The 99160-nt window shown below is 65.6% G+C and carries 97 protein-coding genes and 2 pseudogenes; 64 read left to right on the forward strand and 35 right to left on the reverse strand.

Annotated elements, in window-relative coordinates; all coding sequences use genetic code 11:
- Positions 1-771: 771 nt before the first annotated feature.
- The 4 genes from E0H73_RS39750 to E0H73_RS39765 form a co-directional block, all read right to left on the reverse strand.
- Positions 772-2373 (reverse strand): ABC transporter permease, encoded by a 1602-nt coding sequence (locus E0H73_RS39750; RefSeq protein WP_131365486.1) that lies wholly within the window; start codon positions 2371-2373, stop codon positions 772-774.
- 8 nt (positions 2374-2381) lie between these two features.
- Positions 2382-3284 (reverse strand): ABC transporter ATP-binding protein, encoded by a 903-nt coding sequence (locus E0H73_RS39755; RefSeq protein WP_131365488.1) that lies wholly within the window; start codon positions 3282-3284, stop codon positions 2382-2384.
- Between the two features lie 88 nt (positions 3285-3372).
- On the reverse strand, positions 3373-4038 hold the full coding sequence (locus E0H73_RS39760; RefSeq protein ID WP_131365490.1) for a TetR/AcrR family transcriptional regulator: 666 nt from the start codon (positions 4036-4038) through the stop codon (positions 3373-3375).
- A 172-nt stretch (positions 4039-4210) separates the two neighbouring features.
- A complete protein-coding gene (locus E0H73_RS39765; RefSeq protein WP_131365492.1) occupies positions 4211-5191 on the reverse strand; it encodes a calcium/sodium antiporter in 981 nt (326 codons plus the stop codon).
- Between the two features lie 152 nt (positions 5192-5343).
- On the opposite strand from E0H73_RS39765, the gene E0H73_RS39770 reads away from it, so the two are divergent.
- Genes E0H73_RS39770 through E0H73_RS39785 form a run of 4 tightly spaced genes read left to right on the forward strand, consistent with a single transcriptional unit; the run spans position 5344 to position 7680 of the window.
- Positions 5344-5916 (forward strand): TetR/AcrR family transcriptional regulator, encoded by a 573-nt coding sequence (locus E0H73_RS39770; RefSeq protein ID WP_202867800.1) that lies wholly within the window; start codon positions 5344-5346, stop codon positions 5914-5916.
- Entirely contained in the window at positions 5913-6665 is a 753-nt protein-coding gene (locus tag E0H73_RS39775; RefSeq protein WP_202867801.1) for an ABC transporter ATP-binding protein, read from the forward strand. Before E0H73_RS39770 ends, E0H73_RS39775 begins: the two co-directional genes overlap by 4 nt.
- Positions 6662-7438, forward strand: a complete 777-nt coding sequence (locus tag E0H73_RS39780) for an ABC transporter permease (RefSeq protein WP_165556015.1) — start codon at positions 6662-6664, stop codon at positions 7436-7438. Before E0H73_RS39775 ends, E0H73_RS39780 begins: the two co-directional genes overlap by 4 nt.
- Positions 7414-7680 carry a hypothetical protein gene (locus E0H73_RS39785; RefSeq protein ID WP_131365498.1) on the forward strand — a complete coding sequence of 89 codons (267 nt, stop codon included), beginning with the start codon at positions 7414-7416 and terminating at the stop codon, positions 7678-7680. Before E0H73_RS39780 ends, E0H73_RS39785 begins: the two co-directional genes overlap by 25 nt.
- 111 nt (positions 7681-7791) lie before the next feature.
- On the opposite strand, the gene E0H73_RS47630 is transcribed toward E0H73_RS39785, so the two are convergent.
- Entirely contained in the window at positions 7792-8052 is a 261-nt protein-coding gene (locus E0H73_RS47630; protein ID WP_238164573.1) for a hypothetical protein, read from the reverse strand.
- Positions 8053-8496: 444 nt separating this feature from the next.
- The gene (locus tag E0H73_RS39795; RefSeq protein WP_337590343.1) at positions 8497-9030 is read right to left on the reverse strand and encodes an Lrp/AsnC family transcriptional regulator; all 534 of its coding nucleotides are present in this window, start codon (positions 9028-9030) and stop codon (positions 8497-8499) included.
- A 150-nt stretch (positions 9031-9180) separates the two neighbouring features.
- Between E0H73_RS39795 and E0H73_RS48515 the strand changes: the two genes are divergently transcribed.
- A complete protein-coding gene (locus E0H73_RS48515) occupies positions 9181-9465 on the forward strand; it encodes a chitobiase/beta-hexosaminidase C-terminal domain-containing protein (RefSeq protein WP_420323452.1) in 285 nt (94 codons plus the stop codon).
- Between the two features lie 361 nt (positions 9466-9826).
- On the opposite strand, the gene E0H73_RS39805 is transcribed toward E0H73_RS48515, so the two are convergent.
- The 4 genes from E0H73_RS39805 to E0H73_RS47645 all read right to left on the reverse strand — a co-directional run bounded on the left by E0H73_RS39805 (position 9827) and on the right by E0H73_RS47645 (position 12173).
- On the reverse strand, positions 9827-10240 hold the full coding sequence (locus E0H73_RS39805; protein WP_238164574.1) for an anthrone oxygenase family protein: 414 nt from the start codon (positions 10238-10240) through the stop codon (positions 9827-9829).
- A gap of 84 nt (positions 10241-10324) precedes the next feature.
- Complete coding sequence (locus E0H73_RS46255; RefSeq protein WP_165556016.1) at positions 10325-10474, reverse strand: hypothetical protein; 150 nt, start codon at positions 10472-10474, stop codon at positions 10325-10327.
- Between the two features lie 818 nt (positions 10475-11292).
- On the reverse strand, positions 11293-11733 hold the full coding sequence (locus tag E0H73_RS47640; RefSeq protein WP_238164575.1) for an alpha/beta fold hydrolase: 441 nt from the start codon (positions 11731-11733) through the stop codon (positions 11293-11295).
- Positions 11734-11774: 41 nt separating this feature from the next.
- The gene (locus E0H73_RS47645; protein WP_238164576.1) at positions 11775-12173 is read right to left on the reverse strand and encodes an alpha/beta fold hydrolase; all 399 of its coding nucleotides are present in this window, start codon (positions 12171-12173) and stop codon (positions 11775-11777) included.
- Positions 12174-12457: 284 nt separating this feature from the next.
- On the opposite strand from E0H73_RS47645, the gene E0H73_RS39815 reads away from it, so the two are divergent.
- Positions 12458-13576 (forward strand): lactonase family protein, encoded by a 1119-nt coding sequence (locus E0H73_RS39815; RefSeq protein WP_165556017.1) that lies wholly within the window; start codon positions 12458-12460, stop codon positions 13574-13576.
- A 483-nt stretch (positions 13577-14059) separates the two neighbouring features.
- Here the strand turns inward: E0H73_RS39815 and E0H73_RS47650 are convergent, their stop codons facing one another.
- Together E0H73_RS47650 and E0H73_RS47655 are read right to left on the reverse strand one after the other, a co-directional pair.
- A complete protein-coding gene (locus E0H73_RS47650; protein ID WP_238164577.1) occupies positions 14060-14944 on the reverse strand; it encodes an alkyl sulfatase dimerization domain-containing protein in 885 nt (294 codons plus the stop codon).
- Positions 14945-14965: 21 nt separating this feature from the next.
- Complete coding sequence (locus tag E0H73_RS47655) at positions 14966-15943, reverse strand: alkyl/aryl-sulfatase (RefSeq protein ID WP_238164578.1); 978 nt, start codon at positions 15941-15943, stop codon at positions 14966-14968.
- A gap of 688 nt (positions 15944-16631) precedes the next feature.
- Between E0H73_RS47655 and E0H73_RS39830 the strand changes: the two genes are divergently transcribed.
- The 4 genes from E0H73_RS39830 (at position 16632) to E0H73_RS39845 (ending at position 19646) form a co-directional block, all read left to right on the forward strand.
- Complete coding sequence (locus tag E0H73_RS39830; RefSeq protein ID WP_238164579.1) at positions 16632-17093, forward strand: SDR family oxidoreductase; 462 nt, start codon at positions 16632-16634, stop codon at positions 17091-17093.
- 110 nt (positions 17094-17203) lie between these two features.
- Positions 17204-18076 carry a PhzF family phenazine biosynthesis protein gene (locus E0H73_RS39835; protein WP_131365509.1) on the forward strand — a complete coding sequence of 291 codons (873 nt, stop codon included), beginning with the start codon at positions 17204-17206 and terminating at the stop codon, positions 18074-18076.
- A 31-nt stretch (positions 18077-18107) separates the two neighbouring features.
- Positions 18108-18656 (forward strand): TIGR03086 family metal-binding protein, encoded by a 549-nt coding sequence (locus E0H73_RS39840; RefSeq protein WP_131365511.1) that lies wholly within the window; start codon positions 18108-18110, stop codon positions 18654-18656.
- Positions 18657-18659: 3 nt separating this feature from the next.
- The gene (locus tag E0H73_RS39845) at positions 18660-19646 is read left to right on the forward strand and encodes an RNA polymerase subunit sigma-70 (RefSeq protein ID WP_131365513.1); all 987 of its coding nucleotides are present in this window, start codon (positions 18660-18662) and stop codon (positions 19644-19646) included.
- Between the two features lie 94 nt (positions 19647-19740).
- Here the strand turns inward: E0H73_RS39845 and E0H73_RS39850 are convergent, their stop codons facing one another.
- From E0H73_RS39850 to E0H73_RS39860, 3 genes are all read right to left on the reverse strand, one after another.
- Positions 19741-20577 carry an oxidoreductase gene (locus tag E0H73_RS39850; protein WP_131365515.1) on the reverse strand — a complete coding sequence of 279 codons (837 nt, stop codon included), beginning with the start codon at positions 20575-20577 and terminating at the stop codon, positions 19741-19743.
- A 179-nt stretch (positions 20578-20756) separates the two neighbouring features.
- Positions 20757-21371: a DUF4937 domain-containing protein gene (locus E0H73_RS39855; RefSeq protein WP_165556019.1), complete on the reverse strand. Its 615-nt coding sequence runs from the start codon at positions 21369-21371 to the stop codon at positions 20757-20759.
- Positions 21372-21660: 289 nt separating this feature from the next.
- Entirely contained in the window at positions 21661-22323 is a 663-nt protein-coding gene (locus E0H73_RS39860) for a winged helix-turn-helix transcriptional regulator (RefSeq protein WP_202867802.1), read from the reverse strand.
- 761 nt (positions 22324-23084) lie between these two features.
- On the opposite strand from E0H73_RS39860, the gene E0H73_RS39865 reads away from it, so the two are divergent.
- From E0H73_RS39865 to E0H73_RS39880, 4 genes are all read left to right on the forward strand, one after another.
- On the forward strand, positions 23085-23738 hold the full coding sequence (locus E0H73_RS39865; RefSeq protein ID WP_165556020.1) for a LysE family translocator: 654 nt from the start codon (positions 23085-23087) through the stop codon (positions 23736-23738).
- Between the two features lie 295 nt (positions 23739-24033).
- Entirely contained in the window at positions 24034-25005 is a 972-nt protein-coding gene (locus E0H73_RS39870) for a zinc-dependent alcohol dehydrogenase family protein (protein WP_131365523.1), read from the forward strand.
- A gap of 148 nt (positions 25006-25153) precedes the next feature.
- Positions 25154-25474, forward strand: coding sequence for a DUF4326 domain-containing protein (locus tag E0H73_RS39875; protein ID WP_131365525.1), 321 nt, complete (start codon positions 25154-25156; stop codon positions 25472-25474).
- Between the two features lie 36 nt (positions 25475-25510).
- Complete coding sequence (locus tag E0H73_RS39880) at positions 25511-26050, forward strand: RBBP9/YdeN family alpha/beta hydrolase (RefSeq protein WP_131365527.1); 540 nt, start codon at positions 25511-25513, stop codon at positions 26048-26050.
- A 255-nt stretch (positions 26051-26305) separates the two neighbouring features.
- On the opposite strand, the gene E0H73_RS48125 is transcribed toward E0H73_RS39880, so the two are convergent.
- A complete protein-coding gene (locus E0H73_RS48125) occupies positions 26306-26434 on the reverse strand; it encodes a hypothetical protein (protein WP_272949188.1) in 129 nt (42 codons plus the stop codon).
- A 184-nt stretch (positions 26435-26618) separates the two neighbouring features.
- Complete coding sequence (locus E0H73_RS39885) at positions 26619-27659, reverse strand: PLP-dependent cysteine synthase family protein (protein WP_202867803.1); 1041 nt, start codon at positions 27657-27659, stop codon at positions 26619-26621.
- On the opposite strand from E0H73_RS39885, the gene E0H73_RS39890 reads away from it, so the two are divergent.
- Positions 27658-28461: an aspartate/glutamate racemase family protein gene (locus tag E0H73_RS39890; protein ID WP_131365639.1), complete on the forward strand. Its 804-nt coding sequence runs from the start codon at positions 27658-27660 to the stop codon at positions 28459-28461. The genes E0H73_RS39885 and E0H73_RS39890 overlap by 2 nt on opposite strands.
- A 344-nt stretch (positions 28462-28805) precedes the next feature.
- Positions 28806-29723, forward strand: a complete 918-nt coding sequence (locus tag E0H73_RS39895; RefSeq protein WP_131365529.1) for a GNAT family N-acetyltransferase — start codon at positions 28806-28808, stop codon at positions 29721-29723.
- 227 nt (positions 29724-29950) lie between these two features.
- Here E0H73_RS39895 and E0H73_RS39900 read toward each other — a convergent pair whose 3' ends face one another.
- Positions 29951-30514 carry a TetR/AcrR family transcriptional regulator gene (locus E0H73_RS39900; protein ID WP_165556021.1) on the reverse strand — a complete coding sequence of 188 codons (564 nt, stop codon included), beginning with the start codon at positions 30512-30514 and terminating at the stop codon, positions 29951-29953.
- 255 nt (positions 30515-30769) lie between these two features.
- Between E0H73_RS39900 and E0H73_RS39905 the strand changes: the two genes are divergently transcribed.
- From E0H73_RS39905 to E0H73_RS39945, 9 genes are all read left to right on the forward strand, one after another.
- Positions 30770-32110 (forward strand): MFS transporter, encoded by a 1341-nt coding sequence (locus E0H73_RS39905; RefSeq protein WP_165556022.1) that lies wholly within the window; start codon positions 30770-30772, stop codon positions 32108-32110.
- Positions 32107-33402 (forward strand): SGNH/GDSL hydrolase family protein, encoded by a 1296-nt coding sequence (locus E0H73_RS39910; RefSeq protein ID WP_202867805.1) that lies wholly within the window; start codon positions 32107-32109, stop codon positions 33400-33402. The genes E0H73_RS39905 and E0H73_RS39910 overlap by 4 nt, the downstream gene beginning before the upstream one ends.
- Before the next feature lie 314 nt (positions 33403-33716).
- On the forward strand, positions 33717-34241 hold the full coding sequence (locus E0H73_RS39915; protein ID WP_131365535.1) for a hypothetical protein: 525 nt from the start codon (positions 33717-33719) through the stop codon (positions 34239-34241).
- A 277-nt stretch (positions 34242-34518) separates the two neighbouring features.
- Entirely contained in the window at positions 34519-35097 is a 579-nt protein-coding gene (locus tag E0H73_RS39920) for a hypothetical protein (protein WP_131365537.1), read from the forward strand.
- A 28-nt stretch (positions 35098-35125) separates the two neighbouring features.
- Positions 35126-35521: a hypothetical protein gene (locus tag E0H73_RS39925; RefSeq protein WP_131365539.1), complete on the forward strand. Its 396-nt coding sequence runs from the start codon at positions 35126-35128 to the stop codon at positions 35519-35521.
- A gap of 2 nt (positions 35522-35523) precedes the next feature.
- Positions 35524-35844, forward strand: a complete 321-nt coding sequence (locus tag E0H73_RS39930; protein WP_131365541.1) for a hypothetical protein — start codon at positions 35524-35526, stop codon at positions 35842-35844.
- A gap of 212 nt (positions 35845-36056) precedes the next feature.
- Positions 36057-37013: a hypothetical protein gene (locus tag E0H73_RS39935; RefSeq protein ID WP_131365543.1), complete on the forward strand. Its 957-nt coding sequence runs from the start codon at positions 36057-36059 to the stop codon at positions 37011-37013.
- Positions 37014-37018: 5 nt separating this feature from the next.
- On the forward strand, positions 37019-39379 hold the full coding sequence (locus E0H73_RS39940) for a lanthionine synthetase LanC family protein (protein ID WP_131365545.1): 2361 nt from the start codon (positions 37019-37021) through the stop codon (positions 39377-39379).
- A 234-nt stretch (positions 39380-39613) separates the two neighbouring features.
- Positions 39614-40345 (forward strand): ANTAR domain-containing protein, encoded by a 732-nt coding sequence (locus tag E0H73_RS39945; protein ID WP_238164580.1) that lies wholly within the window; start codon positions 39614-39616, stop codon positions 40343-40345.
- A gap of 203 nt (positions 40346-40548) precedes the next feature.
- Here the strand turns inward: E0H73_RS39945 and E0H73_RS46260 are convergent, their stop codons facing one another.
- Entirely contained in the window at positions 40549-40701 is a 153-nt protein-coding gene (locus E0H73_RS46260) for a hypothetical protein (protein WP_165556023.1), read from the reverse strand.
- A gap of 526 nt (positions 40702-41227) precedes the next feature.
- On the opposite strand from E0H73_RS46260, the gene E0H73_RS39950 reads away from it, so the two are divergent.
- From E0H73_RS39950 to E0H73_RS39970, 5 genes and pseudogenes are all read left to right on the forward strand, one after another.
- Entirely contained in the window at positions 41228-41674 is a 447-nt protein-coding gene (locus E0H73_RS39950) for a CBS domain-containing protein (RefSeq protein ID WP_131365549.1), read from the forward strand.
- A gap of 25 nt (positions 41675-41699) precedes the next feature.
- A complete protein-coding gene (locus E0H73_RS39955) occupies positions 41700-42983 on the forward strand; it encodes an ArsB/NhaD family transporter (RefSeq protein ID WP_131365642.1) in 1284 nt (427 codons plus the stop codon).
- A 111-nt stretch (positions 42984-43094) separates the two neighbouring features.
- Positions 43095-44197 (forward strand): annotated as a pseudogene (locus E0H73_RS46750) (cation:proton antiporter).
- A 1205-nt stretch (positions 44198-45402) separates the two neighbouring features.
- Positions 45403-46224, forward strand: a complete 822-nt coding sequence (locus E0H73_RS39965) for a Type 1 glutamine amidotransferase-like domain-containing protein (RefSeq protein ID WP_131365551.1) — start codon at positions 45403-45405, stop codon at positions 46222-46224.
- Between the two features lie 445 nt (positions 46225-46669).
- Positions 46670-46894: a hypothetical protein gene (locus E0H73_RS39970; RefSeq protein WP_131365553.1), complete on the forward strand. Its 225-nt coding sequence runs from the start codon at positions 46670-46672 to the stop codon at positions 46892-46894.
- 95 nt (positions 46895-46989) lie between these two features.
- On the opposite strand, the gene E0H73_RS39975 is transcribed toward E0H73_RS39970, so the two are convergent.
- Positions 46990-47565 carry an RNA polymerase sigma factor gene (locus tag E0H73_RS39975; RefSeq protein ID WP_202867808.1) on the reverse strand — a complete coding sequence of 192 codons (576 nt, stop codon included), beginning with the start codon at positions 47563-47565 and terminating at the stop codon, positions 46990-46992.
- Between the two features lie 314 nt (positions 47566-47879).
- Between E0H73_RS39975 and E0H73_RS39980 the strand changes: the two genes are divergently transcribed.
- From E0H73_RS39980 to E0H73_RS40035, 12 genes are all read left to right on the forward strand, one after another.
- Entirely contained in the window at positions 47880-48173 is a 294-nt protein-coding gene (locus E0H73_RS39980; protein WP_131365554.1) for a hypothetical protein, read from the forward strand.
- A 101-nt stretch (positions 48174-48274) separates the two neighbouring features.
- The gene (locus E0H73_RS39985) at positions 48275-49171 is read left to right on the forward strand and encodes a hypothetical protein (protein ID WP_131365556.1); all 897 of its coding nucleotides are present in this window, start codon (positions 48275-48277) and stop codon (positions 49169-49171) included.
- Between the two features lie 6 nt (positions 49172-49177).
- The gene (locus E0H73_RS39990; protein WP_131365557.1) at positions 49178-50260 is read left to right on the forward strand and encodes a toprim domain-containing protein; all 1083 of its coding nucleotides are present in this window, start codon (positions 49178-49180) and stop codon (positions 50258-50260) included.
- Between the two features lie 108 nt (positions 50261-50368).
- Complete coding sequence (locus E0H73_RS39995; RefSeq protein ID WP_131365559.1) at positions 50369-51097, forward strand: hypothetical protein; 729 nt, start codon at positions 50369-50371, stop codon at positions 51095-51097.
- Between the two features lie 36 nt (positions 51098-51133).
- Positions 51134-51919 (forward strand): hypothetical protein, encoded by a 786-nt coding sequence (locus tag E0H73_RS40000; RefSeq protein ID WP_131365561.1) that lies wholly within the window; start codon positions 51134-51136, stop codon positions 51917-51919.
- Positions 51916-52458, forward strand: coding sequence for a CHAP domain-containing protein (locus E0H73_RS40005; protein ID WP_165556025.1), 543 nt, complete (start codon positions 51916-51918; stop codon positions 52456-52458). Before E0H73_RS40000 ends, E0H73_RS40005 begins: the two co-directional genes overlap by 4 nt.
- A gap of 11 nt (positions 52459-52469) precedes the next feature.
- Positions 52470-52781, forward strand: a complete 312-nt coding sequence (locus E0H73_RS40010) for a DUF6112 family protein (protein ID WP_131365564.1) — start codon at positions 52470-52472, stop codon at positions 52779-52781.
- Positions 52782-52892: 111 nt separating this feature from the next.
- On the forward strand, positions 52893-53981 hold the full coding sequence (locus E0H73_RS40015) for a TrbL/VirB6 family protein (protein ID WP_131365566.1): 1089 nt from the start codon (positions 52893-52895) through the stop codon (positions 53979-53981).
- Positions 53978-55414, forward strand: a complete 1437-nt coding sequence (locus tag E0H73_RS40020) for an SCO6880 family protein (protein WP_337590344.1) — start codon at positions 53978-53980, stop codon at positions 55412-55414. The genes E0H73_RS40015 and E0H73_RS40020 overlap by 4 nt, the downstream gene beginning before the upstream one ends.
- Positions 55414-56832 carry an ATP-binding protein gene (locus E0H73_RS40025; RefSeq protein WP_238164582.1) on the forward strand — a complete coding sequence of 473 codons (1419 nt, stop codon included), beginning with the start codon at positions 55414-55416 and terminating at the stop codon, positions 56830-56832. The genes E0H73_RS40020 and E0H73_RS40025 overlap by 1 nt, the downstream gene beginning before the upstream one ends.
- A gap of 521 nt (positions 56833-57353) precedes the next feature.
- A complete protein-coding gene (locus E0H73_RS40030) occupies positions 57354-58595 on the forward strand; it encodes a type IV secretory system conjugative DNA transfer family protein (protein ID WP_272949190.1) in 1242 nt (413 codons plus the stop codon).
- Positions 58592-58981, forward strand: a complete 390-nt coding sequence (locus E0H73_RS40035) for a hypothetical protein (protein ID WP_131365573.1) — start codon at positions 58592-58594, stop codon at positions 58979-58981. The genes E0H73_RS40030 and E0H73_RS40035 overlap by 4 nt, the downstream gene beginning before the upstream one ends.
- Before the next feature lie 183 nt (positions 58982-59164).
- On the opposite strand, the gene E0H73_RS40040 is transcribed toward E0H73_RS40035, so the two are convergent.
- The 4 genes from E0H73_RS40040 to E0H73_RS40055 all read right to left on the reverse strand — a co-directional run bounded on the left by E0H73_RS40040 (position 59165) and on the right by E0H73_RS40055 (position 66238).
- Positions 59165-59941: a hypothetical protein gene (locus E0H73_RS40040; RefSeq protein ID WP_131365574.1), complete on the reverse strand. Its 777-nt coding sequence runs from the start codon at positions 59939-59941 to the stop codon at positions 59165-59167.
- A gap of 342 nt (positions 59942-60283) precedes the next feature.
- On the reverse strand, positions 60284-63886 hold the full coding sequence (mobF, locus tag E0H73_RS40045; protein ID WP_165556026.1) for a MobF family relaxase: 3603 nt from the start codon (positions 63884-63886) through the stop codon (positions 60284-60286).
- Between the two features lie 224 nt (positions 63887-64110).
- Positions 64111-65592 carry a restriction endonuclease gene (locus tag E0H73_RS40050; RefSeq protein WP_131365578.1) on the reverse strand — a complete coding sequence of 494 codons (1482 nt, stop codon included), beginning with the start codon at positions 65590-65592 and terminating at the stop codon, positions 64111-64113.
- Between the two features lie 454 nt (positions 65593-66046).
- On the reverse strand, positions 66047-66238 hold the full coding sequence (locus tag E0H73_RS40055) for a hypothetical protein (protein WP_131365580.1): 192 nt from the start codon (positions 66236-66238) through the stop codon (positions 66047-66049).
- A 1793-nt stretch (positions 66239-68031) separates the two neighbouring features.
- On the opposite strand from E0H73_RS40055, the gene E0H73_RS40060 reads away from it, so the two are divergent.
- The 10 genes from E0H73_RS40060 (at position 68032) to E0H73_RS40105 (ending at position 78248) form a co-directional block, all read left to right on the forward strand.
- A complete protein-coding gene (locus tag E0H73_RS40060; RefSeq protein WP_131365582.1) occupies positions 68032-68901 on the forward strand; it encodes a hypothetical protein in 870 nt (289 codons plus the stop codon).
- A gap of 861 nt (positions 68902-69762) precedes the next feature.
- Positions 69763-70386: a hypothetical protein gene (locus tag E0H73_RS40065; RefSeq protein ID WP_131365583.1), complete on the forward strand. Its 624-nt coding sequence runs from the start codon at positions 69763-69765 to the stop codon at positions 70384-70386.
- Positions 70387-70460: 74 nt separating this feature from the next.
- Positions 70461-71141, forward strand: coding sequence for a hypothetical protein (locus tag E0H73_RS40070; protein ID WP_131365585.1), 681 nt, complete (start codon positions 70461-70463; stop codon positions 71139-71141).
- A gap of 475 nt (positions 71142-71616) precedes the next feature.
- Positions 71617-72234, forward strand: coding sequence for a hypothetical protein (locus E0H73_RS40075; protein WP_131365586.1), 618 nt, complete (start codon positions 71617-71619; stop codon positions 72232-72234).
- Positions 72234-72989, forward strand: a complete 756-nt coding sequence (locus tag E0H73_RS40080) for a hypothetical protein (protein WP_131365588.1) — start codon at positions 72234-72236, stop codon at positions 72987-72989. The genes E0H73_RS40075 and E0H73_RS40080 overlap by 1 nt, the downstream gene beginning before the upstream one ends.
- Positions 72990-74030: 1041 nt before the next feature.
- Positions 74031-74378: a hypothetical protein gene (locus tag E0H73_RS40085; protein WP_131365591.1), complete on the forward strand. Its 348-nt coding sequence runs from the start codon at positions 74031-74033 to the stop codon at positions 74376-74378.
- The gene (locus E0H73_RS40090) at positions 74362-75708 is read left to right on the forward strand and encodes a hypothetical protein (RefSeq protein WP_131365593.1); all 1347 of its coding nucleotides are present in this window, start codon (positions 74362-74364) and stop codon (positions 75706-75708) included. The genes E0H73_RS40085 and E0H73_RS40090 overlap by 17 nt, the downstream gene beginning before the upstream one ends.
- Before the next feature lie 386 nt (positions 75709-76094).
- Positions 76095-77096, forward strand: coding sequence for a M78 family metallopeptidase domain-containing protein (locus tag E0H73_RS40095; protein ID WP_131365595.1), 1002 nt, complete (start codon positions 76095-76097; stop codon positions 77094-77096).
- Positions 77080-77295: a helix-turn-helix transcriptional regulator gene (locus E0H73_RS40100; RefSeq protein WP_131365597.1), complete on the forward strand. Its 216-nt coding sequence runs from the start codon at positions 77080-77082 to the stop codon at positions 77293-77295. Before E0H73_RS40095 ends, E0H73_RS40100 begins: the two co-directional genes overlap by 17 nt.
- Positions 77292-78248: a DUF3560 domain-containing protein gene (locus tag E0H73_RS40105; protein WP_131365599.1), complete on the forward strand. Its 957-nt coding sequence runs from the start codon at positions 77292-77294 to the stop codon at positions 78246-78248. The genes E0H73_RS40100 and E0H73_RS40105 overlap by 4 nt, the downstream gene beginning before the upstream one ends.
- Here E0H73_RS40105 and E0H73_RS40110 read toward each other — a convergent pair whose 3' ends face one another.
- From E0H73_RS40110 to E0H73_RS40120, 3 genes are all read right to left on the reverse strand, one after another.
- Positions 78249-78623, reverse strand: a complete 375-nt coding sequence (locus E0H73_RS40110; protein WP_131365601.1) for a hypothetical protein — start codon at positions 78621-78623, stop codon at positions 78249-78251.
- 366 nt (positions 78624-78989) lie between these two features.
- Positions 78990-79256: a hypothetical protein gene (locus E0H73_RS40115; protein ID WP_131365603.1), complete on the reverse strand. Its 267-nt coding sequence runs from the start codon at positions 79254-79256 to the stop codon at positions 78990-78992.
- Between the two features lie 50 nt (positions 79257-79306).
- Entirely contained in the window at positions 79307-79498 is a 192-nt protein-coding gene (locus E0H73_RS40120) for a hypothetical protein (RefSeq protein WP_131365606.1), read from the reverse strand.
- A gap of 177 nt (positions 79499-79675) precedes the next feature.
- On the opposite strand from E0H73_RS40120, the gene E0H73_RS40125 reads away from it, so the two are divergent.
- The 4 genes and pseudogenes from E0H73_RS40125 (at position 79676) to E0H73_RS40140 (ending at position 83757) form a co-directional block, all read left to right on the forward strand.
- Positions 79676-80401, forward strand: coding sequence for a phospholipase D-like domain-containing protein (locus E0H73_RS40125; RefSeq protein ID WP_131365608.1), 726 nt, complete (start codon positions 79676-79678; stop codon positions 80399-80401).
- 189 nt (positions 80402-80590) lie between these two features.
- Positions 80591-81478 (forward strand): site-specific integrase, encoded by an 888-nt coding sequence (locus tag E0H73_RS47660; RefSeq protein WP_238164584.1) that lies wholly within the window; start codon positions 80591-80593, stop codon positions 81476-81478.
- Positions 81433-81651 (forward strand): GntR family transcriptional regulator, encoded by a 219-nt coding sequence (locus tag E0H73_RS47665; RefSeq protein ID WP_238164587.1) that lies wholly within the window; start codon positions 81433-81435, stop codon positions 81649-81651. The genes E0H73_RS47660 and E0H73_RS47665 overlap by 46 nt, the downstream gene beginning before the upstream one ends.
- A gap of 784 nt (positions 81652-82435) precedes the next feature.
- Positions 82436-83757 (forward strand): annotated as a pseudogene (locus E0H73_RS40140) (IS701 family transposase).
- Here E0H73_RS40140 and E0H73_RS40145 read toward each other — a convergent pair.
- Positions 83754-84194 carry a hypothetical protein gene (locus E0H73_RS40145; RefSeq protein ID WP_131365612.1) on the reverse strand — a complete coding sequence of 147 codons (441 nt, stop codon included), beginning with the start codon at positions 84192-84194 and terminating at the stop codon, positions 83754-83756. The pseudogene E0H73_RS40140 and the gene E0H73_RS40145 sit on opposite strands and share 4 nt — an antisense overlap.
- Before the next feature lie 233 nt (positions 84195-84427).
- On the opposite strand from E0H73_RS40145, the gene E0H73_RS40150 reads away from it, so the two are divergent.
- The 3 genes from E0H73_RS40150 to E0H73_RS48520 are packed head-to-tail and all read left to right on the forward strand — an operon-like array spanning position 84428 to position 88201.
- On the forward strand, positions 84428-86335 hold the full coding sequence (locus E0H73_RS40150; RefSeq protein ID WP_238164585.1) for an AAA family ATPase: 1908 nt from the start codon (positions 84428-84430) through the stop codon (positions 86333-86335).
- Positions 86319-87530: an McrC family protein gene (locus E0H73_RS40155; RefSeq protein ID WP_131365616.1), complete on the forward strand. Its 1212-nt coding sequence runs from the start codon at positions 86319-86321 to the stop codon at positions 87528-87530. Before E0H73_RS40150 ends, E0H73_RS40155 begins: the two co-directional genes overlap by 17 nt.
- A gap of 35 nt (positions 87531-87565) precedes the next feature.
- Positions 87566-88201, forward strand: coding sequence for an 8-oxoguanine DNA glycosylase OGG fold protein (locus E0H73_RS48520; RefSeq protein WP_420323453.1), 636 nt, complete (start codon positions 87566-87568; stop codon positions 88199-88201).
- An 84-nt stretch (positions 88202-88285) separates the two neighbouring features.
- Here the strand turns inward: E0H73_RS48520 and E0H73_RS40160 are convergent, their stop codons facing one another.
- The gene (locus E0H73_RS40160) at positions 88286-88534 is read right to left on the reverse strand and encodes an SOS response-associated peptidase family protein (RefSeq protein ID WP_131365618.1); all 249 of its coding nucleotides are present in this window, start codon (positions 88532-88534) and stop codon (positions 88286-88288) included.
- Between the two features lie 316 nt (positions 88535-88850).
- Here E0H73_RS40160 and E0H73_RS48130 point away from each other — a divergent pair, with 316 nt between their 5' ends.
- The 4 genes from E0H73_RS48130 to E0H73_RS46270 all read left to right on the forward strand — a co-directional run bounded on the left by E0H73_RS48130 (position 88851) and on the right by E0H73_RS46270 (position 91272).
- Positions 88851-89399: an MFS transporter gene (locus E0H73_RS48130; protein WP_131365619.1), complete on the forward strand. Its 549-nt coding sequence runs from the start codon at positions 88851-88853 to the stop codon at positions 89397-89399.
- Positions 89384-90253, forward strand: a complete 870-nt coding sequence (locus E0H73_RS40170; RefSeq protein WP_337590345.1) for an MFS transporter — start codon at positions 89384-89386, stop codon at positions 90251-90253. The genes E0H73_RS48130 and E0H73_RS40170 overlap by 16 nt, the downstream gene beginning before the upstream one ends.
- Positions 90254-90721: 468 nt before the next feature.
- Positions 90722-90931, forward strand: a complete 210-nt coding sequence (locus E0H73_RS40175; RefSeq protein ID WP_131365622.1) for a hypothetical protein — start codon at positions 90722-90724, stop codon at positions 90929-90931.
- 173 nt (positions 90932-91104) lie between these two features.
- On the forward strand, positions 91105-91272 hold the full coding sequence (locus tag E0H73_RS46270) for a hypothetical protein (protein WP_165556030.1): 168 nt from the start codon (positions 91105-91107) through the stop codon (positions 91270-91272).
- A gap of 76 nt (positions 91273-91348) precedes the next feature.
- Here the strand turns inward: E0H73_RS46270 and E0H73_RS40180 are convergent, their stop codons facing one another.
- Positions 91349-91702: an ArsR/SmtB family transcription factor gene (locus E0H73_RS40180; RefSeq protein WP_202867810.1), complete on the reverse strand. Its 354-nt coding sequence runs from the start codon at positions 91700-91702 to the stop codon at positions 91349-91351.
- Between the two features lie 29 nt (positions 91703-91731).
- Here E0H73_RS40180 and E0H73_RS40185 point away from each other — a divergent pair, with 29 nt between their 5' ends.
- Positions 91732-92520, forward strand: a complete 789-nt coding sequence (locus E0H73_RS40185; RefSeq protein ID WP_131365627.1) for an SDR family NAD(P)-dependent oxidoreductase — start codon at positions 91732-91734, stop codon at positions 92518-92520.
- Between the two features lie 798 nt (positions 92521-93318).
- Here E0H73_RS40185 and E0H73_RS40190 read toward each other — a convergent pair.
- The 5 genes from E0H73_RS40190 to E0H73_RS40210 form a co-directional block, all read right to left on the reverse strand.
- Entirely contained in the window at positions 93319-93750 is a 432-nt protein-coding gene (locus tag E0H73_RS40190; protein ID WP_202867812.1) for a PRC-barrel domain-containing protein, read from the reverse strand.
- Between the two features lie 1392 nt (positions 93751-95142).
- Positions 95143-95805, reverse strand: a complete 663-nt coding sequence (locus E0H73_RS40200) for a DUF998 domain-containing protein (protein ID WP_131365629.1) — start codon at positions 95803-95805, stop codon at positions 95143-95145.
- Positions 95806-96077: 272 nt separating this feature from the next.
- Positions 96078-96224 (reverse strand): SsrA-binding protein, encoded by a 147-nt coding sequence (locus E0H73_RS40205; RefSeq protein ID WP_131365631.1) that lies wholly within the window; start codon positions 96222-96224, stop codon positions 96078-96080.
- Between the two features lie 1475 nt (positions 96225-97699).
- Positions 97700-97864 carry a hypothetical protein gene (locus E0H73_RS46755; protein WP_202867813.1) on the reverse strand — a complete coding sequence of 55 codons (165 nt, stop codon included), beginning with the start codon at positions 97862-97864 and terminating at the stop codon, positions 97700-97702.
- Positions 97851-98561: an alpha/beta fold hydrolase gene (locus E0H73_RS40210; RefSeq protein WP_202867814.1), complete on the reverse strand. Its 711-nt coding sequence runs from the start codon at positions 98559-98561 to the stop codon at positions 97851-97853. Before E0H73_RS40210 ends, E0H73_RS46755 begins: the two co-directional genes overlap by 14 nt.
- Between the last annotated feature and the right edge of the window lie 599 nt (positions 98562-99160).

Here is a 99160-nt window from a genome sequence, read left to right on the forward strand (position 1 = left end):
CAGCCCCGCAACATTCGAATCAACCCCAGCCACCACCCACGAACAGGTAGCGTGAACCAACCTCACACCAACCGTGTCCGTCGAACCGGGTCAACCCCAAAGAACATGTACCCAATCGTCGGGTGGTCGTTGTTCCATCCCTTGTTCGCCGGGTAGATGCACATCCTGTTGTACGGGCATCCATGGATGCTGTCGGAGTCCGTGCCTGCCTGCGCAGGAACGGCTGCGCCAGTGGCCGCACTTATCGATGCGACAAGTAGCACGAACGCCATCAGTAGTCTTCTCATCGTCTTCGGCATTCGGTGGTCCTCCGATGGTGGCCGGGGATGGGTGGACACCCGGGACGCTAGCTACTGGCAGATCTCTGGCGGTCGAGTTGGCGACTACCAGCCAGAGGTCGGTGGTGCGGTCTGCGATAGCCGGGAGGCCTGAGTTCGCCGCTTGGTCGCCTTCAGTTGGCTGGCGCCGCGGGTCGGCCAACGATCAGCTCGCATCGTTCAAGGTGTACGGGAACTGTGATGTGGTTGGCCTGCACGAGCATTACAACCCGTTCACGAACGGCAGGCAGCAGTTGTGTCGAGGCAGCAAGTCCGACGTAGGCAGTTACCTGTGGAGGCACACGACGTCATTGGTTGTCTACGACGGCTGAGCCTCGGCGACGAGACCTGTGCGAGCCCGATGGCACGGGCGGACATTCGGGCTCGCACGTCATGGTCACATCGGTACTGGCGGCCGGATGTTGTGTCGGTGGCGAGATCGTGATCCCGGAGATCAGGTCGTCTCGATGTCGCGGTGCCGGAAGGTGGTGCTGCCGATGACGGCGAGAGCGGCCGCCAGCCCGGTCAGGATGAGCAGCGGTACGACGGGCAGGTTGGCGAGCGGGGCCGCGGTGGTGTGGGCGAACGGGGACAGGTCGGTGACCCAGTCCGGCAGGTCGAGCAGGGCGCCGAACATGCCGAAGAAGACCGCGTACCCGACGACGATCCAGGCGAGTGCCGAGGCCGATGGCCGTACGCCGAACAAGGCCGCCGCGACGCCGGCCACGACCATGACGGCCGGGAGAAACGCGAGTGTGCCGACCGTGAGCTCCGCGATCGTGCCGGGTCCGGCCGCACCGCTCACCGCCCCCAACCCGATTCCGAGACCACTGATCACCAGCAGCGCGGCGGAGGCAAGCGTCGTGAACCCCAGCCACGCGAAGAACCAGCGCCGGCGGTCGACCGAGGTGGCGAGGGCCGCCTCTGTGTGACCGGTGCGTTCCTCGGATCGCAGCCTCAGTACGGAGATCACGGCGAAGGCGCCCACGAGGAGCGCGAAGAACAGGGCCATCGTCGAGTAGAAGGCGTCGACCGGATCCTGACCGCTCGCAGTGAACACCTCGCCCAACTGTGGGTTGTCCGCGACGGCGTCGACGACGGAGTCGCTGAGAGACCCCATCGGTACGGCGAACACGAACAGCCCGATCGCCCACCCGATGAAGCTGACGCGCTGCTGGCGAACGGCCAGCCCGAAAGGCGTCGACAACGACGGTGCGGCGTCGGCCCGGCCCAATCTGGGCGGAAGCAGTCCGGCACCGACATCACGCCGTACCGAGACCGCATAGCCGATCACGACGGTCACGACGAGGACCGCGATCGAGAGCAGCAGCGGCCACCCGCGGAGGTCGACGAACGGGCGGGCTTGTTGCGTCCAGGCCAGCGGCGACAGCCAGGACAGCAGGGTGCCGCCGGGCTGGGAGACGTCGCCGATGGCGCGCAGCAGGAAGGCGGCGCCGACCGCCGCCATGGCGAGACTCGAGGCGGCGCGCGAATGCTCGGTCAGTTGAGTGGTGACGACGGCGATGCCGGCGAACGACAGCCCGGTGAGCCCGATGCCCGCGCCGACGGCGAACGAGTCGGTTGCGGGAAGGTCGCCGCTGAGCATCGCCAACGCGGTGAGCAGAGCGACGCCGACGTTGGCGATCACGGCGACGATCAGCGCGGCTGTGGTGGCGGCATGCCGGCCGACGACGGCCGAGCGGATGAGTTCGGCGCGGCCGGTCTCCTCTTCGGCACGGGTGTGGCGGGTGATGAGGAAGATGCTCATCATCGCGGCCGGGATAGCCAGGTAGAGCACCATTTCGTTGGTGATCATGGCGCCGAGGGTGTAGTTGTCCAGCCCGTAGCCCGGGCCGGACATCATCTTGGCCGCGGGTGAGTCCATCAGTCCGGCGCGGACCTGTCGCTCCGCGGGGGTGCTGTAGACGGTCGGCAGGGCGCTGACCGCGTACAGCATGCCGAGCCCGATGGCTCCGATCCAGATGGGCAGTTTCACCCTGTCTCTGCGGAGCGCGAAACGTACGAGTGCGCCGGTGGCGGTGAGATCTTCGTTCATGGCCCAGTTCATGAGTCGGCTCCGACGAGGTCGTCGCCGTACTGGCGGAGGAACAGTTGCTCCAGGGACGGCGGGGCGCTGTGCAGGGTACGTACGCCGAACTGTCCGAGCTGCCGGATCACGGCGGGCATCTCGTCGGCGTCGACGTCGAAGGTGACCTCGCTGTCGTCGTACCGCAGATCGTGTACGCCGTTCAGCGCCGCCAGCGTGGTCGGCTGATGATCGAGGGTGGCGGTGATCGTCGTCCGCGTCAGGTGCCGCAGCCCGGCCAGTGTCCCGGACTGGACGGCGCGGCCGTTGCGGATGATGGTGACGGTGTCACAGAGCTTCTCGACCTCGGCGAGGATGTGGCTGGACAGCAGGACGGAGCGCCCGGCCTGCTTCGCATCGGCGATGCAGTCCTGGAAGACGGTCTCCATCAGCGGGTCGAGACCTGACGTGGGTTCGTCGAGGATCAGCAGTTCGACGTCGGCGGCGAGTGCCGCGACCAGGGCGACTTTCTGCCGGTTGCCCTTGCTGTAGGTGCGGCCTTTCTTCGTCGGGTCGAGTTCGAACCGCTCGAGCAGCTCGTTCTTGCGAGCCTTGTCGGGGCCGCCACGGAGGCGGGACAGCAGGTCGATCGCTTCGCCGCCGGTCAGGTTCGGCCACAGGCTCACGTCACCGGGGACGTAGGAGAGCCGGCGGTGCAGGGCGACGGCGTCGTTCCACGGGTGCTTACCGAGCACCGAGACGTCGCCGGAGTCGGCGCGCAGCAGGCCGAGCAGGACCCTGATCGTGGTCGACTTGCCGGCCCCGTTCGGGCCGAGGAACCCGGCCACCTGACCGGTCGGGACGGACAGGTCGAGGCCGTCGAGGGCCTTCACCTGACCGAAGGACTTGTGCAGTTGCGAGATCTCCAGGGCAGCAGGCATTGCTGAACCTCTCCAGAGTGTTCCGGGATACTCCCGGCGTGATGTCGTCTTCGGGGCATCGCAGCGGCGACGCCGTGTCCGCAAGTACTTACCGCTGCTCGGCGGCCGGCGGATCGGGGACGTACATCAGGTAGTCGTCGAGCATCGTACGGTCGACGAACAGGCCGTCGGTGAACAGCTCCAGCGCGGGGAGGGTGATCTCGTCGGACATCCGACGCAGCTCGTCCCGGAAGTCGCTGACCTCCACGGCCTTGCCGTGCAGGGACATCCACAGCAGCAGCGAGCCCGTGTGCTGGTACGTCAGCCACCGGGCCCGGGCGGCCGGGTCGCGGCTCGGCCGGATCATGCCGGACTGTACGCCGGCCTCCAGGTAGTCCTCGGCGTCCTTGGCCATCCGGTCGACGAAGACCTTGCCGAGTTCGCCGCCGGCCTGCATGCTGCGCAGGGCATACATCGCGTACGGCGCGTACTGCTCGACCTCGGCGAGCTGCGCGATCGCGTTCACGCTCCGCGTCGTCGCCTTCATCTTCTCGGAGTGGATGAACTCCAGCACGTACGCGTCGCAGGCCGCGCGCAGACCGTCCTTCGACCCGAAATGGTGGACGACAAGTCCCGCGGTCACACCGGCATCCGCCGCCACCGCACGCAGCCCGGCCGAGAACCCGTCCCGCCCGAACCGCTGGAGCGCGGCATCCCGGATCCGAGCCGCCGTACCGACCGGCGGCTCACTGTCCGAACCCTGCGTTGAACGCACGTTCAAAGGCTAAACGAGTGTTCAACGCGCGCGCAACCCCTCGGTGATCGCCCGACTACGGCCCAGGTGCCCGTGCCGGGACCGAGGACGATCAGGCTCTCGCCGTACCGAGCTCGATCGTGACAACGAGGCCTCTGGTGTTATCCGCCGAACGGACTCGTGTGTCAGAAGCTCAGGATGAGAGCAGTAGCGGCATTGTGAGGGCGTACGCGCCGAGCAGGACGAGGGCCTCGACGCGAGTCAGCGCAAGGCCCCGGCGCAGCAGCATCCAGGCCAGGCCGGCGGTCAGGATCATCGTGACGCTCAGGGCGACGGCGGCCCGTTCGGTCGCGGCCGGACCGGAGGCGAGTCCGACGACCGCGCCCCCGACCAGACTGTTGAACAGGTTGCTGCCGAACAGGTTTCCGACGACGAGCTCGGACTCGCCGCGGCGCTGAGCCTGCACAGTGGTCACCAACTCCGGCAGCGACGTACCGAGCGCGACGACTGTGAAGCCGATGATGACCTGTGGTACGGCGAGATCGGTCGCGATCGCCGACGCGTTCGAGACCAAGAGCTGAGCACCGACCAGGACTCCCGCCAGGCCGAGGACCGCGCGCACCGGCTCGAACCATGCCGGCAGTCTCGACGCTTGCACGGGCACGTCAACGGTCGCGGGTGCCTGCGTGAACTCCGTCGCTTCCTCCGCGACGTCCTCGTTGCTGCGCCCTTCGCGGGCCCAGCGCACGAGGGCGAACACCGCGCACACGCCTGCGACGGCGAGCGCCACACCGGTCACCGGGCTCAGGCCCACCCACGCCAGAAACGAGAACAGGACCACGGCGGCCACGGCGAGCGGCACCTCGCGACGGATCACGTGCGAGGTCACCGCCACCGACCCGGCCAACGCTGCGATGCCGAGGACGAGCGTCAGGTTCAGGATGTTGGACCCGGCGATGTTGCCGACCGCCAGACCGGTGTCCCCGTGCGCCGCGGCGACACCGGAAACGAGGAACTCAGGCGTCGACGTACCCAGACCGATGACCACGACACCGACCACGACCGGGCTGATCCGCAAGCGCTGCGCCAGCCGAGACGAGCCGAGGACGAGGTGATCGGCCGCCAAGGTCAGGACGACCAGCCCCGCGACAGCAAGCAGAATCCGGAACAGCATGAGATCGCCCTTCGGTCGGCACACCACACCCCGCCGCCGACCAGGCTTCCCGGCACACCATCGAGCAAGCTACACGATTTATTGCGCTGTCTCCTTCCGTAGGGAGTGTCCGTGGTTGTGCACCGACGGCTGTTAGTGACTAACATTTGGGTGTGGTTGCGCTGAGTTCGGCCCGTTCGTTGCGTACCCGGGCGCGGATTGTGGATGTTGCGCTCGACCTGTTTGAGCGTGACGGTTACGAGGCCACGACGACAGCGCAGATCGCCGCGGCCGCAGGTGTGACGCCGATGACGTTCTTTCGGCACTTTTCAACGAAGGCTGCAGTCGTGGTGTCAGATCCGTACGACCCTGTCATTGCCGAGGCTGTCGAGGCGCAGCCCTTGAGTTTGCCTGCGTTGGAGCGCACGCGCCGAGGCATGCTCGTGGCTCTGGAAGCACTTGGCGCGCTCGAGGACGTGACGGCGCGCAGACGAGTCGCGCTGGCTGCCTCGCATCCGGCCCTGCGCGCTGCGGTCGCGGAGGCGACGGTGGCCACAGAGCAGGCCATTGTCGAGCGCCTGGTGCGCGGCGGCGCGGACAAGTTCGACGCCAGGATCGCTGCGGGGGCTTGCCTGGGTGCGGCCACGGCTGCGCTACTGGCCCTTCCTGAATTCGGTGGCACGCTGGCCGAGGCCGTGTCCCGGGCGTTGAGGCAGCTGGAGCCGTACGGACGGAGTGTCTCGTGACCGCCGCGTTGGAACTCGACGGAGTCAGCCGTGCGTTCGCCGGTCGGCCTGCCCTCGAGGGATTCACGCTCCGGGTCGAGCCCGGGGAAGTCGTGGCGATCATCGGGCTCAACGGTGCAGGCAAGACCACGGCGATGCGGATCCTCGTGGGTCGCTTGACGGCCGATCGCGGCACCGCCCGGGTGCTCGGCACCGACCCGGCGCATCTGCCTCGCGCGGCGTCGCTGCGGTTCGGCCATGTCGTTGACACGCCGCTGGTCTACGGCGAGCTGACGGTCCGGGAGAACCTTCGGTGCGCCGGACGGCTGCACGGGTTCTCCGCCATCGGCGCCGCTCGGGCCGCCGAGCAGGCGATGTCGCGGTTCGAGCTGGAACCGTGGGCCGACGTACGGGGTCGCGCCTTGTCGCAGGGAAATCGGCAACGGGTAGGGATCGCCGGGGCTGTTCTGCATCGCCCGATGGCACTGGTATTGGACGAGCCGACCAGCGCTCTGGACCCGCGTGGCGTTGTCATCGTCCGCGAGCTGGTCCGTGAGTTGGCGGTCAACAGCTGCGCGGTGCTTGTCTCGAGTCATCATCTCGACGAGGTCGCCCGAATCGCGGACCGAATCGCGGTTGTGCACGCCGGACGCGTCATCGGATCGCTCGGGCCCGGCGAGACAAACCTGGAGCGCCGCTTCTTCGCCATGGCGCTTGCCGACGACGAAAGCCGAGCGGCGACAGGCTCAGTACGAGATGGCCGACCGTGAACGCGATCGCAACCGCCTGGTCCGTTGAGCTGCTCAAGCTCCGACGTAGCGTCGTGGCCTGGGTGGTCACACCGCTTCTGGTGGTGATAGTGCCGTTGGCGAGCGTGGGTTCGGTTGCGCTCGCCCGCTCGCCCGACCTCTCCGGGCCGGCGGCCGGGAAGTTCGGCGCCTTCGCGACCGGTCCCCTCGCTGTGGCCTGCCTCGAGGTGTGCGGGCAGATTCTGTCGGTTGCCACCCTGGGCGCCGGCGGCTTCGCGGCCGCCTGGACATTCGGACGAGAATTCGGCGAGGGTACGGTCGGTGCCCTGTTCGGACTGCCCGTCCCGCGACGTTCGATCGCTCTCGCGAAAGGGCTTCTGCTCCTCTGCTGGCTCACCGCGTGTGTTCTCCTGGCCGTGGCCGTCACGATCGGCGCCTCGATGGTGGTCGGCGGCAAACTCGGCCCCGATGCCTGGCTGGCCGCCGGGATCGGGCTCGGGGCAGGCTCCTTGGGCGTCGGGCTCGCGCTGCCCTTCGCCTGGGTCGCCACCGTCACCCGCAGCGCGCTGGGGACGGCGGGTGTCCTGGTAGGGCTGGTCGCCGTGACACAGGTCATCGTCGTGCTGGGGGCGGGGTCGTGGTTCCCGTACGCAGTCCCGTCCCTGTGGGCTGGGGCCGGCGGACCGGAGGCGTCCGCGGGGATAGGTCCGGCCGCGGTCCTACTAACCGCCGCCGTCGCGCCGGCCGGACTGGCGGCAGTCGGTTGGGCGTGGGCAAGGCTGAGCGACGTCTAGCGACGGCGGTACTCCGGCTCGCCCCTGCCGAGCCGGTGCTGGCGATCCACGTGGCCTGGAGTGAGTTCACCGATGAACCTCTGGTGAACAGCACCGTCGCCCAACTCGTCCGGCCGGCCGAGACCGTGCGCAAGAACTCATCACCGAGAGCGGTTCATGACCTTCATTCCTTCGGCATCATGGCCCGGTATGCCGGCCGGCGGCTACGCGAGCAGGGTCCGCCGCCGGATCCGGCGGCGTGACGAGAGCGCGGAACTCGAACTCGACGAATCGGTCCCGCGGACGCCGCCGTTCGTTCCCCGCGGAGCCACCAGCACGCTCGAGTCATTGGCCAGGATCTTCCCGGTGACGACTCATCCGTTGCTCGATCGCGCCTTCGATGTTGCCTTCGCCGTGCACGAGTACGCGCCCAGCTCGACAGCGGCCTCGCGCTTGTCACGTGCGATCGCGACCGTCTCGAGTCCCATGGCAGCAGCGAACTGCACCGCAAGATGGCCGAGACCTCCGATGCCGAGCACGGCGACCAGGTCACCGGGCTCGGCGCCGGAGTACCGCAGGGCATGGAACGTGGTGACGCCGGCGCACCCGAACGATGCCGCTTCCGGAAGGGGCATCCCGTCAGGAACGTGGACAAGTGCGGACGCGGGGACCGTGATCGTCGTCGACCAGCCGCCGACGTACGACAGGCCCGGGATCTGCCGGTCCGGACAGTGGACGACGTCGCCGCCGCGGCAGGCGGCGCAGTGCCCGGAGCTGCCGCCGAACCAGCCGACGGTGGCGTTCGTGCACGCCGACCACCTGCATCGGTGCCGTCGCTTCGGTGACCTGCACGGCCCGATGATCGCGGGAATCGTTCCGGGACAAGAAACGCCTCGCCCGGGTCAGGCGGCGTCGCAGATGCGGATGTCGGGGACGCCCTGCAGCAACGCGGACAGGCCTCCGACGACTAGACGCCCATACGGATCCGGTCCTCACCGGGTTCGGTCAGCCGCCTGGCATCCGGAGCCCCTCGAGATTGAGTCGTTCAATGCATCGAGCATAGGCACCGGCGCGCCGTCTCAGCGGACGGGATACGGCCGCAGCGGCACGGAGTGCTTCATCACGATTGTCGAGTTGAGCCCGGTGACTCCGGGCAGCTGGACCAGCGTCGACTCGTACAGCTTCTGGTAGGCGGCCAGGTCCGCACTGACGACGCGGATCAGGTAGTCCGGTTCCCCGAAGAGTCGTTGAGCCTCGATGATCTGCGGTACGTCGGCGATGGCGGCGTCGAACGCTTCGACGGCGCCGGGGCGGTCCAGCGCGGCGAAGACCAGCACCTCGAACCCGAGCCCCAGCGCCGTCGGGTCGGCAACGGCCCGGTATCCGCGCAGGACGCCGTCGTCTTCCAAGGTCCGCACTCGCCGTTGGCAGCGAGAGACGCTCAGCTGCACCCGGTCCGCCAGCTCAGTGATTGTAATTCGCCCTTGGTCCTGCAGGAGGGCAACAATCTCGCGATCGATCGCATCCACAGCTCGAAATCTATCGCCAACGGCCATTCTCTGCGCAAAAGAGGCGAACACCTTGCGCGCCGCCGGACGTACCGTTGATTGCATGCACCTCCATACCGCCCTTCACCCTCAGCACGGACCTGACTCTGACGCTCCTACCTCCGTCTTCGACGAGATCGTCGATCGCCGGCGGCATCGACCCAGGCCACGCTGAACGCGGCCGCGAACGCGCTCCGCGACGCACGGGCGGCGCTGATCCCGGTCGAGGTCTCGGAGGTTGCCGCGGACCCTGCCGCCGGAACCTATTCGGCCGCGCAATCGGTACACCTGAGCGCCGGCGCGGGAACGACCGGCGCACCGGAAGTCCTCTACACGGTCGACGGTTCCACGCCCCAGGCGCTGAGCCGGCAATACAGCGGTCCGATCGATGTCGTCGCCGACACGACGATCACTGCTCGCGCGTTCCACGTGGGGCTCAAGCCCGGACCACTCTCGGTGCTCCGTTATGTGATCGGGCAGCAGCCCTCGCGGGCACGGTGAAGATGTCCATGAGCTCGCCTACCCAGGCAAGGAGGGTCCAGTTGTGCAGCCCGGCTCGCTGATGCTTCCGCCTGGCGCACACGAGGAGCACAAGCTGATTGGTCAGCTGCCTACTCACGACACACGGGCGGGTTCGCACGGACGGTGAAGCGGCGGGCGTGGCGTGCTGGAGCCCGCTCCTGCAGGTCGATTCGCAGGGTTCGAGGACAACCCAGAGAGGCATCGCAGAGCCGTACGTGGGTCGATGAGCTATGGGCCCGGCATCAGTGGGCTTCGAGTTTGAGATGCCGAGGTGGAGGTGTTCTGGTGGTGGCTGAACACCGTGAAGACCCGGTAGGTGTTGGATGACTTCCGGCATCTGTCAGGCGGAGTGCTGCGGCGTTTCCTGTGCGTGTTTGCTGGGTGTATTCAGAAATGCCAGGGCGAGGACCAAGGCAGCGGTGCGTACGGCGTGGGCGATCTGCCAGCGGTCGCGCACCTGTTCCCAGGTCGGTGGAGGAGCCGTTGCGTTCCAGCTCTGCTGCTCGAAGTTGATGGGACCGTTGACGGTGATGGTCACAACCACCGCGAGCAAGAGCAGCGCAAGTGCGATCGCTGCCGGTCGGAACACGCGGCTGTGGGCGCGGTGTGTATGGACGACCAGCAGGACCGATGTGACGAAAGCGGCCGTGAAGGCTGCGCCGATGAACCAGCTGAAGGGACCGAACTCGGCTCGCCGCACTCGCGTGTACTCCGGCCCATCGAGTCCCCGCAGCGCGAGTTCGAGGACGAGCACGGTGAGGGCGATGCCGACCAGGACTCCGCAGCACAGCCGCGCTGCTGATCGTGTGCTCTCGACCGCGTTCGCAGCTCTCATTCGTCAGTCCAGGACGCTGTGCAGTTTCCGCGGAATCACTTGTGCCTCGTCGTCGACCGTCGCGTAGCCGGTGCGGCGGATGCGCTTCGGCGCCTCCTCGATGGAACGCCGACCGGTCGAACGAACCCTGATCGAGCGGACCAGAGCCTTCATGGAAATCACCTTCTAAGCCAATGATCCGTTCGAATGGAAGCCCGGTCACCAGAGATCAGAGTAGCCGTCCCGTGCGGGGCTGTGGAGGAGGCGTCCACACGTTGAGGACGCTGACGCTGCCCGCCGGACACGGCTTCGCTAGAGGCCTCCAATTCCCAGGGTGGCGAGGCGTTCGAAGCGGTCGTACACCTGCTCGGCCGGCAGGTTGGAGTGGTTGGTCCGCCGCCAGGTGAGCACCCCGACCGGGCTTTGTAGGCCTGCGCTTCGGCGAACGGCCAGCCGAGCAGACCATCGTGAGTCCGTCGTGGTGTCGGCGCCACTCCGAAGCCGTGCTCTGGGCGGATGTAGTTCTCAAGACCATTGGTAGGTGCGGATCCCCGAGCACGTCCTGCCGGTTTCGCGCCGTCCAGATGTACTCCGCTGACCGCGCAATTCCCCGGATACCTCCCGCTGACGGGCCTTCTGGACGAGCCGGTAGGCACCGCGATCTACACCACCGAGTGTGCCGTCCGCCGACTCGACGTGGCTCGCGTCGTACGCGAACGAGCTCGTTGACTCCGGCAATTGTCCGGCGCCGCCCTGGGCACAGACCGACTGAGGTGCCGGCGTCAGTTTCGGCGAGGATGCGGTAGCCGATGGCGGTTTCGCCGTGTCGGGCAGCTGCTTCGGCGACGGTGCTGAAGTTGGCGGGCAGTCCGGGGAGCAGATAGCCGGGGCGGGTTTGGGAATCGAGTACGGCCGATCCGGGGACATGGCCAGGTCACGCAGATGGACGAATTGAAGTTGCGTGGTGCCTCAACCTGCGGGCCACGGTCCAGTCAGGTGTCCGGATCGGAACGCTGCGTCAGCTCTCTGACGGCGGCGGCGATGTCGGCGGGGACGTATTCCTGGAGGAAGTGTTTTGCCGGGACAGTGGGGATGTCAGCGAGCCGGGCGGCCAGGCGGGCCTGGACGCCGTACGTGCGCAACGGAAGGGCCGGATCCTTGCTGCCCCACAGCAGTCCCACCGGATATGCGCCGGAGCCAACGGCGGCTTCGTACCGCCGCCGCTTGTCGGTGGTTCGCTCGAAGGAGCGCATGATCCGCAGGAATGCGCGCCCCGAGTCGGCGCCGAGCAGCAGGCGCCGGTGCGCGTCGATCTCAGCGGCGGGCACACCAGGACCGACGCCGATCGTCCGCATCAGCGTGCGGAACACCACCGGTACGCCGGCCGCCGCGAGCCACGCCTGCCCGATGCCACGGTGCGCAAAGGGTTCCATCACCCAGGGGCGCCGAAAGGTGTCGACTGCAACAATCGTGTTCAGTAGAAGGAGCGACGGACGCGGCCAGAGTCGACGGCCGCGAGCTCGAATCCGACCGGCCCACCGATGTCATGAACGACGAGGTGCACCTGCCCCAGCCCGAGCGCGTCGAGCGCGCCGGACGCCCACTGACCGAGCCCCGTCCACGAGTAATCGAAGTCATCCGGTCGTGCGGCCAGTCCCAGGCCAGGCAGGTCGAATGCGACCCCGCGCAGTCCACGGCGTGCGAGTTCGGGCAGCACCGCACGGTAGACGAACGACGATGCCGGTACGCCGTGCAGGCAGACAACCGGCTCCGCGTCGGACGGGCCTTCATCCAGCACGAAACTCCGCACGCCGGCCGCGGTGAACGCCCGCCCGTGGTCGCGGTGAGCGGCCAGAACCTCCTCGACGTTCACACCTTGAACCATACTTGCGCAGCTGATCCGAGGTCATGTCAGGCGTCGGCCCCGATCAGCCGCAGTCCAGCCGACCACCCGGCACGCGCGCTTCTGATCGGCGGAGGGTGAGCGCTCGGTACGGCGACCACTACGGAGAAGCACAGCTTAAATTACGCGAACAAATCACGCTCGGAGGTCCTCCGATAACGGCACCCTTACCGCGCAGGAAAATTCCGCTCAGGGATCGGGGAGAGATTTACTGTCAGAGGCATTCCAGTCTTCCTTGTCTGAGAGGAATTTCCATGCCCATTCATTCTGTCCGGGTTCTGGCGCCCGCCGTAGCTGCCGTTGCGGCGGCGTCGGTGCTGTCGGTCGGTCCGGCGAACGCCGCGGGTCCGGCGGCCGGACGATTCGCCGGGAGCGGCGTCGTCGGTCATGTGTACGAGACGACGAACTCTCCCACCGGCAACGCGGTCCAAGTGTTCGACCGGCTGCGCGACGGCCGGCTACGGGCCGGTGCGACAGTCCCAACTGGTGGCCGGGGACTGGGCGCGTCGCTCGCATCGCAGTACGGCTTGGTCCGTGACGGCGATCTGCTGTTCGCCGTGAACGCCGGTGACGACACGGTCTCGACGCTGGCCATCACCGAGCGTGGCCTTGTCCGCCGTTCGGTCGCCTCCAGCGGAGGCGACCGACCGGTGAGTGTGACCGTCCGGCACGGAGTCGTGTATGTCCTCAACCAGGGCAGCGAGACCATCAGTGGCCTGCGAGTCGGCCACGACGGACGACTGCGGCCGTTACCGCACTCGAGCAGGTCGCTCAGCAAGTCCGGTGCGACCCCGACCGACGCCGCCCAGGTCAGCTTCACCCCCGACGGGCAGAGCCTGGTCGTCACCCACAAGGGCGACCAGACGATCGACACGTTCGCGGTGCGAAACGGCTACGCCGGGTCGGCGACAGCCCACCACTCGTCCGGTGCCACGCCGTACGGGTTCGCCTTTGATCGACGCGGTGACGCGATCGTCTCCGAGGCCGGCCCGTCAGCTGTCTCGTCGTACTCCGTGCACGTCAACCGACTGCGGACGATCAGCGCCTCGGTCGCCGACAAGCAGGCCGCAGCCTGCTGGCTGGTCGTCACCGCCGACGGCCACTACGCGTACACCGTCAACGCGGCGAGCTCTTCGATCTCGTCGTACCGCATCAGTGCCGGTGGGCGACTGCACCTTCTCGCGTCAGTAGCCGCTCCCACCAGCGGCGGTGGCACCGATGCCGCGCTCAGCCCCGACAACAAGTCCCTCTATGTCCGTCTCGCGAACGGCGCCGTCGCCTCGTTCGACGTCCATGACGACGGCTCCCTCACGCCGCAACAAGACATCACCGGAGCCGCCACAACAGGCACCGCCGGACTCGCCAGCAACTAACCGAGTCCAACCAGCACTGTCAAGCAGGGCAGGCCGATCGACAACCTCGATCGACCTGCCAGACAAGGCGGTCGAGCCGCCGCGGTGGCTTCGGCGCAGGCGGCTGCCGATGTCTGCGCCCGACCCGGGGTCCACCAAACCCCGCAACCTCCAAGACCTCGCCGGCGTCTGCCGCGAACGCAACGAAGAGATCCGCAACCCTGACGGTGGCTGGCTCGCCTGGTCGATCGACAACGATGTCTCGGTTCGCGTGGCGCATGAGTGGACTTGGCAGCGTTCGAGCTCGGCCTCGTCGACGAGCTGCGCATGCTCCGCAATCCGGTCGTCTTCGGTCGCGCGATGGGTCTGACTGAACCGCCATCGCCAGCCCGGGTGTTCACCGCGCTGACCGACTCCGACGCCACCTCGCCGGAGATACCGTCGAAGGCCTCTCCGCAGGCTCTCAACCCGCCGACCAGATCAAGCCCATCGCCATATGGGCCTCTACGGAGTGACGATGGCGAAGTTCTTGTCGCCTGGGTCGAGCACGGCGGCGAGTCGGGCTAGGACGGCTCGGTCACCGGTGAGCTCGACACCGGCGGCGGCGAGGGCGTCGGCATTGAGGCCGGCCAGTGCCGGGAGTGCGCGCTTGGTCGTGGTGAGGGTGGCGTCGGCGTGTCCGTGCTGCGGCCGGGCGCTGTAGGTGAGTACGCCGTTCGCGAGGCGGAGTCGGTAGCGTTCGTCGACGTCGGTCAGCGCGACGTCGATGGTGAGTTTCTCGTCCCATGCCTTGGGGCCGTTGACCTGGATCGCGATGGCGTCGAAGAGCATCGCGGGGGTGAGCTGCCCGATCACGTCGGGCGCGGTGGTCTCGGTCGGAGTGCCGAACTGACCGTCTCGGAGCTCGGTCGCGGCGGACAGGTAGAAGTCGCGCCAGGTGCCGTTCTCCGAGCCGTAGCCGAGCTGCTCGTAGGTGTCGGCGAGTACCTCGCGGGCACCGGCATGGTCGGGCTGGGCGAAGACCGCGTGGTTGGCGAGTTCGGCGGCCCAGCGGTAGTCGCCGGCGTCGTACGCCGATCGCGCCTTCTCGACCACGGTGTCGAGCCCGCCGATCGCGTCGACGTACCGCGTGGCGCGCTCGATCGGTGTGTGCTCCCACAGGTGGGCGGGGTTGCCGTCGAACCAGCCGAGATAGCGCTGGTAGATGGCCTTCACGTTGTGGCTGACCGAGCCGTAGTAGCCACGCGTGCTCCACGTGTTCTCGAGCACTGGCGGCAGAGTGATCTCCTCGGCGATCTCCGGTCCGGTCAGGCCTTTGTTCAGCATCCGCAGGGTTTGGTCGTGCAGATAGGCGTAGAGGTCGCGTTGTAGGCCGAGGAACTCGACCACTCGGTCGTTGCCCCAGGTGGGCTAGTGGTGCGAGGCGAAGACGACCTCCACGTCGCCACCGAAGAGGTCGATGGTCTCGGTGAGGTAGTTGGACCAGCCGTGCGGGTCGCGGACGACTGCTCCGCGCAGGGTGAGGAGGTTGTGCAGGTTGTGGGTGGCGTCCTCGGCCGCGCACAGGGCCTTGTGCTCGGGCAGGTAGATCAGGAACTCCGAGGGCGCCTCGGTGTCCGGGGCCATCTGGAAGACCATGCGGACCCCGTCGACGATCTCCTCGTGACCGGTGGTGGTGATCAGGTCAGTCGGCTCCATCAGGGACACGGTGCCGATGGACAGGGTCTGCCCGAGCCCGGCGCCGAGACCGCCCCGGGGGCTGCGGGCGAGCGCCGCGCCGTACATGTAGCCGGCTCGCCGGTTCATCGCGGTGCCGGCGTACACGTTCTCGGACACGGCGTGCTCGATGAACCCGTCGGGCGCGAAGATCCGCACCTGCCCGGAGTCGACCTCTTCCTGGGAGACGAAGCCCTTGATGCCGCCGAAGTGGTCGGCGTGGGAATGGGTGATGACGACCGCCTTCACCGGCCGCTCGCCGCGGTGCTTGCGGTACAGCGCCAACGCGGCCGCACCCGTCTCGACCGACAGGAGTGTGTCGAAGACGATGATGCCTTCGTCGCCCTCGACGATCGAGGTGTTCGACAGGTCCATCCCGCGAACCTGATAGATGCCGTCCGCGACCTCGAACAGCCCGTCGACCGACGCTAGCCTCGACTGCCGCCACAGGCTCGGGTGCACCGTGTCCGGTGCGTCGCCGTCGACGAAGTCGTACGTCGAGTTGTCCCACAGCATCGTGCCGTCTGGCGCACGAACCGGCTCCTCGATCGGCACGATCAGGCCGCGGGTGGCGTCCCCGAAGTCGCGAGTGTCGGAGAACGGCAGCGACGCGAGTGCGTCCTGGTGCTGGGCGCGGATGGCAGCGGTGGCATCTCGGGGTGAGGTCGTCATGCCTCTACTCTTTCCGCCCGCCACGCAGAGCGGCCTCATCCGTAACGGACTACTCCACATCCGGCCTACCCCGAGCAATTCTGATGCGTGGTGTCGATCAGGCGATTAACCCACGGGAGGTGTGCCGATGCCCCATCGAAAGTTTCCAGCGCGATCAGGACGTGGGTGGGATGACCCCCGGACCGGTTGAAGGACTCCTCAGCGTCTCGTGCCCGCAGATACATAGCGAGGTGCTCGTGGTCGAACCAGTACCATCCTCGCGTGTCGCGATCACCGGGAAGCCGACCCGATCCACTGGAACGTCGCGCGTGGGGATGGGCCAAGTGCGCCGGCCGCGACCAGATCCGTTCCTCGCCGTCTCGACGCGCGATCACGGCGGACAGTTGACTGAATTCGTCTGAGCACCGGTGGTGCTTGAGTCTGCGGGCCCCTGGTCTTGCTCATCCGAGCAGCATGGACGCACCGGGGCACCGCTGATCGAACTTGCCCGCGATGATCCGCGACGTGCTGTTGAGTAAAGGCGCTGCACAGGTCTACCGGTGGTGAGCCCGTGGTCCACACCAGTCGATGATGGTGCGAGCGTAATCGGCGGGGGCCTCGAACGGCGGCGCGTGACCCACGCGGTGGAGGACGACCAGGTTCCAGTCGGGGCCCCTGTGCCGTCCAGTCATCGATCGACGCGCGGGGAGTGAGGCGGTCCTCATCGCCCCAGACAGAAGCGATTGGTGGATTGCACCGAGGAGGACTACGACCGCGTCTTCGGCACCAACACCAAGGGTGTGTTCTTGTTCTGCAGCAGGCCGCGAGGCGCGTTAACGACGGTGGCCGGATCATCGTGAGCTCGACCGGCGGGACCAGGATGTTCTTTGCCAACCAGTCGCTGTACCTGGGCAGTAAGGGAGCCGTGGAGCAGTTCGTCCGGGTGCTCGCCACCGAGCTCGGGCCACGCAACGTCACCGTGAACGCGATCTCGCCCGGCCCGACCGAGACCGATATGATGCAGGATCAGCACCGCGACACCGTCGCGATGATGTCGCCGTTCCGGCGCATCGGTCAGCCCGACGATGTGGCTGACGTTGCACTCTTCCTGGCGGGCCATGAAGCCCGCTGGGTCACCGGGCAGAACCTCGCCGGCGGCGGCGTGTTCTGACCCACACGAAAGGCGAAAGTGACCCCAGCGCTGAGGGTTAGGGCGGTCACCCGGGACGCCGAGGCCCCGACTGTGTTCGCACCCAGAGACGGCCGTTCGGTTGCAGGCTCGTGAGCCCGAACATTGTTGTAGTGAACGCCTGCCAGCGTGGTTGGCAGGGCGGAAGCCCCACCGCGGTGGTGGCCGATGACACTTCGCTCAGTGACGCCGAGCGTTGTGCGATACCGGTCACTGCAGGCACCTCGCATGCCGTGTTCATCTCCGCCCAAGACCACAGATCCTCTCGGCCGGAGGTCTCGCTGCGCTTCTTCACCGCCGCTGGTGAGTTGCCTGCGTGTGGGCATGGCACTGTGGCCGCTCTGGCGGTGCTTGCTGAACGCGCTGGAGAGTCGGAGTACGAGGTGACGCTGCAGTCTGGTGGCCGGACGTACCGTGGTCGGGCACGCGGCGGTCGCGGCCGGTTCCGGGCCGATTTCGATCCCGGCCAAGTCGAGCTGCGGGCGATCGCTCGCGGGAAGAGCGAATTGGTCGTGTCCGCCTTGGGTCTTGATCCTGATCAGGGCTCGACGCAATGCCAGATTGCCTCGGTGGGACGGCCGCGGATGCTGGTGCAGGTTCCTGACCGGAGGATGGTCGCAGAGCTGACTCCGGATCTGAACCGTCTGCGCGAGGCCTGCGACTGGCTGGGATTGTTGGGCTGCTACGTCTACAGCGCGCCGCGGCATCACGGTCGTGCCGCGGCGCGCATGTTCGCTCCGTCGATCGGCGTACCTGAAGACATCGCGAACGCAAACAGCACGGCGTGCCTGGCAGTGCACGTGGCGACGCGCGGTTTGGCCACGGTGGAGGTCGATATGGGCGACTCGCTCGGCGCCCCTGCCACGATCATGGCCAGCACCCGTCCCGGTCCCGGAGGTCCACTCGTGCAGGTAGGTGGCACCGCAACGATTCCTTTTCTGTTCCAGGTTGGTCTACCTGATTGACGGGGAATCACGAGCGAGAGGATCACGAGCGATGGAGTTGGACCGCGCATTCGAGAGTACTCTGACCGTTCTGGGCAAGGTTCGGCGTGAGCAACTGGGCGCACCAACACCCTGCGCATCTTGGAACGTTCGCGCACTGGTCAATCACTTCGTCGGTACGGCGCGGTGGTGGGCCGCGACCATCGCCGAAGTTGGTGAGGTCGGTGATGTGGACTACGCCGTCGGGGACTTCGTCGCCGAGTACCAGGAGAGCATACGGATCGCGACCAAAGCGTTCGAAGCCGACGGCGCACTACAGAAGACAGTGCCGCTCCCGTTCGGGGAGTTTCCTGGGGCGGTCCTGCGTGGATTGGCTGCCATGGAGCAGTTCACTCACGGCTGGGACTTGGCGCGTGCGATTGGTCATCCCACGGACTTGGATCCCGGACTCGCCTCGGACTTGCTGGCGCAGGCGAGGCTCGCGATCACCGATTCGTTGCGAGGGGCGGACGGAGACGCGCTGTTCGGACCTGCCAAGGTGGCTCCGGCCGGCGCCGGCCCTGCCGATCAGCTCGCCGCCTTCCTCGGGCGCGCCGTCTGAGTAATGAGCGACGCCACGGCATTCATCGAGGAGACAGAGCCGTTCCGGCGTGAGTTGCTCGCGCATTGCTACCGCATGGTTGGCTCGGTCGTGGAGATCGAGGACTTGGTCCAGGAGACCTACATGCGTGCTTGGCGCTTCTACGACGGATTCGAGCGCCGGTCGTCGGTGCGGACTTGGCTGTATCAGATAGCAACCAATTGCTGCCTGACCGCGCTGACCAAACACAGTCGGCGAGTGCTGCCATCAGACCAGTACGACCCCGAACCGGGCCCAGAGTTGGTGCCGGAGGAGGCCCAACCTGAAGTGGACTGGCTCGAGCCCGTACCTGATGCGATGGTGACCCCGCAATCAGCTGATCCCGCAACGATCATCGCCACCCTCGAAAGCCTTCGGCTGGCTCTAGTCGCGAGCCTCCAGCACCTCCCGCCCAGGCAGCGAGCGGTCCTGATCCTGAGAGATGTTCTGGCCTTCCCCGCGAGCGAGGTCGCGGGCATGCTCGGCACCACAACTGCCACAGTCAAGAGCGCGTTGCAGCGTGCCCGCTCCCGCCTGAGAGAGCTGGCGCTGACGGCTGAACAGATCACCGAGCCGGATGCACCTCAAGTCAGACTCGTGCTGGATGAGTACATGGCAGCGTTCGAAAACGCTGACGCCGCTGCGCTTGAAAGGTTGCTGGTGCGCGACGCGACGCTCGAGGCAACGCCGTTGCGTACCTGGTTCGCCGGCCGGGTGGCCTGCGTGGCCTACCTCCGAGACCGGGTTCTGGGTGCCCCCAACGACTGGCGCATGCTCGCCACCAGCGCCAACGGGCAGCCCGCCGTGGCGGCCTACACTCGGAGTCGTGCTGGGTCCTACCAGGCGTACGGCGTCGTGGTTCTGACTGTCACAACAGAAGGCATCAGCCGGATCGTCTCCTTCGGCGATCCCACTCTGGTAACTCGGTTCGGCTTCCCTCCCGCGCTGTCATCGCGCGGGGATGTCTGTTAGGGGGCGTCAACCACTAGCCAACGAATGCGCCTTGGGGGCTACCGCCTCCAAAGGTAGATCACTTGGTCGAGTGGGCGGTGGCGATCGGCTCGGGTCAGTTGCCGGGGAAGTCGGTAGCGCCGAATGGGGCGACAGCCTCCAGGGCGTCGAGTTGCTGCCGGAGTTTGTCTCGGATGTGGTCGTGGGCCATGGTTCCGAGTGGCAGCCGTAGTGGTGGATGGTCGGTGGCGGCCATCTCGACGATCACCTGTGCAGCTCGGACCGGATCGCCGGGCTGGTTGCCGTCCAGCTGAGCGAGGAGCTGCCTGACTTCTCCGACGCTCTCGGCGTATGCAGACATCGGTGTTGATGACTGCATCGAACCGGTGCTGGCGAACGACGTGCGGTGTGGACCGGGTTCGACGATGGTGACTCCGATGCCGAGGTGCGCGACTTCGGCGGCGAGTGCCTCGGAGAAGCCTTCGACCGCGAACTTGCTGGCGGTGTAGTAGGCCCCGCCAGGAAGTGCCTCGATGCCGTTGAGCGAAGACATTTGGACGAAGCGGCCCGATCGGCGGGCGCGGAAGTACGGCAGCGCGGCGCGGGTAACGTTGATCACTCCATACAAGTTGACATCGAGCTGACGGCGCAGTTCGTCGTCAGCGAGCTCCTCGATCGCTCCGATGTGCCCGTAGCCGGCGTTGTTGACCACTACGTCGACGCCACCTGTGTCATGCTCTGCCTTCTGCATGACGGCGCGGGCGTCGTCGGGATCGGTGACATCCAGACGTGAGGTTAGTGCCCCGTCGCCGAGGGCGTCCAGCGATTCCGGATCGCGAGAGGTGGCAACTACTCGGTCGCCGCGGTCGAGGATTTCCCTGCAGATCGCGCGCCCGAAGCCGCTCGATGCACCGGTCACGAACCACACGCGAGTCCCGTTCTGCTCGGACACGAGTTGTCCTCCTCCAAACGGATGTTTGTTCGATCTTGTACCACCCGTGCCCCAGTCAAGACAGAGCAAACCCACAAGCAATGCAACGGCCGGAGCGGGCTACTGTTGGGTCTGCCTATGGTGCGACCGCGCGCTTCGGTGAAGCACGATGACAGTCGGCCCAACAACGGCTGACGGGGTTAGGTTGTCTCCGGCACGTACCAGGCCGGCTGGATCCCTATCTGGTGACCGACGATCCACTGCGCATCGGGAGCTGGCTCGGCGCGCTCGCGCAGTCCAGGGAAATGCCCTCGCCGGTACTCGTCGTGGGCCTCTGCGGTCTCCCACTGAGTCACAACCAGGAACTCGTTCAATTCCCGCTGAGCTAGGAGCCCACCCTGGAAGCCGGGCGCACGGAGTAAGCCTGGATTCCAGACAGATGCCTGGACGTCGGTGAAGTGCCGAACGCGTTGCGGGTCGACGTCGCAGCGCGCCACGTGCAGCATCTCCTGACCAACTACGCGTTCAGGAGGGTGGCCGATGCTCTGCAGTGTCTCGTACAGCTGCACGTCTATCGTGGCAAACGTGCCAACCTGGCGCGTGGCGAACAGATCGTGTGGCCCGCTCATGAACGCCTCGTAGCTTGTCGGGCTCGCCCACAGGCCGAAGATGTGGGCGATGTTCGGGTTACTCGTGTCCCAACCGCCTCGTTGACCAAGAAATCCTGCGAAGCCAGTGAGATCAGCCCAAGCCCTTTGCCCACGGTCGAATCTCGCCCGATCGCCGACCGTGCACCGGATCCATTTCAACAGCACGCACTCAACTCTATGCGTCAGCCACCAAACGCTGCGGAGGCTGAGGACCGCGTCATCATCGTGACCTTGTCCGACTGGTCGCCCGATCTGACTCTGTTGAAGCTCGTAGCCTGAGCAAGATCGAGGTCCGCCAAGACCAGTGGCATCATCTCGTTGGCGCTGCCGCGAGCTTCCAGGTGCTCGCCGCATGAGTGACGCACTTCCAAACGCCGGGGTGCAAGAAGTAGAGGGTGTCGCTCGATTTTGTCGGCAGATCCATTCGCAGTGGCAGTCCACACCTCAAGCTGAGTCACATGAGGGAGTCGGGCGTGAAGAGGTAGCGCATGAACCAACGCTGGGCCTGGCTGATGAGACGTTGGTCGCCGTGGATGGATACGTCTTGGCGTCGCCGGAGTTGAAGCCAGGTGAGTTCGCCGAGCCACCAGCGCGTGACGGGTTCGGTTGGTGCTTGGATCCAGATATTGACTGGTGCGCCCGTGTCCTCACGACAGAGATTGACCTCCGAGCGCGACAGGTGCAACCAGAAGTATTTGTCCGAAGGTTTTCGATCGACGAAGTCCATGGCAAGCACGACGGTCCGTGTAGGCAGGCTGTCGGTGTCTACCCGCCGCTGCATGTCCCATGTGAGCGCGTTTGTGTCGAGATGATCGCTATCCAAAGGGACACCATGTTCGAGCGTGGTCCACCTGGCGAGCTCTCTGATTACTGGCGCGAGTGCGGCGCCCGTCGGCGTCAGCTCATGGCCATCCTGGGTAGACTCGACGAGTCCGGCCTTCGATAGCTCTCGAAGCCTCGCCGACAGAGTTGCACGTGGAAGTCTCGGGAGTCCCCGCCGGATCTCGGTGAAAGTCCTCGCGCCGACAAGTAGCTCTCGGACGATGAGAAGCGTCCATCGCTCGCCTAGGACCTCCAGGGCGCGCGCAACGGCGCAGAATTGTCCGTACTTCGCCATCACATCATGGTACCGAGCGGACACCTTGTCCGGTCGCGTGCCTTGTTCAGCAGCCCTTCGGCCGATGTTCCTTGGCGTCGCCCTGGCCGGCTCTAGCAGAACGACGAAGCCGGCGCGCCGTTCGGACACGTTCGAGCCCGACCGAGATCGCCGATGGGCAGCTTCCCTTCTATTGGAGCTCCGCGCTATGCGATGGGCGCCGTCTTGCGCGTCGCTCGACACTCGGCTCGCCGCCGATGCCTGAGCGTCGCCACACGCTGATGCAATTCGTCCCAGCAGATGGAGTCCCTCGGTAGAGCCTGGCTTGCACCAGGGGGCAGAGCGCCTTGGTCAGCCACCACGTATGAGTGGGCGACCTACCCCCGACTCTGCGGGTACCGTCGCCATCCGCGACAACTCGTCGCTCTGCGGTCGCTCGGCCCGCCAAGCCTCGCGGCGCTACCAGGTAAGCGCTGCCGTCGTAACGGCCTTCGGAGCGTTGGGTCTCCACGTTCGCCGGCTCGCGCATTTGGCGTCAGGCGACGAGCGTCTTCCTTCGAGCCGAAGCAGCAACGATGTCCATCCTTCGGCGGTCCTCCCGGCAATCGTGGTCGTCTCGTGAGCTAAATCCTCACAAGTGTAGACAGCGGCGGGTTCGGGAACTGAGCGCTCGCGGAAGGCATCTCCTTGCCGCCACCCTCTGGCGGTCGACCGTCAGCTCCCTCTGGTTGTTCCGCCGGGAACCGGTTGTGGCGGGTGTTGGCCGTAGCAATAATGTGGACGTGCCTTCGGAGTCGACCTGGATCGTGTTCGTCGCCACCTCTGTTGGATTCGCGTTGTTGCCCGGCCCCAACGTCGTGTTCCTGTTTGCACGGGCGGTCACATTCGGGCCGTGGTCCGCCTGGCGATCAGCACTCGGGGTCGAGGCCGCCACTACGACGTTCGGCCTTCTGACAGCCGCCGGTCTCTCCCAGGTCATCGCAGCTAGCACCACATTGTTCGGACTGCTGAAGTGGGGAGGCGTCTGCTACCTCTGCTGGTTGGGCATCCGAGCGCTGACCCGGGGCGACTTAGAAGAGCCGGGGCCAGGCATCGACGAGTGCCAGCTACACAGCCGCCCCCGTGGACGCCGTGAGTTCGGCCAAGGGTTCGTCTTGGGTATCTCCAATCCGAAAGTCGCTGTCTTCTTCATCGCGTTCTTGCCACAGTTCGTCAACCCGCACGCACCGGGGGTACCGCAGTTGGTGGCCCTGGGGCTTGTCTTCGCTGCGTGCGGATTCTGTTGTGATGCCTTGTGGTGCGCTGCATCGGGGCTCATTGCGGGCCGCGTTCGCGGCAACCACAACTTGCAACGCCGCGTGCGGCGTACGTCCGGAGTCGTCTATCTGGGTCTGGCAGGCTGGGCGGCCGTCTCGGGCAGCCACCACAGATCGTGACCAAGGCCATCTCGTGCTCGAGCGATCGCTGAGCGAGTCCAGCGCGCCCTGATGCACTCGCAGGGCACAACGGCGGTTCAAAGTTTGAACTAGCCGTATCGCTTGTGCAGACCTGATGGTGCTGTTGGTTGGCCCATGGTTGATCGGGACGGGTGCGCCGAGTGTCTGTCCCGGAATTGAGAGGGCGACACATAGCTGCGTGATCAACAACAGAAGGTGAACCTGCATTGTGGAGCATTCGAAAGTTGTTCGTTTCTATGAGACCGGCGGACCTGAGGTACTTACGGTTGACCAGGTGCCGCTGGTCGAGCCGGAGGGCAACGAGGTGCGCGTGCGAGTCGAGGCGCTCGCACTCAACCGTGCCGACCTGTTGTGGCGTATGGGCGCGTACATCGAGGACCCTCGTCTTCCCGCCGGCATCGGGTACGACTTCGCCGGTGTCGTCGAGGCGGTTGGACCGAACGTCACCAGCCTACGTATCGGATCGCGTGTAAGCAGTTTTCCGATCGCGAGCCTGAACACCTACCAAAATCATGGCGAAACAGCCGTCTACCCCGAGGACGGACTGATCGAGTACCCGTCCGAACTCAGCCCCGAAGAGGCAACTGCGGTCAACACGACCGTGCTGACCGCCTACTTTGCGCTTGTCGAGGTGGCGAAGACGGGACCTGGCGACGCCGTGGTCATGACCGCGGGCAGTAGCGCCACAGCGCTCGCCGCGCTTCAAATCGCACACATGCGAGGCGCGATAGCCATCGCGACGACGCGCACCAGATCTAAGGCGGCCCAACTCGCTGCGGCCGGATTCGACCACGTTATTGCCTTGGACGGCGAGGATGTGGCTGCTCGAGTACTGGAGATCACCGACGGCAGAGGTGCGCACCTGGTGTATGACGCGGTCGCCGGGCCCGGACTCGAGCATCTTGCGCTCGCGACGCGTGTGCGTGGCCACATCATTGTGTATGGCGCACTCGGGACAACCAACGGCGAGGTCACCCCGCTGCCTCTGGCGTCGACCTTCGCCCGCACTATTCGGCTGTATGCGGGCTACAAGATCTATGACTTCACCGGCCATCCACAACTAGGTCTTCCGCGCGATCACGACGCGACTGCTCGCGGGACGGCCTTCCTGCTGGAGGGGCTTCGGACCGGGCAATTGCGCCCTCGCATCGACCGCGTCTTCAGGGGCCTCGAGCAATACGCGGACGCTCAGCGCTACATGGAGAGCAACACGCAGAGCGGGAAGATCGTCGTATCGCTGCGTTGACCGGCGACAGTCGGTCGGAAGGCAAGAACCATCGCCGGCCAATGACACGTCGGCTCGCTACATGGAAATGACCAGCAGCCCGGAACGATCGCCGTACCGGATTGGACTGGACTTACTCGTCCGAACAACAACGGAGTAGCAGAGCCGGATGAAGACGCAGCGCACCACGGTGGTCAACCTGAAGGGGCACTGTGATGACCCGGAGTACGCCGATGTCGTCTACGTAGGCCGGGCGACGTACCGAGGAGGCTGGCACCTGGACGCGTCGCCGTTCGCCAGCCCCTACCGGCCCGGCGCAGACGGCAGCCGGGAACAGGTGATCGAGAAGTACAAGACGTGGCTGCTTGAGCAGCCTCATCTTCTGGCTCGGGTGGCTGAGCTGCGCGGACGTCGGCTCGGCTGCTGGTGCGCGCCGCTTCCCTGTCACGCACAGGTATTGGCCGAGCTGGCTGACAAAGGCGCGGTGTAGCACGCATTACTCGGCCTGGAAGATTGGCGATAACTCGTGCGGTTCGTGATTGTGCCCGGAATCGGTGATTCTGACGACGGGCACTGGCAGACCATCTGGCAGACGAAGTGGGGCGACGAGGCCTCCAGGATTGCACCGAGCTCCTGGACGGAGCCGGATCTGGACGATTGGTGCGAAGCCATCGACCGAGAGGTCCGCGCCGAGAAGGACGTGATGATCGTCGCCCACAGCCTGGGCTGTCTGGCTGTGGCTCATTGGATCGCGACCGGGATGGACGATCCCATTCATGGCGCGTTCCTGGTGACGCCACCCGATCGCTACGCCCGCTCCTTTCCGGCGGCGGCGTCGACCTTCCTTGCCGCGCATGAGCGATCGATCGAGGTCCCAGGGTTGATCGTCTGCAGCGACGACGACCCCTACTGCGCGCCCAAAGCAGCCAAACAGATGGCGCTGCAGTGGGAAATTCCGATGGTCAATGCGGGGGCGCTCGGCCACATCAGTTCTGACAGCGGGATCGACGAGTGGATGCAGGGACAGATGATTTTCAAGGTGTTCCGCGCCCTGACTACCCGATGATGCGGCCGCAGCCGGCGGGATAGCACCATGAGCCGTCTCACCGGATTAGGTGAAGCCAACCGGCGCATCCGGACACGGCGCGGAGGTTGTGTGAGGCCAGGGTAGATCTCGGCGTGCTGCTCGTCGAAGTCATCGCCCACCTCAGGCGCTGTGGTGACCCGAGCGACGGGGATAGCACTCGGCGAGGTTTGGTACCGCAGGAACCGACTCTGGTGATGACACGCACCACCTGAGCCACGGGCACCTGGCCGACCTCTACTTGGCCGGCGTCGGCCCTTTCACGAGCTTCGCGCCGGGAGCACCGCACCAGCAGGTATAGGTGAGCTCGAACACAATCTGACCGCTGAGATCGATCCGGCGGTCCAGGCTGGTCACCATGCTCATCGGCAACAGCATCCGCCGGTCACACACCGAGCACGTAATGACGATCATCGCCGACCCCAGCCGTACGCACGGCTCACGTAGAGCCGCCACACCATGCGCCAGTGTTCCCGAACGTCATCCACGAACCATCTCCACCGCAGGCTCCGGCTCACCTCTATGCGGTCACACATTTGGGCACATCCATTCATTTGCTCAGGTATTTCATGCCGGTGTCACACATCACCGTGACGATCGTCGAGGTCGGGGGGAGCCGTTCGGCCATGCGCAATGCGACGACGACGTTGGCTCCCGTCGACGTGCCGGCGAGCAGGCCCTCCTGCGTACCGAGCCGCACCGCCATCGCCGTCGCCTCCTCCGTCGAGACCAGCTCGATCGCGTCGGCCACAGAGTCGTCCCACAGCGGTACTACGAAGCCGGCGCCGACGCCGTCGATCTTGTGCGCACCAGTCGGGCGCCCGGAGAGGACGGCGGACTCGGCAGGTTCGATCGCGACCATGGTGATCGAGTCGTTGTACTTCCGCAGCTGCTCGACGTTGCCTCGCAATGACGCCGCTGTACCGACGATCTGCACGAACGCGTCCAGCCGACCGTCGGTCTGAGCCCAAATCTCGTCGGCCATCGTGTGATAGGCCTGCAACTGGTCGGTGTTGTTGAGCTGATCGGTCCAGAAGCCACCCGTGTCTGTCGTGATGACTCGGGCCGCTTCGATCATGTCACGCGTGAGTTTCTCCGTCATGCGCCCCTGATCGCTGGCGATCACATGTACCTCGGCGCCGAGGGCCCGCATGTGGGCGAGCTTCTCGGCGGCGAACGCGTCCGAGCTGACGATGTCGAGGGGGTATCCCTTGACCGCGCATATCAGGGCGAGTGAGACGCCTGTGCTGCCACCGGTGTATTCGACCACCCTGCCTCCTGGCTGAAGCCGGCCGTCGGCTTCCGCGGCCTCGATCATCGCCAACGCCATACGGTCCTTGATACTTCCAGTTGGATTGCCGTCCTCCAGCTTGAGCAGGATTCGAGATCCGTTGCGCGGTGTGAGTCGGCGCAGGGGCAGCAACGCCGTATTGCCGATCCGATCCAGAACGGTGCGAGGCACAGAAGCTGACATGTCCATAGGTGCAAGTGTCGACCCGTGAGCAGGAACGGTGCAGTTCAAAGTTTGAACTGGACGTGAAGCGGCGCGGGCGTAACAGTTCGTTTGTCGTAAGGGAGGATCTGTGATCATGGGAACTGGGGAGCTGTCATCGCCGACGTCGGTGAGTGAGGCAGCTAGCGTCGTGGCAGGCTCCGCGGAGCTTCGCCATGCGGGCATCCTTGCTCATACTGTGGAAGGCGCTGCGCTGTGTTTCCTGACCTTCTGTCAGGAGGGGTTCCGTGTGATCGGTCCGCACCATCACCCCGATGTCACCCTTGACTGCATCGCGTTGGGACGTAGTCTTCACGCCTGGGAGAGTGGCGACTATGCCTCCGTCCGAACGGTGCTCGCGCAGAGTGTCGACCGGCTCGTCAGTGCCGGAGCAGACTTCTTCGTGTGCCCGTGCAACACCGCGCACCTGGCACTGGAGGAGCCTGGTGTAGAACTGCCATTGCCTGGTCTGCACATTGCGGACGTCGTTGCCGAGCAAGCAGTGCGGGACGGGCGGCGGGTGGTCGGTGTATTGGGCACCAAACTGACGATGGATGGCCCGATCTACCGGCGGGCGCTTGCTGCTCGGGGAATACGCCATGTAGTCCCGTCGCCGAACGAGCGCGAACTAGTCGACTGGATCATCTATGAAGAACTGGTCAACGGCGTCATCTCGGAGGCATCACGCGAAAAGTGCCTGCAGGTGATCAGGGGTCTGGAGAAGGACGGCTGTGATGTTGTGGCACTGGCCTGTACGGAGATCCCGCTGCTGATCAGCGGGGACGCGGCCTCGCTGCCCCTGCTCGACTCCACCAGGCTGCTGGCTGTCGCGGCCTTCGACATCGCGACCGGTCGGCGACCAATGCCCTCATGGCGCGGCGGCCCGGTCCCGATTCCATAGCCGTGAGGTGGCGTGAGGCTCCGAGAGAGCGGGTGCAGGACGTGATGGGTGAGGCTGTGGATGACCGAGGATGACAAGTACTGGTCGTCCCCGAAAGGCGACTCGATCAAAACTAGTTGCCGATGACAAACTTTAACCCGGGCAATGTGAAGAGGTTGACCGCCAAGCCCCGGCTCAGGTACGCGTGGCGACAGCGTCGCCCTGGTCGACGGTCACGGCCAGATTCGTCGGTTGCGCGGCCGGACCTCTGGGCGTCGGTCGTACACGATCAACTGAGAGTCCGGCGGCATGTTGCAAGGTCAGCGATCCGACAATTCGGCTGCGCGGAATGGTAGACGTTTAGCATGAGTCTCGTTATACGGTTGGTGCGACCTGATGACGCGGTGCACTTCGTCGATCTGCGCCGGCGGGTTACGCCGTACCGGGTCACCACCCCGGCCGCGGTCCGGCATTGGTGGCAGTCCGCGGCCGATGCATCCGGATTGCTCGTGCTCGCCGCTGAACTCGATGGCGAAATCGTCGGGACCGGACACGCCAGCCTGGACACGTGGACCTCCGAGCGAGGGGCTTCGTCGGGGTTCGTCATGGTCGAGCCCGCGCGACGCGGTCGCGGCATCGGAGGAGCCCTCTATGAAGCGCTCCTTGAGCATCTGCGAGATCGCGGCGCGGAGCGGGTGCAGGGTTGGGCGGTCGACGATCCGGAGTCCGTCGCGTGGTGCGGGCGGCGGGGACTGACCCACACTCGGGACTTGCGCTTCTCGCGGCTGGACCTCACTGACATCGATGCACTGCCGGAGGCGCCCCCGATGCCGGACGGAGCGACGATCGCTTCGTGGGCCGAGGTCGGGCCGGTCGGCGTGCACCACGTGACTGCCGCTGCGACGGCCGACGAACCGAACGACATCGCCGTTGACGCGATGCCGTACGGGGAGTGGCTCGCCGACATCTGGCAGGCGCCGGAGACCGATCTCGATGCCAGCACGGTGGTGCTTCTCGACGGAGCACCTGTGGCCTACACCCTGATCGAGGCCGACCACGGTTCGTACCGCGTCTGGTCGGGCGGAACTGGCACGCTTCGGGAGCACCGTGGCCGGGGCCTGGCCAGGATGGCCAAGTCCGCTGCGCTACGCAGGGCAGCGGCGGGCGGAGTCACGGTGGCTTACACCAGCAACGACGCAGCGAACCGACCGATGCTGGCCGTCAACAACTGGCTGGGTTACGAGGCCTGCGGCACCGAATTGTTGTATAGCCGCCAGATTTGATGCGGTCCACCGGCTCGGTGCTACGACGACGATCTGCATCCCACTCCTGCCGCAGCAGTACCGGCCCCCATGGATCGGCGACACACTGTGACCCGTCGAGGTGACCGGGGGAGCGGTGGCACTCGGCAGTGTGGCCACCGCCAAACCGACGTCGATGGGTGCGTGCGGACTCGGCATCGAGATCTGCGAGGTCTGAGGCAACCCGCGGGTCGACCACCGGCAGCCGGTCAGTGGCCGATGGTCGTGATTGCTGGTAGCGCGTCGGAGCAGTGTTGCTGAATGAGCTGACTGGCCAGTTCGACGCCGATTCGCGACGGGCCGGACGGACCGAGGACTGAGGCACTTGCATAGATGCCGTCAATGATGAGAAGCAGTTCGTCTGCGAGTCGATGGGGGTCGACAACGCCAGCCGCGGAAGCAAGGCCACGCAGTTGTTCGCGGATCTCGCGGGCATGCCGGACCGACTCTTGGTGTCCGGGGTGCTGCGGATCCCGGAACTCGCTACTGGTGGTGTGGTACACGCAGCCGAAGTAGCCCTCTGCCGCAACCTGCTCGTGGACCATCTCCACTATGCCGAGCATTTGCCGCGCGGGATCGTCGGGATAGCGCGCGACCACCTCGGCGGACATGTCCCACCACACCGCGCGCATCTGATGCAACCATGCCACGACCAGGTCGTCCTTGCCGGTGAATTCTCGATAGACAAGGCTCTTGCCGATACCAGTCTCGTCGACGAGTTGCTGCATGCCGACGGCGCGCACGCCGTGCTTGCCGAAGAGCTCGGTGGCCACCTTCAGGATGCGCTCTCTCGTGCCGGGGGCTGGTCTCCGTGCCACTTCTGCTCCGTCCGCATCCGGCGAGGCGACCGCCACCTCGTCTCTCAAGTTTGACACAGAGCGGCAACGCGCCTACATTCGGGACCGATCGGTCCGGGACCGATCGGTCCATTAACCTTCTTGCAAGGACGATCTATGACGGATCCAACTCTGAACGATGTCGGTGCCCCGGCACGAAGGTCCGAGGCCGCCAAGCGCGCAGGTCTCATATTGTTCATCGTCTGTGCGGTTCAATTCCTCGATGCGATGGACATCGCGAGCATGGGCCCGGCGCTGCCGAAGATCCAGTCCGACCTGGGCATGTCGCCGTCGGCGCTGCAATGGGTTGTCAGCGCGTATGTCCTCGGATTTGGTGGGTTTCTCCTGCTCGGTGGCCGGCTTGCCGACTTCCTCGAGCGGCGAAGGCTGCTGGTGACCTGGTTGGTGATCTTCGCGATCGCAAGCATTGCCGGCGGACTCGTCACAGCGGGAGAGCCACTTGTTGGTGCGCGACTCTTGAAGGGAGTGAGTGCGGCTTTCACGGCACCTACCGCGTTGGCGATCCTGTTGGACACATATCGGGATGAGCGCGATCGCAATCGTGCCCTCGGCCACTATCTGGCGATCGCATCGATCGGCTTCGTCCTCGGCCTGGTCGCCGGGGGCTTCCTCGCGACCGCATCATGGCGACTCACAATGTTCATGCCTGCCCTCATCGCGCTCGTTGTCGCGATCATGGCCCGGGCGGTCATCGTGCCCGGGCAACGCGGTGAGAGACAGCAGCGGCCTGATCTTCCAGGCGCCGTCACGGTAACCCTTGGTCTGCTCGCGACTGTCTTCGCCGTCAGTCGTGCCGCGGACTCGGGCTGGGTGGCCCCGCTGACGATCGGTGCGGCTCTGGCCGGCGTCCTGCTCATCGCGGCATTCATCATGATCGAGCGGACGGTCCGGGCGCCGCTCATCCCGCTAGGCATTTTCGCGCGCCCACAGCTTGCGGCGGCCAACACCTGCATGCTGTTCCAAGGCAGTTATGTTGCGTTCCAGTTCGTCTCCACGCTGTACTACCAAGACCGCCTCGGCTGGTCTCCGTGGCAAGCCGGGGCGGCGTTCGTGATCGGCGGACTCATCGTGGGTGTCGCTGCCCGCCGGTTCGCCGACGTCGTCAGTCGTCGCGGTGCTTGGCCCCTGGCAACAGTTGGTCTGGCCTTGCAAGCCGTCAGCTATGTCTGGTTTGTCATCGGTCTGGGACACGTGTCGATCTACCCGCTGCTCGTCGTACAGCAGATTCTCGGTGGAGTTGGCTTCGCTGCTGCCTATCCCGCTATGAACATCACAGCGGTCGCCTCCGCTGCACCGGATGAACAGGGCCTGGCTTCCGGGATCTTCATTGCCGCGTCGCAGATCGGCATCGGGCTTGTCGTCGGGGTCACTGCAACCGTGCTGACTTACGCAAGCAACGCCGAGGTCGGCGGCTATCGCGCCGGCTTGTGGTTCGTCATCGGTGTCACCGCGGCGATTACATTGCTCGCGGCAACCACCGCAGTCAAGCACCGGAGGAGGACGACAGCATGAAGAAGTGGGTCATGACGGCCGGGGCTATTGCCGGATTCGTCGGGCTGGTTCCTTCGTCAACGTCCACCGGGGTCACAAGTCTCGCGCAGCAGACTCGATGGGCGGGCGCCTGGACTACGGCGGCTCAGCGGGCCACTGGCGCTGCAGGACTGTCGCTCGATCCCACCTATTTCGAGCCGAACTGGTCCGAGAAAGGCTTCGCCGACCAGACCGTCCGCCAAGTCGTACGGGTGACCGCAGGTGGGACGCAGGTCCGCATCCAGCTCTCCAACCAGTACGGCGGCCGTCCGCTTCATATCGCATCCGCGACGATCGCACGCAGCAGCGCGGGCGCGGCCGTACAGTCTCAGTCCATGCGAGTACTGCGGTTCGATGGCGCCCGTACAGTCACGATCCCACGCGGTGGCAGAGCCAGCAGTGACGCCGTTCCTCTGCGGGTGCGTGCAGGAGAACACCTCACGGTCTCCATGTACCTTAGCGGGCCGACTGGACCAGCCACCTTCCACTACTACGCGCTTGCAACAAGCTACCGCTCAAGTGGCGACCATGCTTCCGACAGACAAGCCACTGCGTTCACCGCCCGCTCACACTCGTGGTATTACCTTGTCGGAGTAGACGTGAGGGGCGCAGGCGTCATGAGTCAGACGGTCGTGGCCTTCGGCGACTCAATTACCGACGGCGCGTTTTCCACCGTGGATCTCGACAACCGGTACCCAGACGTCCTTGCCGACCTCCTCGGGCGCGGCCGGCATGCAGTAGCAGTCGTCAACGAAGGCATCTTCGGGAACCGGCTGTTGAATGATTCGCGGTGCTTCGGAAATAGTGCACTCTCCCGTTTCCACCGCGATGTCCTTGACAGACCCGAAGTAGGCACGCTGATTGTGCTGGAGGGCATCAACGACATCTGGATGAGCGATGCCAACGGCTTCTCTTGCCTCGAGCCCAATCCCACCGTTAGCGCCGAACAGATGATTGCCGCCTATCGGGCGTTGATCGATGGAGCACACCGCCGCGGCATCCGCGTCATCGGGGCAACGTTGCTGCCGTATGGCGGGTTCGCGAGCTACAGTCATCGCGGTGAGGCAGTCCGGCAGGTGCTGAACAGCTGGATCCGCGACACCCACACGTTCGACGCTGTCATCGACTTCGACGCAGTCGTTCGAGATCCTGCACACCCGGACCGCATGTTGCCCACCTTCGACAGCGGCGACCACCTTCATCCGAACGACCGCGGCTACGAAGTGATGGCCGAAGCTGCTTTCTCCGTGCTGAGCCGCGGTCCGCAGCGCTGACTGGGAGGAACGCCTCCTGGACCCTGGGGAAGGCTAGTCGGGGCCAGATCGCCGGCTGGTGCGGCCGGCTAGCTGAGTGCTGCGAGCTACTCATCGGATTCGATTGCCTGCCAGTTGCATGGCGGGAGGCAATCGAGATCCACCTGACTCGCCGCTCGGGCACCGAGGGGAGATGCTGTTGTTGACGCCGTTGATCATGCGCTCCGCCGCCTGCCGTGAGCTCGGATAGAGAAGCAGCGAGGGCGATCCCGTCACGCTCCAAGTGGTGGAACGCAGTCGGCTTTGATACGTGGACGCGGGTACGCTCGGATCCCGTGGAACGCTGGGGAGCAAGTCTGTACGGGAACCCGTGCCGGGACTGCGGCTTCGACTGGTCATTGACGCCTCTTGAGGCTCTGGAATGGGTGAAGCGTCTGCCCGCGAGGTATGGGGTTCTGGTGGACGGTCGCCAAGGAGACGAGCGGCATCCGGAACTGGCCTGGAATGTCGTCGCCTACGTCTGCCACGTTACCGATAATCTGCGCAACTGGGCTGAGAGGCTGGCGGGTGCCCGCCTGTCCGGCCACCGAAATGTCTCGGGATACGACCAAGACCTTCTGGCGCACGCGCGCAGCTACAACGACGCGTCCTTGGCAGGAGCCTTGTGGTCGCTCAAGCGAGCGGCCGACTCCTGGGTGGAATCGGTGTCCGCCGCGCTGGAACAGAACCTCGTGCTCGAGCATTCGACTCGCGGGATCCAGCGGGCCGATGACGTCGCCCGGAACAACGCCCACGACGCCGCCCACCACGCGTGGGACATCGAGAGAATCCTGGCCCATCACGATCGCCCGACACCGTAGTTACCTGACGATCATCGCGTCGGACCGGTTACTGGACTAGTTTGCTCACCCTCGCCGCGGCCGCTTCCGTGTTCGCGACGTTGACAAGGCGCCCTCCAGTGCCGCGCTCGTGAGGAGCTGAGCTCCTATCGCATGCCGTTGCCATCAGCAACGCAGCCCGTCCAGCACCGCGAGCCGGCGTCCGAGGGGCCCGTCCAAGGCGTCCGGACGGATCGCGAAGGCCGACATAGAGCCACGGGCTGGCACCGTGCCGAATCTTGTCTCGGACGCTGATCACGTGCCCGAGATCGGAAGCCGGGCCCTGCCCACCATTCTTTCGTTTCATAGCCTCGGCGAGCTCGGCGGCCGACTCACCCCACTGTCACACATCATCACCACTGGCCTGATCCCCGACCCCTCTTCGAGCAAGGCGACCAGGGTGTGCTGGGCGATGGCCGGCGCCCTGCTGCTGTTGTGCTTCGCGTTTCCGATGGACGGCCAAGGTGGCGACGAGATCATCTCCGGCGACTCGGCGGGCGACTTCCAGCCCGCGCTCACCGCTTTCTGGACGGCCGTGACTGTGCTGGCCGCAGGGTTGCTGATCGCCGGTGCCGCTGGCTGGCACGGTGGGCGGATGACCACCACCCTCGGCATCGTGGCGTCCGTGCTCGCCGCGATCGCCGGGCCCTCGCGATCGCGGCGGCGGTGGAGGACGAGCTGGCCGTCGGTACCTTCATCGCCCTGGCCGGCGTCGCTCTGGCGATCGCTGGCACCGTATGCACCGGGTGGCCGCGCAGCACCCACCGATGCCGCAGTAGCCCGTGTTGGCGTCTGCTCGGCTCGGGACGCCGCCGCTGCCCGCGGGTGTGTCGCTTGATCTGTCGCGCAGAGTGACGCAGAGCTGTATGATCTACCTCACATCCTGCGCCGTGGGGGAGCGGGAGCCGATGGGGGGAGCCTCGGTGGCCTTTGATTCGAAGCGGCTGTATGTCCAAGTCCCCTGTCGAGGGGAGACATCCGAGATCGAGGAGACGGTCCAGGTCGTGCCGCCGACCTTCTGCCGTTATCCCTCGGAGACGCGGTTCGTGCAGGTGCCGATTGCACAGTGCCCGCTGGTTTCCGTCCTCCCAACCCGGTGCGCGGCGCTCAGCGAGGACCGTGGCGTCGACCCGGACACCGTGCTAGTGACGCCCGAGTCCCTGATCACGCTGCGGCGCACGCTCGAGTTGCGCCTGGCCATGGTCAAGGAAGCCGAGGTGGCGGTCGCGCGACGGCACGCCCTTGACGGGGACGGAGCTTAGCGATGCCATTCAATGCCAAGAAGTTGCGCGTCGTGCTGCCCGGCGGCGACGTCGTCGGAGCTGACGAGCCTCGAGTCTTACCCGTCGCCCTTGACTTCGGTGCGGCCGACATCGACACCCTGGACTGCTTTGCCGCCGCCCATCAGGTCGTCACCGACGGCTGGTGCTGGAGCGACTCCTGTATGGATCAGTTTTCCGAGCCGAAGCTGCTGTATGCCGTCCCGGCAGAGATGCTCCCCATGCTGCGCGAGGCCCTTGAGGCCCAGTTGGTGGAGTGCGATCGGGCGCAAGAGGCACTGTCACGGTCGCAGGTCGACCAGTAGACGCAACCACTGTGGCGACGCCCGCAGTCGACGTACCTGATCCCGCGGCAGGCATGCTTCGATCCGGCCGCGGGTACGAGCTCGTCGCCTGGGAACGCTGCGCGGCCGAGGTTCGCGACGCACTCGCGGCCGCAGGTGACGTGCCCTACGGTGTGTTGCGGCCGATGACTGGATCCGGGCTTCCGCCTCGAGTTGTCTCGCCGGACACGGCGTTGCTCTTCCTGACGCTGGCCGAGGCCGGCCCGCTGCCGGAGTATGCGCGTGCCAGCCTTGGTCGGGAGGTGTCCGGCACCGTGGCGCGGCTGGTCCTGGACGGTGTGCTGGAATTCGAGCACAAGGGCGAATGGCGACATGGCGGGGCGGCAGCCGCATTGCTCGCTCCGCACGAGCCGCTCATCGGTCGCGGGCGAATCGGAGCTTTGTCACTTACCGCGCTTCAGTATGGTCAGCAGCTCGGGATCGCCTCCGAGGACGTGCTGGTGCACCGTCTGTATGGTTTCGGTCGGCGCCCAATCGGCCCGGAGCTGCGGCGGCTGATGCCTGACACGGCAGCGGTGTCCGATGCAATCGGGCTCGGCGTCGCCGGCCGCGTCACGCGGGCGCTCGCCGCGGCGTGGGCCGAGCTCCCGGCGTCGAAGGACGGTCGGCATTGGCGGCACTGGCGCCCGCGTGCCGTCGGGCGTCGTCGTCCTTCGCGTGCGAATGTCAAGCTCTATCTCAGCCCTACCGTCGAGGCGCTCGGCGATACGCTCTGGGTGCTCTCCGAGTTGCTCGGCTCGGCGCCGTCGGCCACTGCGTTCAAGGTCGGCGTCGGCCTGGGCGGCATTTGCCGCCCCGACAAGGTTGTCGTCTACTTCGACGGCCTCGACGCCTTGCATGCGACGGCGCAGGATCTCTCGGTGCGCCTGCGTGGGGTGCCCGCGCAGGGGGTGCCATTCACTGCGGCCGTGACCGAGGATGGGCTGCTGTCGTGGGCAGTCGACCCGGAAGGGACGAGTTGGCGGTACTGGCTGGCTGGGCGGCTGGCCGAGCATCTCGTGCAGGGTCGGCTGGAGTCCAATGGCCCGCCGCCCTGGCGCTACGCCCTGCAGCGGCTGCGTTTCGACGGTGTCGACACGGTCGGGTGGGCTCGTGCCGACGGTGTTGTTCCCCAGGCCTCGGAAGGGTAGGGACCGTGTCGATCACCGAGCCGTTCATCCTTCCCGCCGACGTGCAGATCATCGCAGTCGCGGACCTGCCCCCGGCACTGCTGGAGGAACTGGCCAACGATTCGGACGGATTTGCCGTCACCCGGCACGGTTCGCGTACGGCAACGAGCCTGGTCGACGGTGCGACCGCCCGGCTGCTTGAGTGCTTCCGTACGCCGACGACGATTGTCGACGCGGTGCTGGCGTTCAGCGGCGCCGAGAATCTCGATGCGCGCGAGATGCTGGACGAGAGCTTCGCCGTGCTCGGCACGATGATCACCGACGGCGTGCTCGTCACCGCCGACTCGCTGCTGGCCGAACCGATCGCGACTACGCTGCGACCCGGCGACCGGCTCGGGGAGCTTGAGATTGTCGAGGCCGTGCATGTCGTCCTCGACACGGAGGTCTACCGGGCCTTCACCGGGGACGGCGTACCGTGCGCGGTGAAACTCGCCAGGCCCGGCTCGGAGACCCGGATGCGCGCGCTGCTGTCGCATGAGGCGGAGATCCTCGGTCTTCTGGGTGGCCAGGTCGGGCCGCCCGTTCTACGGCTGGGCGAATTTGAGGAGCGACCGTGGCTCGCAGTGGCCTGGTCCGCGGCGGTCGACGCGGCCACGGCCGCGGCCGAGCACCGCATGGCAGGTGACCGGCCAGCACTGCTCGGCCTGGTCGAGAAGATCCTGGAGGCCTATGCCCAGCTGCACGCGCGGTCCGTGCTGCACGGAGACGTCCACCCGCGCAACGTTCTGGTGGACGCGACCGGCGCCATCACCCTCATCGACTACGGCCTGGCCACTGCGGACGGCGTCCCTGCTGCGGCCGTAGGTGGGGTCGACCTGTTCACCGCGCCGGAGTTCGCCGCCGCGCGGTTGGACAGACGTGATCCCGGGCCACCCACGCAGGCCGCCGAGCAGTACAGCATCGCGGCGCTCGTCGTCCTACTCGTCGCGGGCCGACACACTCACAAGTTCTCCCTCGAGCGGGACGTGATGCTTCGCCAGTTGCGTGACGAGACACCTGACGTTTTCGACCAGCTCGAGGTCTCCAGGCTTGAGGCGCTCGTGGCATCGCTCCGACGAGCACTGGCCAAAGATCCGGTGGATCGGTTCACCTCGGTCGCGGAACTGCTCCGGAGCGTCCGGAGCGCCGTGACCGGCGCGGGCGTTCCGCGGCAGCCCTGGCGACACGGAGCGGGAAGGGCGCTGGTGTCGGACGTCGTCCGCAGGTTGACCATGCCCGACGCCCTCCTCTCCAGCGGAATCGACGCGCCCACCGCCTCGGCGATGAACGGAGCCGCTGGATTCGCGCACGCGCTACTGCGGATAGCCTCCATCCGCGGCGACGGCGAGCTCCTAGCAGCCGCAGACCTGTGGGCCGAACGCGCCGCGGCCCACATCGCATCGCCGGACGCATTCACCAGTGCCGACCTCGAACTCATCAGCGACACACTCGGCGACCGCTCCTTCTACCACCACGAGGCCGGCGTCCACGCGGTGCGGGCGCTTGTCGCCGGCGGCCGGGACGACGGCCCGGCATGGTGCTCGGCAGTCGAGGCGTTCGTCCGCGCAGCCCGCCGGCCGTGCCCCCCGCTCGAGGTGGCGTTCGGCCGGGCAGGCCTGCTGCTCGGCTGCGCCCTTCTGCATGAGACTCCCCAAAGCAGCACGGCCAACGCCGGCGGGCAACTGACGAAACTCGGCGATGAGCTCGCCACGAGCATTGCTGCCGAGATCGACCGCGCGCCGGCGATCGCTGACGGCGAGGAGTTGACTCGGCTCGGGGCAGCGCACGGGTGGGCGGGATGGCTGTACGCGCTGCTGCGCTGGGCTGATGTCCAGGGCAGGCTACCGTCGGAAGCGGTCGTCGAGCGGCTCGACCAGCTCGCGACCATGGCGCGCTGGGAGGGCCGGGCAGCGTGCTGGCCGCCCGATGCACACGCTCCCACCCTGGAGAACACGCTGGCCGCAAGTTGGTGCAATGGCGCAGCTGGCTACGTTCCGCTGTGGACCGCGGCTCACGCGCTGCTCGGCGACGACCGCTACCTCGAGCTCGCGCGAGCCGCCTCGTGGACCGCGTACGAGGGCGGGGATGTCGCCCCCGGCGATCTCTGTTGCGGCTTGGCCGGCCGCGCCTACGCTCTAGCCACCATGCATCGGCACGGCAGCGACGAGCGCTGGCTGATCCGCGCACGCCTACTCGCGGACCGGGCTGCCGAGCGCATCCGCGACCGCCCGTTCCGTCGCGACAGCCTGTACAAGGGCGAAGTCGGCGTAGCGTTGCTGATCGAGGAGCTGAACGGTCCCACGCGTGCGGGCCTACCGCTCTATGAATCTGAGGGCTGGACCGCCTGAACAGGCCCGTCCTCAACTATACGGAGGGGAGGACCACCAGTCCCTGTACGCCCGCGGCTGGTAGAACCTCGACGCACTCGCGGCCTTCGTCGATGTCGTCGGTGACCGAGCCAGTGCGCGGCAGGTGGGTCGCAGGCGTCGCGGTTGCGCGTCTGCGGCCCGCCGGAGGTGCTTGCTCGATCAGGTCGGCGTCGCCACGCGCGAACCGGTCACGGCGAAGGCATGATTGACGCCATGGAGGAGCCAGCTGGGGTGCCGGGTCAGGACCCGGACCGGGGCGTGACCGACCAGGGCGCGACCGAGGAAGCGGCCAGGTTCGCGCACCTGGCGCTGAGCCTGCACGAGTCCGGCAATCTTGAGGAGACCGCCCAGGGAGTGGTCGAGTTCGCATTGCAAGCGCTGCGCTGTTCCCACGCCGGCCTCGCCCTGGCCACCCGCGACCAGGCCGAGGTCCCGGCGGCCACGGATCCTGTCGTGGAAGAGATCTACCAGTGGCAGATGGCGCGCCAAGAAGGGCCGCTATTCGAGTCGATGCACCGGCACACCACAGTTCTGATCCGCGACACCGCGACCGAGCAACGCTGGCCCGACTGGGCGGCCAAGGTGCTCTCGCTCGGAGTCCGCAGCGTCCTCGACGTACCGCTGACCACCGCGGCCGGAACGGTCGGTGTCCTGGGTCTGTACAGCGCGGCACCCGACGCATTCGGTACCGACGACCAGGCGATCGCCAAGATCCTGGCCCGGCACGCATCCGTCGCCGTGGCCACCGCCGGCAAAGAACAAAACCTCGCGCTGGCCATCGATGCCCGCAAGCTCGTCGGTCAGGCCATGGGCATCCTCATGGAGCGCTACAGCATCGACGAAGACCGCGCATTCGTAGTGTTGAAGCGCTACTCCCAAGACACCAACACCAAACTGCGCGACGTCGCCCAGCAACTGATCAACACCCGCCAGCTCCCCCGCTGACCCCCTCACGCACCGACAGGGGAGCGGGCTCATACGGCGGGCGGTCAGCCGCCGGGAGGGGACCGACGACGCGGAGTGTGGGGCGCGCATCAAGGTCAGCGGCTGGCCGCGCATCTATGCTCTACCTGTCCATACCGGTCTCGCAAGCCGCAGGCGGCGTCGATCGGCACCCCCAGCGACCGGCCGGGCACCTAGCGCTCGCGTCATCCACGAATGTCGGTACGGCCAAGTGTCGGAAGATTCTCCGCGCGTAGATCGGCCCGGACCCGGACGTAGCGCATGCCGTGGCGGACCTGCCCGGCCTGGGTCGCCGCGTCCGCGGTCACCTCGACGACAACGGTCGGATGGACCTTCACGAGTGGCTTCTTGCTGTCGGCCCCGCCCCAGCGCTGCGAGCTGATCTCGCCAGGCCACGGGGGCCTGGTTTCAGGACCGCGGCGAGCTGGGCGCCTCGGTCCGGTTTGACCGGGACCGTGCGGCCGATGACGGTCAGCACACCGTCTGCGTCGTAGAGACCGGCGATCACGACCTCCGCCCGAGTGATCAGGCCGCGCGCGGTCGCGGCAACCTGCGAGTAAGGGGGAAGGTCTGCGGAGGTCACAGGACTTCGATACTCATCTGGGTGTTGCCGGCGGCCATGCGCTCGGACCGGAGGCGTGCATGGCGGCTACCGTGATCGGCTTGGTGTTTGCACCGGGGCGTCCCGATAGAGGAGGCTTGGGCCCGGAGCGCCGGGAAGTCTGGTCGGCAGCGCCCGTCCCCGTCCGGGGTGCGGGCTGGTCGACGAGCCCGGAGGCGATGTGACGCTGCTCAGATGCTGCCGTCATGGTGACGAGCAGCCGACTGTGGGTAGGCAGCGCACCCGCGGCGTATTGTGCACTTGTGCACGGACAGCAGATGGCCGAGGACTTCCCGGTAGTCAGCCTGGACACGGATGCCCGCGAGGCTGTCGAGTTGCTGGCCGCGCGGCGGCTGCCGGGCCTGATCGTCGTCGACGACAAGGGCCGCCCTCATTCGGTGCTGCCGGCATCGCAGGTGGTGCGGTTCCTGGTGCCGACCTATGTCCAGGACGACCCGTCACTGGCCAGGGTGATCGACGAGTCGCTGGCCGACCAGGTCGCGGACAAGCTGGCGAACGTGACCGTCCGCAGACTGCTGCCGTCGGAGCCGGTCGAGCTGCCGGTCGTCAACCACGACGACACGGTGCTGGAGGTGGCTGCGATCATGGCCCGGCTGCGGTGCCCGCTGGTCGCGGTGATGAAGGACGAGGAGATCGTCGGCGCGATCACCGCGTCACGGCTGCTGGAACTGGTGGTCACACCGCGCTGAGCGGCGCGCAGGTGATCGCGTGACGATGATCGCCGTCGTCGTCTTCGTGATCGCCTATGTCCTGATCGCGACCGAGTGGACGCACAAGCTCCTCGCCGCGCTGGGTGGCGCGGCGCTCCTGCTGGCCCTCGGAGTGACCGACTCCGAGCACGCATTCTACTCCCATGACACCGGGATCGACTGGGACGTCATCTTTCTGCTGCTCGGCATGATGATCATCGTCGGCGTACTGCGCCGCACCGGGATCTTCGAGTACATCGCGATCTGGGCCGCGAAACGCGCCAAAGGGTCGCCGCTGCGAGTGATGATCCTGCTGACACTGATCACCGCCGTCGCCTCGGCCTTCCTCGACAACGTCACGACCGTGCTGCTGATCGCGCCGGTCACCTTGCTGGTGTGCGACCGGCTCGGGATCAACCCGGTCCCATTCCTGATCGCCGAGGTGTTCGCCTCCAATATCGGCGGGGCGGCCACCTTGATCGGCGACCCGCCGAACATCATCATCGCCAGCCGGTCCGGGCTGACCTTCAACGACTTCCTGATCCACATGACGCCGCTGGTCGTGATCGAACTGGTCGTCTTCACGCTGGTCCTGCCGCGTCTGTTCCGGGGATCGTTCACGGTCGAGGCGGACAAGGTGGAGAACGTGCTGCGGCTGAACGAACGCGAGGCGATCCAGGACACGCGGCTGCTGATCAAGTGCGGCGTTGTGTTGCTGGCCGTGTTCACCGGGTTCGTCGGGCACGCGGTGTTCCACGTGGCGCCCTCGGTGGTGGCCCTGCTCGGGGCCGGCGTGCTGGTGCTGACCTCCGGTGTCTCGACCAAGGACTACATGTCCAGCGTCGAATGGCAGACCCTGCTGTTCTTCGCCGGCTTGTTCATCATGGTCGGTGCTCTGGTCAAGACCGGCGTGATCGGCGACCTCGCCAGGCAGGTCGGGAATGCGACCGACGGGAGACCGCTGCTCGCGGTGATGCTGATCCTGGTCGTGTCGGCGGTGCTGTCCGGCATCGTCGACAACATCCCCTACGTCGCGACCATGAGCCCGGTCGTCCTGGAGCTCACCAAGAGCGTCACCGATCCCAGCCACGCCCATGCCCTGTGGTGGGCGCTGGCAGCGGGCGCCGACTTCGGCGGCAACGCCACCGCGGTCGGTGCCAGCGCGAACGTGGTCGTGATCGGTATCGCGCTGCGCGCCGGCCATCCGATCAGCTTCTGGGAGTTCACCCGCAAAGGCGTGGTGATCACCGCGATCACCATCGTCGTCGCGGCGCCGTACCTGTGGCTGCGCTACTTCGTCCTGGCCTGACCGGCGCTCGAGTCGACCTGGAGCTTCGATGCTACTGATGTGCTTCGCCGCCGTGCTGTGCTGGCGGTTCTGGTGTCCAGTCTCGCCGGCCGCACCATCTTGTCGACCGCAGTGTTGTTCCTGGCCGCCGGGTTCGCGCCCGGTCTGGAGACCACCGGCGTGCTCGATCTGCGGCCGGAGTCGCCGGTCGTCTCGGTCCTGGCCCAGCTCGCCCTGTTCGCGGTGCTGTTCACCGACGGAATGCGGGTCGGCTGGTCGGATCTGCGGTCGGCGTGGCGGCTTCCGGGGTGCGCGCTGGGCTGGGGCCTGCCCCTCACGCTGGGCATCACAGCGCTCGCCGCGCACCTCATCGTGGGCCTGGACTGGCCCGCGGCGTTGCTCATCGGTGCGATCCTGGCCCCGACCGACCCGGTCTTCGCCTCGGCGCTGGTCGGCAACGAGAAGAGGTGCCGGGCCGGCTCAGGCACCTGCTGAGCGTCGAGTCCGGCGTCAACGACGGTCTGGCACTGCCGTTCGTGATGGTCTTCGTCGCCGTGGCCGCGGGCGACGACAACCTGCATCTGGGTGAACTGGCCACCGAACTCGCCGTAGGTGTCGTCATCGGTATCGGCGTTCCCTGGATCGCGATCCGGCTCGAGCGGACCCGGGTCTTCTCCGCGTCCACCCAGTACGAACCACTCAACGCCGTCGCGATCGGCCTGCTCGTCCTCGCGCTCGCCGAAACCCTGCACGGCAACCTGTTCCTGGCCGCCTTCGCCGCCGGCATCACCGTCGCCACCTTCGGACCAGCACAACGCTCCGCGTTCGAGCACTTCGGTGAACTCATCGCCGAAACCCTGAAACTCGCGGCGCTGCTCGGCTTCGGCGCCCTGATCTCGATCGAGTTCCTCGCCGAGATCTCCCGGCAAGGCTGGATCTTCGCACTCATCGCCCTCATCATCGCCCGGCCACTCGCCCTGGCCGTCTCGTTCCTGCGCTCCGGCGTTGGCACCCGCGAACAACTCGCGGCACTGTGGTTCGGCCCGAAAGGCTTCGCCTCCGTGGTCTACGGTCTCCTCGTCCTCGAATCAGGCATTCCCGCCGCCGACCAGGTGTTCCACCTCGTCGCCCTGACCATCGTGCTATCGATCCTGACCCACTCCTCCACCGACATCATCGTCGCCTGCTCCTTCGAAGACGCCGACCTCACTCTCGAATCCGGCCGAGCAGCCTGAGCACCCGCGCCTAACCGCGTGCCCTGCTGCCCGACCCAACCGTTGGCGAGGCCAACACCGGAGCGGGGACCGTCCAGGCCAGGCGGAAGGCCCGCAGACGTGGTCCACGCCGAGCTCCGGGCCGCCGAGCGTTACCGGCGTGGACCCGCCATGCTCTCCAGCCGCCCGGGGTGGCATGGCGCCACGGACAGCGTGCGCCCAGCACGACGACATTCGCATCACCGTTCCCGCCGCCAACTGCGTCCGGTGTAACACCCGGTCGGCCCGCGCGATGTACTGACTGTAGTGAGTCCCGATGGGTCCCCCGAACCATCGGGACTCACCTCAATCTGCTCCACCTGGTGTGCCGGGAAGTTCTGGTCGGCGACTTCCGACCCATGCACCCAGGAGACGAATCCCATGTCGCAGTCCGGCCCACCACAAGAATCCGGCACTCAGGCCGCACCTGGCAGCCACACCGCCTCCAGCCAGGACCAGCCGCGGCGATCAGAAGAGCTCGCGACCCAAGTGACCGAGCGGCTCGAACAAGGGATAGATGCGCAGCCGCTGCGGGTACTGTCCGAGCCAGAGGCGCTGGTCGTTGCGGAGCTACTCGAGCAGGTCGCCAACGACCAGTCCAGCGGGCTAAGCGCCATCGCTCAAATGCTCATCGTACGGATATACGGCCGACTCGACGCGTCCCCGGCAGCCGAGGAACCAGCTGCCAACTCAAAGCCACCACCGCCACCTCGGCGAGCGAGGGCAGCGACGCTCGCGTCATTTCTCAGGGCAAGTCAAGGTCGCGCCGCCCGAAGTTGATGCTTCCGGCAACCGACAACGCAGACGCGACGGCGCTGAGTACCCGCTGATCCAGGTCGAAGGTGAGGTCGCAATTGTCGAACGCCAACGTAGCGGCCGAAGGAGGTGGCGAGCTGGGCATGGTTGGGTCCAGCGCACCCGGTCCTGACTAGTTCAGAAGAATGCCAGTTGACTTCGTCTGAGCACCGGTTGGTGCTTGAGTCTGTCGACGAAGCCCGCGAGTGGGTCGAGGTTCTACCAGCCGCGGGCGTACAGGGACTGGTGGTCAAGGCGCAGCTACTCGCTACTCTCCGGGCCGCCGCGACGGGCGTGGATGAAGGTCAAGCACCGGTCTCATCTCCGCCTGCCGCCTGTGGGCCTAGGCCTCACCGCGCCACCTACACCAACCACCGAACCACCCAGAGACCTTGCACGACCTGCGGCTTGGAAATTCGGATGAACCGCAGCTGATCGGAACGATACTTTCCAGCGTGAGCATCTTTCTGGTGGGCGGTGGCCCGGACACCACGACGAGCCTCGGAGTATTCGACGCATTCCGTAGTGAACTGCAGGCCCACGCGTCAGGACGCAGGCCGCGTGTGGCTGTCGTCGTCTTCGATCATGAGGGCAGTGCGCAGCGCTACCTTCCGGCGTACACAGAGGTGCTCGTCGGGTCTGCGGCAGTCGAGATCCAGTCCGTGCTCGTGCGGCGAGGTCGGACGGTTGAGCCGGACATCTTCGTAGACCTGGACGGAATCGTCGTCGCCGGCGGTCCCACGCCGGACTACCTCGCTGGGTTGAGCAGCGCCTCGGCGGGTATCCGCGCGGCCGTCGGTTCGGGCGTGCCGTATGTGGGATTTTCCGCCGGCGCGATGATCGCACCTGATGCTGCGTTGATCGGCGGCTTGCGGATGGCCGGACTTCAGGTGTGTCCGAGCGACTGGTCCGAAGGACTGGATCAGGTAACGGTCCGCCCCGGCCTCGGGCTTCTTTCGTTCACCGTCGACGTACACTCGGCTCAAGCCGGCACCCTGGGGAGGGCTGTCGCGCTCGTGGAAGCAGGTGAGGTCGCAACGACTGTCGGCATCGACGAAGACACCTGCCTGGTGCTGGCCGGGCCGGCCTCAGGTCTCGACGGGTGCTCTGTCGCTGGCAGCGGCTCCGTCTGGATCGTGGACTACGAGCAGGATCGGGCTGTCGTCTCCCGCATCCAAGCAACACTGCCCAACCCACTCCCGGACCCAGCCTGACCAAGGCGTACCCCACGTACTCGGGATGGGATTCGAACCGCCAGGCCGAGAATGGGCGAGTCATTCCATTGATCGGGACTTTCTCGTTCGATCACGGCACAGGAGCCGAAGACAGCAGACTGCACCTCGCCGGTTCTCGGCGAAACCCGCGAACTCATCGGCGGGGGTGTGCTCAGCTGATCACCTGGCCCGCAGGTCGTGATCGCCGGCCTCTACGACGCCGGCCGCGAGCCGACCGTGACCGGCCGGGTGAGGTAACCCGATCGCGAGGATCCCCGGGTGCCGCCCGCCGAACAGCCGCCTGCAGCCTGGACAGGACGTGATTCATGAACCTCCGCGTTGTGGATCGTCGCCTGGCAGCGGGTGGAGACCGAGCGATGGACGGCGTTCTGCTCCCATTGCGGGATCGAGGCGTTCTGCTGTCAGACCGAGATCGAGGGTGCCCATGAGAAGGCGGGTCGAGGGGCAGATCGGCTGGTTCCGCCGCAAACGGCTCACGCCGGTTCCCGAGGTGGTGTCCGGGCAGGAGATGGCCTCCTTGGGTGGTGGCACGGAGTGGATCCTGGACTTCAGCCCAAGTGCCGTCAAGGCGATTGGAACGCTGGAAATCTTGGCTGTGGCGGGCCTTGATCCTGTCCGCCGTGCTCGACATCGCGCCGGTTTCTGGTAGATGTTTTGGTGGAGTTGTTGATCGGCCTGGTGATCATGCGCCTTCGCCGTCGACTTGCTCGCATGCGCGCAACCGCCTAGCAGACAGTACGAGCGTCATACGACCAGTCGGCGCAGGCGGTTGGTGGCGCGCCATTGGAGCTGTTTGATGGCACCCACAGTGCGCTGCATGACGGCTGCCGTCTCGCTGATTGACAGGCCGACATAGAAGCGGAGAATCAGACACTCTCGGTGGTCGGCCGGCAGTTGATCGAGGGCTGATCGCAATGTCGCGTTGGTCATCGCGGTGAGGGTCGTCTGCTCCGGCCCGGCGGATTCGTCGATCTGGGGTTCGAGCTCGTCGGTGACGACTGCCAGGCGGCTCCAGCCAGAACGGTGGTGATCGATGACGACGTTGCGGGCGATGGTGATGACCCAGGCCGCAAAGTTGAGAGTGTCACGGGGCCGACGGGCGATCGCGCGGAATGCCCGGAGGAACGTCTCGCTGGTCAGGTCTTCCGCGACGGTGTGCGATGTGGTCTTGCTGTAGGTGTACCGGTAGATCGTCGCGACATGCCGGTCGTAAAGCCGTCCGAAGGCGGCGACGTTGCCCGCCTGCGCGAGGCGGATCAGGTTCTCTTCGTCTTCGCCTCGATCCTCGGTCTGGATCGAGCGTCGTAGGGCGGTGATCACGTCAGCGATCGCCCCGACGAGCCTGCACGCGCAGGTCTGTACAGCGGATGGTCATGTGCTTCCTAAGCCCCGTTCTCAGTCAGCTAGCGCCTGAACATCACGGAAAGGTTACCGAAGTTCACCCTGGGTGTCACCAGGAAGCCATCATCCGGCCGGGCGATGCAGTGACAGCCGATCGGCCGGAAGGATTTGGACCGGCTGAGGCCTATGCGGCCCGGCATGGGTGGCGTCTCGTGATCGGCGGCAGCGGAGCGGTGTCCTGGAAGAACTGATCCAGGTTCTGAGTCGACGCTGCTGAGGCGATGTTCGGAGTCATGAACGATGAAACTGCGGCCACGGATCGACGTGAAGAATGCGAGCCCGACCACCGGACCGGCGCACACAATGATCTGCGTGATTGGTCGGTCGAGCGGGTCATCGCGTTGCTCGACGCCGCAATCGAATCTGCGGGTGAACGGCTGGCGCGGTCCGCGGGTCTTTGGGACGACACTCCGAGCCAGGCCTTAGCCCGTCGGACGGGCCGGAAGGTGGCGCCTCAGCGCGAAGCATCGAGCGCGAGATCCCTTCTGGACGATTCCATCGATGCTCATGATCTGGAGCTGCCATGAGCTGAGGCGGAGTTGTCGTCCTGGAAGTCGTGATCCGGGTTCTTTCGTGAGTGCGATCAGGGGACCTTCGAGGCTGATTGTGCGTCTTCGAGGAGGTCTCAATGGGTGAGTCGGGATACGCCATTTCACTGGAGGAGCGGCGGAGGTTGCTGGAGGCGAATGTGGCTGCGGCGCGGGTCTTTCGCCAGGAGTTGCTGCGAGCAACGAGTAGTTGGCCAGTGGAGTACCTGAAGTCTTCGGGTGCTGAGGAGGTGTTGTCGGCCGGATCAGCGTGGAACATCGGGTACGCGCCGAGCGCCCGGCGGGGCCTGGTGGACCATCTCCTGGTCGAGGGATTCGCGTACGGCACGCTGGTGAAGGCCGGGTTGGTGACCTGGTCCGATGAAGGCCAGGCGATTGATCGGCACCAGAATCAGTTGATGTTGCTGGCTCGCGATCACCGGCTATCGCCCGTGGGCTTTATCGGTATCGGGCGTGACTTGCAGGCGCGGTCGATCAGTCCGGTGACTGTGCTGCATCGGTCGTCGAACGTCCTAGTCGGGGTCGAGGAGCAGTTGGATCTCCTCGGCGGCGGAGCCGTCCCAGTGATCGTCGATGAGCCCGTCGACGCCATCGCCATCTCGAGAGTCAGCCGCCAGATGGGCGGACAGTGGGCCGGGATCCCGGTGTGCAGTGCCGGGCTGTCGACGGCGCAGGCGAGGATTCTGCGTCGGTTCAGTGCCAGCGACAGAGTGATCGTGGCCCTGAGCGGGAATGATGCCGAACGCAACCAGAAGGCAGGCTACGTCCTGGATCTCGCGTTCTTCTTTGACCGGGTACGGGCCGTTGGCTTGCCGGCTAGTCCGGCAGTGCTCACGCGCGAAGAGTCTGGGCTGGAGCACTTGCACGACCTGTTGTCGAGCTCGCGTCCCCTGATGACATTTCGGACCACCGGCAGCGGGTTCGTGTCCAGTCGGCCGACAGATCCAGATCCGCCTGTCGCAGCACCAGGACTGTGACCCGTCATGGTCAGCGATGAGTTGCTGCATCAAGCGACCGCAGCAGCCGCGAGGTTCTACTGGCACCAACTGCGCGGCAGACCCAATGGGTGGGCTGTTCGACACCTGCGAGATCGCGGCGTAGCCGATGAGATCTTGACCGGAGCAACCAGTTGGTGGCTCGGATATGCGCCCGACACCTGGTCAGGGCTGGTCGACCACCTGCGTCGTGAAGGATTCGACGATCAGACGCTTCTGTCGGGTGGCCTGGCGAGAGCAACGCGTAGCGGATACCTGATCGACCGCTTCCGTGGCCGGATCATGTTCCTTGCCGAGGACGGCCAGCAGAGTCCCGTCGGGTTCATCGGCCGCGCACCAGGTGGCCTGCTCAAGTATCTGAACACACCGAACACCCCGATCTACACCAAAGCGACGACGTTGGTGGGAGTCGGAGCGCAGAGGCATCGACTGAGCGAGGGTGCGATGCCCGTCCTTGTCGAGGGCACCATGGACGCACTTGCGATCCATCAGCTGGGCGACCACTGGGCCGGGATATCGCCCTGCGGCACGGCGATCACACGCGAGCAGGCCGTCATTCTCAAGCAGGCGTCTCGGCTGGACACCGTGGTCGTCGCCTTTGACGGCAATACAGCCGGCGCGAGTGGCGCGGCGCGGAGCCTCGACGTTCTGGCAGACGTGTTCGCAGTCGTACTCGCGGCAGATCTTCCCGGTGGTCATGATCCGTCGTCGTTGTTTGCTGCCCACCCGGATCGGCTGCACGACGCGTTGACCCACGCGCGTCCGCTTGCTGAGCTCGCGATGGATGTCGAGTTGGCCCGCTGGGAGCGAGTGCTGGATCACGCCGCTGGGAAGGTCAACGCCGTGCGAGCGGTGGCTCCCTTGGTCGCGCGGTTGCCGGCCGGTCGCGTGGCTGCACAGATCGCCAGGCTCTCGCGGAGGGTTGACCTGGAGGAGCAAATCATCTCCCGCGAGGTGTTGGCAGCCGTTGGCCTGCGCAGGGAGCAGCTATCCACGGGGCGGGGACGCACTCGCCGTCGCGACCGACTCGACATGGGTTCGGATCCGCCCGACTTGTCCAGGACTCCTTGATTCCGGGATCCAGGTTCTTGTTCGAGGCAACGGCCAGCACATTGGTGGCACCGCAGTACGACGAGGAGCCGGCCAGCCAGCTCCTCCTTCCCCAGACGGAGGCACTCGATGGATGTAGAGCTGGAGGTTCTCATCGCCGACGCGGCCCGCTCGGACTGGGCGGCTGAGCCGTCGCGCCGGCTGGCCGACGGCATTGAGACCCACATCGTCGCGCCGCTGTCGAGCCGACTCAAGGCGGCCCTCGGCCACGACGAGGCGGCCCAACGAGCGCGAGTCATCGCCTGGGAACGATGCCACGAGCTCGCCGTCAGTTCACCGGCAGCTGGTGTCTCGTGGGGCTACCTCGCGAACCTGGTCCGGTGGCGGCTGATGGACGCCGTCCGAGCCGAGGTGCTGCGCGGTCAGCGGCATCCGCTGACCCGTGAGCTACCCGAGCGCGAGTTAACGCAGCATCGGCAGTCGCTGGGGCCTCATCTGGAGCGGATCGCGTCCGAGTTGGAGCGCGGGGGACTGCCGGCGGTCGTGGGGCGCAACCTGATCCGCGCGGCCGCGGACGGCCCGCCGTTCTACCGGTCGGAGGTCATCATGCGGCTGCGGCGGGCCGGAGCCCGCGGTGCCCAGGCCGAGGGTCTGGCCTGGTTGCTGCGAGGAGGTGCTGGGCGAGCGTCGGCTCTGGCCCGGCTCGCCAGGGGAGAAGGACCGGGAGAGGTCTTCGCGGACCCCGTCGTACGGCGTTGGATACGGGCCGCAGCCGGTCGTGATCTGCGGTTTTTCGGCCGACCAAGCCGCCTCGGCCACCGCCGAGCGGCTGCATCACATCGGGTCAGAGCCGCCTGACAAAAAGTTGCCGGACCTCAACCGTTGAGGCCTGGTATGACGCACAACCACCCCGACGTACCCCGCCACCACTGGCTCATCCGGTACTACCGCGCGCAGCTCAAGTTCGAGCTGCGCGTGCTCACCGCGCTGCGGATCATCCCGGCGCCGATCGCTGCTGCCGTGTTCGCGTGGCTGCGCCGTACCGAAGTCCCCAAGAGAGGCAACACCGTGAACCACTCGATCCGATCGAAGATCGTGATCCCCATCGTGATCCTGCTCGGCATCACTGCGCTGATCCTGGCACTGGTCGCCCGCTGGCAGGACCCGCCGGACCAGCGGACCAGTACGCCGAACGCCGAGATCACGGCCCTACCAGGACAGGAAGAGCCGACAGCGGTGCGGATGGACGTGTGGAAGCGGCCGACGACGACCGATCCACACGCGTTCGCGGTGGCCTATGCCCGGGCGATCTGGACCTACGACACCGGCCGCCACGACCTCACCGACTGGCAGGACGCCGTCAGCTTGTTCGCCGACCCGACCGGCGCCGCACCACAGGTAGCCAAGAGTCTCCTGCCCTCGTGGTCGGAGTGGGACCAGCTCGAGTTGCGCAAGGCGCACGCGTCGGCCAGCGACGTCACGGCCGGGACCACCCCACAGCTCGAGAAGCTGCAGCACGTGGAGTACGCACCGAAGGGCTGGCATGGGTTTGTCATCCGCGGGACCCAGACGACTGTCCTGGACACTGAGACGACAGTCTTCCGGCGGCAGGCGACCGTCGGAGTTGTGTGCACACCGGTCTGCAAGTTCTGGTCCGCGAGCGCACTCGTTCTGCCGTGATCGTCAAAGGCGCGCTCGCCGGCTGCCTTCTGCTCGGAAGCCTCGGCGTCGTCGCCCCACTCGGCAGCGCAGTGCACGGTACCGACACCTGTACATCGACACCCACGGACTGCCAGGCCCCGCCGATCAGCACCGGGGGAGGCGACATCCCCAACGCGGATGCCGCGGTCGCTCGGGCGCACCGCCTGGTCGGCAGCCGCGGCTACTACCAGCTGTGCGCGCGGTTGGCAGCCAACATCTGGGGCCAGCCGCGCGCCGGGTACTTCTCGGCCGCGGAGCAATGGCAGCAGATGGTTGCGACCGGCAACGCACACAGCAACGACCGTCAGCCACCGATCGGAGCACTCGTCTTCTGGGAGACCGGCGGACCGTACGGCCACGTAGCTGTGTACGTCGGCAACGGCCAGATCGTCTCGAACGACATCAACGACCGCGTCCCCGGCCAAGGCGGCGTCTACCTCGTCGCCTTCCCGCTCATCGAATCCAAGTGGAACGCGACCTATCTGGGCTGGGCACCGCCCATCTACTCGACTACCTGAAGGACATCGACATGCTGATCTGCAATGAGTTCCTTCTGCAGACCGTCATCCTGCAAGACCCGGGGATCACCCCGAACACCAACGGCTTGCCCGGCCTGCCTGCGCTCCGCCAGGTGGTCGGCGCTCTCCTGACCTTCAGCCTCGTGATCTGCGTCGCCGCCTTCGTCATCTCGGCCGCGGCCTGGGCGATGGGCAGTTTCAACAACAACGCGCACTATGCCGGCAAAGGCAAGACGGGATGCCTGGTCGCAGCCGGGGCCGCGATCCTCATCGGGTCGGCCAACACGCTCATCCGCTTCTTCAGCGGCATCCACATCAACTGATCGAGGAGAACGCTCGTGGCATGGTCCGATTGCCTGCTCAACCCGATCAGCTGTGTCGCTTCAGGAACAAGCTCGGTCACGGACTCGTGGTGGAACTCGTTCTTGAACTGGATGGCGAGAGGTCTGACCGAGGTGACGTCGTACGTCTTCCAGGCGTTCAGCCTCAGTACGGCGCCACGCTTCGGCCAGCAGTGGTGGCGCGACAACCTCGACCTGATGATTGTCATCTCACTGCCTTTGCTGGTCGCGGCGTTCGTGCTGCAGTGTGCGTCGGCCGCGATCCGCCGAGAACCTGGCCGACTCGGGCACGCGGTCCTGGGCGCGTTGCTGGGCACGGCCGGTGTTCCGCTTGCGGTTGCGGTGGTGGCGTCTTGCGGTCAGGCCGTCGACGAGATGTCGACCGCGATCCTCGGCAACCGGGCGACCGCCGACGGCTTGAAGCGCATGGTCGACCTGAGCGTCTTCCCTACGGCTGCGACGCTCGGAGGTTTCATGCTGACTGCCGTAGTGCTAGGGCTGTTGGCTTCCATTTCGCTGTACTTCGTGATGCTGATTCGTGAGGTCGCGATCGTGGCGTTCGTGGTCTTCGCGCCGATCGCAATGGCGAGCTGGACCTGGTCGGCTACGCGTCATTGGCTGCGCCGCTGGGTCGAGGTCGTCGGAGCTCTCCTGTTCTCCAAGGTCGCGATGGCCGTCATCTTCACGGTCGGGCTGTCGGCGGCTGGGAACACGGACCAGAACGGCGAGGCATCGATCGGCACGTTCCTGACCGGGGTCTTGCTGATCGCGATGGCTGCGTTCGCGCCGCTGGCAACCTTCTCATTCATCCACTGGGCAGGTGATCACGGCCAGACCGCCGTACATGCACTTCAGCAAGGCACCGCTGGGGCATCGGCGCTCAAGGAGCGGTTCGATCAGGCCCAACAATGGCGTGCGCATCACTTCGGCGGATCCCACGACAACCCGGATCCCGTAGCGGGGGACAACGGTAGTTCGGTCGAGGTGGAGCCGGCCCGTGCCGCGACCGGCACTGGCCCATCGGCAGACCGTAGTGAATCGACTGGCTCAGGCGGAGGAACTGCAGCACCTGAGCTGTCTCCGGCGATAGCAACGATCGCGCGACAGTCGGCGGTCGATCCGGCCTCTGCGCCATCTGAAGGCACAGAGACGACCGGCGACTCAGGAGGCGAGCAGAAGTGACCACTCCCGGCACGCTCTCAACCCGGTTCCCACGCCCTGAGCGCAACGCCGTACTGCTCGGGCTTCGCGCCGTCCAGGTCGCTCTGCTGCTGATCGCCGTCGTCACAGCGACCATCTTCATCCTCGTGCAGATGACTCCAGCCGCGAAGCTGAGCGGTCTGACGATTGCAGGCTTGTGCGTTGCTGTTGCCATCGCGCGAGCCGAGGACCTGCCGTTGTATCGCTGGTTAGTGCTTCGTGTTGTGAACGCCATCCGGCTGCTACGGAAGCAGCATGCCTTCCGGAACCGGGTCATGGAGCCGCGCCGGCATGGGCAACTGCAGCTTCCCGGTGAGGGTACGGCGTTGCGGATCCTGACCGCGGGGTCGGGCATCGGCATCGTTCACGATCCTCGGCGTAGACGAGTGATCGCCGTGGCCAAGATCGAAGGTCCTGCTCATCTGCTCCAGAACACCGATGAGCAGGACCGGCGTGTCGCGGCCTACGGTCGGCTGATCGCGGGTCTGTGCCAAGGCAATCGCATCGCACGAGCGCAGATCCTGGAACGCACGCTGCCCGACCCCGGCGACCAGCTGGGAGAGTGGGCCAAGAAGCGCCAGGTCGATTCGCGGACGTCGGCAGGCGCGATCTACACCGATCTGCTGAATCACGCAGCTCCGGCTGCGGCCAGGCACGAGACTCTGTTCAGCTTCGCGGTGAACCTCGATGCGGTCTCTCGTGAGATCCGCAAGCACGGCGGCGGGATCGGTGGTGCCACCGCGGTGGTCGAGTCCGAGGCGCGAGCCTTACAGACCTCGCTCGCCGCGGCCGGGGTCGCCGGGTGCTGGCTCAGCGCCGGCGAACTGGCGATGAGTTTTCGCGTGGCGTTCGACCCCGCCGCGACGCGAACGATTCCCAGCCCCGAGCAGCTGGATGCAGCTGATGCCGGCCCGCTCGGTGTGGACGCTGGCTGGGACCTCTTGCGCACTGACTCCTCGCTGCACCGCGTGTACGTGATCACGGAATGGCCGCGCATTCAGACCACTCCATCGTTCCTGAGCCCGTTGCTGCTGAAGCCGGGAATCCGACGCACATTCACGTTGGTGCTGCAGCCCATTCCGATGGGCAAGGCGTTGCGGGACGCCAGGCGGCATCAGGTCGAGCGGGTCACGGACAGGTCAACTCGCGCCAGGATCGGGCAGTTGGAGACCGAGGAGGATCGTCAGCTCGACGCCGACGTGGCCCAGCGCGAGCGGGATCTGGCGGCCGGACATGGCGATGTGCGCTGGCTTGGCCTCGTTGTCGTCTCGGCTGACGACGAAGAAGCGCTCGATGACGCCTGCATGGAGATCGAGATCGCTGCTACTCAGGCTCTGCTTGACCTGCGCCGCCTGGTCGGCCAGCAGATGGAAGGCTTCATGGCCGCAGCTCTGCCGTTCGGAATTGGATTGTGATGGCGAGGCAAGAGTCCGCGTACTACGAACCAGAGGGCGTCGGGCGCGCGACCCGTCGAGCCAACCGCCGATCGTCGTACACGGTCCAGCGGACGCCGAAGGCCGACGCACCTGATGGGACAGAGACGGGTGCGCCGAGCCCTCGCAGGCGCCTGCGGCTCCTGGTCGACAAGCATCGAGCCACGACCCGGGTGCTGCGCGTCGCGTATCCGTTCCTCGCCGAAGGCGGGCTTGGCGCCGATGGCACCTACATTGGCTCCGACGTCTTCAGTGGTGGCTCGTTTGTCTACGACCCGTGGGTGCTGTACCAGGGTCGCGTCATCACGAATCCGAACGTGCTGTTGGCCGGTGTAATCGGCAGTGGCAAGTCGTCCACGGCCAAGGCGCTGATCACTCGATCCGTTGCCCTCGGCCACAAGGCGTACGTCCCTTGCGATCCGAAGGGGGAGTGGACGCCGGTGGCTACGGCGATGGGCGGTGCGGTCATTAAACTCGGGCCGGGTTTACCGACCCGCCTCAATCCACTCGACGCTGGAGGCCAACCATCCACCGTCGACGCCGAGGAGTGGGAACGAATCGTGTGGTCACGGCGCCGCGCGCTGCTGGGCACCTTAGCCGAATCCACACTCGGACGACCGCTGGCCGCTGTCGAGCACACGGCTCTCGACCTAGCGCTGGAGACCGTCTCGCGCCAGGTCGCACAACCGACGATCCCCGACGTCGTCGTTGCTCTCTTCACGCCGGACTCCGATCGCGCTGAGCGCGCAGGACTGAGGACCTCGAACCTGACGGCCGATGGGCGCGAAGTCGCGCACGCGATCCGGCGCTTGGTCCATGGTGATCTGTCCGGGATGTTCGACGGACCGTCGACGACCGAGTTCGATCCGACGCTGCCGATGGTGACGCTGGACTCCTCGTGGCTGGGGAACGGCGGGAACGATCAGGCGCTGCGCCTCACCTTGGCCTGTGCATCGTCCTGGCTCGAGGCTGCGGTCGCGGATCCGGCCGGCGGTAACCGCTACATCGTGTACGACGAAGGTTGGCGGGTTATGCGCGATCCGGCACTCCTGCGGCGGATGCAGGAGCAATGGAAACTGTCGCGTGCCTGGGGCGTCTCCAACATCCTGATCGTGCACCGACTATCCGACCTGGCCGCCGTCGGTGACCTCGGGTCTGAGGCCCGTGCTCTCGCCGAAGGGCTCCTGGCTGACTGCTCAACCCGGATCATGCTCCGGCAAGAGCCCGACCAGCTAGAGCGAACGGCGAGCCTGCTCGGGCTCACCGACGTGGAGATCGCGACGATCGCCAAGCTCCCCAAAGGCCGGGCGCTGTGGCGGTTGCCCAACCGGTCCTTCGTCGTACAACTCGTCCGCCACGCCCGCGAGGTCGAACTCTTCGACACCGACGCGAGGATGTAGGTCTCTCGATGAATCAGCGACCACCGCGCGATCTCACCGACACAATCTTCGTCGCCGGGGGAGTACTGCTCGCCTGCGCCGGCCTCCTGTATCTGGCCGGCGGCCTCGCGAGCCTGTTGACCACGGGCCGATGGGTTAGGGCCCAGTGGATTGAGGCGCTGCAGGTGCCCTTGCACCCCGGCGACCCTGGAGCGGCATTCGGACTGACGCCTGGGCAGCTCGCCCCGACAATGTACTGGCTTGTTCTGACGGGACTGATCTGTCTGCCGCTGGCCGCCGCTCTGGCGGCGCTGCGGTGGTGGCATGGCCGGCGGGCGACGTCGACCAGTCGCGCGCGAGCTCTTGCCGCCCGGCCTGGACTGGCTTCCAAAGGAGATGTCGAGGCCGCAGTCGGTCGCCGCCAGGTCGCACGGCGCGGGCGATCAGCCCGTCCACTCGCTTCGACAAGCGGACCGGCCGAGGTTGGCACGCTCCTTGGTCGCTCCCGCGGCCGCGAGTGCTGGGCATCGGTCGAGGATTCGATGATCGATGTCGGACCGCCAAGGTCTGGCAAGGGACTCCATCAGATCATGAGCGCGATCATCGATGCGCCGGGCGCCGTCGTGACGACGTCGACCCGGCCGGACAACCTCGCCGCAACCCTCGAGCTCCGCCGGGCCATCGGTCCTGTCGCGATCTTCGACCCGCAAGGACTCGGCCGGGTTGAGGGCATCCGCTGGTCCCCGGTCCGCGGTTGCGAAAACCCGACCACTGCGATGGTCCGTGCGAGCGGATTGGCCGCAGGAGCAGGCTTTGCCAAAGGCAACGTCAGCGATGGAGCGTTCTGGCACGGCCAAACCGAGATGGCACTCCGCGGGCTGCTCCACGCTGCCGCCATCGATGACGCCGGCATCGCCCAGCTCTACCGATGGGGCCTCGAACCAGCCTCGGCCATCGAAGCCGTCACCATCCTCAACCGATCAACCGACGCCGCCGAAGGTTGGGGCGACACTCTCGACGGCATCGTCCGCATGGACGGCCGCACCCGCGACGCCATCTGGGCCGGCGTCCGCTCAGCCCTGTCGGCCCTCGCGGATCCAGCCGTACGACGCTCCTTTGATCCGCCGCCCGGCAAAGGCCTCGACCCAGCAAGCTTCATCCGAGAACGCGGCACCATCTACCTCCTCGGCACCGGAGCCGGCGCCAGCGCGACCTCCGCGTTCATCGCTGCGCTCCTGGAGGACATCACCGAATCGGCCCGCCAACTCGCCGCCCACAATCCCGGCGGCCGCCTCGAACCACCACTGGCCCTCGTCCTCGACGAGATCGCCAACCTCTGCGCCGTACCCTCCCTGCCATCACTCATGGCCGACGGCGGAGGCTCAGGAATCTCCACCCTCGTCGTCATCCAATCACTTGCCCAAGCCCGTGAACGCTGGGGCGAACAAGCAGCCGCAGCCATGTGGGACGCGGCCACCCTCCGCCTCATTCTCGGCGGCTCCGCCCAACCCCGCGACCTCCAAGACCTTGCGGCCGTCTGCGGCGAACGCGACGAAGAGATCCGCAACTGGAGCCGCGGGGCAGACGGCGGCCGCACCATCTCCACTAGCACCCGCCGAATCCCCATCCTCCCGCCCGACGTGATCCGCACCCTCCCCTTCGGCACCGGCATCCTCCTTGCCCGCACCGCCCCACCCATCCTCCTCAGGATGACCCCGTGGACCGAGCGTCCCGACGCCGACAAGATCCGCCGCAGCATCGACCAAGCGACCAAGCGCCGATGAACCCGAACGAGGAGTTGGCCAGAGCCCTCGCCCTCACCGCCGGCACCGACCCGTTCGTCATCTGCTGGCGCGACCTAGACCCCACCAGCACCCAAGAGGAACTAGAACGCCTCTCCGACTGGGTCACCTGGGCCACGTCCCGCTACGGCCTCGACCACAAAGTCATCCCACCCTGCTGGCCCGAACACGGCGCCGTACTCGAAGAACTCTCCGCCCTGCGCACCTTCTGGGAAGCCTGCTACCAAGAGGACGCAGCTCCCTCAGACCCCCTCGCCTTCCACCGAGACCTAACCCTCGCCGTCCGCCGCCTCCGAGACTGGACCTCCCTCCTCGGCTGCACCCGAACCGCCCACCGCCCGGCCCATTCGCGAGTGCCATCGCATTAACGGTTAGGCATCCTTCGCCTCGTCGCGAATGCCAACAGGACCCAGTGCGTGGCGTCCTGTTAGTGGGTCGGGAGTTCTTGACATTCCATGCTCATGATCGGCCGACGATGGAGGCAGTGACCAGCCTTGGGGAGCCACCACCTTGGGCGCCGGCAACTTGCTTGGCCGGATGGCCGCCGCTGATCACCTGGCGATCAAGAACGCCAGAAACGCGCCAGCCGGCAGCCCAAGCACAAGTCCGATGCCAATCTGGTTCGTGACGTCCACGGGCTTGATGACAAACATGCGGCGCCACTTGAGAGACCGATCTGAAGACAGCCGACGAAGATAACGTCGCTTGCTGAGGCCGTATCCGGTCCAATCGGATGCGAAGATCGCGACGACGCCTGTGACAGCGATCATGGTCCAGATCAGCGTGTACCAAAGTGGTCCCGTGTAGTTGTAGACGGGCGGGTCGTTCGGGTCTGCTGCAGGCGATTCGTCGCCCCACGCTCCGTACATCAGCAGCCCTGCCAGTAGCACGCTCCACGGCCAGATCAGGCTGAATCGACGGCGCCGAGTGCGTCGCTTGACAGTCCTTCTGAACTCAAGCGCCGCGTCTTGCGCCGCGCCGGACGTACTCCAGCGCCAGCGTTCCGTACCGACGGAGTCGTACCAGAGTCTGGAGCCATCACTGTAGGTCGCTTGGAGCACGAATCTGCGCGCTTCTGCAAGCATGAGAGCGAACTCGTCGGCCGTACATCGACCGGTCCAATTGCGTTGCACCACACGGTGGTCCTCGTGCGTTGCAGTTAGCGTGAATGTGGCGTCATCCGTCGCTATCGAAGCAAACGCTGCTACGAGGGTGCTGAAGTCAGCGCCGCCGGCGGGCAGTTTGAATTCGTAGCGATTCCTCGCAAGATCCCACGACGGCGGCGCAGGTGCCGACTTCGGGCCAGATGCCGTCTTCAGTTCAGTCACTATGGTCTCCCCCCATGTGGCAGGTCACTAGTGTGCACCGCGATGGAGATCCGGTCCATGAGTGGATGGACGCCGGCGGCCGGTGGTGGATGCAGCGGATGAGAACGGCTCCCGCAGACCAGGTGGCTGGGGCCGGTCCAGAGGTTCTGGCGCAGCCGCCATCGATCGCGAGCTGACCGCTCTCTACGCGGTGGCCGTCAATGGTGGCGCAGCCAGCGCACCGTGCGTGCAGTGGCCCGACTGGCTGGAAGCCTTCCGTTTCGACGCTTGAGATGTGCACGAGCCCTTGTGATCGTGACAGGTCGCGCCTTCATGCCGTTCATGGGACGGCGAAGATCCCGTCTACTGCTCGGGAGGCTGAGGCAACGGGATCTGCGTTGCCGCTGTGTGGAGTCGAGAGTCATGCGGGTGGTCGGACAGCGCGGGGAGGGCCGAACGTAGGCGGGAATAGTGGGTAAGTTGGGCGGACGCACTTGCTGGAGGCGGATCGCCGAGTGGCGTGTGCCCTCGGACATTGAAGCGCTCTCGGTAGACGGCGACCTGACGGACGAAAGTGGCTCGTTCTTGGGCGGATTGGTGCTGAAGTAACTGGAGCAAGTCGTGGCGCCAGGGTGGGCGTTCTCGCTCTATGTTCTCGGCTAGCCAGTCGGCGCGCTGCGCGATCCGGGACTCGAGCTCTCGGAGCGGGGCGACCAGGAGCGGGTCGCTGACATACGTTGATGGGATGAGCAGGCCGGCGATGGTCGATGGACGTTGGTCGGTCCGGCGTGTGGATCTGGTAACGAGGCGCTCGAGTCGGGTGTGGATGACTGCGGCGAGGTCGTTGGCGCTGGTCAGGGACGACTGGTTGACCGCGCTGCGCAGCAGATCTGGAACCTCGAGGCCGGCGTTCTCAGCTCGACGGAGTTCGCCTACCAATGCACCGTAGGCCGGGGACGCTTGGACGGCGGCACGATCGGCGGAGTCCAGTCCGCTGGCATCGACAGCGGCCGCGAAGCGTCTTCTTGCATCTAGCTGGCAGAGGTGCTCGTGAATGGGGATTAGGCGGTCCAGTCGGGTGGCGTTGTCTAGTTCTTGGCGGAGGACTTCGTGGGCGGATTGTTCTGTGCCGGGATCGTTGAGGACGGCTTCTAGGACGTCTTGAATGGATTGTTCGGCATGGGGTTCGTGGAGGTCCGAGGTCGTCTGGTGGGTGGTGACGTAGGCCTGGTTGGTGTGGCGGCCGCGGGTTAGGCCTACGTAGAGGAGGGCTCGGGTGAGTCGGTCGGTGACGATGAGGTGGGCGGTGTCGACGGTGGCGCCTTGGGCACGGTGGGCTGTGGTGGCGTAGGCGAGTTCGACGGATTCCTGGACGTAGCTGCTGGGGAGTGTGACGGTTCTGTCATCCCTGTTTTGGACGGTGAGGGAGCCGTCTGGCCAGCGGTGAATGACGGTCCAGTCGCTGCCGTTTCGGACGAAGCCGGTCTCGCTGTAGCGGAGGCGGCGGTTGTTGAGGCGGGTGACGATGTGGTCGCCGAGGCCGACGTGGTTGCCGTTGTGGAGTTCGATGCCGTCGGGTTCGACTTCCCCGGTGGTGATGCGGTCGAGGCGGGCGCGGGCGTTGAGGCGGGCCACGGTGGCGTTGTCGGCGGCGATGAGGAGGCTGGTTCTGCCGGCGGTGGTGTCGATGAGCCAGGCTCTGTAAGCGGCGTCTTCCATTTCGTCGGTGGAGCCGGCGGTGAGGCGGTTGTGGTCGTCGTACTGGTCGATCGCAGTGGTGTCGCCGCGGCGCAGGGCGAGGCTTGCGTCGCGTTCCCAGTGGTTGCGGAAGCGCCAGACGTCGCTGAGCTCGGCGGCATTGGTGTCGCGGGCAACGAGTCGGAACGCTCCGCCGGTGTCGGCGGAGCCGAGTTGGGCGTCGTCGCCGACCAGAAGGAGCTTGGCGCCTGCGGCGTCGGCCGCGCGGGCGAGGGTAGCGAGTTCCATGGTGCTGGCCATGGAGGCTTCGTCGACGATGATGAGTTGGTTCTTGCGGAAGCTCCATCGGTCGTTTTCGGCGTGGAGTGCGGCCAGCAGGATGGTCAGGCGTTGGTGGCGGCGTCGGCGGCCGGCCCGGTGAGCGAGATTGGCGGCATATTCAGTTTGCGCGATTCGCTGTCGGCGTCCTTCGGCGCCCAGGCCGGCTGACTCGTAGATCCATTTCGCGATGTTCTCGCTTGGTGTGCCGATAGCGTCGGACAGGATGGTCGAGGCGGCTGAGGAGGGGGCGAGGGCGATGATCGAGCCTTCGCCATGAACGGACTGCCAGCTGCTTGTGAGGGCTGACAACAGGCTAGTTTTGCCGGTCCCCGCGGGGCCGATCAAAGCCTCGAGCTTCTGCCCACTAGCCGCGATTCGGTGGAGTGCGCGGACCTTGTCTGCGCTGAGACCCGCGGTAGCTAGTGAGCCGTGCTCGACCCTTGGTCCGCTGCAATCGCGAGCCAAGTCGAGGAGCACTGCCTCCGCTCCGAGGATCACGGGTGACGTGTAGATCTCGCCGTCGTGGATCGTGAAGATGCTCTCGCCGCTCGTTCTCGTGATCGGGATCGGCACCAGTTCAGGCGCAGTCAGGCTGATCGAGTGCTGCTCGGCGGCTTCGACGATGGCTTGGAATACGGCGAACCGCTCAGCGGATGACACAAACCTGAGCAGCCGCGTTTGACGTGCCGCCTCAGCGAGGAGGTTCCATCGAGTCCAGGTCGCGCGCTTGGTCTGCAGTGTGAGGACGGTCGCGGCGCCGTACGCCTCGACCGTCTCTGCACTCAGGTCTGCGGCGGCCAACGGGCGCTCGCCGGAGTGATCGAGCGAGCGTTGAATGGCGAGCACTGCGTCGTGGCCGATTGCCTGATCGGCGCGGGTCCGCCACCCGGCCATCAGCGCCGCGAGCGGGCGCGCGAGGTGTTTCGGTGGCCGGTTGAGGAGGGTTGCCTGCTGCCGGAGGACGTACATCTCGCGGCGGCCTGGTGGGTGGATGTCGTCTCCGCGCTCGTCGAGAAGTGCTGCGAGGTTGGCTTCGATCCGTTCGGTTCTGGCGGAGAACTCACGGATCAGCTCGTCGGGTACAGCGTCGATCTCGAAGGCCGGGTTTCGCCGGGATCCGCGTTCGCGCAGTTCCCAATTCACGCCCAGGCGTCGAGCGAGATTGTCGGCGAGGAACACGTTGTGGAGCTCCGACATCGCGACAACCGAGCGATACAGGACCCGCCCGTCAAGCGTTCTCCACGCGCCGTCGAGACCCTGTACTCGGTTGGCGACCACGACGTGCGTGTGGAGTTGGGGGTCGCCGCTTCGGGTGTCCCAGTGGTCAAAGGCAGCGGCGATGAGGCCGCGGGTATCGATCTGGGCGATGCCTTGATCGCCCGTTCTGGTGAACGCCGCATGCTGCTCGATCAAGCCGAGTACATCGCTCGCGGCTTCGTGGTGCGCGGCAACGATCTGCTCCTGCACACCCACGTCCGCTGTCGCCCAGAGCGCTGAAACGGACTTGGCGGGGGAGAACGTGAGGTCGAAGCCGACGACCGCCTGTCGCGTCTTCTGCCGAATCTCACTCCTCTGGATCTGCGCGATCGCGTCTTGCCGATCTGCCTCATCCAGGGCTGGGTCGAGAGCGCGAATCAGGTCCTGAATCCGCTCCGACGGGGCCTTGTAGACCGGGAGTCGACGCCCCAGCATTCGACCGTTCACCGGGTCCTCAGCGCGACCGAAGAGGGCGCTCATCTGTGTCTCGATGACCTCGCCCCCAGGCACAAGCTCACCGTCACCGAGACCTGCAAGACCACTGCCCATCCAACGTCCCGGCGGGTATCCAAAGGCGGTGTAGTACGCCGTCAGCGGGGTCGCCATACGCCGGTCAACATCGCCGGCCGCGATGTGCCGCAGAAGGTACTTGTAGCCATCTCCGGCACTAAGCCTGTGGATGCTCAGCACGACGGCCCGCGCGGGGGAATGCCGTCCGGTAATGCACCTGGGTGGTCCACGAACGGTCAACGGTTGACCGGTCCGATGACCAATCGGGTCCACACGGTAGGCGGCAGCTCCTTAAGTGCAAGATGTGTAACGGTGGTGCGTCTGGGTAAAGCGAACCCAGGCCCGTACTGGCGGCTCAAGGCGAGTGCGTATCTGTATGCGTGACACGCAGATGCATCGCCGGGCTAGCGGCGATTTCCCGGACTCCGCTGCGGGCGGTTCGTCTGGGCATCTGGGCCGCGCGAGTGGCTGTGACGGGTGCGTTTGTCGTCCCAATCGGCTACTGGGCGCACGATCTGTGCATCTGAGGTCCAAGTCGATTGGGCGTGCCAAAGCCTGTATGCCTTAACCGGGTGTCCCCATGGATGCCATGAGCGGAGATGGCAGATTAGGTACTCGCTGCCTGAGACGTTCCCGTCTAACCAAGTGTTCCGCCGGGCGGGGGATCGCAAGTACCCCGGGTGCTTGATCACGATGCCGGCGACCCAGTCTTCCTCAGTTGGGTCGTTGGGGTCGGCGGGTTTGATGACAAACGCTAAGGGTTTGACGATTTTCCGCGGCGGACCGTCGGAGTGAACGGTGGCGATCGCTCTCTCGTCCTTTGGACGGAAGTAGACTGGCGAGCGGACATCGAATGTGTCGCACAGGTGCTTCAGCGGTGAGGTGTCGAGCGGGATCCCGGTCAGCTGGAACGAGATGTTCGTGTGGCCTACCCGTCGGCGCTCCGACGCCGATATCGAGCCGGTGAGAGTGTAGAGCCCGCCGTCGCAGACATCGAGGTAGCTGAACTCCTCGGTGTGGTGGAGTGATTTCACCGGCCGATACCGCTCCCGCCACGAGACGAGCTGGTCGGCGAAGGATCGGGTTCCGGATCCGTGCCAGTTTACGGTCCCCTGCTGGATGGTCCAGCGAGCTTTGGGAGTGGTCCAGCCGAGGTGCGTCAGTTCATGGATGACGGCTATCAGCTCATGCTCGTTCTCGACATCCAGGTCGATATCGGCCGACACCCCAACGCCACCGGCGGGAACCCAATCGATGTCGATCAGGTCGAGCGTGAAGATGAGAGGGCCGAAGTCACCACCGGAGGCCAGCACGTCGGTCCGTCGTCCGTCCAGCAAGACGAACTGCTCGTCCGACGCAGGCAGCGGATTGACCGGCGGCCTGCGCTTCGCTGGGATGTGGTGGACGCGATCGAGCTCGACCTCGCGATGGGTCAGCAGACTGGCTCGCTTCCGCCGAAGCATCCCAGGAAAGCTCTCGATGCCGTCGGCGACGGCGTCGAGTTCATTGCCGCTGATAAGCAGGACTGGCCGACTTGAGCGTTCTTCGACGCGCTTGACCACCGACTTAGAGAACCCGGCGTGACTGCAGAGGATGCCGATAACGTCCGATGGAGTCGCGTCGAGCCGAGTGAACAAGGAGTCGACGTCGTCGATCGTGGCACGAGTGCGTCGGTACTTCGTCTCAACCAGATAAACATCGTTCGATCGCTTCACGAACAGGTCGGTCTGTCGAGGTGCCGCAGCACGGGCGTGTCGCTCGACTGAGAAATGTTCACGCCGGAACAGACCTGCGACCAGGTCCTCGAACTCGTAGCCCGCGCGCTGAGGCTTGTCGAGTCGTTGAAGACGTCTTAGCTCATCCCTAAGGCTCAACTCGTTCGTCACAGACGCACGCTAGTCCACTAACTGCCTCCACACGGAGGGTCGAGGTTCATCCGGGGCCGCTCGAGGGAGGGCGTCAGGCTTGGCGACGCCGCATTGAGGATGCGGTGCGAGCTGTTGTGGGATCGATCGGCCGAGCTGGCTCCGAATGCGAGTCGGGCAGTGATCCGCGCAATGCAGGCGCGTCCTGCGTCGCTCCGCTCCTCGGACGCGCGCTATGCGCGCCCCAACTGACCCGCGATTGGCGGGAGGGCCGACGGCTCCGCCATCGTTACCCACAGATACGGTGGATCGGTGACGGTTTGTCGTGCCTGCGCTGTCGCTATCCACGGCATCAGTCTGGTGGTTAGGCTCGACCCTAGGCTGTCATTGGTGGCCGGACTGCTCGGTGTCGGACAGGGTTTCTCGCGCGAACGCTGGGCACTGACCTAGAAATGAGAGAGATGAGCGGACGGCTTCAGCGCTGGACCTCGGCTGAGCGATCAGCGATGCTGATCTCGTGGCGGTCGCTGATTTCGAAGAGAAAACCTACGAGTCTGCTTATAATCTCGAGCTTGCTTATGGCGTCGGCGCAAGCCAACTTGTCTTCTCTCCAGGGCAAGTCCTTGAGAAACTGACGGGGTTCGATGCTGCGCATGATCCTGGCCATGAACATCCAATCTGGCAAGTGCTTGGAGCCCCTCGTCCTCGGGGAGTGAGACTTGTTCCTGAACACTGGCCGAGTTTGGCGCCTAGGCGCGATCAGCTCCCGACATATCCGCTCAGTCTCATACTCCAGTTCAAGCGCGCCGAGTTCTTGTATGGATCGAGAGCCAAGCAATGGAGCCTCTGGGGTGGTGCCTACTATCGTTTTCAACGGCAGCGATACCAGCATCAGGTCCTGCGGAAGCTCGAGTTGGCGTTGGCGGGCCAAGCCGTCGTGCGTTATGCCGCTCCGGCATTTCATACGCTCCGAGAGCTCGAAACTGCTCAGATGCAAGTGGAAGTCATCGCGAGATCGGGGCACGTGTCACCTGAGGCGATGGGTAGGCACGCGGTTTGGACCTACCAGACAGCTGGAATGATCGGCAGGGGAAATCCAGCCGGGCCAGAAGTCATGTTCGAGTCTTTCGGCCAGATCCTTGAGGATCTTCTAGTCTTCCGCGATTCAGGTGAAACCGCGTTAGTCCCGTACAACGGCTTGGCTGCCCACCTCGCGGCAGTCGCAGAGGCATGTCGATCGCGGGCGCCCCGAGTGCGGCAAGCTGTTGCCGAATGGACGGGGAACCTCGACCAGGTGCCGTTACCGCTCGAGTCCGCCCAGTCGTTGGTGGACTACGTCACGATCCAAACCGTAATGTCGTGGTACAGAATGAGTTGGTGGCTCATTGACGGCCGGCCAGCAACTCACTAACAGCGCACCTCAGCCGGCTCCAGGATTGCTCATAGGTCGGCATGCCAAATTGCCGACTCGACCGTGGCGATGTACCAGACGCGGCTCCGGGTACCACAGGAACTGCCAGCGCCACTGAAACGACGCCGCCATGACTCGAGATCGCGCGTTCCTCAGCGGCCAGGAGTGGAGGTCCTAGCGCAGACTCGTAGCGTCGAGTCGCTGTCGTAGAAGCGACGCGAGTCGCCAGATAGTCCAGGGCATCATCGAGTGTCGCTGAGATCAATCTTGTACCCCGCGGGGTACCGGCGGCAGCCCCAGCGATGATGGACCTATGGCCTTGCTGGTCGTCGACACGAGCAGATTTGAGATCCGCCTTTCGCGTTGTCTCATTGAAGCGTTCATCATTAGGCGTAACCGGTCTTGCCGCACAACCCCGCTGATGCACTTGGCCTCGTGCTTGATGTACTTGGATGCCTCAAGAACCGCCTGCTCCCAGTGGCCGTCGTCAAAGAGATGCCGCTCCGTTCCAGGGAGGTGACAGCGGATGTTCCGCCCATCGAACGGGTGCGGCTCGATGCGCTCGAGATTTTCACTATCAGCAGAGGGAGAGGCCATTGGTTGTGCGGCGATGGAGCGCACGGCGTTCTCAAAGCGGTTCAGCGAATGACTCAGGACATTAGGTGCTTCTTGATGCTGACGAGGATGGCGCCATGCGTCTTGGTGTCACCGTCAGGCGGAAGATTGACCTCGGTTTGGACGGTCAGACCGACATCCTGCCGTTCTCTATGTTGCTGCTGCCAGTTCCACGTGATCGCCCTCATCCAGAGGTCGCGCCCGGCCGTACCTCGGCATCGTCTTCTCTGCCGTCTCACCCGACGCGTCTCCGGTCTTTCTTGCTCGGAGCTCTACGAGCGGCCGGAAGGTCGCGCTGATCATCGGACCTGAGGAGTTGCGGTTGGCACGGAGACAAGTCGCGCAGCGAGTCACAGATCGGGATGTCAGCCGAGTCGCAATCCAGTACATCATGTGCACATGTGCCACATGATGACATGGGGTACTCTGGAGCAATGCAGGATGAGAAGGTGGTCAAGATCACGCTGACGGGCAAGATCAGCTACAGCGACGACATCACGGTGATGCAAGCGGCGCAGATCGTGGCGCTGATCGAAGACGCCGGAGGGACGTATCAGCCAGTTGTGCCGCGAGGTGGAGGCGGTCTGCTGGGAGGTGGTGATCGCGGACATCTCACCGAGGGTCCGACGTTGAACCGCGGCGGACAAAGCCCTCGGGATGCTCTGGATTCGTCGGGCGCAAAGACCAATCCTGAGCGGATCGTCGCTCTGGCCGTACACCTCCACGCCACCGATGGTGCTGACACGGTGTTGCCGGATGACATCAAAGGCTTGTTTAAGCGGACTCGCGAGGCGACGCCGAAGAATTTCAGTCGCGACCTGGGAGAGGCGGTGCGCGTCGGCTGGCTCGATGGCAATGACGCCGACGGGTACTACGTGACCAGAAAGGCGCAAGACGTCCTGGAGGAGGGGTTCGAGTCTTTGCGCGCTTCGCGAGCTGCCAGCCGGTCATCGGGCAATCGTGGCGGATCAACGAGGCCGAGCTCGACGCCAGAGGCCTTTGCGGGTATTGATGAGATCGACGGTGAGCTGCCAGGTGTCATCAGTTACCACAGGGTCAAGAAGCGGACGGAGAAGGTCTTGTGGGCGTTGGCCAAGGCAAAGGAGCTCGGCGTCGCGAGCATCACCGGTAAGGACCTGTCTTGGCTTACCGACCGTCTTGGCGACGGCATCGCGGTCAGCGACATGACCGCCAATTACCGGTCCCTCAACAAGTCGGGCCTAGTGAACAAGAGTCTCCAGACCAAGCAGATGCGCATTACCCCTGCTGGTGAGGAGCGCCTGAAGAAGTTGTCGACGGAGTAGTGAGGCGTCCAGCCAGCGGGCACTCATCACATCCCGTGCCACCGCTATCGACCCGTCGCTCGCCAAGCAGCGATCGAGGAAGCTGAGGCACGGTTTGTTGACGCTCAGGGGTGCGTCGGACGCGGTGTCGACGCCGCCCGCGATGTTGCCATCGTTCGTACCGCCGTGCCCGACTCGTCGGTTGGAGATGCCGATCTCAGTAGCGGGCACAGTCGATGGGAGATCGGACGCGCGAGCCTGTCCGGCTGGGAGTGACGCTCGAGCATGCCTCAATCATGTTGTCGGCTGTCGCGTGGTCGGCGACCACGACGTCGGCCCGTGTGATGCTGCGCGCGATGATCGATGCTGGGTGCAACACGCGCGTGTTGACCGAGATGGCCAAGGGTATGGGACGCTCGGAGATACCGACCTCGTCCAAGCCATCAGGGACACTTCGACGCTGTCATGCCGCGTGATCGGCGCAATCCTGTATCGGCAAGAGCTGGTCGAGCATGCGCCGGCGCCATCGATGACGCGACCCGCGCCGAGTGCCGGGCGGGGGTGCATCAGATTGAGTTGCTGCAGACGATTCCTGATGGTGGGGAGGGGGTCGCTTAGAAAATCGACTCGGACCAGTGCGCACATGTTGCGGTTTAGGTCGGCGGCCAAGCTTGCGCGTGGTCGGGTGTCGCGCCGCTGGTCTATGAGTCGGCCGGCGGGCGAATGCGAGAAGCAGCATGGGAACAAGCCGTCGGCTCTGCGGGCCGGATGCACGGGACGCGCCACGCCGGAAGCGACCCGGTTCGCCGTGCACGGGGCTAGGGCGCCGAAACGAGCAGTCGTATGCGACGATCAGCAATGGACGCGCTTTAGGAGGCCTTGATGTCCGCTGCAGAGCTTGATGAGCTGCTCGATCGCATGCCACAGATCGCCGAAGTCGTTGAGAAGTTCTCATCCGAATCCGTTCAGTCCGAGGTATTCCGCGCCCTGATGAGTGCATTCGGCGTCGCTTCGGGACCGTCCGGTGAAGCCGACGCCGATCCTGGTGCCTTGGCGGTTGATCCGCTGCCGCCCTCAGGCGCCGCTGGCGCGAAGTCTGTGCAGTCTGCCGCAGGACCTGCACAGAAATCTCCGACGAAGAAGGCCTCGGGCGGGAAGGTGAAGCAGACCTTCACGATGGACAAGACCCTCGACCTGGTGAACGGTGGCACGCCGCCGTTCAAGGAGTTTTCGGAGTCGAAGAAGCCGGCGTCGGTCGTAGAGTGTTTGGTGTCCGTTTACTGGTTGTCGCGGTTGACGAAGGTCCCTGCGCCGGTGACCGTCGATCAGGTCTACACCTGCTTCAAGGTGGCGGGCTGGGCTGTACCGACCGACCTGGTCAACACGCTTCAGCAGGCTGGCACCAAGGGCTGGCTCGACACGAGGAAGCGAGACGACCTGAAGGTCGTCGTTCAAGGTGAAAACCACGTCGAGCACGAGATGCCCGCGACGCCGAAGGGTTCCTAGCCGTGGCGCGAACCCTGCTTGAGTTCGTTCATCCCGTGCTCGGGGGCAGTCGTCGAGATCTATGCCTTGCGGCCATGTATTACCTGAAGATCGAGCAGGATACCGACCAGTGCACGGCGACAGAGTTGAAGGCAGCCTTGGTGGCGGCGCGCGTTCCGAAGGCCAAGACGTTGAACGTTGCCGATGTTCTTGGCAAGTCAGGTCATTTCGTCAGTACGAGCGAGAAGACCCTGACTAAGGTCAACCTTTGGCACCTCACGGAGTCCGGCATCGCACATGTCCGCATTGTGCTGGGTGTCGAGGACGTCACCGAGATCGAGGTCAAGAACGACATCTCAGTCATACACTCGGTGGTTGCCGGTGTCACCGACGAGGTTGTACGGAGCTACCTGGAGGAGTCAGTTCTTGCATACGGAGTGGGCGCCTTGCGGGCCGCCGTTGTGTTCTTGTGGTCCGGCGCAATCCGCCAGCTTCAAGACAAGGCGCTCGGGATGGGTGTCCCCGCACTCAATGCAGCTCTGCTGAAGCACGATCCAAAGGCCCGCCATGTCGGCAAGATCGAGGATTACTCCGGCGTCAAGGACGTCGTACAACTGCTGGCCTTCCGCGAAATCGGTCTGATCGATAAGGGCGAGTGGGGAACGCTGCAGGAGGGGCTCGACCTCCGCAACCGGTGCGGCCACCCAACGAAATATAGGCCTGGCGTCAAAAGGGCGTCGGCCTTCATCGAAGACGTTGTGGGTATCGCCTTCTAACTGCGGTCGTGACGCTCCGGACGCGAAGGCCCGATGACGACAGAGGCGAGAGGCTCGTTCTGACTGATCGGCCCAGAAGACGTTGCCGTGCTCGCAGCACGCCGTGAACCATCCCAGGGGGACTGCCTCGCGCAGGTCGTCTGCTGGCTGGCTGGAGCGACCGAGGTGAGCTCAACGATTACTTGCCCAGACGACGGTGCTAAATCAGCTAGCTGAATCGAGGGGTGGTTCTTGGATTGACCGAGACAGAAGTCAGCTAGCGTCGGCGGAGCGCCCTGGCAGGCGAATATGTCATGGCTGGCCGCGAGATCCGACTGCTGGAGCCTCAGATCCCCGAACGGCGGCTTCGAGGCTCCAGCCTCAGCCCGGCGACTTGCTAATCACGGGCGGCGTGCGAGTGCGAAGCTTTGGGCCCGTGTGTGCCACCATATTCCGACAGGTCGCCCGGGGGAGGGCGCCGAAGAAGGGTGATCTGATGGTGGAGGACAATTTCGACCGGCTCCTGAAGGCGCTGCCCGAGATCGCGACTGCGGTCAATGGATTCGACTCGAAGGAAGTACAGGAGCAGGCATTCGCCGCTCTCATCAACTCGCTCGGCGTGCGTCCGGCCGACGTGGCCAGCATTGGTTCGCGGGGCGGCGCCGGCTCCGGCGGCGAGAAGCCCGGGGACCCGGCGGACGGCCCGGCTACCGAGGATGGTGTGCCGGCGAAGAAGGCGGCGAAGCCCAAGAAGGCCCCGTCGACCAAGCGCTACTCGCCAACTCCGAACCTCAACTTTGCCCCTCAGGGAAAGCAGTCGCTGGACGAGTTGATCGCCGACAAGCAGCCGACCACTAACCACGAGAAGTGCCTGCTGGCGGTGTACTATCTCTGCGACGTGATGGACCGGAAGACATGCAACACGAACGACGTTCTCGCGGTCTTCCTGCACGCCGACTGGGATAAGCCCTCGCATCCGGACACCACGCTTCAGGCGACCAAGAGCGTGCATCACTGGATCGAGACCAGTGACATGGACAAGATCACCGTGCAGTGGGCCGGCACGAAGTACATCTCGGACAAGATGCCGAAGCAGCCGAAGGCCAAGAAGTAGTGGCCCTCGACGCGACGACCGCCCTGGGCCAGCTTCCCGTTGGCCTGCGCGGGGAACTCCTCGCAGAGTTCGACCTGATCACGCGCAACTATCGCGAGGGCCGGTGGGGCCCTGCTGAGCTGTATGGCGGTCGGCTCGCCGAGGTTGTTTACACGATCCTCGACGGGTACACGTCCGGCGGGGCCTACGCCGCCACCGCCGGCAAGCCGCGGAACTTCGAGGGCTCCTGCAAGGCACTGGAGAATAGGACGGCGTACCCAGACTCGGCGCGGCTCACCATCCCGAGGGTGCTCGTCGGCCTGTACGACGTCCGCAATCGGCGGAACGTGGGGCACGTCGGCGGCGACGTCTCCGCCAACCACATGGACGCGGAGCTCGTCCTGGCGACGGCCAAATGGATCGTCGCTGAGCTCATCCGCATGTTCCACAGCACGGATGTCAAGACGGCCGCGGACGTAGTCGACGCGCTGGTCGACCGGACGCTGCCCGTCATTTGGGAGGTCGACGGCGTCAGGCGCGTGCTCGACACCTCGCTGTCGCTATCGGACCAGACCCTCCTCCTGCTGTACTCCGAGACCGGGGCGGTCAGCGAGATGGATCTCGCGAAGTACCTGGAGCAGGACAGGCTCCCGAACTACCGGCGCGTCCTCGACAAGCTGCACAAGGCGAGGCACGTCGAGTGGAACAAGGCCACCGGCATGGTTACGCTCGGTCCGCCGGGCAGAGAGCACGTCGAGGAGCGCCTCCTGAAGTAAGCAGCTCGCGGGCGTTTCGCTGGCCTCGCGGCCTAGTCGTCCTCGCAGCGGCCAGTTGGCGCCGGTGGGTCCGCTCAGGGTGGCAGTTGGAGGACGTCACGTCGCACTTCTTCATCTCGGCTCGGATTGCCTCCAGTGCCCGTTGCTGCCGGTCCGATGAGTGCCTACGATCAGTCGTCAGCGCAGGCAGCCGACGCATCGCGTTCGGCTGACTGGTCAGGAATCGTCAGAACTCATTCGCGGGACGCCGTGCGCCATCGGTGAATCGAACAGCAGTTGGAGTTCGTCCGGCGAGCGTGGGCGCAGACCCGCCACTATCACCGGCGCCTGGCAGCCAGACGCTAGTCTCCGCTTCTTTCGACCTCGTTCCGGCGGGGCGGATACCACCGCCGTCCTGAACGGCAACTACCTCAGCGAGATCTGTTGATCAAGGCAAATGACTGCTCCGTCACAGCTCCGTGAGACGATGACAAACGACGATCACGGCCGAGCAACACTGTGATACAAACACGCAGGTCAGGCCCGGATTCGTCGCCTTGCTCGCGAACTAGGCGCGGGGCTAGAAGAGATCTACACCATCTTCGAAGTGCATCGAGGCGGCGCCTTGCGCAGAAGCTGGTGTTGCATGCCCCGCTGCGAAGTTGGTCGGCACTAACATCGCCCGTGGTTGATCGGGCGGACGCTGCTCGTGTCCACGCCGGCCCACTGCGATGGGCTGATCTACCGACTTGCCATGCATCAATTCCCGGCGACCCTCGCGGCTGGCGGGAGCAGTTGTCCCCAGCGGGGAGCGACGGCAGCGATGCGTGTCGATGCGCGGCAACAGCCCCGCCTCATCAACTGCCTGTGACTCCTTCCCGCGTTGCCGTGGCGCTGGTGGGGACGCGCGCAGAGAAGTTGCGGTCGGCATCCGTTGAGTTGCTGTGGTCGGGGCAGGGTCAGGTGCCTTCGGTAAGTACGGCGCACGCGCTGGGAGCCGATCGGGAGCGGCCTGCAGCGCCGGACCACGTGACCAAGCAGCGCGCGGCGGAAGGATTCAGGGTGAACAGGAAGTTGTCCAAAGGCGACGAGGTTCTGCAACGCATCGTCGATCTGGTTGTCCGGACTGAGGCGACTGTCGAGGCGCTCGAAGCGACAGCCAGTGATGGTCGGTGGGCTATGACGGCGTTCAGCAGGTATCGGTTGTGCGAGTTGCTTGAGATTGCGCCGTACGCGTCGAACGACGGCGAGCTCGCGGATGATCCAGTTGCACTGCTCGAGCAGGCAGCACTTGCGGTCGAGGAACTTGACGTGCCGATTGAGGAGCTCAGCTGGCGGCTCGCTCTGGGAGACGCGGTGCGCACCGCGGCTGCGGACATCCGGATGGTGCGAGATGCGCGCGACGTATGAGGATCTGCTTCGCGCCGCGCGGCGGACCGCGGTGAACGCTCACCTGAACGCCGTTAGCGACGGGCCTGAGCTCATTACGGACTGGGAAGTCGTGCTGGCGGCCACTGTGAGGCACCTGCGTTGGCTGCGTGGCGGCCTCGTGAGCATCGGGCACGCGGATCAACGCCTGAAGGGGTCCGACAGCCCGCTAGGACGTCTGGCTACGGCGATTGGAGCCGGAGCGGACATGCTTGCCACTCAGGATCCTGCAACGGTGAGCGCGCTGGACCAGCGTGAGGATCTGGCGGCCGCGAGAGCTGAGATCGGGGCGATCGCACTGATTGGTGCGAAGGTTGTACTGCGAAGCATCCATGTCGGCTCTCCAGGGTTCCAGCAGTTCCTGACGGTTATGCTCGAGCTTGACCACCTCGCGCGTTCCGACACTCGGCGGGCCGGCCTCGGAGCGCTTGGCGGTCTCACCGCGGGAGGACCACCAGTTCCAGGCGATCGGCTGTCGCTGATTTCGTGGCACGCGGCGAGGTGGGAGCGTGCGCACGACGCCGTGCCGGCACGGACTCTACTGACCCGGGACCTTCGCTCGACGACTGCACAGCTGCGCACGGTCTGCGGCCACGCATGGCACCTGGCCAGCCATCTACGCAAGGCTGCTACAGCCGACTTGGATACCTGTCAGCGTCTGGACCTCGCCGCCCTCATGAAGGCACTGCGTGCCTTTGATACGGGTGCTGCGGTTGTCACCGACGCCTGGCGGCGCCGGGTGTCCGATGTTGGCGGGCGAAGCAACGCACCCGCCGAAGTCGTGTTTCTCGAGCTGCAAGCCACACTTGCCGGCGTCGTTCGACACGACCGACGGCTGCTGTCGCCCGACGCGCTGGTGCCGAACGGACGAGTTGCTGCAAGGCTTCTGGATGTCGTTGATGAGCTCATGTGGTCAGCGGATCAGGTTGCGCGGAAGCAGCAGGAAGCGGTCGCAGGCCTGATCCTTCATGGTCGCCTCTTCGTTCCCCAGCGGGAGGCCAAGATGCTCGAAGTGGCCTACCCGAGTCGGCGAGGCCGAACTGGGATGCATCCGCGGGCTCGGTGGGTGCGGACGAACCTGCCGAACCATTTCGAACAGCTGACCGACGCCTTGACCTGGAGCTCCGAACATCTGGGTGTCGCGTCCGAGATCGCGCGTCGTCTGACGGGTACGTCGAACCACGCCCGTCCGGCGGGCAAGCGACATGGGAGGATCCCTGCCCCTTACCTCGATCCCACGACCTTGCGTCGGGCGGTAGCCGGCCCTGGATTCCCGGATCCAGGACAGGAGCCGGTGGACCTCGTCCGTTGAGCAGCTGTCGTCCCGATCTTGCGGAGGTGGCTGTGGGCAACGAACCAGTGAGTGCCGAGGACCTGCACCGGGTGCTCGAGACGGAGGTCGGCAAGATGAGAACCGGAGCGGACTGGAGTAGGTGGCTTGATGTCGCAGCCCTGTTCCCGAGATTCGGCTTCGGGAACATCGTTCTCATCAACCTGCAGATGCCACAGGCGAACTGGGTCGCCCGCGCGCAGGCGTGGGAGAGGTTGGGACGCCGAGTGCGGAAGCAGCACGCGATCAGGATCCTGGAGCCGATCCTGTCCCAGACTGCGATGGCCGCAGCATTCGAGGCGGCGAACCGGAACGTCGCGGCCGACGGGCGGTTCCAGAAGACGCTGATCGGATTCCGAGTCGGGAGCGTGTACGACGTCACGGATACGGTCGGTCCGCCAATCCACCTGCCGCGCACGCCAGCCCCGGGTAGGCGGATAGTGCCTAACGGGCTGTGGGACGCGTTGGCACGAGAGGCATCGACAGGCGGCTTCACAGTCGGGGTTCAGCCGATCGGAGATGCCTCTGAGGGGTTCACCGACTACTTCGCCAAGCAGATCGTGGTTGCAGATCATTTGGATGACGTCACCGCTGTCGCGCGGCTGGCGCACGAGGTCGGCCATATGCGCATGCACTCGGCGCCGGACATGCACGGCGCCGAGAGCATCACGTGCCGCGGCGTTCGCGAAGTCGAGGCTGAGTCAGTGGCCTACGTCGTGCTTGCACACCACGGACTCAGCATCGAAGCCTCATCGTTCGATTACATCGCGGGCTGGGCGAGGACGGTCGAGCCAGAGGAGCCGGCGAGCGTGATCAAGGCGACAGGTGCCCGGGTCGTCAACACAGCCAGACAGCTCATCGACTCGACAGACAGGTACCTGAAGGCCATCGGACGCCGCTTCCGCCAGTCGCTGCGCGACCCCTCGAGTCTGCCTTCCTCGCGCCTGACGTCGACGGCCCGGCGCTGTGACCTCGGAGGAGTTGGTCGTGTCATGGGAGCCAGTGAAAGGGTCGCCGCGCTGCAGCGCGCGCGTCAGCGCCAGGCCAGGATCGAAGTGGCGACCGCCCGCACGATCAGGGCGCAGGCCTCCCTGGACCGTGCAATCGAGGCCAAGGCGCGAGCGATCGAGCAGTACGACGAACGTGTTGCCAACGCCGAGGCGGTGTCAGCCGCGGAGGCAGCCGAGTTGGCCAATGTGTGCGGATCGGCCGAAGCCGCCGCCGAGATTCTCGGCTGGTCGGTTCGCGACCTTCGACGGGTGGTCAAGGCAGAGCGGGAACGACGGACCCAGCCCACCGCTTCGGCTCGGGATCGTGTCGAGCATCGGGCCAAGTCGAGCGGTGGAGGTGCTGATGTCGGCAGCACATGACTTTGATCCTTTATGGACCATTGACCAAGTTGCGACGTACCTCGGCGTACCCAAGCGGACCCTCTATCGCTGGCGAACGCTCGGCTACGGCCCGCCGGGCAGGCGGGTTGGCCGGCACCTGCGTTACCGCGCCTCCGACGTTATCGACTGGTTCGCGAGCCTCGATGACCACCTCATGGACGACAGGTGGGAAACATGAGTGGCCAGATCGAAATCGTTCACACTCGTGCCGAGGGCACGCTCGCTACGGGCACGCGAAGAGGCGACGGATCGGCGGAGATCTTGAAGGCCAACAACTGGCGGTGGTCTCGTCAGCTGGAGGCGTGGTATATCCCGCGGTCGCGTGACCAGTTGGCCAAGCCGGCGGTGATCGACGCCACAGCGAATGCACTCAGAGGTGCAGGCTTCGACGTGACTTTGGAGGTCGACGATTCCGCGTCCCGATCCGTGGAGGAGCGAGAGGCTGACCGCGATTCGCGCGCCCGAGCACGGTCGGAGATGTTGCAGAATCGCGCTCAGCGTCGAAGAGATGCGGCAGACACGGCATGGGAGGCTTCGCGACGAATCGCCGACGGCATCCCGCTCGGGCAGCCGATACTCATCGGCCACCACTCGGAACGGCGCCATCGCCGAGAGCTCGAGCGCATTCAGAACCTGGCCAGCAAGTCGGTGGGGGAGTCTCGGGCCGCGGAGACCGACCAGCGCCGGGCTGATTCGCTGGCTGGCGCCACAGAGGTGCGGTACTCCGTCAGATCCGTCGGACGCCGCATTGGTCGGCTGGAGGCAGACCTCCGGAAGCTGCAGCGTCAGCTGGAGGGCTACACCCGGGTGATCGGGCACTACGAGGAAGTCCATGCACCGGCAACAGGAGAGTGGGCCGACCGCCTCAAGCTGCAGCTCGCGGATCTCGAGGCCCAGCTTGACTACTGGGCAGGAGTCCGCGATGAGCTGGCTGTGAGTCATCCGACGTACTCGCACGAGACCGTCAAGAAGGGCGACTATGTGCGGGTGTCCGGCATCTGGCGCAAGGTCGAGCGGGTGAACAAGAAGACGGTCAGCGTCGAGACCGGTTACTCGTGGACCGACCGAGCGGCGTACCACGATCTGACGGGACACCGGCCGGGTGAGGAGATGGACGGCCCTCAGCTGTGATCACATCAATATCCCGTCCAGGATGTCCGTCGAACACCGCGCCGACAGGGTCTTGGGTCGGTGGGGCTGCCAGGAGGTCAGGTACGGGGCGGCGGTCAGCCAACGAACGCGGCCGGTTGCCTCGGTGTAGGTGCCGAGGGCAATCATCCAGCCAGATGATCCGGCGATGACCTGACCGCCCGCAGCCTTAACGCCATCTGGTGTCACGGATCCCGGCTCGACGAAGAACTGCCAGCGTCTCGTCGCCGGTGCAAGCGCCGTTGGGTATCGGGAGTTGAGGTGGGCGTGCAGTGGCGCGCCGAGGTGTGCGGGCAGCTCGAGTACGTCGAATTGCCACGTAAGCCACGCGATCGACCAGCGGCCGTTGGCGAACACAGTCTCGACCTGCCGTGCGGTGGCGAGCACTGGAGATGGGCGATCGGCAAGTGAGGCTCGACGCAACTGACGAGCCTGCAGCCACAGCGTCCGCCGTACTGAATTGCAAGACGCGCGATCGGCCAGCCGTGGTCGACGTACCGGAGTGCCTCTCGCTGTAACGCTCAAGACGTCGTCGCGCTGTCCAGCTCCGCAGGTCAACCACGACGTTGGCCATTGTGATACTTCCCCTCGATCGGGTGGAAGGTGGAGCCCTCGCCCGCGAGACGCGCAGGGGACGCTCGGGGGATCTCGCGGACGAGGACTCCATGAAGTGCGCCCGGCCCTTCGGAACACCTGCAGGGGTGGGCTTCCGCGCGCACTCGCTCAGGGTTCGGCGACGATGACCTCAGCCTTTGCCACCTGCTGAAGAAGGTCGTACTTCGATCCCCTGAGATCCCAGCGACCCAGATGTGCCTTGGTTGGGATGATCACCGCGGGCACATCGAGGTGTGCGAGCGAGGCAAGCAGCACGTTGAACGCTTCCGGGTCAGTCGGAAGCTCCTCGACATGCACCGTGCCTAACGTGCGCCCGTGCCGCCTGGCCACCTCCGCCAGATGGTGCTGCACTTGACCGAGCTCTACATCGTTCATCCCGGGATACCTGCGGACGTAGCCAGGAACCACCGGGAGCCGCCTCGGGATCATCGCTCAGCGACCTGGTGAGGCATGGAGACTGGTTCGATCGTCACGGGCAACCCGAAGTACCGCCGACCGATGGCCTGCGCGAACGCCGTACCCAGCTCGGCGGCAGACGTGCGGTCGATGATCGCTAGCTGCCCGAACCACACTCGCACACGGACCAAATGCCCCTCATCGGCGGTTGTCTGGCTCACGTTCGCACTCCTTGCTCAGCTCCGGAACCGGCCCGACGACCCGCCGAGCGTGTTCCAAGACTGTCCGCGGACACGCGGACAGCAGAACCCTGTCTGCGGACATTTACGGACATTTCGTGTTACGGTCCGACCAGACATTTACCGACATCTACGTGCGGGTAAGGATTGGCGATCCGAGTGAACGAGGTGCTCCGGCGCGCGATGTACGACGCGAACCTCACCGAGCTGGACCTGTCTGTGAAGCTCTCCGTCGACCCCAAGACAGTGCGCAACTGGATGCGCGGTCAGCTACCCCATCCTCAGCGTCGCGGAGCCCTCAAGCGACTCCTCGGCGTAGACGAGGAGACAATCTGGCCCGAACTGCGAGAGCAAGCAACCAAGAGCCGGCCAGCTGAGCTCGCCGGTATCTATCCGCGCCGAGGCGCAATCAGCCAAGAGACTTGGCTGTCCCTCTTCGACGCAGCGAAGTCCGAGATCGCGATCCTCACCTACAGCGCCTTGTTCCTCGCCGAGGACCCTCGCATCGTCCGTCTGCTCTGCGAGAAGGCCGCCCTCGGCATCCAGATCAAGCTTGCACTGCGCACTCCAGATGACCGGAGGCTGACCGACGCGCGTGCCGAGGCAGAGACCGGCGAAGCAGCGAGCGCACAGATCCGCAGGTCGCTACTCCTCTGGCGCCCTGTCCTACATCACGAGCGCGTCGAGCTGAGACTCCATGACGCGGTCCTGTACAACTCGATCTACCGTGCGGATGGCCACCTGCTGGTCAATCAGCACGCCGTTGGCATCCCTCCGGCCGACTCGCCGGTCTATCACTACCGCCAGACCGTAGAGAGCGAGATGTTCCGGTCCTATCAGAACAGCTTCGAGGCAATCTGGAGGAGAGCACGTTCGCACCGCTGACCTCTGGCTCCCCGAACCGACAAGGCCGGGCACGTCTGTGACGAGCACCAGGGCAAGTCGTGCGCCCCACCTAACCCCAATGGGGGCAGGGCGTGTCGACGGGCTTGCAAGCCTCATCGGTGCGTTCCGCTGGGGCCATCGACCATCCGGCAAGTTCATTGGATCCTCAGTGGCGCGTTCGACCGCGGCGTGAAGTGGAAGTGGATCAGCGTCAATCCCGCCGCACAGGCCGACAAGCCCGCGACGCCAAAGCCGGACCCGAAGCCGCCGACCGCCGCCGAAGCGGCACTGCTGATCAATGCTGCGTACGAGATCGATGAGGACTGGGGCGAGTTCCTCTTCTCGAAGGCGACGACCGGCAATCGTCGCGGCGAGCACTGCGCGCTCCAATGGGTGCACTTCGAGGACACATCAGTTCCTGATGCCCCCGGGGTAGAGGCAGATGCGGCTGTCTTGGCCGTGCGCCAGGCTCTCTTCAAGGCCGAGGATGGGTCCCCTGGTATCAAGGACACGAAGATCCACCAGCAGCGTCGGCAGGTACTCGACGGCGAGACGCGTCTACTGTTCCGGGCACGCCTTGAGCGCAAGACGGTCGAAGCGGCCAAGCTCGGCATCAAGCTGTCACCGCTGGCCTTCATCTTCTCGCCGGATCCGGACGGTCGATCACCGCTCAAGCCTGACACGGCGACGCAGAAGTTCGCGCGGATGGCTGCTCGACTTGGTGTGGATGCCGACCTGAAGAACTGGCGACACTACAACGCTACGGAGCTCATCGCAGCGGGCATCGACCTCAACATCGTCGCCGGGCGACTCGGACATGGTGGGGGAGGAGCAACAACCCTCAAGTCCTATACAGCCTTCCAATTCGAGCGATCCCAGCGCGCTGCCGAAGCGCTCATCATCCGAATGCCGGCCAGGCCCGGAGCGAAGCGCGACGACGATGGCACGCCGGCGCAAGTACTACAACTGCCTCACGCCGACGACACGGACCTGGAACATACCGCCGCATTGCAGCCGACCTGCGAGGTGCGATCACCAGCGGGTTCGCCACGCCAGGTAGCCCACTGCCAACCATGAAGACGCTTGCCGCCCGCTACGGCGTATCTGGTAGCACCGCACACCGCGCCGTGGCTCTGCTCGTCGAGGCAGGCCTCGTGAACGCATCCCGCGGCGTACGCGCGACGGTCGCGGCGGCTCCTGAGGAGCCTCAGTCCACCGTCGCCTCGAGCCAGGTGACTCACGCTGGATGAGCCACCCCCCGTCCATTCTGGACCGGAGACGTCGAGTCTGTTGGCCGAAGGTACCCGCCAACGGTGCCAGGATGTCGGGCGGCGCGACGAATTGAGAGTCGTTGCCTACCGCGCGGCAGAATGCCGCGGCGCGGGGTACGCCGTTGGTGGCCTCCTTGCCGAGGCAAGGCTGTACGACGTCACGCCTGGGACGTAGCGATCCGCCGTGGTCAACCGCGACCGAGCTACCGGTTTCACGTTGCTCGGCAGATCGGGGGATTCAGCTGTGGTTTCCTAAACCATGTGCCGCAGGTTCGAATCCTGCCGGGGGCACCTACCAAACGTGCAGGTCAGGGGATGATTGGGCGCAGAGAGGCCCATGAAGAACCGGCGGTCGTGGGGCCAAACGTGGGGCCGAAGTCGTGGGGACTCGTGTTGCCTGCAGTGGATACAGCTCGAAGTCGCTCCTTCCTCGTCCGTGGTGGCGGATAGCTTGGAGTGGTGGAGTTGACCTCTGGACCCGGCCGACTGGGGTCCGTACGCCAGCTCGTGTCCTCGAAACGACGTCGGCCGCGTGTCCGGCCTCACGCCGGGAACTCGACAGACGCGTCATAACGCGGGCCGCGTCATCAGGAAGTCCGCGACCACGTCCGACGGACGTGAGCCTCAGAGGTTCGGCGCTCTCGCGGGTCCCCATGTTCTAGTACTCCAGCCGTAGTTTGTGATCTGGCGGTGTGGCGGTCCCGGACGTAGCGCAGCCACCGGTTGATGATCTCGGGTTGTGTGGACTCAAGACGGTCGCGCGGTGGCTGCGTGCCATAGCGTAGACCCTGATCGGTGGCGGCGTGGTTTCGATGAGCGGGTGGGGGGGGTCGGGGCGCGGTTCGGGCGGGTCGAGCCGCGTCGGCGGGTCGGGTTGTTTCTGCTGGGGTTGTTGGCGGGGTTGCCGCGGGCCAACTGCTGGACGATCGCGGAGCATGCTGGGGAGACCACGCCGGACGGTATGCAGAACCTGTTGTCTCGGGCAGTCTGGGACGCCGACGCAGTGCGTGATGACTTCGTGACTACGTTGTGGATCACCTCGGTGAGCCCGGTGCGGTGCTGGTGGTGGATGAGACCGGTGATCTGAAGAAGGGCACCCACACGGTCGGGGTGCAGTGTCAGTACACCGGGACCGCGGGCCGGATCGAGAACGCCCAGGTCGGGGTCTACCTGGTCTATGCCGCCGCGGGCGGGCATGCGTTCCTCGACCGGGCCCTGTATCTGCCGAAGTCGTGGACCACGGATGCTGACAGGTGCCGTGATGCCGGGGTTCCTGGCGACATCAGGTTCGCCACCAAGCCCGCGCTTGCGCGGGAGATGATTGCCCGCGCGCTGGATGCCGGTGTCCCGGCGGCGTGGGTGGCCGGCGACGAGGTCTACGGAGCCGACTCCAAGCTGCGTAGCGCTTTGCAGGAACGCCGGATCGGGTATGTGCTGGCGGTGGCCTGTGACCATCAGATCACCACCGGGGCCGGCAAACACCCGGCCAAGGCTCTGGCGCAACGGCTGCCCGCGCGGGCCTGGAACCGGCTCAGCGCGGGCATCGGCGCGAAGGGCCACCGCTGGTATGACTGGGCCCTGATCGACATCCCGGTCGAAATCGCGGGCGGTCAGGCGTTGCTGGTGAGACGCTCGATCAGCACCGGTGAACTCGCGTTCTACCGCTGCTACACACCTACGCCCATGCCGCTGGCGAGGCTGGTCGCGGTGGCCGGGCGCCGGTGGACGATCGAGGAATCTTTCCAGGCAGGTAAGGGATTGACCGGGCTGGACGAGCACCAGGTCCGCCGCTGGACCTCATGGCACCGCTGGACCGTCCTCGCCATGCTCGCCCACGCGTTCCTCGCCGTGATGACTGCCACCGCGCGAGCCGAAACCCCTTCACCACAAGGGCTCATCGCGCTCACCACCAATGAGATCCGCCATCTGTTCAGCCGACTCGTCGATCACACCCAGCCCGGCATCCGGCACCTGCTGCACTGGTCGCGATGGCGACGCCGCCACCAAGCCCGCGCACGCGAATGCCACCACGCCGTCAGACGGTCCAACTCGCCTGATCACGACTACCGCTGGGCTGGAGACTAAGTGGTGGCTGGGTGCGCTTTGAGGTGGTGAGCGGTCAGGAGAGGGACGGTGGCGGCTGCAGTAAGACCCAGTCCGACGATGGCATACCTGGCGAGTTCGGGCTGGGCTACGAGAAGCAGCTTGTTCGCGAGGATCCAGACGGCGAAGAGCCCGGTGAGTCCCATCGCGCCGGCCAGCGGGAACATCCGGTCAGGTCGGGGGAAGAGGCTGACGATCGCGACAGCAACCAGCGGCAGACTGAGGGCGTAGTACGGCATGTAGACGAAGAAGTTCATCCCGAACCGGCCGGCCGCCTCGAGCTCACCCCAGGCCCTGATGTCGGGCCGTGAGAAAACCAGCCCGTACCCCAGCACGCTCCACGCTGTGGCCACCATCAGCGCGGTGAGCACCTTGAAAATGAGCCGAAAGACTCCCGGCGTCGATGACGTCGCGCGCATCACACCACTCTCCCTCAAGGATCAGTGTCTGAGAATTCTGCCCTTTGCACGGAGGGCGAGGTGAGCCTGGGACAACAGGAGCGCCAGCACCCTGATAACGAACTACGGCTGGAGTACTAGAGAACCCGCATGCCCGGCTGCTGGCCGCCGAGGCGCTAACTCTGCTGCTTGCGCCATTTAGCGACATTGTGGGATCTACAAAGCGGGCGCAAGTCCGCGCGCCGCTTCTCACCGTGACCGACCCACCGGGTTTGCCTCTGCGGATTTCAGCTGACCTCGAACACGGGTTCGTCCCGGGCGGCAAGGCGCTGAGTGCGGACCCCGTTGCGATGCTGCGTTCGTTCATCTCTTTGTTAGAGCAGTGGCATGGGCAGCCGGCCGAGCGACGGGTGCGCGCATGGGAAGACCCCTGGGAGTGGCGCGACGTCATGGCAACGGTCACAGGTGTCGACGAGCGGGTTGTGGCCCTGCTGAGTGTCGTCGTCCACCCCGGCTCCTTCACGACCCTCCTGCGGGGCGAAGACCGGCAACGGGTTGTGGACTCTTTCGCAGACCGCCTCGACCATCGCACCGGAGATCTCGACCACGACCTTCTCAGCGTGGCGCTGGTGCTGCAGGCCGAGCAGGGCGGACACGGGGTGGACCTGTACGCTCCACCGCTCGTGAACGTCTGGAGCGGCACCGTCGCGGTGGGCGGGGCATGGCTGGTCCGGGGACAGGTCGAGCAGCGCGACTGGGTCCCCACCTGGGCGAGCCAAGGCATCATCACACTGACCGTCGAACGATTCCGACAGATGCCAGCCCAGCCCACACAGGCTGCGCTGACTGCCCTCGTTGACGAGCTCTACGGAGACATGTCGGTGGTCAAGCGGGAGGCAAAGAAGCGAGACGTGCTCGCCTTCACGCTCGGCATGCAGCCGGACGACCTCGTCGCCACCGATGACCATGGTCTGCTGCGGCTGGGCCGGATACTGAAGGGGGAAGCGACACTCAGTTCCATCGACGGGACGACGGCAATAACTCGACCTGTCGCGTGGCCAGCCAAGCAGGACACGAAAGTCACCGACCTGCAGAGCATGGTGAGCAGCCGGCTTCGCTTCAAGGGTGAGGATGTCGTCAACATCACCGAGGTGCTGGACGAGCTGGAATCGCTGCACGCCGGTGACCAGGTCCAGCCTGTGGACGAAAGCGAGGAAACGGAGGTCGACGGCGCCGTATCGCCACTCCCCAGGCCGGCGGTTCTGCGGTGCGACACGAAAGCCCTCGCATTTGAGTTGTACCACGCCGACGACAGCTGGCTGGTTGAATTGCTCGACAGCCTCAACGAACGTCGTCAGGTCATCCTCGAAGGCGCCCCGGGTACGGGGAAGACGTACCTGGCGCACCGACTGCTCGCCGCCTGCGGGCTGACCCCGAATGAGCAGGCCCTCGTGCAGTTCCACCCGACCTATTCGCATGAGGACTTCGTTGAAGGCTTCCGGCCCACTGACAGCAAGGACAGCGGTGCCAGGCTGACGGTCGTCCCCGGGCCGCTCAAGCGGATTGCGGAGGAGGCAGCAAAGGCCCCGGACAAGCCGCACGTGCTGGTCATCGACGAAATCAACCGCGCCAACATCGCGAAGGTGTTCGGTGAGCTGTACTTCCTGCTCGAGTACCGCGACGCCGAGATCGAGCTGCTGTACAGCGACGGCAAAGAACGCTTCAAGCTGCCGGAAAACCTGTTCATCATAGGCACGATGAACACAGCTGACCGGTCGATCGCGCTGCTTGATGTGGCGATGCGACGCCGGTTTGTCTTCCTCGGCATGGAAACGAGCGAACCTGCACTTCAGGGCGTCCTGCCACGCTGGTGTGAGGCGAACGGTTTACCGGTAGCACTCGCCAAGCTGCGTGAGCGCATCAACGCGACGATGCGCGGACACGGACTGGAGGCGGCGTTGGAGTTCGGGCCGTCGTACTTCATGCGACCCTCTCTCCGCGATCCGGTTGTGCTCAAGCGGCTGTGGCGTCGAGACCTGCTTCCGATGCTACGAGAGCACCACTACGGAGACGACATCGCCCTGTCGAGCTACCGGTTCGACGAGTGGTGTGACGAACTCGGGCTCGCCCCGGGCAAGGACGGCAGTGAACCGCCACAGTGACCTCGAGGCGCTCCGAGAGGGGCAGGTCCTCGAGTCCGTCGCGCTGACGCGCGACGAGGCGGCGGCGCTCAACAGCACCGATCTGGTCACTGTTCAGCCTGGCGCCGACGGATGGCGAGTGACCGCGGCCCATACGGTTGGAGCCATTCGCTGCGGCGACCTCGTCATCCGAGTCCGCCCCAAGATCGGTGCCCTGCAGGTGCTTCGACTCCTCGCCCGAGCTCATGGCGTGGCCGGCCTCAAAGTTGACGAGCTTCTCATCGGCGTCGCCGAAGACCCGGACATCACCGCGGTGCTCGCGCTGCTGTTCGCCGAGGAAGCATCAACAGCGATGGCGGCCGGGCCCATGCGTGGCTACCGCACCGAGGAGCAGACCCTGTCGGTGCTGCGCGGACGGCTGCGGCTGAGGGACCAGGAGCTGCGCCGTTTCGGGAGGCTCGTCCCCCTAGAGGTCACCGTCGACGAGTGGACCACCGACACCGACGAAAATCGCCGCATCAGAGCCGCTTGTCGCCGCCTCCTACTCTTTGCCGACGCCCCACAATCGACCCGCGATCGCCTAGCGCACCTGGATCGGCTGCTCGCTGACGTGTGGCTCGTTCCCAGGGGCGCACTCTTGGCGCCATGGACCCCCAGCCGGCTCAACACACGGCTGCATCGGCTGCTGCACCTGGCTGACCTCGTCCTCGATCAGGCAACGGTTGAGCACCGCGTCGGTACCGTCGAGGTGCATGGGTTCGTTCTATCCATGGCGTGGCTCTTCGAACGGCTCATCCAGCAGCTGCTGACAGAAGCCAGCGGCATGGTCCGCGTCATGGCGCAGCATCCCCGACCTCTGGACATCCAGGCTCGCCTAACGATCAAGCCTGACCTGGAGTTCACGGACGGCGCACGAGTCGTGGCCGTCGCCGACACCAAGTACAAGCTGCTCGACGAACAGGGGAAGTTCCCCAACGCTGACGCCTATCAGCTCGTCACCTATTGCGCCCGACTCGGGCTCAAGGTGGGCCACCTCATCTACGCAGCGGGCGAACCCCGTCCGGAACCCTTCGACATCGACGGTGCCGAGATACGGCTCATCATTCATAGTGTTGATCTGCAGCAACCAGTAGCCAACCTTGAATCGCAGGTCGAGACGCTCTTCGACAACATCGTCACCGCGACTGAGCAGCAGTCCTCGCATTGGAGGTCGTGATGGATTCACCCGACCAGGGACTTGACCGTCTATCGATGTTGCTCAATGCGCACGCTGTGAGCGGGAGTCGGAGGCAGAGACCGATCCCGTGGCCTAGAGGTCGGTGGCTGTCTTGGCTTCCGCAGCACAAGGACGTCATTGAGCGTCTTCCGTCATCGTTGGACCGTACGGCCGTCCGATCGACAGCCGAGTCGCCAACAACCAGTGACCAGGCTCTCGCTGGGTTTCTAGCCGCGATGATCTGGGGCTTTGGTAAGAGCGGCTACGGGCCTTGGCGCGTCTGCCAGGCGTTGACGGGGCGCCCAGATCTGCCCGTTGTCTTGCTCGAGGCCGCCAAGGCCGCGTCCGTGGACCCCGTCGCAGCCTACACAGTCGTGGCCACACATCGACCACCTCGGATCGGGCCGGCATTTGCGACAAAGTACCTATACTTCTGCGTTCCAGAGTCCAGTGAATCCCCTCTGATCCTCGACCGCCTCGTGTCTGGGTGGCTACGAGAGCATGCTGGAGTCCACATCAATCCGGTGCCGTGGTCGGCTTCGACCTACCGTCGCTATCTCGGTTTGATGAAGGCATGGGCCGACGAGCTCCACTCTTCCCCGGCACTGGTGGAGGAGTTGATCTTCCGCGACACGGCAGGCGGACAGTGGTCGGATCCCTTGACGTTGTAAGTCACCACTTGAAGGCACTTGGTCACGTTCTGGCGCACACGGCGCAAAATCAAGACCCGCCGGACCCTCGACCAGCCCGGTGTTTCACCCCCACCGGTGTACGGTGCACACCGGCAAGTCCGGTAAAAGCCCCCACTTGAACAGCCGCAACTGGCGAACAGCATCGGCGCCTTTGGGGCCGCCGGCTGGCGGGCGCGCGATCACGACCGGGGCGAACTTGGTCGGGGCCACGTTGTAGTCCGGCTCCTTCAGTTCATCGGCCTTGTCGTCGTCGACCTGGAACTGTTCAGGCAAGTCAGTTCGGCGAGCTGTTGACGCGTAGCGACCACACATGAGTCCCAGACTGCCACGGCAGCGCCATCTGCACAGCTGACCCGGGTTGTTCGGTGCGCGCTGACTGGGTACCGGGGCCGGTTGACCCCCACCGAATACGAAACAATCATGAGCACGCCGGCCAGTCAGGCCGCGTGACCGAAACTGTCACCTGCTCGTGCAGCGGACCCAACTCCGGCACGCGACCCGGCGCGGCGACTAGCACGCCACACCCCTCTCCTGAGACTCGCTGAAGCACAATCGCTGCCGGAAGGGCAACAGTCAACGAGCCGCCCCTGAAGTTTGGGGGTTAATAGGGTGAGGGCACATTCTTGACATGGTGTTATCCCCCAAACCTTGGCATCCCACCGCGTTGGTTCTGCTCTGTGCTGCCGATCTTTTGGTCATGTTGGACGGGACGGTCGTGACTGTTGCCCTTCCGGCCATCGAACGCGATCTGGGGACTTCTCGGGCCGATCTTCAATGGGTGGTCACCGCCTACACCTTGACGCTCGGCGCATTCATGCTCGTGGGCGGTCGTGTCGGCGACCTCTACGGCCGGCGTCGGGCATTGGTGGTCGGCCTCGTCGTGTTCGGTGCAGCGTCGGGCATGGCGGGTCTGGCGCGCGATACAGGGCTGCTGCTGGCAATGCGGGCGGTACAGGGACTTGGTGCGGGACTGGCTGTACCTGCGGCGCTGGCCTTGTTGGCCGCCACCTACCGGGAGGAGCGCGAGCGTCAACGCGCGCTTGGCTACCTCTCGGCCACGCTGGACGTCGGGATGGTCGCCGGCCTTGTTGTAGGGGGCGCGTCATCACCGCTGCGGTCGGTTGGCCGTGGTGCTTTTTCATCGTCGTACCGCTCGGTCTCGTGTCAGCAACGCTAGCTCCGGCGGTTCTCCGAGAGAGTCGAGACGAGCAGGCGCCGCCTTTGGATGTGCTTGGAGCCTTGTTGGCCGCTGCAGGTTTCGGAGCATTGGTTTTCGGAATCGTTCGTTTTGAGCAGGACGGTGCAGATGCTGCTCCGGTCCTCGTTGGCGCAGCGATCTTGCTCGCCACATTCGTTGCAGTCGAGCACCGTCTGTCCACTCCGATGGTTCGTTTGGCCATCTTCCGTCACCGCCCGTTGACCGGAGCGAACTTGTCGATCGCCGCCAACGCGGGCGGATTCACCGGCATCATGTTCATCGCCACCCTTTACCTCCAGCAAGTGCTCGGTTACTCCGCCTTGGAGACCGGCCTCGCGTTCATCCCGCTGGCGCTGTCAGCATGTATCGGCGGTTTACTGGCGACCAGAATCGTCGCGTGGGCCGGCCCGCGACGGACCGCCGCCGTCAGCATGACGATCAGCGCCGCCGCCTTCGTTCTGCTCTCACACACACCGAACCACAACGGCTACGCACCCGTCCTACTGCCAGCCTTCCTCATCGCCGGGTTCACCATCGCCGCAGCCTTCGTACCGCTCACAGCACAAGGGCTCACCGGCGTACGAGAAGGAGAGAAAGGGTTGGCCTCGGGACTCTTCCAAACCTCCACCCACCTGGGCGCTGCGATCGTACTCAGTGTCTTGGCGACCGCCGCGACTAGCCGCACAAGTGCCGCCGAAGCCGCCGGGCAAACAAGCCACGCAGCAATGACATCGGGCTTCTCTGTCGCGTTCCTCATCGCCGCGGCCCTCCTTGCGCTCGGCGCTGCGACGGCAGCTCGGACCCTCCCATCCACCAGGGCCTCCAATGACTGACCATCCTGCGCCGCGGCAACACCAACCACGAGGTCTACAGCCGGGTGCTGCGTAAGCTCGGGCCTACTGGTGAAGGCGAGCGGCATGCCGAACACCTCGGCGGCCTGTTGTGCCTGCTCCTCTCGGCTCGTACCGACTGCGACCAGCTCGAAGTCGGAAAGGCGCGCAGCGCGGGATGTGGGGGTGCGTCGCCGGTCCCCGCTCGGGGCTCGCCGATGACGACTCGCACACTTACCTGCGTTGGGCCTGATCCTCGGCGCGAGGCAAGCCCGGCCGACGCGACGGCTGGTCGGCAACTCAGGCGAACACGATCAGGAACATGACCCCGAAGGTGCAGACGCCGAGCCGGATGATGATGAGCACGCAGACCGTCGTCGCGAGGGCCACATCCGGCGGCGCAGCGGGGCTGCGGTTGGGGGTTGGGTACGGGGGCTGTAGGCAACCACCTTCGATGAAGGGAGCACAGCCATGTCGGAGACGACGTCGAGCCGCAACAGTGGCCAGGACTGGACGGACGAGCAGGTCGAGCACCTGCACGACCTCGCAGCCGGGAATACACCCGTTGGCGTGATGAGCGTGAAGCTCGGACGGTCCGCGGATGCGGTTCGGTCCAAGGCGAAGTCGGAGGGGATCAGCCTGTCGCCGCCGAATCGATCGCCGTACGGCGACATGAGCTGAGGTCTGGGCGCATTCTGGTGCCATGGCCCGGGTCTGGCGGTGCGGGAAGTGCGACGGGGCGAACGTCCCGGAGCATCACCGGTTGTGCCCGCACCGCGACCCCCGGCTCACGGTCCGACAGGTGAAGATCATCGTGTGGCCGCCCTTCGGCCGATCACGGAACAGGAGCGGTGATGACTCCGGGCAGGCGACGCACTGAACCCACCGAGGTACGCATCCCAGCCGACCTGGCCGGCCCGGTCGAATTGGCGCTCGCCACTTCGGTCGACCAGATCCCCACCCCGCACGCTCTGCCCGGCGGCTGTCGCTACGAGGTGAAGTGGGACGGCTACCTTCACTGAAGAATGTCAAATAGTGTCGGCGGGCAGAGCCTAGGGTTACCGGAGGTGTCGGCCGGAGACCTCCGGTCAGCTGATGTTAGGGAGCGTCGGCGACGGTGATCGCGCTCACCTGGCCGCCGACATCGTCACCGTTGGCCGAGCCAAGCACGGCGTTCAGTAGTCCGGGGAATCGAACCTCGAGGTCGCTACGACGCAACTCAACAAAGCAGCGCGTGCCTTCCTGCCGCGTTCGGGTAATGCCGGCATTGCGCAGGATGCGCAGGTGATGGCTGAGGGTCGACTTGGCCACCGGTGCGCGTAACTCGCCCCATCCCCGCTCCTGGCCGTCGGACAGCACTCGAACCAGTCCGACGCGAATCGGATCACTCAGCGCGCTCATGACGCCAATGAGTGTCATGTCGGCCGGTTCGGGATGGCGCGCCTTGTCCACAAGGGTCATGCTAGCGTGTTCGATGTTCTATGAACTTCGAACAAAGGATTGGCGTGACTGCACACCAGCACGGGAACCTCGTCGGGGTTGTCGTCATCGTCACCGGTGCCGGCTCGGGCATTGGGCGCGCGACCGCTCTCGCCTTTGCCCGCGCTGGAGCCGTCGTGCTTGGCGTCGGGCGCCGCAAGCACGTCCTGGCCGAGGCCGCCGCTGCCCATGCCGGGATCGTTGCCTATCCGCTCGACCTGAACGCCCCCGACGCCCCTGAGCAGGTCGTCGAGGCTGCAGTGGAACGCTGGGGGCGAGTGGACGTGCTGATCAATAATGCTGGCGCGACCAGGGTGATGCCGCTTTCCGAGACGACCGCTGATGGCATCAACGTCCTGTTCGACCTGAACGTCACCGCCCCGAGCCTTCTCGCCCGCGCCGCCTTGCCGCACCTGCGCGAAACGAAGGGCTCGATCGTCAATGTCTCCAGTACCTACGGTCACCGGCCCTTGCCTGGCGCCGCACACTACGCGGCCTCTAAGGCCGCCCTCGAACAACTCACTCGCAGTTGGGCAGCCGAACTCGCTGCCGATGGCATTCGCGTCAACGCTCTCGCCCCAGGCCCGACCGAAAGCCAGGCCCTGATCGCCGCCGGTCTTTCCGAAGAAATGGTCGAGCAGATCAAGCGGGACGAGATCGCCCGGATACCCCTTGGCCGCCGCGGCGAACCAGACGAGGTAGCCGCCTGGATCCTGCGCCTGGCCGATCCGACAACCACCTGGCTCACCGGCCAAGTCCTCGCCATCGACGGAGGACTGGAGCTCGTCTGAGCAACGTCTCTCGGCCTGTCTGAGCGGATCTGCTCGGCATCGCCTCAATCCAAGGCCGACGTACAGCGGCTGCTACTGGCCCAACTCGAACTGCACCACCCGCCCCTGAACAACTCACCGACACCCTCTAGCCACCGACCAGGGCGCCAACTGGAGCGCTGAAAGAGAGTTCAGTCAACTAGCCGCGTCGCGATCGTCCGCGCGGGTACCTCTCGTGCCAGGCGAGCACGAGGGACGCACGTTGAGCGTGGTGGGCGGCTAGCGGACCAGGTCCCCTGCTGGACGCGTTCCGGCTGGCATTGACAAGCCCCGGACGACTGGTACCCCGGGATGGGTGATGTTCCCGGTCTTGTAGAGCAGCAGGGTCGTCACGTTGCCAGAGTGTGGGAAGGGGCCTGCCATGAGCCGCTACGTGATCCGCGTTAAGGGCACCTTGTCCGAGGAGGTCGTCGACATCTTCCCGTCGATGACCGCCGACCAGGAGTGACCGCAAACGATTCTGCACGGCCACCTCGTGGACCAGACGGCCCTGGCCGACCTGCTCAACCGGCTCGAAATCCTTGGTATCGACGTCCTCGAGGTCCTCCGGGTCCCTGCCTGATCGGGGCTGCGTCGCTGACTGACCCTTGTTTTGCCGCGCGTTCCTGTCCGACGCGCGGGTGATTGCCTGGCTAGATCGCGATGCGCGGTCACCGCCACGTGCAGCGACAGATTCGGCATGACGCGGACCCGGGCCGGCGATCCCGTAGCGGCGGCAGCGTGGCAGCGGCTACTGACGCGCCGCCCCGCAAGCATCGGTCATCGTGGGTACGGGCCTCCGAACGGCGGGTAGTCGTAGTAGGTGTAGACATCGTCGTAGTACCGGCGCTCGGGCTCGAGGTCGGGATCGTAGGCCGGTCCGCCGGCCACCTGGGTCCGTTCCGGCGCGATGTGGACGGCGTCCTCGTCGACGCGGGTGATCGCCTCGACCGGGACCAGTTGCTTGTGCTCGCCAAGCCCCAGGAATCCTCCTGAACCGACCTCGAGGAACCGCACTCGCCGTTCGGCCTCGTCGATGATCAATCCGTCGACCTTGCCGACCTGGTCCCCGTTGCGGTCCACGACCTTCCGCCCGCGCACGTCATCGGCCGGGTCGGCCAACTCCAAGGCGACGTCTGCCAGCCGGACCAGGGTGTGCGCGGAACTCTCTTCGGGGCCTCGATCGCTGTTCATCCTCGGCTCGTCGGTCATCTCGCACCTCCTCGACGCATCCTGCCACCGGCCGATGACACCGCGTACAAGCGACCACCGGTCGGTGACGTCATTCCGGTACCCATGCACATGAGCAACGTCTTCACCGAGCCCCAGGTCGGCGGCCGAAACGAGGCGGCCGAACGCGGCACATGTCGAATGAAGGCGAGTCGGTCGGGGTACTGGCAGGGGTACGCTCCCAGCGGGATTCGTCCGACCGCAGGGCCGAAGGTTAGGCAGTAGCGTAGGAATAGTTGATGTGTCGCAGTCGGGCACGTCCCCCATGGCAGGAACTCCAATGTCCGCAGACAGCCGGCCAACTGGATCTGGCGCCACACCTCCGCCGTCTCCGGCGCGGATGTCGGGCAGCGCCGCATTCGGGCGCGCCAAAGGGTTGCTGGCGGCCTGGTTCGGTCTGACACCTGGCGAGGCGGAGAACCTACTTCTGACCTGGGCGTGCGAGAACAAGATGTCGGCCTGCGAGCTTGCCACTGCCCTCGTCAGCGATATCCATGAGGGCCGGCCGAGCGGTTGCAGCACAGCGGTCTTGCGCTACCTTGAGGCCCGGCTGCGAGAAGTCGCGACGGTGTCGCGACCAACGTCTGCGCGGACACGAAAGGAATCAGACCGCCGCCGGTCCGTGGAGGCGGACACTCGGCCGCTGCCGGATCTCGATGTTGATCCCGGCGAGTCGAGGCCCGATCCTCGCGCCGACCCTGACCGAGAGCCTGACGCCGATCCGCTTGCCTGAGGCAGCCCAGCGTGCGCGTCGCGGCGCGCCGGGCCAGCCACCTCGATACATAGGCACAGGTCGGCCCAGCGGCTTCGCAGGCTCTGGTCCAGCTGCCGAGCCGCAATATGGCCGGCGCGATCCGGAGCCCGACCGGCCGTGCGCGCTGCCCTCGACCTCGCGCCGGATTTTCCTCGCCACGACCTCAGGCGAGTGAACCTTGGCCCGCGAGTTGGGGTTAGTGGGGGCGCGTTGGCGACCTGGGTGGCCGGGGACAAGCGAGCCCGCGACGGTGACGGCCGGTTGAGTGAGGACGAGCGGGCCTACCGCGCGGCGTGGCCCGCGCGATGCACCTCGGCGGGCGGCTCCGAGTCCAGACCGCTCGCCGCGTCTGGCCGAGCTGGCTCGGCGACCACGGCGCCGAGACCCGCCTAGCGAGAGCCGAGCACGAAGGAGTAAATGATTGCCGCTGGCACGTCGACCTCAGCGGCGCCGCGATCTGACTTCGGGTCCGGTGGACGACCTGCCCTTCCGCTCGCCCTTGATCTGGGCTTGCTGCAGTAAGCAACGTCTCTGGCTGTCCCGACCGACCCCGACCGGCGACGGCAACATTTGCCTCTAGCAACCGCCGCTCGAGGTTGAACGGCTGACTGGATCAGGGCTTACCTGCTCGAGATGTGCACGTCGGACCCGGCGTACGCCCGATCCGGCGCAGCGGCGCCGACGTGGAGGATGAGTGCGGCGAAGAAGGCGAATTGGATGCCCGCACCGATCACCAGCCGCACACTAATACTGTCCAAGTCGGGCCACACGTTGACCAGGACCACAGCCGCCGGCGCGGCCACGCACGCACGAGACCAGGCTCGCTCGCCGACGGCCGAGTACCGGCTGCGGAAGACCAAGCAGGCCGCCAGCCAGGAGACCATCGTGACCGCGAAGCCGGCCTCGTGCAGGATGCCGTGCCAGCTGTAGTCAGGGGCTCCTTCGGGCGCGCCGGGCGGGAAGCCTGCTCCCGCATCGGCGGTGCACACTCCGGCCACGACAAGACCGGCGCCGGTCAGCGCGACCAGTCTCGGAGCCCAAACCGAGCCACGGCCCGCCGACAGTGCGCGGCGCATCCCGGCTGCAGAGGCGACGTAGAGCAGGCCGGACACGACGAAGTTGGTGATCTGGATCCAGCCGAGCTCGCCGAGGCTCAGCAGGCTGATCGGATGCCAGGTGATGTCGAAACCGTCCCTGGTGAACGCCTCGACAAGACTGGCGCCGACGAAAAGCGGCCCGGCGACAATTCCCGCGGCCAGCAGCGGCGAAATGGAGCGTGACATGAAACGTCCCTTCTATCGGCTATCTCTCACCGGGGACGTCGCTGCGTACTGCGCGAACCGGACATAGCTGCACGGCCCGGTCTCCAGGTCCAGTTCGGGGATGTGATCAGTCGGTCCAGCGGGAATGTTCGGTGCCGTGCTGAATCGAGCTGGGCCGAGCCGCCGCACGCCTCTGCGCCGCCCGCGCGAGGGCCGCGATTTTCACGCAGCTCGATGTCCGCGCGCCACAGCGAGCAGGTCGCCGAGCACGCCTTGGCCGGCGAGATCCGGCCCTACGACCGGGCCAGTGATCGTGACCTGCCCGAGCGGCTCAGACCCTCCAGCACGATCCCCGCCTCCCAGGACTCGCCCAGATGGTAGTCGTCGTGGGCAGCCTTGTGGTTGCGCGCGATCAGGGGGTCGGCCTCGGGTTTCTTCACACGGTGATTCTGCCCCGACGGCCCGACCTGGGCGCCAACTGAGGTCGAGCTGGCTGCCCCTGGCCGAGCAGTGAGACCCTTTTGTGGCAGCGCCAAGTGGTGCGCCAGCTCATGCGTGAGGATCCCTTCGAGGTTGCGCTGCGGCGGCAGTGCGTAGAGGCTCCAGTTGGTCAAGGCGATCGTGCGGCCGACCGTGGCCGGTGGGGCGTCGGCTGTCCTCGCTCAGTTCACTGGTGTTGAGACGTCCGCCGCACGCAGACCCAGCGGTGGCTCCAGGAAAACCGGGGCACCGCGATGGCCCGGCAAGAGCCGACTTGCCAGAGCTACTGGAGATGGACGACCCGCGTGGTGCCACACGTGGTGCGAAACGCCTACCGGCCGTGTCAGCAAAGACGCTGGTAGAGGGCGTATGCAACGCTGAAAGTCTTCCTCGTAATGAGAAGGTCGTCGGTTCGATTCCGACTGGCAGCTCTCACGACTGGCAGCTCCCCAAGCCCCAGGACGTGGTTTCCTCGCCCGGGGCTTTTGTAATTCCGGCTTCCAGCTCGTTCGGTGCGCCTGTGGTGTCCCCCGGTGCGCTGGGCCGCATCCCAGGTTCTGGTCGATCGGGTGGCCGTACAGGTCCATCGTCATCGCCGCCGGCGCGTGGCCGAGGATCCGCTGCGCGACCTTCGGGTCTGCCCCCGAGCCGGGACAGCCGACGGGGCCGTGTGCCGCAGATCGTGAACTCGAAGTCTCGGGACGCCGATTGCCTCAATCGCAATAGACCAGCGCACCGACCGCTTCCTGTTGGCCTCGCTCAGCGGTCGACCCAAACGGCGCTTGGAACAGCCAGGCGCCGTCAACCTTGTCGCCTGCCCAGCGGTCAACGAGCAGGACCAGGTCGTCGACCAGCGGCACTGTGCGGGCGCGCTTGTTCTTCGGGGTGTCTATGGACGGCTCGCCGGGGCCGCCGTCGCCAGCACCACCCCTTGGAGTCGCAGGCTCGGCCCGGCACGAACATCCGGTCGCCCACCTGTAGCCCATCCAGCTCGCCTCAGCGCAAACCATCAAAGCTGAGCATAAGCACCAACTCGGCGTGCCGTCCTTCATAGGCAGCGGAAAGCTTGTAGAGCTGCTGGACCGTGAGGTCAATACCCGGAACCTGCACAGGGCGGCAAGGCCAAGCCTGACGGCGACGCGTCGAGCCTTGCAGCCCTGTGCAGAACCCGGGTGCGGGTCAGCTGTCCGACCGACGGCAAGAGGAGCCAAGCCTCGGGGGTTGGTCTACTCGTACGCACGCCGGCAGGCGACGCTGCGGAGCTGGAAGCCTGCCCTGATCTAGCCCGCGCATCAGTACGCCACAATGTGACCCTTGACCGCCGCCTGGTTTCGCCCGGACTGGACTCCCGCTGCTCAGGATGGCTTTGCGAGGTGGACACGCGTGCGCGTCCTACAATCGCGGGCAGCGCTAACCCGGGCCGGTCGGTGGATGCTCAGGCGGTCAGGAACGACCGCAGGGCCTCGGTTGTCGGCTGGGGTTGTTCCTCGGCGAGGAAGTGTCCGCAGTCGAGTGCTCTGCCGGTGATGTCGGGTGCGCGTTGGCGCCAGATGCCGGGCACGTCGTGGGCGCTGCCGATCCCGGTCCTACTCCAGAGCACCAGCGTGGGACAGACGAGTTGAGTGGAGGCGTCGGCGCGGTCGTGCTGGAGGTCGATGGTCGCGCCGGTAGTCCTCGCAGGTAGCGTGGATGGTGGCGTGGTCAAAGCAACGTTCGTACTCGGTGATCGCCTGCTCGTCGAGCCCGGCCGGCGTTGCACACCACTCGCGCAACGTCCAGCGGAGGTACATACGCGGGTCAGCGGCGATGAGGCGTTCGGGCAGGTCGTAGGGTTGGATCAAGAAGAAGTAGCGCCACACGGTGGTAGCGCGCTGTTGGTCGATCGTCTCGTAGATCGTCCTTGTGGGGATGATGTCCAGGATCGCCAGATGCGAGACTGCTTCGGGATGATCGAGCGCAAGGCGCAGCGCCACGCGGGCGCCGCGGTCGTGGCCGGCGACAGCGAACCGCTCGAAGCCGAGGTGGCGCATCACTCGCACCTGGTCAAGGGCCATTGCACGTTTGGAGTAGACGCTGCGATCACCGACGCCGGGCGGTTTGTCGCTGTCGCCATAGCCGCGCAGATCGGGGCAGACGACAGTGAACTGGTTCGCGAGCGCTGGCGCGATCCGGTGCCACATCACATGTGTCTGCGGGTAGCCGTGCAACAGCAGCAGCGGTGGACCGGCGCCACCGCGGCAAACATTGATCGTCATATCGCCAGCGGCGACCTGCTCGATCACGAAGCCTTCGAACATACCTTCGTGATACCACACAGAGGCGGCGAGAAGGCCTGGGGACGTTGCGTGCGAGGTCGAGGGTCCGAGCAATGCCGTCGATGACATGCGGATGCCGCAGCCCACGTCGAGTATGTGCGCTGCATTCGTGGCCGAGTCCCGCGAGCTCCGTGTGTTTCGATCCACGCCATGCCCGACCTGATGGCCTCGGCCAGCGGCGAGATGTCAGGGCGCCACGCGGTCTGCCACTCCACCGACCCGGCTAGTCACGTGGTGCGCGCCGGCGCCACGGGCGCCTGGGCCGTGAGCCGACCTATTCCAAGGTGGGCATGACGAACTCGAGGACCTGGCCGCGGTTGGCTGCCGTGGACGGCGGAATCCAGCGTGTTACGTGCACGTCCGCCACAATCCCCGGATGGTGCGATGTTCCCCCGGTGCCGTCGTATTCTTACTCCACAACCTGGAAGCGAGGCATGGTGCAGCGAGTATCGCGGGCAATTCATCGCATGGGACTACGCTGCGCCTAGCCCGGGCGTTGCAGTAACGATGTGATCGCGGGGGTCCGACACGTGTCGTAGATGTAGAGAAGTGCCTTGCCTGCAAGGGATTCTGTACTTGTC

The organism is Kribbella pittospori (genome assembly GCF_004331465.1).
Taxonomy (GTDB): Bacteria; Actinomycetota; Actinomycetes; order Propionibacteriales; family Kribbellaceae; genus Kribbella; species Kribbella pittospori.

Coding starts and splice junctions, on each gene's coding strand:
- E0H73_RS39990 (WP_131365557.1), top strand. CDS start 49,178: ATGGTCAGCGATGAGTTGCTGCATCAAGCGACCGCAGCAGCCGCGAGG.
- E0H73_RS40065 (WP_131365583.1), top strand. CDS start 69,763: ATGTCCGCTGCAGAGCTTGATGAGCTGCTCGATCGCATGCCACAGATC.
- E0H73_RS39765 (WP_131365492.1), bottom strand. CDS start 5,191: ATGCTGTTCCGGATTCTGCTTGCTGTCGCGGGGCTGGTCGTCCTGACC.
- E0H73_RS40100 (WP_131365597.1), top strand. CDS start 77,080: ATGTCGGCAGCACATGACTTTGATCCTTTATGGACCATTGACCAAGTT.
- E0H73_RS40145 (WP_131365612.1), bottom strand. CDS start 84,194: ATGCGCGCGACGTCATCGACGCCGGGAGTCTTTCGGCTCATTTTCAAG.
- E0H73_RS40055 (WP_131365580.1), bottom strand. CDS start 66,238: ATGGCCAGGATCATGCGCAGCATCGAACCCCGTCAGTTTCTCAAGGAC.
- E0H73_RS40060 (WP_131365582.1), top strand. CDS start 68,032: ATGCAGGATGAGAAGGTGGTCAAGATCACGCTGACGGGCAAGATCAGC.
- E0H73_RS39980 (WP_131365554.1), top strand. CDS start 47,880: ATGAACGATGAAACTGCGGCCACGGATCGACGTGAAGAATGCGAGCCC.
- E0H73_RS40210 (WP_202867814.1), bottom strand. CDS start 98,561: ATGTTCGAAGGCTTCGTGATCGAGCAGGTCGCCGCTGGCGATATGACG.
- E0H73_RS39845 (WP_131365513.1), top strand. CDS start 18,660: ATGAGCGACGCCACGGCATTCATCGAGGAGACAGAGCCGTTCCGGCGT.
- E0H73_RS47640 (WP_238164575.1), bottom strand. CDS start 11,733: ATGGAACCCTTTGCGCACCGTGGCATCGGGCAGGCGTGGCTCGCGGCG.
- E0H73_RS40115 (WP_131365603.1), bottom strand. CDS start 79,256: ATGAACGATGTAGAGCTCGGTCAAGTGCAGCACCATCTGGCGGAGGTG.
- E0H73_RS47655 (WP_238164578.1), bottom strand. CDS start 15,943: ATGACGACCTCACCCCGAGATGCCACCGCTGCCATCCGCGCCCAGCAC.
- E0H73_RS39945 (WP_238164580.1), top strand. CDS start 39,614: ATGGAGGAGCCAGCTGGGGTGCCGGGTCAGGACCCGGACCGGGGCGTG.
- E0H73_RS39885 (WP_202867803.1), bottom strand. CDS start 27,659: ATGATCACAGATCCTCCCTTACGACAAACGAACTGTTACGCCCGCGCC.
- E0H73_RS40160 (WP_131365618.1), bottom strand. CDS start 88,534: ATGTGTGGTCGCTACGCGTCAACAGCTCGCCGAACTGACTTGCCTGAA.
- E0H73_RS40035 (WP_131365573.1), top strand. CDS start 58,592: ATGAACCCGAACGAGGAGTTGGCCAGAGCCCTCGCCCTCACCGCCGGC.
- E0H73_RS40000 (WP_131365561.1), top strand. CDS start 51,134: ATGACGCACAACCACCCCGACGTACCCCGCCACCACTGGCTCATCCGG.
- E0H73_RS39955 (WP_131365642.1), top strand. CDS start 41,700: ATGATCGCCGTCGTCGTCTTCGTGATCGCCTATGTCCTGATCGCGACC.
- E0H73_RS40015 (WP_131365566.1), top strand. CDS start 52,893: ATGGCGAGAGGTCTGACCGAGGTGACGTCGTACGTCTTCCAGGCGTTC.
- E0H73_RS40090 (WP_131365593.1), top strand. CDS start 74,362: ATGCGCGCGACGTATGAGGATCTGCTTCGCGCCGCGCGGCGGACCGCG.
- E0H73_RS39925 (WP_131365539.1), top strand. CDS start 35,126: ATGATCTACCTCACATCCTGCGCCGTGGGGGAGCGGGAGCCGATGGGG.
- E0H73_RS40105 (WP_131365599.1), top strand. CDS start 77,292: ATGAGTGGCCAGATCGAAATCGTTCACACTCGTGCCGAGGGCACGCTC.
- E0H73_RS39930 (WP_131365541.1), top strand. CDS start 35,524: ATGCCATTCAATGCCAAGAAGTTGCGCGTCGTGCTGCCCGGCGGCGAC.
- E0H73_RS40190 (WP_202867812.1), bottom strand. CDS start 93,750: ATGACCGACGAGCCGAGGATGAACAGCGATCGAGGCCCCGAAGAGAGT.
- E0H73_RS39890 (WP_131365639.1), top strand. CDS start 27,658: ATGGGAACTGGGGAGCTGTCATCGCCGACGTCGGTGAGTGAGGCAGCT.
- E0H73_RS40025 (WP_238164582.1), top strand. CDS start 55,414: ATGGCGAGGCAAGAGTCCGCGTACTACGAACCAGAGGGCGTCGGGCGC.
- E0H73_RS40185 (WP_131365627.1), top strand. CDS start 91,732: ATGAACTTCGAACAAAGGATTGGCGTGACTGCACACCAGCACGGGAAC.
- E0H73_RS39970 (WP_131365553.1), top strand. CDS start 46,670: ATGAGAAGGCGGGTCGAGGGGCAGATCGGCTGGTTCCGCCGCAAACGG.
- E0H73_RS39995 (WP_131365559.1), top strand. CDS start 50,369: ATGGATGTAGAGCTGGAGGTTCTCATCGCCGACGCGGCCCGCTCGGAC.
- E0H73_RS40030 (WP_272949190.1), top strand. CDS start 57,354: ATGATCGATGTCGGACCGCCAAGGTCTGGCAAGGGACTCCATCAGATC.
- E0H73_RS40010 (WP_131365564.1), top strand. CDS start 52,470: ATGCTGATCTGCAATGAGTTCCTTCTGCAGACCGTCATCCTGCAAGAC.
- E0H73_RS40175 (WP_131365622.1), top strand. CDS start 90,722: ATGTCGGAGACGACGTCGAGCCGCAACAGTGGCCAGGACTGGACGGAC.
- E0H73_RS39795 (WP_337590343.1), bottom strand. CDS start 9,030: ATGCAATCAACGGTACGTCCGGCGGCGCGCAAGGTGTTCGCCTCTTTT.
- E0H73_RS39755 (WP_131365488.1), bottom strand. CDS start 3,284: ATGCCTGCTGCCCTGGAGATCTCGCAACTGCACAAGTCCTTCGGTCAG.
- E0H73_RS47630 (WP_238164573.1), bottom strand. CDS start 8,052: ATGCCCCTTCCGGAAGCGGCATCGTTCGGGTGCGCCGGCGTCACCACG.
- E0H73_RS40075 (WP_131365586.1), top strand. CDS start 71,617: ATGGTGGAGGACAATTTCGACCGGCTCCTGAAGGCGCTGCCCGAGATC.
- E0H73_RS39815 (WP_165556017.1), top strand. CDS start 12,458: ATGCCCATTCATTCTGTCCGGGTTCTGGCGCCCGCCGTAGCTGCCGTT.
- E0H73_RS39860 (WP_202867802.1), bottom strand. CDS start 22,323: ATGGCGAAGTACGGACAATTCTGCGCCGTTGCGCGCGCCCTGGAGGTC.
- E0H73_RS39985 (WP_131365556.1), top strand. CDS start 48,275: ATGGGTGAGTCGGGATACGCCATTTCACTGGAGGAGCGGCGGAGGTTG.
- E0H73_RS40070 (WP_131365585.1), top strand. CDS start 70,461: ATGTATTACCTGAAGATCGAGCAGGATACCGACCAGTGCACGGCGACA.
- E0H73_RS39750 (WP_131365486.1), bottom strand. CDS start 2,373: ATGAACGAAGATCTCACCGCCACCGGCGCACTCGTACGTTTCGCGCTC.
- E0H73_RS39895 (WP_131365529.1), top strand. CDS start 28,806: ATGAGTCTCGTTATACGGTTGGTGCGACCTGATGACGCGGTGCACTTC.
- E0H73_RS48130 (WP_131365619.1), top strand. CDS start 88,851: ATGGTGTTATCCCCCAAACCTTGGCATCCCACCGCGTTGGTTCTGCTC.
- E0H73_RS46270 (WP_165556030.1), top strand. CDS start 91,105: ATGACTCCGGGCAGGCGACGCACTGAACCCACCGAGGTACGCATCCCA.
- E0H73_RS48125 (WP_272949188.1), bottom strand. CDS start 26,434: ATGAGCATGGTGACCAGCCTGGACCGCCGGATCGATCTCAGCGGTCAG.
- E0H73_RS40200 (WP_131365629.1), bottom strand. CDS start 95,805: ATGTCACGCTCCATTTCGCCGCTGCTGGCCGCGGGAATTGTCGCCGGG.
- E0H73_RS46255 (WP_165556016.1), bottom strand. CDS start 10,474: ATGAAGGCTCTGGTCCGCTCGATCAGGGTTCGTTCGACCGGTCGGCGT.
- E0H73_RS48520 (WP_420323453.1), top strand. CDS start 87,566: ATGTTGCTCAATGCGCACGCTGTGAGCGGGAGTCGGAGGCAGAGACCG.
- E0H73_RS39875 (WP_131365525.1), top strand. CDS start 25,154: ATGAAGACGCAGCGCACCACGGTGGTCAACCTGAAGGGGCACTGTGAT.
- E0H73_RS39840 (WP_131365511.1), top strand. CDS start 18,108: ATGGAGTTGGACCGCGCATTCGAGAGTACTCTGACCGTTCTGGGCAAG.
- E0H73_RS39910 (WP_202867805.1), top strand. CDS start 32,107: ATGAAGAAGTGGGTCATGACGGCCGGGGCTATTGCCGGATTCGTCGGG.